This is a genomic window from Mycobacterium sp. Root135 (genome assembly GCF_001426545.1).
Lineage (GTDB): Bacteria > Actinomycetota > Actinomycetes > Mycobacteriales > Mycobacteriaceae > Mycobacterium.
On record NZ_LMEZ01000007.1, the window covers coordinates 683451 to 769392 of the forward strand.

Genomic DNA, 85942 nt, shown 5'->3' on the forward strand with positions numbered 1-85942 from the left:
ACGTCGCGCCGACGGCGTCACCGATCGGCATGGCCAGCGCACTGGAGGCGGGACGTCGGTAGACGGTTTCGGCGGCCCGATTCCACTTCGTCACCAGACCGGTCACCGTGGTCGCGATGATCGCGACGTCCACCCTGTCGACCAACGTCGCCTGGTACCGCAGACTCCGCTGCGCGGTACGGACGAACGTCAGGTCACGCAGGGTGACGTGATAGGCGGGTGCCCCCTCCCACGTCACCAAGGTGGTGACCGCCTCGACGTCGAGCGTGGTGCCGTCGAGACGCAACAGCACTCCCTCCGACGCCCTGGTGACGTCGCCGTCGTGACGCAGCGCCGCCATCCGCGTGAGCACCGACTCGATCGAGCCGGAGTGGATGAACTCGGTGAGCGGCTGCCCGAGCACCTGGTCGGCGTACAGGGCTCCCACCCACCGCACGGCCGTCTGGTTGGCATAGACCACCCGACCGTCGCGATGCACGACGATGCCGTCGGGACTCTTGTCGACCAGCCGGCGAAACGATGCGTCGGCAAAGTGGCCGCGCCCCTTGGCGGTACGACCACGACGGGTCGGTCGGTCGTGGTCGTCGGTGAAGTCGGGGTCCGCCATCGCGATCAGCTGTCCGGATGACCACGACGTGGCAGGGGCGGACGCATCATGGGATCCGATTCAGCAATGCCGACGCCACTGCGGTGATGACGGCGCGGTCATGGGTGACCACGAAGTCGAACTCGCGGTCGTCGTCGCAGGCCGCCCCTTGGCCGGCGCGTTCGTGTGCGACCAGTGCGGCGGCGGTGTGCGGACCGAGCGTCACCACGATCCACTGTGAACTCAGCACATCGGTCGCGTCGTGCGTGACGATGCGGACCCCGGCTGACTGGTGCGGAGTGACGTTGGCGCCGAAGACGGCCACGAGTGGGCTGGTCTCGGCGAGCGCTGCGTAGCGGCGTCGGGTGGGAAGCCCGAAGTTCGCACCGTCCTGCAGGGCAGTCAGGACCATCGGGGTGTCCTTGCTGTGGCGCGCGTGGTCCTCCAGAAACCGCGAGATCGCCAACAGCGTCGGCTTTCGCGCCGTATGCATCGCCGAGTTGCCTGTCACCACGTCGAACGGGCTGCGGCACGAACCATGCCCACCCGCCCGGAGCGCGGGCAGCGACCAGGTTTCGGTCGGGGTGTACGGCAGCAGCGGGCTTGGCCTGCCGAACAGGAAGCCTTGCCCGAGCGTTGCGCCCCATGCCAACGCCTGCTCGAGGTGCTCGTGGGTTTCGATGCCTTCGGCGACGATCAGTGCTCCCCGCCGCTCGCGGTGGGCCATGATGGCGGCCCCGGTCTTCGCGGTGTCGACGCTCGGCGGGTCCTGAATCAGCTTGTTGGCCAGCTTGATGACTTCCGGGCACACGATGTCCAGCAGCGCCAACGACTCCGGGTTGTCGCCCACGTCGTCGAGCGCGATCGCGATGCCGTCGGCACGCAACGCCGCGACCTTCCGCAAGAGTGTCGGCAGGTGTTCGAGTAGGTTCCGCTCGGTGAGCTCGAAGAGCAACGAGAACTTCTCGTGCCCCCGCTGCACGAATTCGCTGTCGGCACGACCGGTGTAGTCGCTCGCCGGCTCGGAGTTCACGCCGAGAAGCGCACCTTCCCGCAAACCCCCGCGCAGGGCGGCGGCGATCGATCTGTCGATGCAGACTCGGTCGAGCTCGGTGACCTGCTGGGTGGCGGCGGCGTAGGCGAACACTTCTTGCGGGCCGAGCTGAGGCTGCCGGGGCCAGCGAGCCAAGGCCTCGAATCCGACGGTCGTCCCCGAGGGCAGCGAGACGATGGGTTGAAAGAAGGGCGCCAAACCTTCGCCGGTGACGGCGTCGTCGAGGTCGGAGCGCCCACTGTCGAGGTCCCATTGGACTCCGTTGCCGCCCACCAGCGACCCGCCTTTCGAATCGGACGCCATGGTGCCTGGATACGGTTGTCGAGCTAATCCTCCCGGACCTACGCCAAGGGCATCATAGCGGTCGAGCTGGGAATCGTGCGTGATGCGTAACCGGTTGCCTTGCGACGCATCAGGCGGTGTCAAGCAGCTACGACACCACGAGCCCTTGACGGGTGTGGTTTGCCGCACGGTCGGCCGCGCCGTCGTCGGCGGCTCCGACCGCCCCCCGCCCAGAAACAACAGCAACGCCCACCCGACGACAAGGCCCCCGTTCGCCAGGGCGTACGGGGGCCTTCGTGAAACGTCGGTCTTACTTGGCGCGCTCGAGCACCTCGACCAGGCGCCAGCGCTTGGTCGCGGACAGCGGCCGGGTCTCCATCAGCGAGACGCGGTCACCGACACCTGCGGTGCCGTTCTCGTCGTGGGCCTTGACCTTGGTCGTGGTCCGGATGATCTTGCCGTAGAGCGGGTGCTTGGAGCGGTTCTCCAGCTCGACGACGATGGTCTTCTGCATCTTGTCGCTCACCACGTAGCCGATGCGCGTCTTGCGCTGTCCGCGTGGCTTTTCCGTGCGCGCGGTGTGCTGAGCACCGGCCGTCGCGTCTTGTTCGTTCTCTGCCATTACGAATCCTCACCAACGGGTCCGGAGGCCAGACCCAACTCACGTTCACGAAGCACGGTGTACACGCGTGCGATCTCTTGGCGCACCACGCGCAGCCGACGGTTGTTGGCCAGCTGGCCGGTCGCCGTCTGGAACCGAAGGTTGAACAGCTCTTCCTTCGACTCGCGCACCCGTGCGGTGAGCTCCTCGTCGGTCAGCTCGCGCAGTTCTCCTGGCGAAACTCCTACTGCCATCAGAACTGCTCCTCTCGGGTGATGATGCGTGCCTTGATCGGCAGCTTGTGGATGGCGCGCGTCAGCGCTTCCTTCGCGACCTTCTCGTCGGGGTAGCTGATCTCGAAGAGAACGCGACCCGGCTTGACGTTCGCGACCCACCACTCCGGCGAACCCTTACCGGAACCCATGCGGGTTTCGGCGGGCTTCTTGGTCAGCGGGCGGTCGGGGAAGATGTTGATCCACACCTTGCCACCACGCTTGATGTGCCGGTTGATGGCGATACGAGCGGACTCGATCTGCCGGTTGGTGACGTAGGCGTGCTCCAGTGCCTGGATGCCGTAGTCGCCGAAGCTCACCGAGGTGCCGCCACTGGCAATGCCACGCTGCCGGGGGTGGTGCTGCTTGCGGTGCGCTACCTTGCGGGGAATCAACATGGTTTAGCTCTCCGTGCTCTCTGCTGCCACCGGAGCCGCAACGGCTTCGGGTGCAGCGGACGTATCAGCGGCGGACGTGTCGGCGGCGGGGGTTTCCTCGCTCGCGGCACGGCCAGCTTCGGTGCTCGTCGCCGTGGTGCCCGAGGCGCCACTGCGGCGCGGACGGGTAGCCCCGGTGGGACGGTCACGACGCGGACGCTCTGCGCCTGCGGCTGCCGGGGCGGCCAGCTCGCGCTTGCCACCGACGACGTCACCCTTGTAGATCCAGACCTTCACGCCGATGCGACCGAAGGTGGTCTTGGCCTCGTAGAGGCCGTAGTCGATGTCTGCGCGCAGCGTGTGCAGCGGCACCCGACCTTCGCGGTAGAACTCCGAGCGGCTCATCTCGGCGCCGCCGAGGCGACCCGAGCACTGCACCCGGATGCCCTTGACGTTCGGCTGGCGCATGGCGGACTGAATCGCCTTGCGCATGGCACGACGGAAGGCCACGCGGTTGCTCAGCTGTTCGGCGACACCCTGGGCGACCAGCTGGGCCACCGACTCGGGGCTCTTGACCTCGAGGATGTTCAGCTGAACCTGCTTGCCGGTCAGCTTCTCCAGCGTGCCGCGGATGCTGTCGGCTGCCGCGCCGCGACGACCGATGACGATGCCGGGGCGGGCGGTGTGGATGTCAACGCGAACTCGGTCACGGGTGCGCTCGATCTCGACCTTGGCGACGCCTGCGCGCTCCAGCTCGACGTTGCGCTCGCCGGGAATGACGAACGGCGCGAAGAGCCGGCGACGGATCGCGACGTCTTCCTTGACGTACTCCGAGTACTGCTTGTCTGCGTACCAGCGGGACTTCCAGTCGGTGGTGATGCCGAGGCGGAAGCCGTGGGGGTTGATCTTCTGGCCCACTACTCCGAGCCTCCCTTCGAATCAGAAGTCTCAGAAGCCGTTTCGGGCGACGCCTTGGTGGCGGCCGCCTTCGTGGCAGGTGCCTTCGTGGCGGGAGCAGTGGCGGCTGCCTTGCTGCCCTGTGCGCGACGCGCCCGGGTCGACGCCGTGGACGACGCACCCTTGGTGCCGCGCACCTTCGGGGGACGACTTTCGACGATCACCGTGATGTGGCTGGTGCGCTTGCGGATTCGGAACGCACGCCCTTGGGCGCGCGGCCGGATGCGCTTGGCCGTCGGGCCCTCGTCGGCGGTGATGGCGGCGACCACGAGGGTCGCCGGGTCCAGGCCGTCGTTGTTCTGCGCGTTGGCGGCAGCACTCGCGATGACCTTGGCGACGGGCTCGCTGGCCTGCTGTGGTGCCCACCGCAGGATGTCGAGCGCCTCGGCGACGGACTTGCCGCGCACCAGGTCGATTACACGGCGCGCCTTGGATGCCGAGACACGCACGAAGCGCGCCTTGGCAACCGCGGACGGATACTCAATCGTCGTGGTCATTACCGCCGCTTCGCTTTCCGGTCGTCCTTGATGTGACCCTTGAAGGTCCGGGTCGGGGCAAACTCGCCCAGCTTGTGACCGACCATGGACTCCGAGACGAACACCGGCACGTGCTTGCGACCGTCGTGGACGGCGAAGGTGTGACCGATGAAGTCGGGGATGATGGTCGACCGACGGGACCAGGTCTTGATGACCTGCTTGGTGTTCTTCTCGTTCTGGACGTCGACCTTCTTCAGCAGATGGTCGTCGACGAACGGGCCCTTCTTCAGGCTGCGTGGCATCGCTGGATACTCCTAGCGCTTGTTCTTGCCGGTGCGCCGGCGTCGGACGATGAGCTTGTCGCTCGGCTTGTTCTTGCGGGTGCGGCCTTCGGGCTTGCCCCACGGGCTGACCGGGTGACGGCCACCGGAGGTCTTGCCCTCGCCACCGCCGTGCGGGTGGTCGACCGGGTTCATCACGACACCACGGACGGTCGGGCGCTTGCCCTTCCACCGCATACGTCCGGCCTTGCCCCAGTTGATGTTGCCCTGTTCGGCGTTGCCGACCTCGCCGACGGTGGCGCGGCAGCGCACGTCGACGCGACGGATTTCACCACTGGGCATACGCAGCGTGGCGTAGGTGCCTTCCTTGCCGAGCAGCTGGATGCTGACACCGGCGGAGCGGCCCATCTTGGCGCCACCGCCCGGTCGCAGCTCCACGGCGTGGATGACGGTACCGGCGGGGATGTTGCGCAGCGGCAGGTTGTTGCCGGGCTTGATGTCGGCGTTCGGCCCCTGCTCGATGCGATCGCCCTGCGACAGTCCCTGCGGCGCGATGATGTAGCGCTTCTCGCCGTCGACGTAGTGCAGCAGCGCGATGTTCGCGGTGCGGTTGGGGTCGTACTCGATGTGCGCGACCTTGGCGTCGACGCCGTCCTTGTCGTGGCGACGGAAGTCGATCACGCGGTAGGCGCGCTTGTGGCCACCACCCTTGTGCCGAGTGGTGATGCGTCCGTGTGCGTTACGACCACCGGTGCTGTGCAGCGGGCGAACCAGCGACTTCTCCGGAGTCGACCGAGTGACCTCGGCGAAATCGGAGACGCTGGACCCGCGGCGACCGGGGGTCGTCGGCTTGTACTTGCGTAAAGGCATGTCTGTCTAGTCCTCTGTGCTTCCCGCCGGCGGTTAGGCCGGTGCTCCGAACAGGTCGATTGGCTTGCTACCTGCGGACAGGGTCACGATCGCGCGCTTGGTGCTCTTGCGCTGACCGAACCCGGCACGGGTGCGCTTGCGCTTGCCCTGGCGGTTCAACGTGTTCACCGAATCGACCTTGACGCTGAAGATCTTCTCGATCGCGATCTTGATCTGCGTCTTGTTCGAATCCGGGTGCACCACGAACGTGTAGGTGTTGTCTTCGATCAGCCCGTAGGACTTCTCGGAGATCACCGGCGCCAGGATGATGTCGCGGGGGTCAGTGATGGTAGCCACTACGCCGTTACCTCTTCCTTGTCGGAGGTGTGCGCCTCGATGTAGGCGTTCAATGCCTCCACGCTGAACACCAGGTGATCGGCGTCGAGCACGTCGTAGGTGTTGAGCTGATCCGGCGAGATCACTCGAACATCCGGCAGGTTGCGCACGCTCTTGGAACCGATCTCGTCGGTCCGGCCGATGACGATCAGCACCTTGCGCTGGTTGGTCACCAGCGTTTCGAGGAACGCCTTGACGGCCTTCGTCGACGGCGTCTGACCGCTGATCAGCTCGGTGACCGCGATGATCCGGTCGTTGCGGGCCCGATCGGAGAGAGCGGAGCGCAGTGATGCGGCGATCATCTTCTTCGGGGTCCGCTGGCTGTAGTCACGCGGCTTCGGGCCGTGCACGATGCCACCGCCGGTGAACTGCGGTGCACGCGTCGAACCCTGACGGGCGCGGCCGGTGCCCTTCTGGCGGTACGGCTTCTTGCCGCCACCGGAGACCTCGGCGCGAGTCTTGGTCGAGTGCGTGCCCTGGCGCTTGGCGGCCAGCTGAGCCGTCACCACCTGGTGCATCAGGGCGATGTTGGGCTCGGCGTCGAACAGCGCGGCGGGCAGGTCGACGGTGCCGTCGGTCTTGCCATCCGGCGTACGGACGTCAATCGTCTTGTCAGCCATTACTTCTCACCTCGTTTGATCGCAGTGCGAACTACGACGAGTCCGCCGTTGCGGCCGGGGATGGCGCCCTTGATCAACAGGACACCGTTCTCGGCGTCGACCTTGTGCACCTTCAGATTTTGGGTCGTGATGCGGTCACTGCCCATCCGGCCGGACATGCGAGTGCCCTTGAAGACGCGACCCGGGGTGGCGCAGCCACCGATCGAGCCGGGCCGGCGGTGCACTGCCTGCGCGCCGTGCGAGGCGCCCTGGCCCTTGAAGCCGTGACGCTTCATGGTGCCAGCGAAGCCCTTGCCCTTGGACGTGCCGGTGACGTCGACGTAGCTGCCGTCGGCGAAGATCTCGGCGGTCAGTTCCTGACCAACCTCGAAGTCGGCGGTGGTTGCCTCGTCGAACCGGAGTTCGGCCAGGTGCCTGCGGGGGTTGATACCCGCCGCGGCGTACTGACCGGTGACCGGCTTGTTGACCTTGCGCGGGCTGATCTCGCCGTAGGCGAGTTGCACGGCGCTGTAGCCGTCGAGCTCGGTGGTGCGGATACGGGTCACCACGTTGGGACCGGCCTTGACGACCGTGACTGGGACGACCTTGTTGTTCTCGTCGAACACCTGCGTCATGCCCAGCTTGGTGCCCAGAATGCCTTTGCGTGCCATTGGTTCTGGTCTCTCCTACTGGATGTTGACGTCGACGCTCGCCGGCAGATCGATGCGCATGAGAGCGTCAACGGTCTTCGGCGTCGGGTCGAGGATGTCGATCAGGCGCTTGTGGGTGCGCATCTCGAAGTGCTCCCGCGAGTCCTTGTACTTATGCGGGGAGCGGATGACGCAGTAGATGTTCTTCTCCGTCGGCAGCGGCACCGGGCCAACGACACTCGCGCCCGTACGGGTGACCGTCTCGACGATCTTGCGCGCCGAGGCATCGATCGCCTCGTGGTCATAGGCCTTGAGCCTGATGCGGATCTTTTGTCCCGCCACGCTTGTCCTACCTCACTATTAACGAGCCCACTGAATGGGCTTGGTCTTCGTGCGCTCTACCCGTTGGGTAGCGCGCTGGCTATGCCGCCGCTGTTTACCTGTCTGTGGTCCACCGACCCCCGCGCTCGGGCGTGTCGCCTTCGCGCATACTCGTCCGCGTCTAAAATCCGCCGCAGTCGAGGTGGGACCGGACGCGCCCGTAAGGGCGCTGGTCGGTCGCCTAAGCCAGACATGCTCTAGGTCAAGCATCGTCCCGGCTCAAGGCAACCCGAACAGTATGCCTCAGATCCCCGTGTGCTCCAAATTCCTGGTCGCGCGGGAATCATCGGTGGTCGGCGACGGCTGTTTCCACCCTGCCACGGGCGCCCAACGTGACGCCAGCGCCGGTCCTGGCGCGAAATCCTCGCGGTGGCGTCACGCTCGGCGTCTCCGTTTCCTTACTCCAGAGTAAGGTAGCGCTCCATGCCCACCGCCCCGACGTCGCCGACGGCCACCTACCGCATGTGGAGGCGGCTCTCCGGACGCCCGGGCGGGAGCCGACTGTTCTCCGCGGCAGCCATGGTGCGGGTCCCGTACTTCGCGTCGGTGCTACCCCACGTGGTGCGGATGGAGCCGGGGTTGGCAGAGGTCACGGTCCCGAAGTGGTTCTTCGTCCACAACCACTTGTCGACGGTGCACGCCATCGCGTCGTGCAACGCCGCCGAGATGGCGATGGGCATGCTGATGGAGGCGACGGTGCCCACTACGCACCGCTGGATCCCGAAGGCGATGTCAGTCGAGTACCTGGCCAAGGCGACGACGTCGCTGCGGGCGACGGCCAAGGTCGAGCCGCCGGACTTCGACACCATCAACGAGGGCACCGAGCTGGTGATCCCGGTCAGCGTCGTGGACCGAAACGGCGTCGAGGTCGTGCATGCCGACATCACCACGTGGGTAACGCCCACTAACCCCCGCGACTGACCACCGACCACTGGGAGCACCCGTGACCGAGACACCCGACGTGACGTTCACCTACGACGAGGCGCACTTCGACTCCGAGGGCATCCGCTGCGCTGCCCGCGTGTACCGCTCACGGGCCGCAGGCACTGCGGCGCCGGTCGTGGTGATGGCCCACGGCTTCGGCGGCGTCCGGGCGATGCGGCTGTATGCCTACGCCGAGCGGTTCGCCGGCGCCGGCTACGCCGTGGTCGTCTTCGACTACCGCGGATTCGGCGACAGCGATGGCCAGCCGCGGCAGGTGCTGGACATCAAGGCACAGCACGCCGACTGGCGGGCGGCCCTTGGCTTCGCACGCCAGCTTCCGGGCGTCGACGCCGCCCGCGTCGTGGCGTGGGGGACGTCGCTGTCCGGCGGGCACGTCATCGCGCTGGCCGGCACCGGGGTTCCGCTGGCCGCGGTCATCGCGCAGGTTCCCCACGTCAGCGGGGCGGCCGCCGTCGCGGCCACCGGCGTGCTGGCCAGCCTGCGACTGGCCCCGTCCGCGCTGCGGGACCAACTGCGCGCCTGGCGGCACCGCGCTCCCGTCTACGTCGACTCTGCCGGCGCACCGGGCACGACGGCGGTCATGACGTCCCCGGATGCCCTTCCAGGGATGCGACGACTGGTGGCCGAGTCGGGACCGGAGGCGGCATCGGCTCCCCTCTTCGTGGCCGCGCGGGTGGCGCTGAAGATCGGCCTCTACTCCCCCAGGCGGCAGGCGCGTGGAGTCTCCTGCCCGACGCTGGTTCAGGTGGCCGCATATGACGCGGTGACGCCGCGCCGCGTCGCGCTGCGAGCCGCGCATGCGATGGCCCGGCCGACCGTCCACACCTACGACTGCGGTCATTTCGACCCGTACGTGGAGCCATCCTTCTCGACCGTCGTCGCCGACCAACTGGCGTTCTTGGCGGCCAACGTCCCCGTGGCTCACTCCCGATAGGTGCCGTGTCCCTCGCGGACCAGGTCGCCGTCGAACATCAACACCTCGTTGACCAGACCGCCGCGTTCGTTGCGGTAGTTGATCACCAGCAGCGACTCACCCCGATAGACGTCCACGACCTCGAAGTACAAGTCGGGTAGGACGCGGAGCGCCGTCAGCCAGTAGTCGCGCAGGGCCGCCTTCCCGCGGACCACTCCCCCACTTTCCGGGATCACGCGCGCGGCGACCGGTGAGGTGAAGACGACGTCGTCGTGGAAGTGGGCGAGCACCGCCTCCACGTCGTGGTCGTTCCAGGCCTGAGTCCATGCCAGCGCGAACGCCGCCGCATCGGGTGTCGGCATGGGCTACTCCTTGAGGCCGGCCCAGAACGGGCATTGACGCGACTGGTCGAAGTCGGTCACCACCTTGCTGCCGCCGGGCCGCAACGACAACCGCTTTTCCTCGGCGTCGAAGGCGGGCCAGTCGTCACCGGGGTGTCCGTCGCGGACGAACTGACTCCACGCGTCGATCATCTGATCGGACAGCACCCGTTGGTTGGGGTCCAGCGGAGGGGCGCCGCCGATGTCGAAGAGGTACCGAAGCTCGAGCGAGTGGCTGGCGCCGACCGGAAAGGGCAACGCGCGCAGGGCTTCCGGCGCTGGTGCACCTCGGTCGTCGAACTGGTAGGCGTACACCGGGTCCGTCTTGGCGAAGCCTTCGGTCATCCGGTCCGCCACGCAGGCGAAGACCCCGTCGGTGACGGCCGCCGAGTACGCGAGCGGCACGCTGCCCCCGTAGCGGGCCAACGGATAGTGCGTGGCCACGGCGGCGGCGTCGCGGCCGAAGGTCTGCTCGAGCAGCTGCGGATACTGCGCCTCGGTGTACGGCTTCTTCAGCCGGAGGTACTCCAGCGCCACGAACAACGTGAACTCGTCGTGGTTGGTGCCGATCAGCACCGGGACCTTCGCGGCGCGACCCTCGGCGATCGCCTTCATCGGATCCACGGGGAGAACCTTGGTTCCCGTGACGGGACCACTCAACGCGTCGTCGCCGATCCGGTAGTACCACACGGGCTTTCGCAGCTTCTCGGCCGGAAGCGCGCGCAGGCAGACGGCGACGGTGCGCACGTCCTCGCACCCGGCGTCGCGTGCGTAGTCGACGCTGGCCCGCTGCGCATCGGGCAACGGGAGCTGCGCCTGGCACGGTCCGCTCTGGATGATCGCCGCCCGGAAGAGGCCTTCGGACCCCGGGGCGACGAGGTGGTCGCACACCGACATCCCGCCCGCCGATTCGCCGGCGATGGTGACTGCGTCCGGGTCGCCGCCGAAGTTGGCGATGTTGTCGCGTACCCACCGCAGCGCGGCCTGCTGATCGGAGAGCCCGTAGTTGCCGACGGCTCCGGGCGGCCCGAGTGACGGGTGGGCGAGGAAGCCCAACGCTCCGAGCCGGTAGTTCACCGTGACGACGACGACGTCGCCGCGGGACGCCAGCCAGCGCGAGTCGTAGATGCCGCTGCTGCCGTTGACGAAGGCGCCACCGTGAATCCACACCATGACGGCGCGTTTCTTCTCCGACGGCGGGGGTGTCCACACGTTCAGTGACAGACAGTCCTCGGAGGTCCGTCTGCCCATCTCGAGATCGCTGGCGTCCTGCATGCAGCGGGGGCCGGTGTGCGTCGCGTCGCGGACTCCTGGCCACGACGGCGCGGGGGCCGGGGGCTGCCAGCGCAAGGGGCCGACGGGTGGTGCGGCATAGGGGATTCCGGCGAACAGACGGTGGTCGGGTGCGACGACCCCGCGGACGGCACCGGTCGCGGTCTGGACGACTGCGGGGTCGGCGGGCGGAGGTGGCGTCGCGGCTGGGTCGTCGCCGCGGGCACACCCCGCGAGCAGGACGAGCACGGCAACCAGGATCGTCGTCGCCTGGCGACCAATCGATTTTCGGCGCATCTCGGCTGAGCCTACCGATGGCGGTCGGGCCGACACTCGGGCGGAGTGCGCGGTGTGAGCCAGCCCACTATGCACCCCTAGACTGTGCGTTTGACACCCGTCAAGCGCAGCCCGCGTATCAGGAGCCACCATGAGCACACCGACCGACGAGGACCCGGCAAAGGTACTGGCCGACCCGACCGCCTACGCCGACGACGACCGCCTGCACGCGGCTCTCACCGAGCTGCGGGCGACCAATCCCGTTGCGTGGGTTGAGAATCGACGCTATCGTCCGTTCTGGGCGATCACCAAGCACGCCGACATCATGGCCGTCGAACGCGACAACGAGCTCTTCCTCAGCGAGCCCCGCCCCCTGTTGGCCACCGCGGCCGCCGACGACATGGCCAAGCAACAGCTCGAGTCGGGCATCGGGCTGAGGACGCTGATCCACATGGACGACCCTCACCACCGCAAGGTCCGCCGGATCGGCGCCGACTGGTTCCGCCCCAAGGCGATGCGCGACCTCAAGGTGCGCATCGACGAGCTCGCCAAGCGCTACGTCGACAAGATGGCCGACATCGGGCCCGAATGCGACTTCGTGACCGACGTCGCCGTCGACTTCCCGCTGTACGTGATCATGTCGCTTCTCGGCCTGCCCGAATCCGACTTCGGTCGCATGCACTCCCTGACTCAGGAGATGTTCGGCGGCGACGACGACGAGTACAAGCGCGACGGCGGATCCCTTGAGGATCAGTTCGCGGTGCTGCTCGACTTCTTCGCGTACTTCTCACAGTTGACCGCCTCACGCCGGGAGCATCCGACCGACGACCTCGCCTCGGCGATCGCCAACGGCCTCATCGACGGCGAGCCGCTGTCCGACGTCGACACCGCGTCGTACTACGTCATCGTGGCCAGTGCCGGGCACGACACCACCAAGGACGCGATCTCGGGTGGGATGCGGGCGCTGATCGACAATCCCGGTGAGCTCGAGCGGCTGCGCAACGATCCGAGTCTGATGCCCACCGCGGTCGAGGAGATGATCCGATGGTCGACTCCGGTCAAGGAATTCATGCGCACCGCCGCCGCGGACACCACCATCCGGGGCGTGCACATCGCCGAGGGTGAGTCCGTGTATCTGGCGTACGTGTCGGGCAACCGCGACGAGGAGGTCTTCACCGATCCGTTCCGGTTCGACGTCGGCCGCGATCCGAACAAGCACGTCGCGTTTGGCTACGGCGTGCACTTCTGTCTGGGTGCGGCGCTCGCCAGGATGGAGATGAACAGCTTGTTCACCGAGCTGATACCGCGCCTCGAATCCGTCGAATTGGCCGGTGTGCCAGAGCTTTCCGCGACGACGTTCGTCGGCGGCCTCAAGCACCTTCCGATTCGGTACTCGATGCGGTAGCAGTTCCGCCGGGCTTCTTGGCGAACGCCAGCAGGAATCCGTCGACCGCGGCCACCGCCACCTTCTCGTAGTCGAACTCGACGAGCGTGCTGAGCCGTCCGAAGGCCAGCGGGCCGATCAGCAGCGCCAGGGCCACGGCGCGGTCGACGTCCTCGAGTTCGGCCGCGGCTTGCGGGCCGTCGAAGATCACGTCGAACGGCGCCGAGTACTGCTGCGCGATGCGCTCCCTGAGCGACCGCACCTCGGGGCTGGCCGGGTCGTCGTTGCGCAAGTGCGCCAGCTGACCGATGTCCGGGCCGAGGGACAGCCACGACATCGCGGTGAGGGCCGTTGGCGCTTCGGCGATCGACTCGGCCCACGCCACCACGATCGCGGTGAGCCGGTCCCGCAGTGAGCCGTTCTCGGGCGGCATGGGAGGCGGCGGAATCAGGCTGGTGAAGCTGGCGGCCAACAGGTCGTTGGCACTGGAGAAGTGCCGGTAGAGCGTGGCTCTCGCGACGTTCGCGCTGCGGGTGACGGCGTCGACGGTGACGGCACTCGGCCCACCGGACCGCAGCAGCGCGGTCGCGGCGTCGAGCAGTCGCGCCCGCGAACGTGCGGGGCGTGGGTCGGAGTGCTCGGCCGGCATCGTGCGCTTCACCTCCAGCGACGGGAATGGGTGCCCGTGAGACTATCGGTCTCGTTCGACGCAAGGGGTGGCGACGTGGTCGGCCCCTTCGTGCCGCCCCGCCAGGACGTCGACGTCCTAGGTGGTGACCGCCGCCTCGTCCTTGCCGGCCAGTCGGTCGTCCCACACCCGCAGCACCTCGGGTGGGGTGGGCGGCGTCATCAGGCTCGCGACCACGTAGGCGAGCAGGCTCGCGCCAAGGCCGTAGTAGATCGGCTCGTTGGCGAGTACGTCGCCGACGACGAACATGGTGCCGAGGGTGACGACGGTGCCGACCCCCATCGACCACAGTGCGCCGGTGCCGGTGGCGCGCTTCCAGACGAATCCACCGAGGATCGCGACCAGCAGACCGCCGACCAGGATGTCGTAGGCGATGGTCAGCGCCGCGACGACGTCGTTGAGCAGCGCCGCGATGACGATCACCGCGATGCCAAGCGCCACCACGTACAGCCGGTCGGAGTGCACGTCGGCTCCCCCGTCGCTCCGCTCGTCCCGGCCACGTTCGACGTCCTCGCGTTCCGCGGTCTTGCCGAACACCCTGAGCAGCAACGGTTTCACGTCGGTCTTGGCCACCGTCGCGGTGGCGATCAACGCCCCCGACGCCGTGGACATCATCGCCGCGACCGCGGCCGCCAGCACGAGGCCGCTGATGCCGACGGGCAGGATCGTCTCGGCGATCTGGGCGTACACGTCGTCCTTGGCTTCGACGTGGGGCAGGAACGTCGACGCGGCCATTCCGATCGCCGCCCCGGCGACGCCGTAGAGGAGGCAGTACACCGCGGCGGTGGTACCGCCCCACTTGGCGACCCCCGGCGAGCGCGCGGTGAACACCCGCTGCCAAATGTCCTGTCCGATGAGCATTCCGAAGCTGTAGACGACGAAGAACGTGATGATCGTCGGCATTCCGATGGCGCCGAGGTCGAACACCGTGTCACCGGCACGCTCTCGGATGCCGTCCAGGCCGCCCGCCTTGTTCCAGGTGAAGGGCAGCAGCAGGAAGAAGATGCCGATGGTCTTGAGGATGAACTGCACCATGTCGGTGAGCGTGATCGACCACATGCCGCCGATCGAGGAGTACAGCATGACGATCACGCCGCCGATGATCACCGACACCGTGCGGTCGGTACCGAACAGGACGTTGAAGACGGTGGCGTAGGCGATCGTCGACGTCACCGACAGCATCAACGTGTAGGCGACCATGACGATTCCGGACGCCGACGTCGCGTCGACCCCGTACCGCAGCCGCAGCATCTGGGCCACGGTGTAGACCTTCAGCCGCTGGATGCGGCCGGCGAAGAGCAGGCTCAAGGCCAACAGTCCCACCGCGATGGCGACCACCAGCCACATCCCGGAGATGCCCCACTTGTATCCGAGGCCCACACCGCCGACGGTCGACGCGCCGCCGAGCACGACGGCGGCCATGGTTCCGGTGTAGAGCGCGGGCCCCAGTCGCCTTCCGGCGACGAGGAAGTCGGCTGAGTCCTTGGTCTTGGTCTTCCCCCAGAACCCGAAGGCGAGCATGGCGGCGAGATAGACGACGATGATGGCGATGTCGAGCGGTTTGCCCATGACGAGCTCCTCAGAGGTGGGTTGGTGCAAACATGTGCAGCAATGCGGGGAGGACGACCACCGCGGGACCGCGGGTGCCGAAGGTGCCGGCAACGACCTCGCCGACGGTGTCGAGCGTGGCCAGATGTGCCGGGACTCCGAAACTCGCTGCCAGCGCGACGAAGTCGGGCCTGGTCAATTCGGTGGCGGTGGCCTGGCCGAAGGCATCCGCCATGTACTCGCGCAGAATGCCGTAGCCGCCGTCGTCCACGATCAGCCACGTGACGTCGGCGTCGTGCTGGCGGGCTGTCGCAAGCTCGGCGATGGAGTACATGGCACCGCCGTCGCCCGACACCGCAAAGGTCCGCCGACCCGTCCCGATGGCGGCGGCCACGGCGGCAGGGAAGGCGAAGCCGAGCCCTCCGGCGCCCTGACCGGAGTGAAACTCGCCGTCCTGCGGATCCCACGCCGACCACGCCCAGTACGCCGCAATCGTCATGTCCCAGAACGTCTGTGCCGCAGCGGGAATGGCGGCCCGTAGGTCGCGCATCAATGCCAGCTCGGTTTTGACGTCCTGGCCGGCGAGCCGATCCTCGACGGCCTGGCGCAGGCCTGCTGCGATCCCGGCGCCATCACCGACGTCGCGCGGCACCACCCGTGTGGCAATGGCCGCCAACGCGATACCGGCGTCGGCATGAATGGCGAGAGCGGGGTGGTTGGCCTCCAAGACCCGGGATTCGGCGTCGACGTGGATCAACCGACCCTTCGGCGCGAACGTGAAGTAGTTGCTCGTCACCTCGCCCATCGCGGTGCCGACCGCAAGCAAGACGTCGGCATCCTCGAGCAGCGCGGTGGTGTGGCGGTCCTCGATCCACGAGCCCGCCGACAGCGGGTGGTCGAACCGGATGGCGCCCTTGCCGCCGACCGTCGAAACCACCGGCGCGTCAAGCCTTTCCGCCAAGGCGACGAGCGCCTCCGACCCGCGACGGGAGCGCCGGACTCCCCCGCCTGCCAGGATCACCGGTCGTCGCGCGGCGCTGAGCAGTTCGGCGGCCGCGTCGACGAGTTCCTCCCGCGGCGCTCGGTCGGAGACCTCGGTGACCACCGAGGCGACGCGTGGAGCGTCGGCCGGCTCGAGCAACACGTCCTGTGGTATCTCCACCCACGTCGGCCCGGCCGGAGCGGACTGAGCCAGCGACCACGCGTCGGCGAGCAGGCTGGGCAGCTGTGACGAATGGCTGGCAACGGCAGTGCTCTTCGTGACGTTGACCGCGCTGCGCCGTTGGTCGTCGAGTTGGTGGAGCATGCCGCGGCGCAGCCCGAGGCCCGATCGCGGAACCTGGCTGGTGATCACCAACAGCGGAACGCCCGTCGCGTAGGCCTCCTGCAGTGCACCGAGCGCAGTCAGGGCGCCCGGTCCGGTCGACAGGAACAGCACGCCGACCTCGCCGGTTGCCCTGGCGTATCCGTCGGCTCCGAACGCCGAGTTGTTCTCCACCCGCGAGCTCACGAACGTCAGGTCGCTGCGACGGATCGCGTCGAACAGTGCGAGTGCGTTCTGGCCGGGGATGCCGAAGACGTGTGAAATCCCGAGCGCCGCAAGGGTTTCGACGACAACGTCGCCTCCATTGCGCGTCACCCCACGCGCTCCTCGTGTCGCATCGCCAGCAGGGACACCAGGTCGTAGGCGACGTGCGCGGCGGCGACACTGGTGATCTCGGCGTGGTCATAGGCAGGCGCGACCTCGACGACGTCGGCACCGATCAGGTTGAGTCCGCGGAAGCCACGGAGGATCTCGAGCAGTTCGCGACTGGTCATGCCGCCGGCTTCCGGGGTGCCGGTGCCAGGCGCGTGTGCGGGGTCGAGGACGTCGATGTCGATCGACACGTAGACCGGGCGGTTGCCGAGGCGCTGCCGGAGCTTGTCGACGACCTCTCGCACGCCCTGGTAGTAGATGTCGGACGAGGTGACGATGCCGAATCCGAATCGGCGGTCGTCCTCGAGATCCTTCTTGCCGTACAGCGGTCCGCGGGTGCCGACGTGAGACAGCGCCTCGGTGTCGAGGATGCCCTCCTCGACGGCGCGGCGGAACGGGGTGCCGTGCGTATATTCGGCACCGAAGTAGGTGTCCCAGGTGTCGAGATGTGCATCGAAGTGCACCAGCGCCACTGGGCCGTGCTTCTGCGCGGCGGCGCGCAGCAGCGGCAGCGCGATGGTGTGGTCGCCGCCGATCGTCACCAGCGCGGTGTCGTTCTTGGTCAGCTCGACCGCGGCGGCCTCGATCGTCTCGATGGCCTCGTGAATGTTGAACGGATTGACGGCGATGTCTCCCGCGTCGGCGACCTGCGCGATGTCGAACGGCGACACGTCAAGCGCCGGGTTGTAGGGCCGCAGCAGGCGCGACGCTTCCCGGACGTGGGTCGGGCCGAAGCGGGCGCCGGGCCGGTAGGACACCCCGGAGTCGAACGGCACCCCGGCCACGACGACGTCGGCGTGGGGCACTTGGTCCAGCCGGGGCAGCCGCGCGAATGATGCCGGGCCCGCGAATCGCGGTGTCTTCGATGCGTCGATCGGGCCGATCGGCGCTACCGATGCGCGATCCCGCTCCGCTTCTCGCTTAGTCACGCAACTACTCCCTCTGTGTTCGTGGTGATTGCGGGTTCGTCGACGGTGGTGATCGGATTGTTCGCCGCGGGTCCGGCCGGGACGAACCGTGGTCCGTCCGGTCCGAAGGCGTCGGCCGGTTCCGGGAAGACGAACAGCAGCACCGGGTACAGCACGGCGGCCAGGCCGAGACCGACCGGGATCGACAGGTCGACACCGTTCGCGAGATCGCCCAGCGGACCGATGAATTGGCCGGGCAGGTTGACGAAGCAGATGCTCAGGCCTGCCGATACCAGCCAGGCGCCGAGACCGCGCCAGTTCCAGCCGTGCCGGAACCAATACCGTCCGCCACGCTGCCTGCGGTTGAACACTTGCAGCGCATCCGAGTCGTACCAGCCGCGCCGCACCACCCAGCCGATCATCATCACGACCATCCAGGGGGCGGTACACGTCACGATCAGCACCGCGAACGTCGAGATGCTCTGCACCACGTTGAACGCGAAGCGGCCGACGAAGATGAATGCGATCGCAATCACACCGATGATCACCGTTGCCTGCACCCGGCTGAATCGCGGGAAGACACTGGAGAAGTCGAGCCCGGTGCCGTAGAGCGCCGTGGTCCCGGTGGACATGCCACCGATCAACGCGATCAGGCAGACCGGCAGGAAGTACCAGCCGGGCGACACCGCGAGCAGGCCGCCGATGTAGTTGCCCTCGTCGACGAACTCCGGTGCGTTGGTCGCCACCACCGACGCGGTCACCAAGCCGAAGAGGAACGGCACCAGCGTGGCGATCTGCGCGAGGAACGCGGCGGCCATCGACTTCCGTACCGGGGTGTCCCGGGGGATGTAGCGCGCCCAGTCACCAAGGAACGCACCAAAACTGACTGGATTGGACATGACGATCAGCGCTGCACCGACGAACGACGGCCAGTAGAGCGCGTTGGTGGCGGCGTCTGCGTCCGCACCGAATATGCCCGCGTATCCCGGATCGAAGGTGCCTGCGAACGCGAAGATGCCGAGCAGGAACAACACGGTGGCGGCGACGACGGCAATCTTGTTGACCAGCAGCATGAATCGGAATCCGTAGATGCAGACCACCAGCACCAGAAGCGCGAAGATGCCGTACGCGACACCTACCGCGATATTGCTGTCGGGCAAGCCAAGTGCGCGATTGGCACCGCCGACCAGCACGTCACCGGACGTCCACACCGAGATGGAGAAGAACGCGACGGCGGTCAGCAGCGACAGGAAGGAGCCGACCACCCGTCCGTGCACACCGAGATGCGCCGACGAGGAGACCGCGTTGTTGGTGCCGTTGCGCGGACCGAACAAAGCCATCGGCGCCAGGATCGCCGCGCCGAGGACGACCCCCAGAAGAGTGGCGAGCAGGGCGTCGCGAAACGACAGGCCGAAGATGATGGGGAAGCTGCCAAGCACGACGGTGGCGATGGTGTTGGCGCCACCGAACGTCAGCCGGAACAGATCCAGCGGGCGGGCGGTGCGTTCCGCGTCGGGAATCGGTTCGACGCCGTGCGCTTCGACGTCGGTGATCTTCGGTGGAGCTGAGGGCGCTGCCTTGTCGGCGGCCATGGCCGTCCTCTCGCCTGTGAATGTGTTGTGGGTCACCGTAGAACTGCGGTCGGCAGCCTCGCAAGCAGTTCATTCATTACTCGGAGGTTTTTGATCACGATGTGTTGAATCGCTCGGGAATATCCACCCATAATCGAACGAGAGTGGGCGCATTGCTGTCCGATATGGCGGAGCACCCGGGCCGAAAGAACTTCCGATCAATTTCAGGAGAACGCGATGGATGAGGTCGACGAGGCGATCGTGGCACTCCTCGAAGCGGATGGCCGCCTCACGCATCGCGAGATCGCCCGCTCGATGGGGCTGTCCCGGTCCACGGCCGCGACCCGTGTCCAGCGCCTCATCGCCAGCGGGCAAGTGGTGATCCGAGGCGCCGTGCATCCCGCCGTGCTGGGTCGCGGCGCACTGGCCCACGTGAGCGTCTCCGTCCACGGACCCGCCGCCCCGATCGCCGCCGAACTCGCCCGCCGTGACGACGTGCCGTTCCTGTCGTTGACCGGCGGACCGCACGCCCTGGTCGCAGAGATCCGGTCGGCGTCGGCCGGAGACGTCGACGCGGTGGTGTCCGAACTTCGCTCGCTGCCAGGCGTTTCGGGGGTGGACACGCTGATTTACGTCGAGGTGATGAGGGATGTCATCAGCCCCGTCGGCACGGTCAGAACCGAGGTGGACGACACCGACCGTGCGCTGCTCGCCGCCCTGCAGGACGATGGGCGCGCCTCCTACGTCGAACTGGCGGCGAAGGTCGGCCTGTCGGCGGCCGGCGCCAGGAGGCGGGTCGTGCGCCTGCTCGACGCCAGGGTGGTCCGCGTCGGCGCCGTGGTCCGGCATTCCGGCCAGGACCGGCAGAGCGCGCTGGGATTTGGCATCAGGCTGGCCGGCGGCCACGAGGACGTGGTGGCGGCGTTGGCGGCGATGCCGTCGGTCATCTTCGTCGCCCGCACACTTGGCCGCTTCGACCTGCTGGCCACGATGCGGGCCTTTTCTGCGGCGCAGTTGGTCGGGGTGCTCGACGCCGTGCGCGCGTTGCCCGACGTGCGAGCGCTGGAGAGTTGGTCGCACCTCGACGTGGTCAAGGAGAGCTACGCCGCCGGATTCGACGTGGCTTGCGTCGACCACTGACTTCAGAGACTGTCGGTCTCACAACGAGACTGTTAGTCTCGAAAACCGTTCCACGAAAGGGGTGGCGTCATGGTCGGTTCCTTCGTGCCGTCCCGCCAGAATGTCGACGACGAGCCCGCCGCTGCGTCCGCGCGGGCGCGAATCTGGTTGCTGGTGGTGGCCTGCCTCGCCGTGTCGATGGTCATTTCCTCGATGGTGGCACTGAACTCCGCGCTCCCCGACATCGCCGTCGAGACCTCTGCCACCCAGTCCCAGCTGACGTGGGTCGTCGACGGTTACACCCTGGTGCTCGCCTGCTTGCTCCTGCCCGCAGGCGCGTTCGGTGACCGCTATGGGCGTCGCGGCGCACTGCTCATCGGACTCGCCGTGTTCACCATCGCCTCCGTCGCGCCCATCTTCCTCGACGGACCCGTCGAGTTGATCGTCGCCAGGGCGGTCGCCGGTGCGGGCGCGGCCTTCGTCATGCCTGCGACGCTGTCCCTGCTCACCGCTGCCTACCCGAAGTCTGCACGCAACAAGGCAGTTGGCATCTGGGCTGGCGTGGCGGGGTCGGGCGCCGTCCTCGGATTCCTGGTCACCGGTCTCCTACTCGAGTTCTGGTCGTGGCAGTCGATCTTCTGGGCCTTCGCAGGCGCGGGCGCACTGTTGTTCGCCTTGGCGTGCACGGTCTCGTCCTCGCGCGACGACGACGCCGCACCCCTTGATTGGCCGGGAGCGGTGCTGATCGGTGCCGCGGTGGCCGTCTTCGTCTTCGGGGTGATCGAGGCGCCCGCGCGCGGATGGACCCATCCCCTGGCGTGGGGATGCATGGCCGCCGGGGTGGCGTTCGCCGTGGCGTTCGCCGCCGTGGAGCTCCGACGGACCCATCCGTTGCTCGACGTTCGACTCTTTGCCAGGCCGGACTTCGCCACCGGTGCTCTCGGCGTCACGATCCTCTTCTTCGCCAACTTCGGGTTCTTCTTCGTCGTCATCCAGTACGTCCAGTTGGTGCTGGGCTACAGCCCGCTCGGGTCCGCCATGGCATTGGCACCACTCATCGTGCCCATCTTCATCCTCAGCGTCGCCACCGGCTGGTACCTCCCGAAGGTCGGTTTGCGCGTTGCGGTGACGGTCGGCCTCCTTCTGATCGCAGCAGGCCTGCTGTGCCTACGCTTGCTCGACGTCGGGTCGACCTACCTCGACCTGGCGTGGCCCCTGCTGGTGCTGAGCACCGGCGTCGGGTTCTGCACGGCGCCAAACACATCCGCCATCATGGGTGCTGTCCCCGACGAGAAGCAGGGCGTCGCGTCGGCGGTGAACGACGCCACCCGCGAAATTGGTGCCGCCCTCGGCATCGCGGTCGCGGGTTCCATTCTTGCCGGGCGCTACACCGCCGCGCTCGCCCCCGACCTGACCCGGTTCCCCGAGCCCGTGCGGGAGCGCGCGGCCGGTTCACTGGCGGAGGCCTTGGCGGTGGCCGAGCGCATCGGTCCGCAGGGCGGCCCGCTCGCCGAGCTGGCCAAGTCAGCGTTCATCGACGCCATGGCGTCGTCGGTGCTCGTCCTCGCCGTCGTCATCGTGATCGCCGCGGTCTTCGTGGCGTTCTGGGCCCCTGGCAGGGACGGTCGCCAGTCGCGGATCGTGCGCCGCCGGGCCGAGGGCCGGCATCGATCACGCGATGAACTCGGCCGCCCGGTGGCCGATCATGACGATGGTGGCGTGCGGCCCGCGACTGGTGATGTCGGGCAGCACCGACCCGTCGACCACCCATAGCCCCTCAACGCCGCGCACCCGACACTTCTCGTCCAGCGGCGCCTCGCCGTCGCGCCCCATCGGGACCGTCCCGCACAGATGCTGCGACGTCGACCAGAACGAGTCACGGGCCTCGTAGCCCGACCCCGCGAGATCGTGGGCCAGGTCGGCACCGCCCGCCAGGGCCGTGGCGTCCGACACGTAGCCGTCGTAGCGATGTTCGATCAGCGGCGGGACCTCGGCGTCGACGGAGGTCAGGGTCAGTCGACCGCGGGATCGCGGCCGCATCAGCGTCACCCCGAGGTGCGGCCGATCGGCCGGGTCCTCAGTAGAGCCCGTCATTGCGCCAAAACCCGTTGTGTAGCAACGAATCTCCAGACCGTCGGCGGTGGTGAGCAGCACCTCCAGCGGTGGGCGACCCGGCGCGGCGGGCCAGTCGACGGGAAGGACCCATTCGGGATGGTCGACACTGCGCGTGCCCACCGGCAGATCCTGCAGGACGCGGACTCCCGCGGCGGCCAGTTGGGCGGCTGGTCCGATGCCCGACAGCATCAGCAGATGCGCGGACCCGATGGCCCCCGCCGACAGCACCACGCGATCGGCCGTCAAGTCGTCCTCGCCGGTGCACTCCACCCCGACGGCGCGATTGCCGGCGAACCGGATCCGTCGCACTCTGCGGTTGGGCAGGACCATCAGATTGGGGCGGCCCGCGGCCCGCCCGAGGAAGGCCTCCCCCGGGCCCACGCGAGTGCCGCGCTCGATGTTCAGCGGCACCGCACCCACTCCGGGCCGTCCCGCGGCCGGACCGTTGAGGTCGTCGATCCACTCGTAACCGCGACCGCGCGCCGCGTCGACGAAAGCAACTGCCCCCTGCTCGAATTCGGTGATGCGTTGAATCCGCATGGGGCCGTCGGCACCGTGCAGTGGGCCGGCGAAGTCCAGGTCGGTCTCGATGTCCAGGAAGTGTGGCAGCACGTCGTCCCACGACCAGCCGGGGATCCCCCAGCCCTCGAAGTCGGCGGGCAGCCCGCGGCAGAAGTATCCGCCGTTGACCGCTCCCGACCCGCCGACGACCGCCCCGCGCATGATCGACGCGGTCCGCCGCGGCCGGTCGGTCAGCGTGGTCTGGTAGCGCCGGACCACCGAGCTCGCCGCTCCGATCGGGAGGCGCAGCCCGTTGCCGATCTGATCGGTCACCCGCGGATCGGACGCAGAGGGACCCGACTCGACGACCGTCACCCGTCGGGCGGGGTCACGCGAAAGGGTCTCGGCGAGAACACAACCAGCGCTGCCCGCGCCGACGATCAGGACGTCGGAGTGCAAGGGAGATGCTCACGTCCGGATTTGCGGCTTGAGCGCGCCGAGGTGACGCTCGCGCACGACGCCCTGCCACAGGCCAAGCCCGTAGGCGATGTCGTCGAGCCGCCTGAGCAGGACGTAGGAGAACAACCCGACCCGTTTGGAGTCGTCGTCGACGTTGCCGTTCCTGCTCGCCCAGTCGACGACGCCGTCCACGACGGCGGCCACCAGCACCACCTGCCTGCAGCGCCGGAAGCAGACGGCGGCCACCAGGGCGATGGGCCAGTAGTGCCTGCAGATCGCCGACGACAACTGCAGTGCCGCCGACCACAGCCCTTGCGCGGCGACCGCGGCCACTTCCCTCGGTTCGGTGTCGACCGCGCTGAGCACCTTCGCGATCTTGCGGCCCGTGATCGCGGCGACGACCGTCGACGCGACGTAGCCGACTCCCGAGCCCATCGCCAACAGCAGCCACACCAGCAGGGTCCACCCGGACAGCACTAGCGGGGCCGTCTTCCCCGGGTGCCGGACCGCAAGTGGCGCAGCCGAGGAACCATAGAACGCCTTGCGGGCGAACCACTTTCGCAGCGTCGTTCGATGGTCGTGGCCGACTAGGGCGATCGGCTCGTACCGTAGCCGCGCCTTTGCCTCGACGAAGCGCCAGCAGAGGTCGACGTCTTCGCCGGACCTCAACGTCTCGTCGAATCCGCCGACGTTCTCGAGTGCGGTCCGACGGCAGATGATGGCCGCGCTTGGCACGTAGGAGACGGTCCCGTAGGGCACGACGGGGGCTTCCCGCTGGCCCAGGTCGAGCGAGGACCGCACCGCCTCGTAGCGCGCCACCATGTTGTGCGGTTCGTTCAGCGCGACGATCCGCGGCGCCACCAGGGCGACGGCGGGATCGCAGAAGTGCCCGAGAAGCGCCTCGAGCCAGCCGCGGCGCGGGACGACGTCGGAGTCGAGGAACGCGACGAAGTCGGTTTGGCAGACGGCCAGGCCGGCGTTGCGGGCGGCGGCGGGACCCTTGCTGACCGGGTGGCGCAGCACCCGCACGTCGCAGTGCAGGCCCGCGAAGTCGTCCATCCGTACCGGCGGCGACGAGCCGTCGTCGACCACGACGACGCACATGCCGCGCAGCGTCGACACCAGGCGCCTGAGCCCAATCGCGTTGTTCAGCACCGGGATTACGACGGTGACGTCGCGGTGCGACGGGCCGCTCGCCGGGCGGGGGTGGGCAACGGTGGCGTCCAGCAGGGTGCGGGCCAACTGCGCGCTCTGGGCGTCGTGGACCTCGAGGCGACCGCTGCTCAGCATCGTTTGCGCGGCGGGCGCCAAGCGCAGCAGCCGGGTGGGTGAGCCGCCGAGAAGCGCCGATCCCGCTCCGAGCACTCTCACCCGTCTGTCCACCTGCACGGCAAAGCCGTCGGGCAGTCGTGGTTCGGTCACTGCAAGAGCCCCCCGGCACCGGGGGTCCACGCCGCGACGCGGCGGGTGCAGGTGTCGACCATTTCAGCAAAGATACGCGACCCCTCGGCTGCTGATGCCGTGGTGGGGTTGCCAAGGACGCCGACCGAACTGACCGCGGCGACGCCGCCGTCACGAAGGCGGGGCATGAGCTCCGCCAACGGCCTCTCGTTACCCGCGACCCACTCCTGGGTGTGCACCAGCTCGGGCGAAATATGTAGCAATACAGACGTTTCGGTGTGACCGGCATGCGCGTCGGCGCCGGGGACGCTGCACGCGCACCACGCGACGTCGCGGCCTTCGCTGCGGAGCAGGGTGACGGCTGCGGCAACCGCGGCGACGTTGCCACCGTGCCCGTTGACGAAGACCAGCCGGGAGGCCCAGTCGCACGCCGACCGACCGTATTCGACCAGCAGGAGCTGGAGCGCAGCGGTGCCGATCGAGACCGTTCCGGGAAATCCCTGATGCTCGCCGCTGGCGCCGTAGCCGATCGCGGGCGCCAGCATCCATGGGTCGGCAAGTTGCTCGGCAATCCTGCGGGCGACCGCCGACGCGATCCGGGTGTCGGTGTCAACGGGCAGGTGTGGCCCATGCTGCTCGGTCGAGCCTAGAGGAATGATCAATGCGGGTGACAGTTCGTGGAGCTGCCTCGCCGTTGAGATCCCAAGCTCGTTGGGGAAAGCCACCCGCCGATCGTAGGCCGAATTCACCTGGTGTGCGCCGGATGTTGGGGTTTGCGCGGCATGAGATTCAGACGATTTTGGTCCCGGGGATGGTCGGGCCATCACGTCCGCCTCGTCAGCACCGCCCGCCCCACCGGGACCAGCGGCGAGGCTTAGGCGTTCTCGGCGGTGGGCATGCCAAGCGCGCGGGTGAAGCCCGCCGGGACCAGCACGTCGTCGGCAGTCAGATCGTGGATGGACGCCTTGCCGAGTCCCATCAGCGCGGAGTCGATGCCGCTGCGCATGATGTCGAGCACGTTCTCGACGCCAGGCTGCCCCTCGGCCGCGAGGCCCCACAGGTAGGCGCGACCGAGCATCACGGCGCGCGCTCCGAGCGCGAGAGCCTTGACGACGTCGCTGCCGCGGCGGATGCCGCCGTCGAGGAGCACCTCGACCTGGTCGCCGACCGATGCGGCGATCGCCGGAAGTGCGCGGATCGACGCGGGCGTTCCGTCGAGGTTGTTGCCACCGTGGTTGGACACCGAGATTGCCGAGACACCTGCGTCGACAGCGCGTTTCGCGTCGTCGACTCGCATGACGCCCTTCAGCATCACCGGACCGCCCCACAGGTCGACCAGCCAGGCGATGTCCTCCCACGTCGGAGGCGGCGTGCCCATCCACTCTCCGTAGGCGGAGAAGAACGGCGGCCCGGCTTCGCCCGCGTTGCCCTGGTTGGGTACGCGAAGGTTCGGCGGGCGCATGGTCTTGGCCCACTGCAGCAACCAGCTCGGCCGGGTCAACCCCTCCGGCATCATCCGGACGGTGGTGCGGAGGTTCATCTCCTCCGGGATCACCGGGCTGCCCCAGTCGCGGCCGTGCGAGAAGCTCCAGTCGGTGGTGACGATGATTCCGACCGCGCCTGCCGCCCTGGCCCGTTCCACCCGGGCGGCGATGGCTTCGCGACCGCCCAGCCAGTAGACCTGGAAGAAGAGCTTGGGGTTGGCGGCGATCACGTCTTCGATGGGCTTGCTTGCAAACGACGACAGCCCCATCGCGGTCCCGCGTGCCGCGGCAGCCCGCGCAACGGCGACCTCACCGTCGGGGTGGACGGCCTGCACACCTGTCGGGGAGATCATCACCGGCAGTGAGATCTCTTGTCCCATCACAGTTGTCGCCAGATCACGCTTCTCGATCGCACCGATCACGTGCGGGGCGAAGCCGATCTCACCGAAGGCGTCGACGTTGTCGGCAACGGTGATGCCGCGCTCACTGGCGGCGATCAGCGAGCTGTAGACGGACTTCGGCAGTCGCTTCTTCGCGCGCTGCTGCGCGATGGCGACGGTTTCGAACCAGATGTCACGGGCCATGATTTATACGGGGCTTTCGTTGCAGAACTTCTTGGGCGGGAGCTTGAGGAGCTTCAGCGGAATCGGACCCTTGCGACCGCCGGAACGGGAATGGTCCCCGCTGGGCTTCGGCTTGTCCCGCTCCAGGGCGAGGGCTGGTTCGCCGTAACCCTGGACGCATTCCGGGTCGGGCCCGTCGAGCGGCAGGCCGGTGAAGAACTTGGCGGCCATACAGCCTCCGCGGCAGCCGTCGTAGTGGTCGCAGCTGCCGCAGGCACCGGCGGACTGCGGTTCGCGCAGCTCGCGGAACAGCTTCGAGTTCTGCCACACGTTCTTGAAACCGCTGTCCGCGAGGATGTTTCCGGCGAGGAACCGGTCGTGGATGGCGAACGGGCAGGCGTAGACATCGCCGACGGGATCGATCAGGCACACCACGCGTCCGGCGCCGCACAGGTTGAGGCCGGCGAGAGCGCCGGGCTGTCCGAGCCCCGAAAGGTGGAAGAAGGAGTCGCCGGTGAGGATGCCGTCACCGCGGGCCACCAGCCAGTCGTACAGCTGGACCTGCTGGGCTGCGGTCGGGTGCAGTTCGTCCCAGACGTCGGCGCCGCGGCCCGACGGCCGCAGTCGGGTGATGCGCAGAGTGGCGCCGTAGCTGTCGGCCAGCGCCTTGAACTCGTCGAGCTGGCCGACGTTGTGTCGGGTGACGACGACGGAGATCTTCGCGTCGCGAAAACCGGCCTCCGACAGGTTCTCCAGCGCCCGGATCGCCATGGCGAAGGACCCTGGTCCACGCACGGCGTCGTTGACCTCGGCGGTGGCGCCGTCCAGCGAAATCTGGACGTCGACGTAGTCACTGGCGGCGAGCTTGGCCGCGACGGCCTTGTCGATCCGCACCCCGTTGGTGGAGAACTTCACGCCGACGTGATGCTCGGTGGCGTAGTCGACCAGCTCCCAGAAGTCCGACCGCACGGTCGGCTCGCCGCCGCCGATGTTCACGTAGAACACCTGCATGCGTTCGAGCTCGTCGATGACGTCCTTGCACTGTTGGGTGCTCAGCTCGCGCGGATCGCGCTTGCCAGAAGAGGACAGGCAGTGCACGCAGGACAGGTTGCACGCGTAGGTCAGTTCCCACGTCAGGCAGATCGGCGCGTCCAACCCGTGCTCGAACTGCTCGACCAACTTCGGAACCGGTGCTGGGGAAAGAGTCGTAGTCATGCGCGATCCCGCTTCGCTTCTCGCTTGTAGGTCATGTGTTCTCCTCGCGGACCAGCATCTTGGATGTGACAAGCACGCCGAGGGCGTGAAGGTAGGGCGCCAGCGCGGCGTCGTCGATCCCTGCCGCGCGGCAGGCCGACCTAGCGTCGGGGTGAGCGTCGAGGGAGTTGACGACCTCGACGATCTTGGTGTTCTTCAGGAACGAAAGCTTGCGCGTGCCAAAGTGATACAGCAACGCACCGAACGGTTCGGGCCGCACCGCCACCTGGGGGTGCAGCCGCCAGCGGACGTCGGGGTCGAACACCGGTACGTCCGCTGGGGCCTCCGAAGAAGCGGCCACCGTCAGTAGACGCCGCACATGCCGTCGATCGAGACCTCTTCGACGAGGCTCTCGGTGACGAGTTCGGATTCGGCCTCGGTCTGCTGAGTCGGCTCCATGGTTTCGCCCTTTCGATGGGTGGGGGTCTCGACAAATGTGATCGAGATCGCAAGAATATGGCATCGAGTGCCGAAACGGAAGGGCGGATCTCGATGAGTCGTCAACCCGCGGCCAGAGTGGGCAGACGTCGGTCCACCACCGGCGACCACATCACCAACGTGGCCCTCGAATTGTTCGCCAGTCGTGGCTTCGACGAGGTCAGCGTCGACGACGTCGCCCGCGCCGCGGGGATCGCCCGCCGCACCCTCTTCCGCTACTACCCGTCGAAGAACGCCATCCCGTGGGGCGACTTCGACGCACACCTCGACCACATGCGGGCATTGCTCGGCGACGTCCCCACCGACGCACCGATCACCGCCGCGTTGCGCTCAGCCCTGTTGGCGTTCAACAGCTTCGACGACGCGGAGACAGCCCATCACCGTCAGCGCATGCGCGTCATCCTGGAGACCGACGCCCTTCAAGCCCATTCGATGACGATGTACGCGGGCTGGCGGGCCGTCGTCGCGGACTTCGTCGCCGAGCGGCTCGGACTCGATCCCGGCGACCTCATCCCCCAGACCACGGCGTGGTCGATGCTCGGGGTCGCCCTCTCGGCCTACGGGCACTGGCTCGCCGACGAGTCGGTCTCGCTGCCGTGGTCACTCGGCGAGGCGTTCGACACCGTCAGCGCCGGCCTCGCCGCACTCGACCCCTAGCCCCCCTCGCGATTTGTGTGCGTTCGGGAGCGCTCACCGCTCCTGAAGCTCCACAAATCGCGGGAATGGGCGTCGGAGTTCGGGCCGCAACGGCGACGATGAGGGTGTGAGAGCCGAATCGCACTCCCAAGACGCGCCCCGGGCGCTGCTTGCGCTGTACGACGAGGCCCTGCCCGCCGTCTACGGGTACTTCATCCGACGCTGCGGTGACCGCGGCGCCGCCGAGGACCTGACGTCGGAGACGTTTCTCGCGGCGATGGACGCCGCGAGACGCGACTCGCCACCGCCCATGACGGTCGCGTGGCTGATCGGCGTCGCCCGCCACAAGCTCGCCGATTACTACCGGCGACGGCACGACCGGTTCACCGTCCCGGTGGCCGACCTGCCCGAGCCCGTCGACCCCACCGACGACTGGGACGCCGAACTCGACCGCATCGTGGCAGAGAGCGTGCTGGCCAGGCTTCCCGAACACCATCGGGTGGTGCTGACCCTGCGCTATCTCGACGACCGGTCGGTGCCCGAGTGCGCCGAACTGATCGGCCGCACGGTGCACGCCACGGAAGCGCTGTTGGTGCGGGCCCGCCGCGCGTTCAGAACCCACTACCCGGAAGGAGGAACGCCGTGAACGGTGAACGGAACAGCCACGATCCGTTGAGCGTGCTGCGCGGCGACGACCTTCCGGTGGCGCCAGATCCGGCATTCGCGGCACGGCTGCGGGAGCGTCTGGAATCGGCGCTGTCCCTGCCCAATCGAACCGAAGGAGTCACCATGAGCGGCACCGATACCGCCATCGCCGAGTTGAACGCGACCACCGTCGCCCCAGCGGCCCCCCGGCCCGCGGCACTTCCCTACCTCGCCGTCGCAGGCGCCAGGGAGGCGATCGCGTGGTACGCCGACGCGTTCGGCGCCGTCCTGGTGGGCGATCCGATCGTGATGGACGACGGCCGGGTCGGCCACGCCGAACTGTCGATCGCCGGTGGCACGTTGTACCTGGCCGACGAGTTCCCCGAGATTGGCCTGAAAGCGCCTGCCCCGCAAGCTGTCTCGGTGAGCCTGATGCTGCACGTCGCCGACACCGACGCCGCGCTGGAGCGGGCACGCGAACACGGCGCCGACGTCGTGCGCGAGGTCTACGAAGGCTACGGCTCCCGCGGTGCCACCGTCGTCGACCCGTTCGGCCATCGGTGGATGCTGAGCGGGCCGGTCGCCGGGGCGGTCAGCCCGATCCGCCACGGCGACATCGGCTACGTGTCGGTGTGGACCGACGATCCGGAGCGATCGGCGGCGTTCTACGGTCACGTGCTGGGCTGGCGCTGCGACCCCACGTCGCACCGGGTGACCAACACCGATCAGCCCATCGGCATCGTCGCCATGCCCGGTTCGCCGACGTTGTTCTGCTGCTACGCGGTGACCGACGTGGCGGCGGCGCGGGAGGCGATCCTCGACGAGGGCGGCGAGGCCGGCGAGATCTCGCAGACCCCGCACGGCCCCACCGTCGACGCCACCGACCCGGCTGGCACGGCCTTCGCGGTGTATCAACCCACCGGCAGGGACCCACGGCCCGCACTCAATGGCACTGGGCCGGGCGAACTTTCGTACGTCACCTTCATGGCCACCGACTCGGCGACCTTCCGTCGGTTTTACGGACGCGTACTTGGCTGGACCTTCGAGCCGGGACGCATCGACGACGGGTGGGAGCCCAGGTCGGTGCATCCGATGGCGGGCGTCGCCGGCGGGAACGCCGAGCCGGTGACCGTGCCGATGTGGACCGTCAACGACGTCGAATCCGCGGTGCAGCGGGTTCGGGAGGCCGGCGGCACCGTGATCGAGGAGCCGTCGGCGCAGTCCTACGGCAGCTCGGCTCTGTGTGCCGACGACCAAGGCGTGCGCTTCTACCTCGGCCAGCACTAGCCCACTCGCGTCTTGGGCGAAATCGCTAGAGGACGTCGGCGATGGGGGCGCCAGCGGCGATCTTGGCGCGGGCCTTCATCACCTTGCCCGGCATGCCGCCGCCCACCACGCCGACGACCGCGCCGTCACGCTCGTAGTAGGCCAGGAACTTGCGGCCGTCGTCGGCGACGAGGTGCACGACGTCGTCGGCCTCCGGCTCGCCGAGGCACTGGATCTTGACGTCGTACTGGTCGCTCCAGAAGTAGGGCACCGTCACCGCAGAAGTGGCGTCGACGCCGAGCATCGCGGGAACGATGACCCGCGCTTGTTCGGCGACGTTGCTCCAATGCTCAACGCGCACTTGATCACCAAGGGCGTCACGCCAGGAGGCGACGTCGCCGATGGCCCACACGTTCGGCGCGCTGGTGCGGCCTGCGACGTCGCAGACCACGCCGTTGTCGACCGCGACGCCACTACCCTCGAGCCAATCGGTCGACGGCCGCGACCCGACGCCGACCACGACGATGTCGGCGTCCAGTTCGGTGCCGTCCGACAGCACGACCTTCTCGACGTGGCCGGTGCCCTTGATCTCGGTGACGCCGACGCCGCAGCGCACGTCCACGCCCTCGGCCCGGTGCAGCCGCGCGACCAGCTGGCCGATCTGCTCGCCGAGCACCGAGGCCAACGGCGTGGGCTGTGGTTCGACGAGCGCGACGGCGACGCCAAGTGAGCGCAGGCTCGCGGCGACCTCGCACCCGATGAACCCGGCTCCGATGACGACGGCGTTGCGTGCCGTGCCTGCGTGCTCGCGTAGTGCCAAGCTTTCCCCGAGTGTCCGCAGCACGCGGACGCCTTCGAGGTCGGGGAAGGACGGAATCCGCTTGGGTACCAGTCCCGTTGCGATCACGAGTTCGTCGTAGGACACCACCTCGCCGTTGGCGAGTGTCAGCGTCTGCGCGGTGGTGTCCAGGCTCGTCGCGGCTGATCCGAGCAGGACGGTGATGTCCTTCTCCTCGTAGAACTCGGCGGGCTTGAGCGTGACGTCGTCGGTCTCGGCGCGCAGCACTTCCTTGGACAGCGGTGGCCGGTCGTAGGGCAGGTGGTCCTCGTCGCTGATGAGCGTGATGGGGCCGGTGTACTCGGCACGGCGCAGTTGCTCGGCAGTGCGCGACGCGGCGAGTCCCCCACCGACGATGACGATGCCGCCAGATGTAGTCACGGGGCTTTTCTTACACGATGGGGCCGGTCCGCAGTGCATCACCCATGGCGGGGGACGGTCAGACGGGCGCCCGCTCGATGATGTTGGACAGCACGACGATGCTTTCGCTGCGCTCGATGTCGGCGCTTGCCCTGATGCGTTCGAGCGCTTCCTCGAGGTGGCGCATGTCGCGTGCGAGCACGTGCAGGATGGCGTCGGCGGTGCCCGTCACGGTGGCTGCGCTCACCACTTCTGGGATGCCGATCCACGCCTTTCGCAGTTCCGCGGGTGCGATCGTGCCGTGGCAGAACACCTGCACGTAAGCCTCGGTGTTCCAACCGATTGCGTTGCGGTCGACGACGGTGGTGAAGCTGCGGATGACCCCGTCGTCGAGCATCCGGTCGACGCGTCGTTTCACCGCGGGCGCGGACAGATTCACCCGCTGCCCAATCTCCGCGAAGGTGGCGCGCGCATGGTCGGCCAACTCGGCGAGAATGCGTTCATCGGTCTGGTCCAGACGGTCCACGGTGCCTCGTTTCCGATCGTGAACAACAAATCGTCACAATCCTAGCTTTTCAACAACGAAGTGTGCACCAATACGCAATGAGTGGCGATTGATTGCGTGCGGACCGCCCCATATCGTTTGTTTCATGACGATTGCAGATATCGCCGGTTCCCCGGCGTCCGATGTCGCCGCCGCGACGCACCGAGTCCGCACGCCTAGCCTCCGCCGATACGCCATGACGGCGCCGACGTTCTTCACCGTCGAGTACGCCATCAACCCGTGGATGGACACCTCCACCCCCGTCGACGCCGCGCTTGCCGTGCGGCAATGGGAGCAGCTGCTTTCGATCTACCGCACGCTCGGGCACACCGTCGAGATGGTCGAGCCCGTCGCCGGCCTCCCCGACATGGTCTACGCCGCCAACGGCGGACTGGTCGTCGACGGCACGGCGATCGTCGCCCGGTTCGCCTACCCGCAGCGCGCCGGCGAGGCCGCGGCCTACGCCGAGTGGATGAGCAGTCGCGGATTCGAGCCGCACCACACCCGCCACGTCAACGAGGGCCAGGGTGACCTTCTGGTGGTCGGCTCGACGATATTGGCGGGCTACGGTTTTCGCACCGATGTGCGGGCCCACGCCGAGGTGGCCGAGCTCACCGGCCTGCCCGTCGTCAGCCTGGAGTTGGTCGACCCGCGCTTCTACCACCTCGACACCGCACTGGCGGTCCTCGACGACACCACCGTTGCCTACTACCCTCCCGCCTTCAGCGACGCCGCGAGGGCGCAGTTGCAACGACTGTTCCCCGACGCCGTCGAGGTCGGGTCGGCCGACGCCTACGTCCTCGGCCTCAACGTCGTCTCCGACGGCAAGCACGTGGTGCTTCCCGCCAACGCCACCGGATTCGCCGCCCAGATCGCCGAACTCGGCTTCGAACCGATCGGCGTCGACCTGTCCGAATTGTTCAAGGGCGGCGGATCCGTCAAATGCTGCACGCTGGAGGTGTACTCGTGACCATTCTGGACACCGTCATGACCGAACCCGGAGATCTCAGCCAGGCGGCGATCGCGCTCGACGACCGCTACGCGGCGCACAACTACTCGCCGCTGCCCGTCGTCGCCGCGTCCGCCGAGGGCGCCTGGATCACCGACGTCGAGGGCCGCCGCTACCTGGATTGCCTGGCCGCCTATTCGGCGGTCAACTTCGGCCACCGCAACCCCGAGGTGATCGCCACCGCTCACGCCCAACTCGACGCCGTCACCCTGGTCAGCCGGGCCTTCCACTCCGACCGGCTCGGCCCGTTCTGCGCTGCGCTCGCCGAACTGTGCGGCAAGGACATGGTGCTGCCGATGAACAGTGGCGCCGAGGCCGTCGAGAGCGGTATCAAGGTCGCCCGCAAGTGGGGTACCGACGTCAAGGGCGTCGCCACCGACCAATCCAACATCATCGTGGCGCACAACAACTTCCACGGCCGCACCACGACCATCATCAGCTTCTCCGACGACGAGACGGCACGCCGCGGCTTCGGACCGTACACACCGGGATTCCGCGCCGTGCCCTTCGGGGACGTCGACGCCATGGCCGCCGCGATCGACGAGAACACCGTCGGCGTTCTGTTGGAGCCCATCCAGGGCGAGGCGGGCATCATCGTGCCTGCCGACGACTACCTGCCGCGGGTGCGCGCGCTGTGCACCGAACGCAACGTCCTGATGATCGCCGACGAGATCCAGGCCGGTCTCGCCCGCACCGGTCGGACGTTCGCGTGCGACCACTGGGGCGTCGTGCCCGACGTCTACCTCCTTGGCAAGGCGCTCGGCGGCGGTGTCGTCGCGCTGTCGGCGGTGGTGGCCAACCGCGACGTGCTCGGCGTGCTGCACCCCGGTGAGCACGGATCGACGTTCGGCGGCAATCCGTTGGCCGCGGCCATCGGCACCACCGTGGTCTCGATGTTGCAGCGCGGCGAATATCAGGTTCGCTCAGCCGAACTCGGAGAGCACCTGCATACTCGGCTGCGCGGACTCATCGGCCACGGTGTCCTCGCCGTCCGCGGAATGGGCCTGTGGGCGGGCGTCGACGTCGACCCGCGGATCGGCACCGGTAAGCACGTCAGCTTGCGCTTGGCCGCGCGCGGTGTTCTCGTAAAGGACACGCACGGTTCCACCCTGAGGTTTGCCCCGCCCATCGTCATCACCGAAGAGGAGATCGACTGGGCCGTCGACCAGTTCGCCGCCGTACTGACCGACGCCCTCGCATCACGAACGACCGCCACCGTTTGACCCTGCCGAGGAGGCCCCATGGCATCACCTTCACCAACGGTCAGCTTGACCGAACAGATGCTGCGGCGCCGCCCGATCATGGGTGCCCCCGTCGCGCATGGCGCCGCCCAGGAACTCAAACGCACCATCGGCGTGTTCCAGCTGACGATGTTCGGCGTGGGCGCCACAGTCGGCACCGGCATCTTCTTCGTCCTGTCGGAGGCGGTCCCCGAGGCGGGACCCGCGGTGCTCCTGTCCTTCGTGCTGGCCGGTATCGCGGCCGGCCTTGCCGCCATCTGCTACGCCGAAATGGCGTCGGCGGTACCGGTTTCCGGGTCGACGTACTCCTACGCCTATACGACGCTCGGTGAGTTCGTCGCGATGGGCGTGGCGGCCTGCCTGCTACTCGAGTACGGGGTGTCGACCGCGGCGGTTGCCGTCGGGTGGAGCCAGTACCTCAACAAGTTGTTGCAGAACCTCTTCGGCGTCAGCCTGCCGCACGCGATCACGGCGGCACCGTGGGACGACGACCCCGGGATCGTCAACCTGCCGGCCATCGTGCTCGTGGTGATGTGCATGCTGCTGCTCATCCGGGGCGCCTCGGAGTCGGCCAAGGCCAACACCGTCATGGTGCTGATCAAACTCGGCGTGCTGGCGATGTTCTCCGTCATCGCGTTCACCGGCTTCACCACCAACCACTTCGCCGACTTCGCCCCGATGGGCGGCGCGGCCGTCGGCCTCGCGGCGGGCACCATCTTCTTCTCCTACATCGGCCTCGACGCCGTGTCGACGGCGGGCGACGAGGTCAAGGATCCGCAGAAGACCATGCCGCGGGCCATCATCGCCGCTCTGCTGATCGTCACCGGCATCTACCTCTTGGTGACGTTCGCCGCGCTCGGCGCGCAGGACTGGACGGGTTTCGAGGGCCAGGAGGCGGGGCTGGCGCAGATCCTCGACGACGTCACCGGACTGAGTTTCTGGAGCACCGTCCTCGCGGCCGGCGCGGTCATCTCGATCTTCTCGGTCACCCTCGTGACGATGTACGGCCAGACCCGCATCCTGTTCGCCATGGGCCGCGACGGGCTGCTGCCGTCGATGTTCGCCAAGGTCAACCCGAAGAGCATGACGCCGGTGAACAACACCATCGTCGTGGCGATCGTGGTGTCGATCCTGGCCGGCTTCATCCCCTTGGACAAGCTCGCCGACATGGTGTCGATCGGCACCCTGACGGCATTCATCGTGGTGTCCCTCGGCGTGATCATCCTGCGCCGCCGCGAGCCCGATCTGCCGCGCGGGTTCAAGGTGCCGCTGTACCCGGTGACGCCGATCCTCTCGATCCTGGCGTGCGGCTACATCCTGTACAGCCTGCATTGGTACACGTGGATTGCGTTCAGCGCCTGGGTGTTGGTCGTCTGGGCGTACTACCTGCTGTGGGGCCGGCACCACAGTGCGCTCAACGACGGTGGTGACGGCGTCATCGCCTCGGCGGCACCGGGGGTGGACGACGTGGACGTCGTGGGTCCGAGGGACAAGGACGTTCCATGACTTCCCAGCGAGAAGCGAAGCGGGATCGCGCATGACTGTCATCGTCGGCTACCTCGCCGGAAAGGCCGGGACGTCCGCGCTGAATCTCGGTGTGGAGGCGGCCAGGACGCTCAAGACGTCACTGTCGGTCGTCACCGTGGTGCCCAAGCCGTGGACCACGCCGTCGCCCGCGCGCGTCGACGCCGAGTACGCGCAGTACGCCGACAAGCTGGCCGCCGATTCGGCGACACAGGCCAAACAGTGCGTCGCCGCGCTCGACGACACGCTTGAGGTCAGCTTCCACAAGTATGCGCACCGGTCTGCGCCCGGCGGACTGCTGCAGGCGGTCGGGGACCTGAAAGCCGAAGCGCTGGTGCTGGGTTCGGCGTCGGACGGCAGCCTCGGCCAGGTCGTGGTGGGGTCGACGGCGGACCGCTTGCTGCATTCGTCGCCGGTGCCGTTGGCGATCTGTCCGCGCGGCTACCGCGGCTCCAAGTCGCACGGGTTGACCCGCATCACCGCGGCGTACCCCGGCACCGCCGATTCGTTGCACGTGGTCGAGCGCTGCGCGACACTTGCCGAGCAGCTTCAGATTCCGTTGCGCGTCATCACCTTTGCGGTACGGGGTCGCACGATGTATCCGCCGGAGGTGGGGCTCGACGCCGAGACGTCGATCCTGCAGTCTTGGGCGTTGGCGTCGCGAGAGGCGTTGGCGGCGTTGAAGACCAATGGCATCGTCGGCGACGACGTCCAACTTCAGGTGGCCACCGGCAACGGCTGGGATCAGGCGTTGGACGCACCGGACTGGGACGACGGCGATCTACTCGCCATCGGCACGTCGCCGCAGGGTCCGATCGCCCGGGTGTTCCTGGGGTCCAAGGGCACGAAGATCGTGCGGCACAGTCCGGTTCCGGTGCTGGTACTGCCGAACTAGTACTTCATGGTCCCTCGGTCTACCGCGATCTGCGATCCGGAGATCGTCGCGGACGCGTCGCTCGCCAACCAGGTCACCACGTCCGAAACCTCTTCGGCCGTCATGAATTCCTGAAGCCCCTTCTTGCCCTCGTGGTTGACGGGGTGGAACGGCATCGGCGAGAAGCTGTGGATGTAGGTCGGGTACTTGCCGAAGATTTCCATCATGGCGTCGGGCTCCACCATCGGGGTGTCGATGGAGTACGGGTGGATCGAGTTCACCCGGATGCCGTACTCCCCCACCTCGAGTGCCAGGGAGTTCGTGATGGCGACGAGGCCGTGCTTGGACGCCGCGTAGTGACTGTTGCCGGGGGTGGCCTTCAGCCCCGCCGACGAGCTGACGACGATGATCGATCCGCCGTTGCCCGCCTCGATCATGGCGGGCACGGTCGCACGCAGGGTGCGCCAGGTGCCGTTCAGGTTGACGTCGATGACGGTGTCCCACTGGTCTTCCGACATCTCGAACATCCGGCCCCAGCTGAGTACGCCGGCGTTGGCCACCACGACGTCGAGCCGGCCGAACTGTTCGATCGTGTCGGCGACCAACTGCTGCTGGGCGGCGAGGTCCCGGATGTCGACCTCACGGGCCAGCACCTTGCGGCCGGTCGCCTCGACGGCGCTGGCGGTCTCGGCCAGCTCCTCGGAGGTGGCGGCTGGGTAGGTGATGGTGTCGGAGACGGGTCCGCACACGTCGACGGCGACGATGTCGGCACCCTCGTTGGCCAGTCGGATGGCGTGGGCGCGGCCCTGCCCCCGTGCCGCTCCGGTCACGAATGCGACGCGTCCCTCGAGTGTTGCAGCCATCAACCGCCCTTTCGTCGACCATTTCCGGTGCCACGAGCAGGCTAGCAGCCAAACTGGAACGTGTTCTAGAAGTGGTCAGAGTTCGGAGATGATCTGCTGCCGTTTGGCGGTGTACTCGGAGTCGGAGATGGTGCCCATGGCACGCAGGGTCTCCAGTTCCTGCAGGCGCTGAGCGGTCGAGGGTCCAGCGGGAGCGGGCATGGGTGGCGGAACGTACGGTGCCGCCGGGTCGACGGTCGGCGCCGCCATGTGGGCGGCCGGGGGAACCCGTTGCGCTGCCGCCCTCCTCACCACGTTCATCACCTGCTGGCGGACCGCCGGGTTGGAGCGGATGTCGATGGTGCCGTCCATCGCCACCCCGTTGGCCTTCAGGATCTGCATGATCTCCATGAGCGGCCCCGCCTGCCCGGACAGGTCGTACATCCGGTCGCCGTCCTCGGCAAGGGTGAACTGAGCGGGCATCATGCCGCCGACCAAAGCGCTTCTATTCCAGTCGATTTGGTACTGATTGGTGGCGGGGTCGACGAGCACCACCAACTTCCTGCCGGTGATCAGCGGCAGCCGCGTCACCGAGGCGATCACCTTGTCCCGGACGTCGAATGGGGTCAGGCCGGGTCCCTCGACGTGAAGCCCAATCGTCACCAGCGGTTGGTCGTTGATCCGGGTGCCGGTTTCGCCGATGGCAGTCACCTGGGCCAGCGCCAAAACCCCGTTGGCCTCCAACATTTGGGTCTTCGCGGCGGTTTTGGCGCCGTAGTTGGCCAGCGCGATGGCGACGAGGACGTCGACCGCGGTGATCAGCAGACCGGTCCAGAACATCCATCGCATGGAGTCGGCGAACATGCCCTGGCCGACGGTGAAGTACACCCCGAGGAAGATCGGGCCGACGATTCCGCCGCACAGCAGCACCATCAGCTGCGCCTTCACGTATCGACCCAACATTGCCACGCTCCTTCTCAGCTGGCCGTTTTGCAGGTCAGACTAGCCCTCGGAGGACAATTCCGGAATCTCCACGATGAGGAAGGAGAAGTTGTCGTGGGCGCCGTTGCGACGGGTGGTCTCGATGATCGTCGCGGCGACGTCGTCGAGGTCGGGTTGCTTGACGGCCTCCCGCAGTTCCTCGGGTGACATCACCCCGCTCACACCGTCGGAGCACAGCAGGTACGTGCCCGCCTCGAGAGGACGCACCTCGAGGTGCGGTTGCACCGGGGGGAACTGGCCGAGGGACTGCGTGATGATGTTGGTCGGCCTGCCGTTGGTGTCGAACACCGAGTCGTCGATCGAAATCTGTGCCAGGACACCGTCGGTGATCGAGAACACCGGGCTGTCACCGACGTTGAAGATCACCAGGCCCTCGTCGAGCAGGCACAGCCCGGCCACCGTCGTACCGAGGCCCTGCAGGTCGGCGTCGACGCCCACGGCGCGTACCTGCTCGCTGGTCTCGACGAGGGTGTCGGCGATGTTCGCCGGGGTCTGCCAGTCCACCGATCGTTCCGAGATCACGGTCAGCGCCACCCGACTGGCGAGGTCGCCACCGGCGTGGCCGCCCATCCCGTCGGCCACGGCGCACGTGAACGGCGCGGTGGGCGCGAAATCCATTGTGACGAGCGATCCTTCGCGCGTCTGACTGAGCCACCCGGCAACCAGGATGGCGTCTTCGTTGCGCTTGCGCACCAGACCAAGATCGGTGAACGCACGCACGTTGATCACGGACAACCCGCACCACCCTTTTCGTTTGACCAGCTCAGTCCGCTCATCGTGCCAGATCGTGGCGGAATCGCAGCCCATGCCACGACTTCCGGGCGAGCGAAGCGACGGGAAGGGCGGCTGGGCACGGGCCAGTGTGTGAATACGAAAGCGGCGCCCACCCTTTCGGGTGAGCGCCGCCTTGCGACTAGATCAGATCACTTAGAGGATCCCCGTAGGCGGAGCCTACTTAATGATCTTGGTAACGCGTCCTGCGCCGACGGTCTTGCCGCCCTCGCGGATCGCGAAACGCAGACCCTCATCCATGGCGACCGGCTGGATCAGCTTCACGCCGATGTCGACGTTGTCGCCGGGCATGACGATGTCGGTGCCCTCGGGGAGGGTGACGACGCCGGTCACGTCCGTGGTGCGGAAGTAGAACTGCGGACGGTAGTTCGACAGGAACGGCTTGTGACGGCCGCCTTCTTCCTTGGACAGGATGTAGACGCTGCCCTCGAACTCGGTGTGCGGCGTGGTGGTGCCGGGCTTGACCACGACCTGGCCACGCTCGACGTCTTCACGCTTGACACCACGGACCAGCAGGCCGACGTTGTCGCCCGCCATGCCCTGGTCCAGCAGCTTGCGGAACATCTCGACGCCGGTGACGGTGGTCTTGGTGACCGTCGGCTTGATGCCGACGATCTCGACCTCTTCGTTGACGTTGATCACGCCACGCTCGACGCGACCGGTGACGACGGTGCCACGACCGGTGATCGTGAAGACGTCCTCGACGGGCATGAGGAACGGCTTCTCGGTCTCACGAACCGGGTCCGGGATGGACTCGTCGACGGCTTCCATGAGCTTCTCGACGGACTCGACCCACTTCGGGTCGCCTTCGAGGGCCTTGAGAGCCGAGACCTGGATGACCGGGGCTTCCTCGTCGAAGTCCTGGGCGGCCAGCAGTTCGCGGACCTCCATTTCGACGAGCTCGAGGAGCTCCTCGTCTTCGACCATGTCGGCCTTGTTCAGCGCGACCAGGATGTACGGCACGCCGACCTGACGAGCGAGCAGCACGTGCTCCTTCGTCTGGGGCATGGGGCCGTCGGTCGCGGCGACCACGAGGATCGCTCCGTCCATCTGGGCGGCACCGGTGATCATGTTCTTGATGTAGTCAGCGTGGCCGGGAGCGTCAACGTGTGCGTAGTGACGCTTCTCGGTCTGGTACTCAACATGCGAGATGTTGATCGTGATGCCACGCTCGCGCTCTTCGGGTGCATTGTCGATCTGATCGAATGCACGCGACTCGTTCAACGTCGGGTACTTGTCGTGCAGAACCTTGGTGATTGCTGCCGTCAACGTGGTCTTGCCGTGGTCAACGTGACCGATGGTCCCGATGTTGACGTGCGGCTTCGTCCGCTCGAACTTCGCCTTCGCCACTTCTGTGTCCTCCTGGACTTCGATGATGCTTGTTTAAAGTTGGGTCTGTTTTCAATTGTGTGGTCCGCCGCGAGGCTACCGGTTGTTGCCAAGTGGCTACTGGCCGGTGGCCTTCGCGATGATCTCCTTCGACACGTTCGCCGGAACTTCGGCGTAGGAGTCGAACACCATGGAGTAGTTCGCCCGGCCCTGAGTCTTCGACCGGAGGTCTCCGACGTAGCCGAACATTTCGGACAGCGGCACCGTCGCCCGCACTACGCGGGCACCGCTGCGCTCCTCCATGGCTTGAATCTGACCACGGCGGGAGTTCAAGTCGCCAATCACTTCACCCATGTAATCCTCCGGGGTGGTGACCTCGACGGCCATGACGGGCTCGAGAATCGTCGGCTGTGCTTGCGCCGCAGCCTTCTTGAGCACCTGGGAGCCGGCGATCTTGAACGCCATTTCCGAGGAGTCCACGTCGTGGTAGGCACCGTCGAGCAGGATCAGCTTGACGTTCACCAGCGGGTAGCCGGCGAGCACGCCGTACTGCATCGCGTCCTGCGCACCGGCATCCACCGAGGGGATGTACTCGCGCGGAATGCGTCCGCCGCTGACCTTGTTCTCGAACTCGTAGGTCGCGCCGTCTTCGCCGGTGAACGGCTCGATGCTGACGAGAACCTTCGCGAACTGGCCGGAGCCACCGGTCTGCTTCTTGTGCGTGAACTCGACCTTGTCGACGGCGCGCTTGATGGTCTCCTTGTAGGCGACCTGCGGCTTGCCGACGTTGGCCTCGACCTTGAACTCGCGACGCATGCGGTCGACGAGGATGTCGAGGTGGAGCTCGCCCATGCCACCGATGATGGTCTGGCCGGTCTCGTGGTCCTGGTTGACCTTGAACGTCGGGTCTTCCTCGGCCAGCTTCTGAATGGCCAGGGACAGCTTCTCCTGGTCACTCTTCGTCTTGGGCTCGATGGCGACCTGGATCACCGGATCCGGGAACGTCATCGACTCGAGGACGACCTGGTGCTGCGGATCGGACAAGGTGTCACCGGTGGTGGTGTCCTTGAGGCCGATCACGGCGTAGATGTGGCCGGCAGCGGCAGTCTCGACCGGGTTCTCCTTGTTGGAGTGCATCTGGAAGAGCTTGCCCAGACGTTCCTTCTTGCCCTTGGTCGCGTTGATGACCTGGGCGCCGGAGTCGACCTTGCCGGAGTACACCCGGACGTAGGTGAGCTTGCCGAAGAACGGGTGCGTCGCAACCTTGAACGCCAGCGCCGAGAACGGCTCGCTGGTGGACGGCTTGCGCGTGACCAGTTCCTCTTCCTTGCCAGGAATGTGGCCCGTCACGGACTCGACGTCCAGGGGCGACGGCAGGTAGTCGATGACGGCGTCGAGCATGGGCTGGACGCCCTTGTTCTTGAACGCACTGCCACACAGCACCGGGTAGATCTCGGAGTTGACGACCATCTTGCGGATCGCACCCTTGATCTCGGCGACCGTGAGGTCTTCGCCACCGAAGTACTTTTCCAGCAGCGCTTCGTCGGTCTCTGCGACCGTCTCGAGCAGCTTGGTGCGGTACTCGCCGGCCTGCTCCTGGAGCTCTTCGGGGATCTCGATAGTCTCGTAGGTCTCACCGAGCTTGGTCTCGCCACGCCACACCTTGGCGTTCATCTCGACCAGGTCGACGATGCCCTCGAAGCCACCCTCGGAACCGATGGGGAGCTGGATCGGCAGCGCGCGGGCGCCGAGGCGCTCCTCGATGGTGCGGACGGTGAAGTAGAAGTCCGCGCCGATCTTGTCCATCTTGTTGACGAAGCAGATGCGCGGCACGTCGTACTTGTCGGCCTGACGCCACACCTGCTCGGACTGCGGCTCAACACCCTCTTTGCCGTCGAAGACGGCGACGGCGCCGTCGAGGACGCGGAGCGAACGCTCCACCTCGACGGTGAAGTCGACGTGCCCGGGGGTGTCGATGATGTTGATCTGGTTGCCATCCCAGAAGCAGGTGGTAGCGGCCGAGGTGATGGTGATACCCCGCTCCTGCTCCTGCTCCATCCAGTCCATCGTGGCGGCACCGTCGTGCACCTCACCGATCTTGTAGCTGATACCGGTGTAGTAGAGGATGCGCTCGGTCGTCGTCGTCTTACCGGCATCGATGTGCGCCATGATGCCGATATTGCGGACCTTGGTGAGGTCGGTGAGCACGTCCTGTGCCACGGCGTCTTCCCACTCTTTCTTGCTTGTTGGTTGTTGGTGTTCGACCGACGAGGGGCTAGCGCCCGCCGCCGGTGGCGATCACCAGCGGTAGTGCGCGAATGCCCGGTTTGCTTCGGCCATCTTGTGGGTGTCCTCGCGTCGCTTGACGGCGGCACCCAGGCCATTGCTCGCGTCGAGCAATTCGTTGGCCAGACGTTCGACCATCGTCTTCTCGCGGCGCTGCTTGGAGAAGCTCACCAGCCAGCGCAGGGCCAGCGTGGTGGACCGCTCGGGGCGGACCTCGACGGGCACCTGGTAGGTGGCGCCACCAACGCGACGGCTGCGGACCTCGAGGGCCGGCTTCACGTTGTCGAGTGCGCGCTTGAGGGTGACGACCGGGTCGGTGCCGGTCTTGTCACGAGCCTGTTCGAGCGCTCCATAGACAATGCGTTCTGCGAGGGATTTCTTCCCGTCCAGCAGAACCTTGTTGACGAGCTGCGTGACCAGCTGCGAACCGTAGACCGGATCGTTGACCAGCGGCCGCTTGGGTGCGGGCCCCTTGCGCGGCATTAGCTCTTCTCCTTCTTGGCGCCGTAGCGGCTCCGTGCCTGCTTGCGGCTCTTGACACCCTGGGTGTCGAGCGAACCGCGGATGATCTTGTAGCGCACACCGGGAAGGTCCTTCACACGGCCTCCACGAACCAGCACCATCGAGTGCTCCTGAAGGTTGTGGCCTTCGCCTGGGATGTAGGCGGTGACCTCAACCCCGGTGGTCAGCTTGACGCGCGCGACCTTTCGAAGTGCCGAGTTCGGCTTCTTCGGGGTGGTCGTGTAGACGCGGGTGCAGACGCCGCGGCGCTGCGGGCTGCCCTTGAGGGCCGCGGTCTTGACCTTGGCGATCTTGTCCCGGCGACCCTTGCGGACCAGCTGGTTGATGGTTGGCATGTACCGGCTTCCTGTGTTGCTTCGTGTAACTGCTCTGCTGTGGCTAGGTCATTCTCAAGACTGTGTACTGCGGTTACGCCCTGCCGTGCTACCCCGCGGCCGGGTGTGTCGCACACGCTCGCGCACCGAATTCTCGTCGATGCGTCGTGGACATGCGAATTTGCCCGACGTGCAGGCTCGCTTGCAGGCGTCACAGCCCCAAGCGCCCTAACGGCCAGGCACGATCGACCACGATACCTGTTCGCGAGGGCTTGGGTCAAAGCGCGCCAACCCCGCCGCTCACCTGGGCTGTTCCATGCCCACTGCCAGCCTCAGCACCATGTCGGTGAAGACGGCGTCGGTGTCGATCGCGTCCATCACTCCCGTCATCTCCAGGAGCACGAACCCGTGAAGGGCCGACCAGAACTCCAGTGCCGCGAAGAAGCCGTCCTCCCCCTCGAGCCCGAAGGAGGCCAGCACCGCGATCACCGGCTCGGCCGCGGCTCGGGTCGCCGCGGTGTACTCGGGGTCGTCGCCGCCAAGCGGCATCCGGGTGAACGCCGAGTACCGGCCGGGATGGTGGTGGGCATAGCTGCGGTAGGCGCTGGCCATCGCGACCACGGCGTCGTCCCTGGTACGCCCGTCCCCCACGGTGTTGAGCATCCCGATGATGTCTTCGATGACGCGCATTCGGACAGTCCGGCGCAGGTCCTCGAGGCTGTCGACGTGGTTGTACAGCGACGGACCCTTGGTGCCGAGCTGCATGGCGAGGGCGTTGATGGTGAGCGCGTCCCAGCCTTCGCGGTCCAGGAACGTCAGCGCCGCGTTCACGATGGCGTCGCGGCTGAGCTTGGTGGTCCTGCCCGGCGGGCGCGTCCGGCCCGTGCCGGACGTCGACTCCGACCGAGCTGCCATGGGGTTGCGTCCTTCGGGTGGGTCTTCTCGACAAGGTGAACGTCGCGTGTCCTGCAATCCAGGACTGCTGACTGTAACCCCCGCCCGTGGCGAGTCAGTTCACTCTGTCCTGGCTGAGCTGGGCCAGTGTCCCCGTGATCGCGCAGAGATCGGGCAGCTTGCCGGGGTTGACGGTTTGTACCGACCAGGTGATGACGTCGCCGCCCTTGGCGACGTAGACGCTGCACGCGTTGCGATCGCTGGCTTGAAAGCCCTTGTTGCCGTTGACCTCGACCTCGGTGATGGTGCGGCCCGTGTCGCGTTCGAGTGACCGCTCGGTGTCGAGGTCGCTGCCCCGGTACCACCACGTCGAAAGGCCCATGCCGAGTTCGACGTCGCCGAGTGCGGTGTTCTCCTGCCAGAAGCAGCCTGCGTCGTTGACCACCACCCTGGTGAACAGGGTTCCGCCGACGGCGCTCGTCACGTCGGCGTCGGCGACGCCGTTGCATTCGGCGCTTCGGAAGGTCTGCCCGGAACCCGAAGGGGGCGCCGGCGTCGCAGCCGTCGGCGACCCGCAGGCCACGACCGAGCAACCCGTGGCGAGCAACAGCAGGATTCTGGTCACGAGTCGGCCGACAGGGTGGCCGTCAGCAACGTCTCGGCGTCCGCGCACGCATCGCCGGCGCTCTGCCGAAACTGGACCCACCACGTCAGCACTCCCGACCCGGCGGCCGCGGTGGCAGAACACGCGTTGGGGGTGTCGGGGCGCTGGGCCAGGAAGGCCGGGTGCCGCACCACCGTCTTCTCCGTCAGACGTGCGTCGCGACCGACGGCGACGTCGCGTTCGCGGTCGATGCTGCCCGTGTCGAACCAGGTGAAGACGACGTCGACGACGCCCGACTCGGTCGAGAGGACGTATTGACACACGGCCCCGCTGAAGGGCTTGACCATGCTGCTGGCGCTCAGCAGTTCCTTGATGGAATCGTCCTGCAGAAGCCCGCATCGATCGTCGACGTATCCGTAGCTGCGGTTCGGGTCCGGCACGGTGAGGCGGGCCCGTTCGGCGACGCCTCCGACGGTGTGCGTGCACGCGGAAACGGCCGTCATGGCGACGACCGCCATACCGCTCCGTGCCATCCGTCCACGCATAGTGAGCACACGCTACCCAGCGACAACGACCGAAGTGCTGCCGCGGGCGGCACTCGGCGACGTAGAGTCGGCGAAGGCCGATCGGGGCCGCGTCGCAAAGGGGACCACCGTGGGTTGGAGAGCGTCGAGCACGTCGCTGGGGTTGAGCGTGGCCGCCATTCTCGGGACGCTGGTGGCGGGAGCACCGGTCGCCCAGGCCAAGAACGGCGACACCCACGTCACGGGCCAGGGCGTGGTCCAGACGTTGGACTGCAACGACTCCACGCTCATCGTCGTGGGCACCGGCAACAACATCACCGCCGTCGGCACGTGCTGGGGCGTTTCGGTCCAGGGTTCGGCCAACGTCATCGTGGTGGACAACGTGATCAACGACATCACCGTCTACGGATTCGACCAGACGGTCCTCTATCACCAGGGCGAGCCGTTGGTGTGGGACCGCGGTCGCGAATTGGGCATGACCAACCGCATCGATCGGGTACCCGTCTAGGCATGCACGCACGGTCCTTCCGATTCGTCCCCGCTCTGGCCGCCTTGGCAATTGGTCTCGTCGGCTGCGGTTCGGACTCGGGCACCTCGCCGACGATGACGGCGGGTTCGTCAGGTGTGCAGGTCGAGATCGCCAACACCATCAACTATGGCTCGGTCGGCACGACCGCCGAGATCGACTGTGCCGACGGCAAGTCGCTGACGGTGGGCGGCTCGAACAACTCGCTCACGGTGAAGGGCACGTGCTCGAACGTCAACGTCGGCGGCGCCGACAACAGGTTGACCTTCGAGAAGATCGTCGACGGCCTCAGCGTCGTGGGCCTCAACAACACCGTCACCTACTCCGACGGCGACCCGAAGGTCAACGACACGGGTTCGGGGAATTCGATCAGGAAGGGCTAGCGAGCCCGTGCCGGCCGGCACCGTCGGCGAATTTCCTTGCTCCGGAGAGTGATTCGGCGGCCACCCGGGACATGCTGCCGAATTCGACGTCCATCGCGTCGGCCTCCGACATCCCCCACTGGTTGAGCGCGGAGAGCCGGTCGGCCCGCAGGCATTGTTGCGGAAGCGCGGCCAGCTCGGCCGCCAGCGTCTCGGCGGCCTCGCGCGCCCGACCGGGTGCCACGACGCGGTTGGCCAGCCCGATCGCGAGCGCCTCGTGTGCGTCGACGCTGCGGCCGGTGAGGATGAGGTCCATCGCCCGGCTGTGCCCGATGAGCCGCGGCAGCCGAACCGTGCCCCCGTCGATCAACGGGACGCCCCAGCGGCGGCAGTAGACGCCGAAGACGGCGCCCTCCTCGACCACCCGCAGGTCGCACCACAGCGCGAGTTCGAGACCGCCGGCGACCGCGAACCCACTGACCGCGGCGATGACGGGTTTGGACAATGTCATGCGTGACGGCCCCATCGGTCCGGGGCCGGTGCGGTGCACCGGGTTGGCGTCGGGTGTGCCAAATGCCTTGAGATCCGCTCCGGCACAGAACGTTCCGTTGTCACCCCACAGCACGGCGACGGCCGCGTCGTCGTCGGCGTCGAAGTCCTCGAACGCGGCGTGGAGGCCCGCGGCGGCAGGTCCGTTGACGGCGTTGCGGGCTTCGGGCCGATTCATGATCACCGTCGTGACCGGTCCGCTGCGTTCCGCTCGTACGCCGCCGGTGTAGTCGGTCACGTGGCCTCCATCAGTGTCGTGTCGTCGCGTCGCGCCACCAGTTCGGCGGCGAAGTCGTGGTATGCCTGCCGCAGCGCGTCGCCCGGCCAGTCGTCGGGCAGCAGTTCGACCGGCAGGACGGGGTCGGCCAGCAGATGTCGGACCGTGGCCGCGGCGGCCACGAATCTGGCAGGCACGTCCGAGGCGCCGGACAGGTCGTCGAGCAGGCGGCGCCCGGTGCCAACCCAGGTGGGCAGGTCCCACAGCGCGGCGACGAGACCTGCCGGGTCGTCGTCGCGGGCCTCCAGCACCCGCACCCGCCCTCGGAGTTCGTCGGTCAGCTGCAGGTCGAGGTTGGCCGGGCGCATCCACACGCCCTCACGCAGCTCGCCGAATCGCTTGGCCTGCAGTGTCGTTCGCAGTGTCGCCCGGGTTCTTGCGTCGGTGCCGACGCTGGTGATCACCAGGGTCGACCACGTGCCGTCCCACCCGCGAAGCTTCGGGTCGAGCGCGTCGTCCTGACGCCGTTGCCTGGCGAGCAATCTGTCCGAGAGCCGGTATCCGTCGGCGGAGCGCACCAGATCACCGGCGCCGACCATCCGGGTCAGGGCCACCCGCAGCGTCGGCTCCCTGATTCCGAAATCGGCGGTGAGCCTGATCAATTCGGCCGCCGTCGCCCACGCGGGATGGGCACCGAGCAGCACGCTCAGCACGACGGACCTCGCCGTCAGCCGCGTGAGCACGGCTAGAAGCCCGAGGTCTTGCGGCCGGAGTCCCCGAACGGCTCGTCGCGCGACTTCACGGCGTCGCGGAAGCCACGGGCGGTCGCCTCGGCGACGAAGGCGTGCCCTTCCGGTGTGTGCCGCGCGACGCCGTCGAACACCGTGCTGACCATGCTGCTGGTGGCGACGCCCTGGTTGAACAGCGCGGTGTTCAACGCCAGCTTGGCCATGATCAGCTGGTTGACGGGCATGGCCGCAATGCGTCCGACGAGGTTTTCGGTGCGCTCGTCGAGGTCCTCGGGTTCGGGCGCCTCGACGGCGAGTCCCCATTCCGCGGCTTGGGCGCCGGTGAGGCAATCACCGGTGAAGAGAAGGCGTTTCGCGCGTTGGTCGCCGAGGCGGTGCGCCCAGAGCCCGGCCGCGGGCACCCCCCAGACGCGCATCGGCGGGTAGCCGATCTTCGCGTCGGCGGCGGCGATCACCTGGTCGGCGTGCAGCGCGATGTCGGTGCCGCCGGCCACGCAGTAGCCGTGGATCTTGACCACGGTCGGCTTGTCGGCGTGCATCAGGCTGGCGAAGCCGCGGACGAACCGGCTCATCATCTGGTAGTCGACCATCGGGTCCCACGGTTGATCGGGCAGATGGTTCACCGCTTGGGTCTTGCCGTCGAGCACCGTGCCCTTGTAACCGCCGGTGCCTCCTGCCGACGACGTGCGGTCGGCGTAGGCGGACAGGTCGAAGCCGGAGCAGAAGCCCGCACCGCGACCGGAGATCAGCATGACGTGGACGTTGGGGTCGAGGTCGGCCCGCTCGACCAAAGCCGACAGTTCCAGTGGGGTGTCGGCGACGATTGCGTTGCCCTTGTCGGGGCGGTTGAACGTGATTCGGGCGACGCGGTCGGTGACCTCGTAGGTCATGGTCTTGAGGTTGTCGAAGTCGACGGGCCGGATGGCGTGTGTCATCCGGTGGCCCCGTTCCCCCGCGAGCGTGCGTGTCTGCGGGCGACACGCCGGTCAGAAACGGGAGTCCGCGCACGCTCGGCAGAGGGGGTCATCCCTTGACCATTGCACGCTCGATGATCGGCGCCAGGTCGAGGCCCGTCGGCAGCGTGCCAAACGCCCCGCCCCACTGGCCGCCGAGCCGGCTGGCCAGGAACGCCTCCGCCACCGCGGGGTGGCCGTACCGCGCCAGCAACGAGCCTTGCAGGGCGAGCGAGATGTCCTCGGCGATCTTGCGGCCGCGGTACTGGATGGTCTCCAGATCGCCGAGTTCGGCGCGCAACGACGTCACGTGGGCGTCCAGCCGCGGGTCGTGACCCGCCGTGCGACCGAGCTCGTCGAACAGCACCTCGACGCACGCGGGCCGGGTTGCCATGGCGCGCAACGTGTCCAGGGCGCTGACATTTCCGGAGCCCTCCCAGATGCCCATCAGCGGCGCCTCTCGGTACAGCCGGGGCATGCCCGACTCCTCGACGTAGCCGTTGCCACCGAGGCACTCCATGGCCTCCGCCGCGTGCGGGGTGGCGCGCTTGCAGACCCAGTACTTGCCTGCGGCGAGACCGATTCGGCGCAGCAGGGTTTCGCGTTCGTCCCCGCGGGTGGCCGCGTCGGTGGCGCCGGCCATCCGCATCGCCAGCATGGTGGCGGCTTCGGCCTCGACGGCGAGGTCGGCGAGCACGTTGCGCATCAGCGGTTGGTCGATCAGGTACTCCCCGAACGCCTTTCGGTGCTGGGCGTGGTGGATGGCCCGGGTCAGCCCGGTGCGCATGCTGGTCGCGCTGCCGAGCGTGCAGTCCAGCCGGGTGAGGTTGACCATCTCGATGATGGTCGGCACCCCGCGGCCCTCTTCGCCGACGAGCCAGGCCGTGGCGCCGTCGTACTCGACCTCGCTCGAGGCGTTGGCGTGGTTGCCGAGCTTGTCCTTGAGCCGCTGAAGGAACATCCGGTTGCGCGTCCCGTCGGGCAGCACCCTCGGCAGGAAGAAGCAGCTCACACCGTTCGGCGCCTGCGCCAGCACCAGGAACACATCCGACATCGGGGCGGAGGTGAACCACTTGTGACCGGTCAGGCCGTAAGTGCCGTCGCCGTTCGGCGTCGCCTGCGTGGTCCCGGCGCGGACGTCGGAGCCGCCCTGCTTCTCGGTCATCGACATGCCGGCGGTGAGGCCGGCCTTCGAGGTGGGCACCGCCAACTCGGGGTCGTACACCCGGCTGGTCAGCAGGGGCTCGTATATCGCGGACAGTTCGGGGTTGTGCCGCAGCGCGGGCACGACGGCGTAGGTCATCGAGATCGGGCAGACGTGGCCCGCCTCCGGTGTCCAGACCGACGTCTTGGCGGCGCGGACGACGTGCGCGCCCGGCCGGCCGTCGGCCCATGGGGCCGCATGCAAGCCGTGGCCGACGGCGACCCTCATCAGTTCGTGATAGGCGGGGTCGTACTCGACCTCGTCGACGCGATGCCCGTAGCGGTCATGGGTTCGCAGTGTCGGCTGATGACGATCGGCAAGCTCACCCCACCGCTGCGCCTGCGGGCCTCCCGCGAGCGCGCCAAGCTCGAAGACCTCGTCGGCACCCCACTGGCCGCCCTCGCGCATCAGCGCCTCGGCGAGCACGGGTGAGGTCGCGGGGTTGTAACCCTCCAGCGTGGGGGCCTGATTGGTGACGACGTGCGTGTCCGACATGCGTTTCACTGTTACATTTCCTCGACGGTTGCACAAGGTTCGTAATGGGGCGGCGTCCACGCAATACTGATCCGATGACGCCGAACACCGTCGTGCACGCCGCGACGCTCGAACTCGTTCACGAGCCGGTCCCCGCCGAACAGTCGGTGCGCGGCGGGCCGACGACGGGCGCGAAGGCGGTCGACGAGTTCGGTGGCCTCGAGGTCGGGGTGTGGGAGATGACGCCGGGCGTGATGAACGACGTCGAGACCGACGAGGTGTTCGTCGTGCTTTCCGGCGCAGCCACCGTCGAGTTCGCCACCGGCGCGGAGACCATGCACCTCGGACCCGGCGACGTGGTGCGGTTCGCCGCCGGCGCCGAGACGGTGTGGACGGTCACCGAGACCCTGCGGAAGGTCTACCTCGCCGCCGGCTGAGACGCGGGACCGCCGTCGCGCTCATAGCGGTGCAGGGCCGTCAAGACGACCGCCGCGAGCGCCCACCCGAGGAGGACGTCGACGACGTAGTGCTCGGCGGTGTAGACCAGCGTGAACGCCATGATCAACGGATACGCCACCAGCAGGGGGCGCCACGCCGGGCGCACCCGCGTCCAGATGAAGGCCGACACCGCAGCCGACATCCCGGCGTGCAGCGACGGGATCGCCGCAACCAGGTTGACGCTGGCCTGCCCCTGATCGATCAGCGCGCTCGCCGTGTGCAGGTTCAGGTTGTCCCAGCCCCGGCCGACGATTCGCTGCACCCAGGGGTTGGCGCCGTCGTGGCGGGGCGTCACGGCCCCGAGTAGTCCGCCGTCGGGGACGCCACGGCCGGAGCCGAACATGCACTGCGGGTTCGACGGCCCGGCGGCGACGTCGGCGGGCGTACACCTGGCAGCCGCCCACGGCGGCGCAGCGGGAAGCAGCGCATAGATGACCAGCCCGGCGAGATTCAGTCCGACGAACAATCGGACGAATGCCTTCCATTCGTCACGATTGCGGAGCCAGAGCACCGCCGCCACGACGTACGGGAGGATGAAGAACGACATGTAGACGGTGCTGAGCGCCACCTCCCACCAGGGAGGCTGCAGTTGCTTCAACTGCTCCTGCAGCCACACCGTCGGCATGGTTCCGAAGAACATCAGGCGATCCATGTCCGCCTGCCAGTGCCACATCGTCGGTCGGCCGATCAACGTCGCCGCTCCCCTGCTGAGGTCGTAGGCGATCAGGAGGAGCGCAAACGGCAGCCAGTCGCGGATGACGTAGAGGACGCGGCGGCCCTGGCCGATGCTGGCGGTTGCGAGGCCGGTACAGATGTAGACGAGCAACAGCTCTCGGTTGAACGCGAAGCCACGGGTCACGGTCAGATAGCCCACGGCGCAGGCCCAGACGGCCACCCCAAGCCGACGCGCGATGCGGAGTCGTCGCTCGCGGGCGCCGGCCGCTGGCTTGGCATGGCCCAAAACCTCTGGGGATGACTGGTCGACTACGGACACGGGAGCCTTTCGCGATCGGAAAGTGCGGTGTTCCCGTGGTGACGCTAGTCAACCCTCCGTACATTCGCCGTTCATGTGAACGTCAGACGTCGTCGCGAAGGAACGCGATGCCGTCCTTGCGCCCGACACGTCGCCGGCGCCGAGACGGTGTGGGCGGTCACCACCCGCGCCACGGCGCCGCAAATCCGGCGACTGCACCGCCCGTCCCATCCACCTCAAATTTCACATTGATGTGGACAGTTTTATCGGCTGTGCACTCACGATTTTCGCGGCAAACAAGATCAGTCACGTTCAGTTACCGCGCATAGCCGCCACTAACTGCACATTCGGTGCGTTGAATCTCATTTAGCAAAATTCTAGATCTCCACCAGCAACGATCCTGGCGCGGTACACTTTCGCTCGAGTAAATAAATCCGGGGGAAGATCGCCACCGCAGGAGCCCTCCGGACAACGGGGGTAGTCATGCAGTACAGCAAGTTCGTAGGACGAGTAGGGGCCCTGGCCGTCGCGCTGGGCGTGGGTACGGCAATAGCCACTCCGGCGGGAGTCGCATGGGCCAGCCCCGATCTCTCCGGTGATACGACTGCGTCCACCAACCAGGCCACCGGTACGGCGCCCGACGACACCGCCGGCGCAGCGGCAGCGCCAAAGACCGCCACCTCCGCCGCACCTGCGGCGAACATCGGCCCGAAAGCGCCTGCTGCGCCGACCATCGGCCACGGTGAGGGGCCGGGTTCCGCCACGGCGGTGGAAGTCGCGCCGGGCGTCACGGTGTCCCATTCCGGGGGCGCTCTGACCTCGACGCAGGGCTCCGCGTCCGCGGGGCAGGGTGCCGAGGCCGGCGAGGCCGACCTCGAGGAGGTCACGCGGCCAAGCGGGGCGACCACACCGTCCGCCGCCGCGCCGTCGACTGGTTCGAGGGGCATCTCGACACCGGCACCGACCAGCAAGCCGTCGTCATCCCTGGCGGCAACGACGACGTCGGGTCGGTCGCGGAGCGCGGCGCCCGCCGCGACACTGCCGTCAGCGCCCCAGCCGAGCGCTCCCGCTGCATCCAGCACGATCGCGCCCGTGGCGCTGACCGCGGCCCACACGCCGTCTCCGGTCGCCGCCGCCGCTCCCGTGCAGAACGTCATCTCGACCGTGCTGAGCAACGTCGTGGGCACAGCCCTCAATGCGTGGCTGACCACGCTGCAAAGGGGATGGGCCGAGTCGCCGCTGGCGTGGATGTTCCTCGCGGCCGCCCGCCGCGAGGTCGGCACCGCAGCACTGACCGAACCCGCACCGGCCACCATGCGGCTCGCCGCCACGCAGGTCGTCGGCGCGGTTGTCGTGAACAAGCCCCCGACGGCGCAGGCAACGTTCTCGACGCCGAACCCGATCACCGGTGTCGTGACGGGGACGGTGGTCGCGACGGACCCGGAGGGTAAGAAGCCCACGATCGTGCTGACCGCCAAACCGACTCTCGGCACACTGGTCTTCAACGCCACCACCGCGACGTTCACCTACACCCCCACGACGGCGCAGCGGTTCCTTGCGGGCACCACTCCGCAGGTCGACACCATCTCGATGACGGTCACCGTGTCCGACGGCGTGAACAAGGCCCCGACGCAGATGGCGATTCCCATCAGCGAGGTGCCACTGGGCGTCCGCACCGACGTCGCGGGCGGAGCCGGAGCAGGCGCCGTCGCCGCCACGAACACCCGTGCCTACGTGACCAACCGGGACGCGGGCACGATCACGGTGATCGACACTGTCTCCTCGAAGGTAGTGGGCACGTGGACCATTGGCGGCGCGCCCGACGGCGTCGCCGTGAAACAGGACGGCACGCGCCTCTACGTGTCCAGCTCCACCGGAAACACCCTGAAGGTGCTCGACACGGCGACCGGAACGGTCAAGGCGACCATCGCCGTTGCCAAGCCCACCGCGATCACCCTGAGCCCCACCGGCGCATCCGTGTACGTCACCAGTTACAGCACCGCCAAGGTGCTGCGCATCGCCACCTCGACCAACACGATCGCCACCACCACCACGATGCCGACCGGCTACCGTCCGACCGCCATTGCGGCCAGTCCGGACAACGCCCGGCTCTACGTCACCACGGACACGCCTACCGGCGGCACGGCGGTACTCACCTTCGCGCCCACCGCGACGACCGCCAGCGTCGTGACGCGATTGGCAAGCAAGGCAACCGCTTTGACGGTGAGCCCCAACAATGCGCGGTTGTACGTCGGCACCGAGGATGGCACGGTGTCGGTGATCAGCACGGGCACCCGCGCCGTGCTCGGCGTCTTCTCGACCGGCGGCCTACCGACTGCCTCGGTCGCCGTCAGCGCCGACGGCACGACGCTGCTGGTAACCGATGCCGCGGGGCGCGTCGGCGCATTCGACGCCTCGACCGGTGCGACCCTGAATGCCATCGCCACCCGCCCGTCCACCGACGTGTCCCAACGCGGGGGCGCGACCCTGAGCACCGACCGCACGGAGCTCTACGTGAGCGACCCCGTAGCCGGCGTTGTGCACGTCATCTCGCTGCGGTCGCCGAATGGGATTCCGGTGGCAACCCCGACGAGGGGCACCCCCAACGCGATCACCGGCGCCATCGCGGGAACCGTCGGCGCGAGCGACCCCAACGGAGATCCGTTGACGTACGCCGTCTCCGCGCTGCCGACGAAGGGAACGGTGGTCGTCAACACGAACGGCACCTTCACCTACACGCCGACCGCGGCCGCCAGGCACGCGGCCTCCACGGTCGGGGCGCCGGCGAGCGTCACCACCGATGCGTTCACGGTGACCGTGTCCGACGGCATGCGCGGCGTGCTCACCACCACGATCGCCGTGGTCGTCAGCCCCACCAACGTGGCGCCGACGGTGACCACCACGGTGGGCGTGCCGAACGGCACGACGGGAGTCGTCACGGGCATCGTCAAGGGCACCGACGGTGACAACGACGTCCTCAGCTACGCGGTAACCTCCGCACCCACCAGGGGTTCCGTAACACTCACGGCCGCAGGCGCTTTCACCTACACTCCGACCGCCGTCGCACGCCACGCCGCGCAGCGCATCGGCGCCACGACAACCGAGAAGCAGGACACCTTCACCGTCGCAGTCAGCGACGGACACGGCGGTGTCGGCATCAAGACGGTCACCGTGAGCGTCAGCCCCGTCAACGCCACGCCCACCGGCGGCACGGCCACGGTGACGCAGACCAATTCGACGACCGGAACGGTAACCGGCGTCCTGACGGCGGTCGACCTCGACGGTGACACGTTGACCTTCACGTCGGCGACGCCGCAGAAGGGCACGCTGTCCGTCGGCGCCAACGGCAGCTTTACCTACACCCCGACGACAGCGGCGCGGGACGCGGCGTCCGCGACGAACGCCACCGCCGCTGCGAAGAGCGAGGCAATCGCAATCACCGTGGCCGACGGATACGGCGGCACGTCAACCTTCACCCTGACCGCACCCATCACGCCGTATCCCGCGGGTAACCGCCCCCCGGTGACCGGCGTGGCGACCGTGTCGAGTTCGTCGTCCGCGATCGGAACCGTGACGGGCACGGTCACTGCGACCGACCCCGACGGCGATGCGCTGACCTTCACGATCACCACGGGACCGACGAAGGGGGCCGTCAAGCTCGACGCCGCCACGGGCACGTACACCTACACACCCACGGTCGACGCCCGCTACACCGCCCTGGTGACGCCCGGCGTCGACACCGACGTGTTCACCGTGACGGTCAGGGACGCGGTGGGGGCGTCGACGACCACCACGGTGTCGCTGACGATCGTGCCGCCCGCGGCGAACGCCGTCGACCAGCGCGCGACCAGCGTCGCCATCCACGTGCCGGAGCTGCTGTTCTATTCGCAGGCCGAAATCGACACGGCGCTCGATGCGCTGCAGTCCGTCGGCATCACCGACATCCGCGTCCTGGTGCCCTGGGCGGCCGTCGAGCCCGTACCGGGGTGGGGTGACTGGAGCGCAGTTGACCGTGTGATCAACAGCGCGGCCGCGCGGAACATCAAGGTGCTCGCGGTGCTGAACTCGACGCCGACCTGGGCGGCCGTGGAGAACACGTGGCCGTTGGCCGGAATGCCCAAGGACAACGCCCAATTCGCCGCCTTCGCCGGCCTCGCCGCGGCGCGCTACAAGGGCAAGGTGACGGCGTGGGAGGTGTGGAACGAGCCGAACGGCGTCAACTTCTGGCAGCCCGGACCCAACGCCGCCCAATACACCGCACTACTAAAGGCGGCCTACCCGGCCATCAAGGCCGCAGACCCCAACGCCGTCGTGGTCGCGGCGTCGGTCGGCTCCGTGATCGACTGGGGCGACATCACGGTGAACCCCGTGCGGTTCGTCTCGGAGATGTACGCAGCCGGAGCAGCCGGCTACTTCGACGCACTGTCGTTCCACCCGTACCAGTACACGACCCCGTTCACCCAGGGCGGTTACCTCTACGAGTCGCCCCTCAACCAGGCCAACCGGATCTACGCCCTGATGGTCGCCAACGGGGACGGCAACAAGAAGATCTGGGCGACGGAGTACGGGGAGCCGTCCTCTGTAGTCGACGACGTCAACCAGGCCGCGTATCTGGGTGACTTCCTGCGTGGCTGGCGCACCCTGTCCTTCGCCGGTCCGACGTTCATCCACAATCTGGTCGACAAGGCCGACGGCGACCCGGTCGAGGGGTCGTTCGGTCTCTTTCACCCGGACTGGACGCCAAAGCCGGCCGCCTCGACCGTGGTGACAGTGATCGCCGAGAACGACGCCATCGAGGCCGCCAAGAACGCAAGGGTGCTGTAAACCCTCAGCGGGTCGTCAGACGTCGCCCGGTGGCCAAACTTTCATCGGCACGCCCAGGGCGCGAAGCCGTTTGACGTGAGTCCCCTTGCGACGGCGCGTCTGCCGCGTTAGCCGGCACGGCCCTCGTAATTTACGGTGATCTTGATAAAGCCGTCTAGCTAATTTCAGTGGATACCTGCAGGAAAGTCTTTACAAGCCTGCTGAACTGGCATAAGTATGTTCTCAGGTATTCTTAGCAAACATTGTACCTACGTATGCAGCAACGGTCACAACGCGGTAAACTAACGACGACGTCAAACCTTTTCAATTCATAAAGCTGACCTACGGCCCGTAATGGTCGCAGGCCGATGATTGCTGACATTTGGGGTCTCGTAGCATGAAGAACAGTAGTTACGTCGGGCGAATCGGCGCCTTGGCAGTTGCCCTGGGGATTGGGTCGGCCATCGCTGCCCCGGCGGGCATTGCGTGGGCCGACTCGGAAACGGCGAGCGACAGCCCCGACAAATCGACGCCCGCAAGCAGCAACGGCACGCCCGACACCACCGGGCCGTCGGGGGTCGAGACCTCCCCGAACCCGACCAACAATCCCCCGGCGACGTCACCGCCCGTAAGCCCGTCTGGCCCCACCACCCCTTCGGGCAGCGGAACCGGGACCTCGAACACCGTCGACGTCGCGCCGGGAGTGACGGTGTCCTCCTCTGGCGGCGCGCACACCTCCACATACGGAAACAAGTCCGCAGACGACGCGAAGTCGAAATCGGGCACCAAGACCCGAACCAAACCGGCCACGTCCACATCGGCGCAGACCACCCGCCTCACCAAGACGGTCGACGACGTGGCGACGTCGATGCAGACGGAGACGCAAACCGCCAAGACCCCGGTCGCCACCGCCGCACCGGCCATGCAAGTCACGACGGCACCCGCGGTGGCAGCACCGCCGGTCATGGTGAGTCCGGTCCAAGCGGTCATCACGTCGGCCCTCCACAATGCCGTCGGGGTCGCGCTGTCGTCGTTCTTGAAGGCCCTGGAGCGCGGTGTCGCCGAGTCACCGCTGTCATGGATGCTCCTCGCCGCCGCTCGCCGCGAAGTGGGTGTGACCACGACCGCGGCCACCGAGGCAAAGACGGCGCAAACCGCCATCACCCTGGCGGCGACCGCAGTCAACGCGCCCCCCACCGGCCAAGCGGTGTTCGGCACCCCCAATCCGACCACCGGCGCGATCACGGGCCAGCTCGTCGGCACGGACGACCAGGGCAAGAAGGTCACCTTCGCGGTGACGGGCAAGCCCACCACCGGAACCCTGGTGTACAACACAAAAACCGCGTCCTTCACCTACACCCCGACGACGGCTCAGCGGGTACTTGCCGCCCTGACGACGACGGTCGACACCATCGCCATGACGGTCACCGCCTCCGACGGCGTCAACAAGGTGGCCCTCCAGATCGACATCCCCATCGGAGCCGTTCCGCTGGCCGTGCGCACCGACGTGCCGGCGGGAGGGGGAGGCGCCGCCGCCGCCACGAATACGCGCGCGTACGTCACGAACCGCGGCGCAGGCACCGTCACGGTGTTCGACACCGTGACCGGCACCGTGGTGGGCACCTTCGCCGCAGGCGCAGAACCCGACGGCGTCGCGGTCAAGCCAGACGGCACCAGGCTCTACGTGTCGAGCTCGACCAAGAACACCGTCACCGTCATCGACACCGCCACCGGTCTGGTGAAGGCGTCCATCGCCGTGAACGCGCCCACCGCCATAACGGTCAGCCCGAGCGGGGGCTCGGTCTTCGTCACCAACGACGCCAACGGCACCGTGACGCGTATCAGCACCTCTACCAACAAGATTGCCACCGTCACGAAGCTGCCCGTCGGCTCACGCCCGACCGAGGTGGTCGTCAGCCCCGACTCGAAGTACGTCTACGTCACCGCCACGAGTGCCACCGGCACCTCCACGGTGCTGATGTTCGCCCCCACCTCGACGACCGCGACCAAGATCGCCGAATTGTCCGGCCCCGCAACGGGTGTGGTGGTCAGTGCGGACAACGCCAAGATCTTCGTGAGCCAATCCGACGGCATTGTCACCGTGATCGACGCGAAGACGCGAGCCGTCGTGAAGTCCATTCAAACCGGTGGCGTCGCCACGGGGCTGGCGGTCACCAGGGACGGAAGCACCGTTCTGGTGACCGACGACGCCGGTCGCGTAAGGGCATTCGGCGTAGTAAGCGGACAACTGCTCAGCGAAGTGAGCACCCGCCCGTCGACCACTCCCCTGTCCCAAGCACCGGCGACGATCATCAGCCCGGACGGCACCGAGCTGTACGTGACGGATTACGACGCGGGCACGGTTCACGTTGTCTCGCTGACACCGCCAAACGCACGGCCGACGGCGGGAACCCCGACCACGGGAACGCCGAGTTCGTCGACGGGAGCGACCACCGGAACCATCGGGGTGACCGACCCCGACGGAGACCCGTTGAGCTACGTCGTGTCCGGGGCGCCGGGCAAGGGCAAGGTCGTCGTCAACGCGAACGGCACCTTCACTTACACGCCGACCGCAGCGGCCAGGCATGCCGCCTCGACACTGGGCGCACCATCCGCCGTCACCACCGACTCCTTCACCGTGACGGTGTACGACGGCAGACGAGGCTTCGTCACCACGACGATCACCGTCGCGATCAGCCCGACCAACAAGGTGCCAACCGTCAAGAAGACCGTCGGCAGTCCGAATGCCGCAGGCGTCGTCACGGGCAGCGTCAAGGGAACCGATCCCGACAAGGACGCCGTCACCTACTCACAGGCGAGTGGTCCCACCAAGGGCGTCGTGACGATAACGGGGACAGGCGCTTTCACCTACACGCCGACGGCCGAAGCACGCCACGCCGCGATGAAGATCGGTGCCACTGCCGCAGACAAGAAGGACACGTTCACCGTCGCGGTGGCCGACGGGCACGGCGGCGTCGTCAACGTCGTGGTGAGCGTGACGATCAAGCCTGCGAACGTCGCCCCCACCGGCGGCGGCAGCACCGGGGTTCAGATTGATCCGCGCACCGGGGTCGTCACCGGGACGATCCCGACCGTCGACGCCGACGGGGATTCGCTGACGTACAAGGTCACCGGCCCCAAGAAGGGGACCATCGTCGTCCGGCCCGACGGCACGTTCACTTACACGCCGACGACGGCGGCACGCGATGCCGCCTCCGCCGCCAACGCGTCCGCGGCGACGAAGTCGGAGGCCATCGCCATCACTGTGACCGACGGATACGGCGGCACCGCGAAGCTGACTCTCACCGTCCCGATCGAGCCGTATCCCCCTGGCAACCGGCCGCCGTCAACCGGTCACGTGGTCGTCACGAGCACGTCCTCGGCGCTCGGCACCGTCACTGGCACGGTGACGTCCGTCGATCCCGAAGGCGACCCGGTCAAGTACACGGTGACCGGCGGACCGACCAAGGGCGTGGTGAAGATCGACCCCCTCACGGGCGCCTTCACCTACACCCCGAGCGTGGACTCCCGCTACACCGCGCTGGTCACCCCCGGCGAGGACGTGGACAAGTTCACCGTCACCGTCAGCGACGGCTTGGGTGGCCTGACGACGACCACGGTGTCCGTCACCGTCGTACCGCCGTCTGCGATTGCAGTGGATCAGCGGCCGACGGGCATTGCCGTCCACGCTCCCGACATGCTGTTCTACACCCAAGCCCAGATCAACGACGCGTTCGACGCGTTGAAGGCCAACGGGATCGACACTGTCAGGGTTCTCATCCCGTGGGCTGCGATCGAAACGTTCCCGGGCGTCTACAGCTGGACCGCCATGGACCGCGTGGTGAACTCTGCGGCGCTGCGCGGCATCAAGGTGCTCGGCGTGCTCAACTCGACGCCGTTGTGGGCGGCCGCGCCGAACACGCTTCCGCTCGCCGGAATGCCCAAGGACAACGCGCAATTCGCGAAGTTCGCGAAGGCCGTCGCCACTCGGTACAAGGGCAAGGTCGGCAGCTACGAGGTGTGGAACGAGCCCAACGGAATTCAGTTCTGGCAGCCGTCGCCCAACGCGGCGCAATACACCGAGCTGCTCAAGGCTGCCTACACGGCGATCAAGTCCGCCGACCCGAACGCGATGGTCGTCGCAGGGGCCGTCGGCGCGGTGGTCGACTTCGGCAACATCGCGGTCAACCCGGTGCGGTTCATCTCCGAGATGTACGCCGCCGGCGCGGCGGGCTACTTCGACGCTCTCTCGTTTCACCCGTACCTCTACAACCAGGCGTTCTCCCAGCAGGGGGCGTACCCCGAGTCGCCACTCAACCAGGCGAAGCGTATCTACGCCTTGATGGTGGCCAACGGCGACGGTGACAAGAAGATCTGGGCGACGGAGTACGGGCAGCCGTCGTCGCTGGTGTCCCAGGCAAGCCAGGCGCTGTTCTTGGGCGACTTCCTGAGGACGTGGCGCACCCTGCCGTTCGCGGGGCCCACGTTCATTCACCAGCTGGTCGACACCAACGACGCCAGCGCGACCGAAGCGTCGTTCGGCCTGTTCGACGTCAACTGGATCCCGAAGCTTGCGCTCTTCACCGTCAAACTGGTCCTCGCAGAGAACAAGTTGATCGAGGCTGCGAAGAACGCAACGGGGCTGTAGGCGTTCGGGGTCAGACGTTGTCGCGTAGGAACGCGATGTCGTCCTTGCGTCCCTCGTCGGAGGTCTCGCAGATGACGGGGGCGTCGGCGGCCTTCACCACGGCGACCAGCAGCTGCGGGTCAATCTGGCCGGTGCCGAAGTTGGCGTGTCGGTCGGCGCCCGAACCCGCGGCGTCGCGCGAGTCGTTGCAATGCACGAGGTCGATGCGGCCGGTGATGGACTTGATTCGCTCGACGGCGTCGATCAACGCCTCGCCGGCCGCCCACGCGTGGCACGTGTCGAGGCAGAAGCCAATTCCCTTGTCGCCGATGTGATCCCACAGCCGGGCGATCGTGTCGAAGTGGCGGGCCATCGCGTGGTCACCGCCCGCGGTGTTCTCCAGGTACACCGGCACGTCGGTCGTCAGCGAGTCCAGCGCCTTGACCCACCGCTCGAACCCGGCGTCCATGTCATTGTCGTCTGCGTGCCCGCCGTGGACGATGACGGCCGCGGCGCCGACGTCCGCGGCGGCGTCACACGTGTCCTGCAGGATTTTCCGCGACGGGATGCGCACGCGGTTGTTCGCCGACGCCACGTTGATCAGATAAGGGGCGTGCACGTAGAGCGGCACGCTCGAAGCACGTAACGCCTCGGCGTCCTCGCGCGGCTTCGGCTTCTTCCAGCTCTGCGGGTTTCCGAGGAAGAACTGCACCACCTCGGCACCCTCCGCCGCAGCGGAGGCCAAAGGGTCGTCGTCGTGGACATGCGAACCGATCAGCACGCGGCCAGTCTAGGTCGGCCGTCCGACAGCTCAGGTCAGAGGTGTGTCGGCCCTGGCCGGGCCGATGTGCACCGACCGGCGGGGGTCCGGCACCCCGAGCAGCGTGCCGTCGTGTTCGACGGCAGTTGCCCCGAAGCGCAGCGCACTGGCCAGGGCCTCGACTCCACCGCCGGGCTCGGCAAGGTAGCCGGCCAGGAACGCGTCCCCCGCCCCGACGGTGTTGACGACGCGCCGGACCGGGGCGACGCCGTGCAGCGCCTCGGGAAGGTGGGCGTCGACCAGCAGGGCTCCGGCGCCACCGAGGCTCACCAACACGGCGTCGACGCCGCGACCGAGCAGCGTGCGCGCGGCCGCCTCGACGTCGCCGACGGTGCGCAACTCGACGCCGAGCACCTCGGCGAGCTCGTCGGCGTTCGGCTTGACCAGATGCGGCAACCCGTCCCGGTCGTTGTCCAGCACCGCTGCCAGCACGGGGCCGGACGCGTCGACCGCCACCCATCGGCCCGCCGCGCGCGCCTCGGCGACCGCCCGGGCCAGCCGGCTCGGGGCGAATCCGGCGGGCAGACTGCCCGCCCACAACACCCGGTCGCCGGAGCGCGCCGCGGCACACAGCGCGTCGACCTCGTCGTCGGACAGCGCGGGGCCGGGCTCGTTGACCTTGGTGCTGCGGCCGTCGGCTTCGACGAGAGAGACGTTGCTGCGGACGTCGCCCGCGATCGGCACGCCGACTATGTCCAATCCCAATTGCTCCAGGGCAGAGCGCATTTCACGTCCCACGCTGCCGCCGACGGGAAGCACGGCGCGCACCTCGACACCGACCCCGTGCAAGGCCAGGGCGACGTTGACGCCCTTGCCGCTGGGTTCGGTCATGGTGGCGGTGGCGCGGTTGACGGCTCCGGGTTCGAGCCGTGGAAGATGCAGTGTGCGATCGAGGCTCGGGTTGGGAGTGACGGTCACGATCATCGGTCGGCGGCCACCTCGACGGTGACTCCGGCCGCCCGCAGCCGTTTACGGTGCGCGGCGGTCGCCTCGGCGTCGGTGATCAACACGTCGACGTCGTCGAGAGTGGCGTGCCTGGCGTGACTCACGCGTCCGAACTTGCTGGAGTCGACCAGGAAGACCCGCTGCCTGGCTGCGGCCAGCATCTGGTGTTTGACGTCGGCTTCGTCGGCGTCGGGGGTGGTGAGGCCGCGGTCGAACGACAGTGCGTTGGTGCCGAGGAACGCGACGTCGACGTTGACTCCTGCCAGCGCCTGGCCGGTGAGCAGGCCGACGGAGGCCATCGTCGCCGGTCGGATTCGGCCACCGAGTGCCACCACGTCGATCCCCCGTTCGTGCAGGGCCGCGCCGACGGGCCAGGAGTTGGTGTAGACGACGAGTCCGCGGTCGGCGGGCAGCATCTCGGCCAGCCGCAGGGTCGTGGAGCCCGCGTCGAGTAGCAGTGAACCGCCGTCGGGGACGAACCGCAGCGCCCGACGGGCGATCGACGACTTCTGGGCCAGGCGTACGTCGCGGTCGGCGACGTGTGCTTCGGCGCGGCTGGGCTCGCACGGCACGGCGCCGCCGTGAACCCGACGCAGGAGGCCGCGCTCTTCGAGGAGGGCGAGGTCTTTGCGGACACTTTCGGCGCTGACGTCGAATCGCTCTGCCAGCCGGGCACTTTCGACGCGCCGATCAGCGGCGAGCAGCCGTAGCACCTCGGCGTGGCGTTCGTCGGCGAACCACGTCCTGCTCATGGGTCACCCAGGTGATCGTTCGCGCCGATGTCGCCGCAGGCCCGGGCGGCGAGGGTGGCCGCACCGAGGGCGCCGGCCTCCTCGACACTCGACACCTCGAGCGGGCCGAATCGGGCGACTTTGGCGCGCATCACTTCTGCGCTGTGGCGCCACCCACCGGTGACGACGACTCGGGCGGCCGGGCCCACGACGTCGTCCATGGCGCGGTGGAGTGCCAACGCCTCGTCGGCGGCCGTGGCGACCACGGTGCGCCACTCGACGCCAGGCCCGCTGCCGGCTTCAGCGGCGGCGTCCAACTGCGCCACGTCGGCGCCGAGGCGCTCCATGGCCCGCAACTGCGCCAACCCGCCCTCGGTGCCGCCGAGCAGACTCCAGTGGCCGGCCTCGATGCTCGGGTCTGTGGTGATGCCCGCGTTGGCGAGCCGCGCGACGTCGATGCGAGACGGAATCGGGGTGATGGTGCGGACCAACGCTTCGGCGGTTCCTGACGAATCCAGTTCGTGCCCTTGGCCGGTGGCGCGGGCACCGAGTGCGGAGGCTTGATGGTCGTGGCCGGCCAAGGTCAGGATCGCGCCGCGGAGCAGCGGGCTGACCGCGTCGGAGGAGATGACGCCGACCGGCACTCCGGCCGCCACCAACGGCGGCATCAGCTCGCGACGGGCACCCGACCAGTCCAGCGCCGCATCCCACCAGTCGCCAGTCGCGACGTCGAGCCATCCGGTGCGGCCGGCCAAGGAGAGTTCGAGAACCGCATCGCCGCCGAGCTGCCGCACCACCCAGCCGCCGACGTCGAACCGGGTCGTCGCGTCACGCGTCGCCGGTGCGTGGCGCAGGAGCCAGCGGTGCTTGGTCAGCGAGAACTGGCCTCGCAGGGGCTTTCCGGCGATGCCGCCGAAGGTCTCGGCGCCGATGGTCGCCGCGAGGTCGGCCACCTCGTCGCCGTCGCGGTCGTCGTGCCAGGCGATGACGGGGGCGAGCGGGCGTTCGCGCGCGTCGACGAGGACGCCGGACTCCCCCATGCAGGTCACGCCGACGGCGCGGACCTCGACCCCGGCGTCGACCGCCGCGGCGTTGAGAGCCTCAAAAGCACTGCGGCGCAATGCCTCTGCATTGATCTCAGTGCCGTCGGGCGTGGACTCCCACGTCGTGGCGGCACGTCCGGCACCGAGGACGAGTCCGTCGTCGTCGTAGACCACGGCCTTGCTCGAGGTGGTGCCGACGTCCAGCCCGGCGAACGCGGCCATCGTTCTCCTGCCCATTGCCCAATTGGAGGTACCTGGATATGGTTGCGTTTGATTGGATGTCCGTCAAGCCCCGACAGGAGCCGTCATGCCGCTGGTCCCCACGGCTGAACTACTGCGTACGGCCGCCGCGAACGGCAGTGGCGTAGCCGCCTTCAACGTGGTCACCCTCGAACACGGGGAGGGCATCGTCGCGGGCGCCCAGCATGCCGCCGCTCCGGTCATCCTGCAGGTCAGCGAGAACACCGTGGCCTTCCATGGCGCGCTGCGCCCGATCAGCGCTGCGCTCGCCGCCTTGGCCGCCGACGCCGGCGTGCCGGTCGGCCTACACCTCGACCACGTCGAGGCGCCGCACCTCTGGGAGCAGGCAGCCGACGCCGGATACTCGTCGGTGATGGTCGACGGCGGCGCCCTGCCGTACGACCGCAACGTCGCCGTCACCGCCGAGGCCACCGCACTGCTGCACGGACGGGGCTTGGCCGTCGAGGCCGAATTGGGCTACGTCGGCGGCAAGGACAGCCAGGTCAGCAACGCCCACGCCCCCGGTGTCCGCACCGATCCCCGGCAAGCGGCCGAATTCGTCAGCGCCACAGGCGTTGACGCGCTTGCCGTCGCGGTCGGCAGCTCACACGCCATGACCACTCGCACCGCAGAACTCGACCTCGACCTGATCGCCGCCCTGCGGGACGCGTTGTCGGTGCCCCTGGTGCTGCACGGCTCGTCCGGCGTGCCCGACGACGCGCTGCGCGCCGCCGTGCAAGCCGGCATCGTCAAGGTGAACGTGGGGACCGCGTTGAACGTCGCCTACACCGGCGCTGTGCGGTCCGCCCTGGCGGCCGACGACGCCGTCGACCCGCGCAAGGCCCTGCGCTCGGCGCGCGCGGCGATCGGCGACACCGTCGCCCACCTGCTCGACGTGATCAGCCGCTGACCCGACCTTCCCCATAGCCGCCGAGTGTGGACATTTGCCACGCAGATCCTGAGATGGCGTGACAGAAGTCCACACTCGGCGGGAGGTGATCAGCACTCCGACTTGTACGCCGCCGCCCCACCCTCGCCGTCCAGGTTCTCCTTGGTGATGATCGTGAACCCGGTTTGCACGTTGGGCGTGTTCTGGCCGCCGTCCAGAGCCGTCACCGCTTCGTCGACGCCGAACCTGCCGATGGCGCCGGGATCCTGCGCGACGAGCGCCTGCACGGTGCCCTCGCGCAGCGCTTGAATTTGGTTGGGGCCGGCGTCGAATCCGACGACCTGCACCTGACCGCTCTTGCCCGCCTGCTTGATGCCGGTGGCCGCGCCTTCGGCGGAGAACAGGTTGACCGCGAAGACGCCGACCAGATCGGGATCGCGCTGCAACTGCGCGCCGACCAGCTGTGCGGCCGTCGCCGGGTCGTTGTGGCTGAACTGCACGCCGACGTAGTTGAACTTCGGGTCGGCTTTGACCGCGTCCTCGAATCCCTTGGCGCGCGCGTCGGTCGTCGAGACGCCAGGCTCCAGCCCCATCACCATGACCTTGCCGCCCTCGGGGTGCAGTTGCTTGATGGCGTCGAACGCCGCCGCGCCGCCCCCCTCGTTGTCACTGGAGATCGCCGACGTCGCGAACGACGGATCGGCGGTCGTGGTGTCGACGAGGACGACCTTGATGCCCGCCGCGGCGGCCTGCTGCAGCGGTTGTTGCAGGGCCTGGACGTCGGTCGGCGCCACCAACAGCGCGTCGGGCTTGCTCGCCACGATCGAGTCGAGGATCGGCTTCTGCAGGGTGGGGTCGAACTTCTGCGGCCCCTGCGTGTTCACCTTGACGCCCAGCTTGGCGGCTTCCTCCTGAGCGCCGCACTGCATGGTGATGTAGAACTGGTCGCCAACCACGCCCTGCAGGAGCGCAATGTCGTATTCCTTGCTGGCCTTTGGCGGCGCGGCGACGGTGGTGACCGCCGCCTGCGGGGCGGCCGAGGAGGACGACGACGCCGCGCCACCAGTCGACGTGCCGCTCGGTTCGGACTGGGGCTTGGACGACGTGCAGGCGGCCATCGGCAACGCGAGCGTCATGACGCTCGCGACGAACACGAGACGGTTTCGGTTCATGGACTTTCCCTTCGTTGTGAACCTCGCGGGGATCCTCTGCGGTTGAGAGGATTTCGAGAGCGTGCGCTGCGCATGGCCGCCGCGCGCCGGGACTGGTCGACGTAGACCGCGGCGATCAACACCGAACCGACTGCGACCCCCTGCCAGTACGGCTGGACGCCGATGATGACGAATCCCGACTGCAGCACGGCGGGGATGAACAGCCCGACGAGGGTGCCGAACACCGTGCCCTCGCCACCGAAGATCGACGTTCCGCCGATCACGACCGCGGCGATGACGTTGAGGTTGGTCAGCGACTGGCCTGCGATGGTCGTCGTGCCGTATTGGGCCAGCGACAGCAGCGCGCCGAACCCAGCCAGGGTGCCCGCCAACGCGTAGACGGCGATCAGGTGGCGGGTCACCTTGATGCCCGTGCGTCGCGCCGCCTCCTGGTTGGAACCGATGGCATAGGTGTAGCGGCCGAACCTGTTCTTGTGCAGCAGGATTGCACCGAGGATCACCACGATCAACGCCACGAACGGCAGGCCGGGAATGCCGAGTACCTTGATGTAGGCGCTGAAGTCGGTGAGTTCGGTTGGCACCGAGCGGATGTCGATTCCGCCGGTGATCACCTGCGCCAGACCGAGTGCCACCGAAAGGGTTCCGAGCGTCACGATCAGCGCAGGCACCCTGGCCTTGGCGACCAGGATGCCGTTGACGGCACCCCAGACCGTGCCGCTGAGCACCGCGGCCACCAGACCCGCGGCCGCCACTCCCGGACCGTTGCCGCCCATGGCCGCCATCACCTTCGCCGCGACGACCGACGAGAACACCAGCACCGACCCGACCGACAGGTCGATGCCGGACGTGATGATCACGAAGGTCATCCCTACGCCGAGCACCGCCCACACCGCGACGTTCTGCGACATCAGCGAGAAGTTGCCCGCCGACAGGAAGCGATCACCCGCGACGACGGAGAACGCCACGCAGATGACGATCAGCACACCGAGGATCCAGATCGCCTGCAGGCTCAGCAGGCGCTTCACCAAGGACTCGTCGCCGTCGTCGGCCCCGGACACGGCCACCGTGGGTTGATTCGCGACGGTACTCATGCCGCACCTTCCCGTCCGTCGAGGGCGCCGGTCATCGCGCCGACCAAGGTCTCCACCGTGGTGTCGCTGCCGCGATAGGTCGCAACCCGCCGGCCCAGTCGAAGCACCTGGATGCGGTCGCAGATCTCGAGCACGTGCGGCATCGAGTGGCTGATGAAGACCACCGCAATGCCCTTGTCGCGCACGCGTTTCACCGACTCGAGGACGTTCTTGGTCTGCACCACGCCGAGCGCGGCGGTCGGTTCGTCGAGGATGACGACCTTGTCCGCCCACGCGATGGCGCGGGCGATGGCGATGCCTTGGCGCTGACCGCCGGACATCGACCCGACGGGGGTGTTCAGCGACCGGACCGTCGCCCCGAGTTCGGCGAACGACGCGGCGGCCTGCCTGCGCATCTCCCTCTCGTCGAGGAAGCCGAATCGTCCGAGCGGCCCCTTGCGGCTGAGTTCCCTTCCCAGGAACACGTTTTGCACGGGGTTGAGGTGCGGCGCGAGCGCGAGGTCTTGATACACGACCTCGATTCCGAGATCGTTCGCCTCGCGCGGACTTGCCAGTCTGATGGGCGCGCCCTCGAAGTAGACCTCGCCCTCGTCGAGTTCCAGGCTCCCCGACAGTGCCTTGATGAGCGTGGACTTGCCAGCGCCGTTGTCGCCGATCAGTCCGACCACCTCACCCGCCTCGACGTCGAAGTCTGCGCCGTCGAGGGCGCGGACGTGGCCGAAGCTTCGCGAGATGGCCCGGGCCTCGAGCAGTGCGGTCATGAGGTGCCTTCCGGTCGGTGGGGCGGCCACGAGGTGCCCGCCCTGCAGACGAGTAACCGGGCGTCGCCGTCGACGCTCCAGGTGCCGCACGCGGCGGGGACGACGAGTGCCTGTCCGGCCGTCACGTTCAGCGGTGCGCCGCCGGCGGAGGTGAGCACACCGCTGCCCGCCACCACCACGGCGACGGCGAACCCGGCCGGGACGTCGGCCCCCGCGGTGAGCAGTTCCATGTGGAAGTAGGGGTCGGCGTCGGCGGGCAACACGCTCACCACTTCGGCTGGCCCGGCCTCCGCGTGGCGGAGCAACACGCCCGGATCGGCAACGGCGGCTGTACTGACGACGGACAGCGCGGTGTCGCGGTCCAGCCCGAGGAAGACCTCGGCGTCGGACGCGTCGGTGTTGTTGCGCTCCAACAGAATCGACTGATCGGTGGGTTCCTGCGCCTCGACGAGCAGGATGCCCGCGCCGATCGCATGCGGTGTGCCACCGGGAACCAGCACGCCGTCACCGGGGCGCACGGGGATGCGGTGCATGAGGGCGAGCATGGTCTCGGCGTCCTGGTCGTCGACGAGTTCGCGGACGCGCTGCGGCGTGACGTCCTCGCGCCAGCCGACCCAGACCGCCGCATCCGGACCGGCCTCGAGGACGTACCAGGCTTCGGTCTTGCCGTAGGCGCAGCCGAGGTGACGGCAGGCGTAGTCCCGGGTGGGGTGCACGTGAACGGGTAGCCGCTGGCCGGCGTCGAGCAGCTTCACCAGCACACCGGTGTCCCCCGGCGCCCCGTCGGCACGACCCAGCCAGGCGACGGGGTCGGTGCGCACCGCGTCGACCAACGGGGTCCCGTCGGCCAGGGCAGCCGGGCCATGGTCGGGATCACCGAACCTGGCGACGGTGGCGCCGATCCACTCCTCGGGCGAGCGGTTCCCGACCGCTGCCAGCCCCCGCCACGCCGCCAACGCGGGGCCACCGGCGTACCAGTGTTCGATCACGTTGGGCGGCAACAGTTGTGCATCTGGGCTCACAGCTCGATCACCACCTTGTGCGCGCTCGCGTCACCGCGCAACGTCTGCAGTGCCATGCCGTACTCGTCGAGGCCGAAGCGGTGGGTGATGAGGCCGTTGGTGCGCACCCGGCCGCCGCGCAGCGCGTCGATGGCCGCGCCGAACGACGTCATCTCGGCGAACGATCCCCTGATGGTGATTTCGCGCCGGAACACGTCGAAGGGGTGAAAGCGGACGAGGTCGTCGGCGCGCGTGACGCCGTAGATCAGCACCGTGCCGCCGCGGCGGGTGAGCGGCACGCAGATGTCGCCCACCACCGGCGATCCGGTGGCCTCGACGACGGCGTCGTACCCGTCCCCGTGCGGCGAGGCCGCCAGAAGCGTGGCGATGTTGGCGTCGGGGTCGTCGCGCGCGATCCGCACCGTGCGATCCACGCCAAGGCCGCGGGCGGTGTCGAGCTTGAACTGGCTGGGCCCGGCCACCGTCACCGACGACGCGCCGCCCGAGGCGATCAGCTGCGCCAGCAGGAGTCCCGTCGGGCCTGCACCGAGCACCAGAGCGCTGCCGCCGGGACGCATCTGCAGGGACTCGAGGCCGTGCATCGCGCACGACGTCGGCTCGCAGAACACCGCGGTGTCCTTGTCGAGGCCCTCGGCCGAGAAGACCAGCGTGTGGTCGGCGACCGCGTATTCGGCGAAGAAGCCAGGAAAGTTGCTGCCGAATCCCAGCATCGACTCGCACTGTCCCAACCGGCCGGCCAGGCAGTACGGACATTGGCCGCAGTACACGTTCGGGTTGACGGTGACCTGTTCGCCGAGCCGAAACCGGGTGACGCCGTCGCCGAGTTGGTCGACGATGCCGACCAACTCGTGCCCGGGGATCAGCGGGAAAACCGCGCCGAATTCGCCTTCGTGAATGTGCAGATCGGTGCCGCACACTCCGACCTGGTCCACCTTGATCCGCACCTGCCCCGGTGCCGCCTCGGGCGTGGGGACCTCGGCCACCGACCACGTCTTGGGGCCTTCGTAGGACACCGCCTTCATCCGTCGGCTCCGCCTCTTTCCCGCGTCGTTGCTGTTACCTGCGTCACTCTCGTGATTGCTTCGAGCCGAGACGGTACGCCACTTCCGCGCCTATGTCACCGGTGTCAGAAAAGTCGCCGCCATTTCTCTGACATCGGTGACATACTGTCGACCCGGACAGGGAGGACGGTCGATGGCGACGATGCGCGACGTGGCAGCTCACGCTGGTGTGAGCGCGAAAACCGTGTCTCGCGTGGTCAACAACGACCGTTACGTCTCCGCCGAAGTCCGACTCCGCGTCGAGCAGGCGATCGACGAACTGCAGTACGTACCCAACATGCTGGCGGTCACGTTCCGCACCGGGCGCGACGCGGCGATCGGGGTGGCGGTGCCGGGCGTCGCCGACCCCTTCTTCGCAGGCATCATCAGCGCGGTCGAGCGAGAGGCCAGCCGTCGGGGCGTCGCCGTCATCGTCACCAGCGTCGGTTGGGAGCCCTCCCACGAGCGGCGGTCGATCGAGGCGGTGCTGCATCGCAGGGTCGCCGGGATGATCATCTGCCCCGTGGGGCCCGACATGTCCTTCCTCCGCCCGTGGCAGGCCCGGGCACCCCTGGTGTTCGTCGACCGGATGCCCGCCAAGCTGACCGCCGACGCCGTGGTTCAGGACGACGTGGGCGGCGGCCGGGAGGGGACCGCCCATCTGCTCGCGCACGGTCACCGCACGGTGGCGTTCATGGGCGACGACGTCGTCACCGGTCTCTTGCGCCTCGAGGGGTGCCGACAGGCACTGGCCGACGCCGGCCTGCCGCACCACGACGGACTCGTCCACCTCGGCGAGGTCGACACCGAAACCATCACCACCGCGTTGCGCCGCATCCTCGCCGAGCCCCAGCCGCCGACGGCAGTGTTCTCGTCGAACGCTCGCTGCACGGTGTCGGTCGTGACGGCGCTACAGTCGTTGGGGCGCAACGACGTTGCCGTCATCGGCTTCGGCGACTTCCCCACCGCCGCGGCCCTTCGCCCAGCCGTCACGGTGATCAACCAGGACGCCGACGAGATGGGCCGACTCGCGGTGGAGCGCCTCTTCGAGCGCCTCGACGGGCCCGACCGCAAGATGCGTCGGCGCACCGTGCTGCCCGTCTCGCTGCTGACGCGGACGTCATGCGCGATGCCTGGCGACACCGTCCACCCCGGCCACTGAGCCGCGCCCCTCCCCACTCCCCTCACTCCCCTTCCCTCCCCCACTTCCCCGCGAGCAGACGCAAAAGTGCGCGACACGCCGAGTGTCCGTGCAACTTTGCGCCTGCTCGCGAGGAGGGACGAAGGGGACAACGGGGTCAGGCGGCTTGCAGGTGGCTGAAAATCCGCCCGACGAGGTCCCCTGGCCGGCGCCGCACGTCGTCCACCACGAGCGGGACCACTCGATACCCGCACTCCTGCAAGCGCGCGGTCTTCATCCGATCGTGTCGTAACGCCTCCGGACTCGCGTGCCATTGCATGCTGTCGTATTCGGCGACGAGCATCTCTGCCGGCCAGGCAAAGTCGGTCCGCCACAGGTCGCCGCAGCGGTCGACGATCTCGTACTGCAGCACGGGCATAGGCAATCCACCGTCGATGAACACGAGCCGCGCCTCACTCTCCATCGGCGACTCGGCGCGAGCATCGGCGTGCTCCACCAACTCCCGCACGCGGACGATTCCACGCCGGCCCTTCTGCAGGGCGGTTGCGGCGCGCAGGTCAGCCACAGTGCACGTTCCCGAGCGGAGGGCGGCGTCGAGGATTGCCAACCCACGAGGTCGCCGCAACGTCCTTGCCACTTCGACAGCAGCCCACGCGGGCGTGGTGGCCAGCCGTTCGCCAACCCGCCTCAGCGGGGCTCCCAACCGCTGATGCACCGTCACCGCATCCGTCGACCGCATCCGGATTCCCGGATCAAGGACGTGCACCCGCGGGTCGTTCTCGGTGTCGAAGCCGTGCAACGCCGCCGCAGTGTTCATGCACGCCACCAGATCTCGCCCGGTCATCAGGTCCAAGGCAGTCAGTCGGCCCACGATGTCCGGCGGTGACAGCGCATAGACGCCGTGACACACGCGCACGATCGCACCCGCCTCGACGTACAGCGCCAGCGTTCTGGCATTCAAGGACGTCGAGAGCTCCGCCGTCGTGGCCAGGCCGCCTCGGCAACTGAACATCGCATCGAGCAACATCGTTCGATGCTGGCTCGAGGGCTGCGGCCCCAATAGACCCGCCGAGCAATTTGTGGATGAACGCGCAACTGTGGATTGCCGAGCAGTCGCAAACCTGCGGAAACACTCGGCGTGTCGCGCACTTTTGCGTCTGCTCGCGGGAGAAGGAGGGGTGCGCGGGAGGAGGGGTGCGCGGGAGGAGGGGTGCGCGGGAGGAGGGGTGCGCGGGAGGAGGGGGTGCGCAGGAACCCAACGCCCGCAACGCAAAAGGGCCCCGGCCGAAGCCGGGGCCCTTCCACACAGTGACTAGCGGTAGTCGCTGAATCCGTAATCGTCGAGCGGCACGGCCTGGCCGGCGCCCTGACCGAAGTCTGGGCTGTAGTACTGATCCTCGTAGGACGGGATCGTGTACGCCGCGGCGCGAGCTTCCTCGGTCGGCTGGACCTGGATGTCCCGGTAGCGGGCAATACCCGTACCGGCCGGGATCAGCTTGCCGATGATCACGTTTTCCTTCAGACCGTTGAGCCGGTCGCTGCGGCAGTTGATCGCCGCATCGGTCAGCACTCGCGTGGTCTCCTGGAACGACGCCGCCGACAACCAGGAATCGGTCGCCAACGAGGCCTTCGTGATGCCCATCAGCACCGGACGCCCGGCGGCGGGCTCGAGGCCCTCTGCCACCACGCGACGGTTGGCCGACTCGAACTCGGCCCGCTCGGTCAACGAACCGGGCAGGAATTCCGTTGCGCCCGAATCGATCACCGTGACGCGACGCAGCATCTGCCGGACGATCACCTCGATGTGCTTGTCGTGGATCGACACACCCTGAGCGCGGTAGACCTCCTGGACCTCCTTGACGAGGTGGATCTGCACCTCGCGGGGGCCCTGGACGCGCAGCACCTCGTGCGGGTTGGCCGAGCCTTCCATCAGCTGCTGGCCCACCTCCACGTGGTCACCGTCGGCCAGGAGACGCTCGGAGCCGTCCTCGTGCTTGAACACCTTCAGGCGCTGACGACGAGTGAGCTTGTCGTAGACGACTTCTTCACCACCGTCATCCGGGATGATCGTCATCTTGTAGAACTTCTCGCCCACTTCGATGTTGACCCGACCGGTCACGTCCGCGATCGGAGCGGTGTTACGCGGCACGCGGGCCTCGAACAGCTCCTGCACACGAGGAAGACCACCGGTGATGTCCTCACCGACGCCGCCCTCCTGCTTGAACGTACGCATGGTCAGCTGCGTGCCGGGCTCACCGATGGACTGCGCGGCGACGATGCCGACGGCCTCACCGATGTCGACCAGCTTGCCGGTGGCCATCGAGCGGCCGTAGCACGTGGCGCAGACGCCGGTGCCCGTCATGCAGGTCAGCACCGAACGCACCTTGACCTCGGTGATACCCGCGGCCAGCAGTGCGTCGATCGCCGGATCGCCCAGATCGTGTCCACGCTCGACGACGACGTTGCCTCCTGCGTCGATGGCATCCACGGCCAGCGTGCGCGCATAGGTCGAGGTCTCGACGTGCGCGTCGCGGGTCAGGGTGCCGTCGGCCTCGGTGGCCGCGATCGTGGTCATGATGCCGCGCTCAGTCTGGCAATCGTGCTCGCGCACGATGACGTCCTGAGACACGTCGACCAGACGACGGGTCAGGTAACCCGAGTCCGCCGTACGAAGGGCGGTGTCGGCCAGACCCTTTCGGGCGCTGTGCGTGTTGATGAAGTACTCCAACACGGTCAGGCCTTCACGGAAGGACGACTTGATCGGGCGCGGGATGAACTCACCCTTCGGGTTCGTCACCAGGCCCTTCATGCCGGCCAGGGTGCGCGTCTGGTTGAACGTACCGGTGGCGCCCGAGTCGATCAGCTGAATGATCGAGTTGGACGACGGGTAGTGGTCGCGCAGTGCGTTACCGACCTCTTCGGTCGCTTCCTTCCAGATCTTGACCAGGGCGTCGGTCCGCTCGATCTTCTCGAGCAGGCCACGCTGGTACTTCTTCTCGATGGCGTCCGCTTGCTGCTCGTAGCCGTCGAGGATCTGTGCCTTGTTCGGCGGCACCAGCACGTCGGCCATGGAGACGGTGACACCCGAGCGCGTGGCCCAGTGGAAACCGGCGTCCTTGAGCTTGTCGACGGTCTGCGCGACGACGATCATCGGGTAGCGCTCGGCGAGATCGTTGATGATCGACGCCTGGACCTTCTTGTGCATCTGCTTGTTGACGAACGGGTATCCGCGCGGCAGCAATTCGTTGAACAGCACTCGGCCCAAGGTGGTCTCCGCCAACCAGGCGTCGCCCATCTTCCAGCGGTCCGGGAACTGCGCGGCCTCGACCTCGGCAGGCGGACGCAGGTGCGTCAGCCGAACCTTGATCTTGGACCGGACGCTCAGGGCGCCACGGTCGACGGCCATCTGCGCCTCGGCCGGCGAGCTGTACACGCCGAACTCCGCGGAATCGGTGGCGGCCGGCTGGTATTCGCCGATGTCGCCTGCGATTTCGGTGGTCAGGAAGTACAGACCGGTCACCATGTCCAGACGCGGCATGGCCAACGGACGACCCGACGCGGGCGACAGGATGTTGTTCGACGACAGCATCAGGATGCGTGCCTCGGCCTGCGCCTCGGCGGACAGCGGCAGGTGGACTGCCATCTGGTCACCGTCGAAGTCGGCGTTGAAGGCCTCACACACCAGCGGGTGCAGCTGAATTGCCTTGCCCTCCACCAGCATCGGCTCGAAGGCCTGGATGCCGAGGCGGTGCAGCGTTGGTGCGCGGTTCAGCAGCACGGGGTGCTCGGAGATGACCTCTTCGAGGACGTCCCACACCTGCGGGCGCTGACGTTCGACCATCCGCTTGGCGCTCTTGATGTTCTGCGCGTGGTTCAGGTCGACCAGACGCTTCATCACGAACGGCTTGAACAGCTCGAGGGCCATCAGCTTCGGCAGACCACACTGGTGCAGCTTGAGCTGAGGACCGACGACGATGACCGAACGGCCCGAGTAGTCGACGCGCTTGCCGAGCAGGTTCTGACGGAACCGGCCTTGCTTGCCCTTCAACAGGTCGGACAGCGACTTCAGCGGACGGTTGCCCGGCCCGGTGACGGGGCGGCCACGACGACCGTTGTCGAACAGTGCGTCAACGGATTCCTGAAGCATGCGCTTCTCGTTGTTGACGATGATCTCGGGTGCGCCGAGGTCGATCAGTCGCTTCAACCGGTTGTTGCGGTTGATGACGCGGCGGTACAGATCGTTCAGGTCGGAGGTGGCGAACCGGCCACCGTCGAGCTGAACCATCGGGCGCAGCTCCGGCGGGATCACCGGAACGGCGTCGAGCACCATGCCCATGGGCGAGTTGCGGTTCATCTGGAACGCCGCGACGACCTTCAGACGCTTCAGTGCACGAAGCTTCTTCTGTCCCTTGCCGTTCTTGATGGTGTCGCGCAGGCTTTCGGCCTCGGCGTCGATGTCGAAGGTCTCGATGAGCTTCTTGATCGACTCCGCACCCATGGCGCCCTGGAAGTACTCGCCGTAGCGGTCGATGAGCTCGCGGTAGAGCACCTCGTCGACGATGAGCTGCTTGGGAGCCAGCTTGGTGAACGTCACCCAGACCTCGTCCAGGCGATCCAGCTCGCGCTGGGCCCGGTCGCGGAGCTGACGCATTTCGCGCTCGCCACCGTCACGGACCTTGCGACGGACGTCGCTCTTGGCGCCGTCCTTCTCGAGCTCGGCCATGTCGGCTTCGAGCTTCTGGGCGCGCTCTTCGAGATCGCTGTCGCGCTGGGTCTCGACGGCCTTCTTCTCGACGACCATTTCGGCCTCGAGCGTCGACAGGTCGCTGTGACGCTGCTCGGTGTCCACCGCGGTGATCACGTATGCCGCGAAGTAGATGATCTTTTCGAGATCCTTCGGGGCGAGGTCGAGCAGGTAGCCCAAACGGCTGGGAACACCCTTGAAGTACCAGATGTGGGTGACGGGTGCGGCCAGTTCGATGTGGCCCATCCGCTCACGACGCACCTTGGCGCGAGTTACCTCGACGCCGCAGCGCTCACAGACGATTCCCTTGAAGCGCACGCGCTTGTACTTGCCGCAGTAGCACTCCCAGTCGCGAGTCGGTCCGAAGATCTTCTCGCAGAACAGGCCGTCCTTCTCTGGCTTGAGCGTGCGGTAGTTGATGGTCTCCGGCTTCTTAACCTCACCGTAGGACCAATTGCGGATGTCGTCCGCAGTGGCGAGGCCAATGCGGAGTTCATCGAAGAAGTTGACGTCGAGCACGTAACTCCCTTTCCCCTTGCGGGACTAGATGACTATCAATCAAAACGCGGGACGCAGGGCCCCCGAAGAGCAAAACTTAAGCGAGATCCTCGACCGACGGTGATTCGTTGCGGGACAGGTTGATTCCCAGGTTCGCGGCAGCGCGCTCCAGGTCCTCGTCGTCACTGTCACGCATTTCGATCCGCTGGCCTTCAGACGACAGCACCTCGACGTTGAGGCACAGCGACTGGAGCTCCTTGAGCAACACCTTGAACGACTCCGGAATACCGGGTTCGGGGATGTTCTCGCCCTTGACGATTGCCTCGTAGACCTTCACGCGGCCGACGGTGTCGTCGGACTTGATGGTCAGGAGTTCCTGCAGCGTGTACGCCGCGCCGTAGGCCTGCATGGCCCAGCACTCCATCTCACCGAATCGCTGACCACCGAACTGCGCCTTACCACCGAGCGGCTGCTGGGTGATCATCGAGTACGGGCCGGTCGAGCGAGCGTGGATCTTGTCGTCCACCAAGTGGTGCAGCTTCAGGATGTACATGTAGCCAACCGTCACCGGGTACGGGAACGGCTCACCACTACGTCCGTCGAACAACTGCGACTTGCCCTCGGCGTTGACCATCACGTCACCGTCCCGGTTCGGAAGCGTTGCGCCGAGCAGGCCTTCCAGCTCGTTCTCGCGCGCGCCGTCGAAGACGGGCGTGGAGACGATGCTGTTGGACGGTGCCGAGAGCAGCTCATCGGGCAGGTTCTCCGCCCAACCTGGCAGCTCGCCGGTGTCGCCGACGACGTCGATGTTCCAGCCTGCCTTGGCAACCCAGCCCAGGTGCGTCTCGAGGATCTGACCGATGTTCATCCGTCGCGGCACACCGTGCGTGTTCAGGATGATGTCGACCGGAGTGCCGTCCGGCATGAACGGCATGTCTTCGATCGGCAGGATCTTTCCGATGACGCCCTTGTTGCCGTGGCGTCCGGCGAGCTTGTCGCCGTCGGAGATCTTGCGCTTCTGGGCCACGTAGACGCGGACCAGCTCGTTGACGCCGGCGGGCAGCTCGTCGTCCTCTTCGCGAGAGAACATCCGAACGCCGATGACCTTGCCGGACTCGCCGTGCGGAACCTTGAGCGACGTGTCGCGAACCTCGCGGGCCTTCTCACCGAAGATGGCACGCAGCAGGCGCTCTTCCGGGGTCAGCTCGGTCTCGCCCTTGGGCGTGACCTTGCCGACCAGGATGTCGCCGTCGCGGACCTCGGCACCGATGCGGATGATGCCGCGCTCGTCGAGATCGGCCAGCACCTCGTCGGAGACGTTCGGGATGTCCCGGGTGATCTCCTCGGCGCCCAGCTTGGTGTCGCGGGCGTCGATCTCGTGCTCCTCGATGTGGATGGACGTCAGGACGTCCTCCTCAACCAGGCGCTGCGAGAGGATGATCGCGTCCTCGTAGTTGTGGCCTTCCCACGGCATGATCGCCACGAGCAGGTTCTTGCCGAGCGCCATTTCACCGTTTTCGGTGCACGGCCCGTCGGCGAGGACCTGTCCGGCCTCGACCCGCTGACCGCTGTCCACGATCGGGCGCTGGTTGGCGCACGTTCCGTGGTTGGAGCGGGCGAACTTGCGCATCCGGTAGGTGTGCCGGGTGCCGTCGTCTGCCATCACGGTGATGTAGTCGGCGGACACCTCTTCGATGACACCTGACTTGGTGGCGACGATGACGTCACCGGCGTCGATCGCGGCACGCAGCTCCATGCCGGTACCGACCAGAGGTGCCTCACTACGCACCAGCGGAACCGCCTGGCGCTGCATGTTGGCACCCATGAGGGCACGGTTGGCGTCGTCGTGCTCGAGGAACGGGATCATGGCCGTGGCCACCGACACCATCTGGCGCGGTGAGACGTCCATGTAGTCCACGTCCATCGGCGAGACGTTTTCGACCTCGCCACCCTTACGACGAACGAGGATCTTCTCCTCGGTGAACCGGTTGTTCGCGTCGATCGGCGAGTTGGCCTGCGCCACGACGTGGCGGTCCTCCTCGTCGGCAGTGAGGTGGTGGATCTCGTCGGTGACGACGCCCTCGACGACCTTGCGGTACGGGGTCTCGATGAAGCCGAACGGGTTGACCCGCGCGTACACCGACAGCGAACCGATCAGGCCGATGTTCGGGCCTTCCGGGGTCTCGATCGGGCACATGCGGCCGTAGTGGCTGGAGTGCACGTCACGAACTTCGAGGCCGGCACGCTCACGGGACAGACCACCGGGGCCCAACGCCGACAGGCGGCGCTTGTGGGTCAGACCCGACAGCGGGTTGTTCTGGTCCATGAACTGCGACAGCTGCGACGTTCCGAAGAACTCCTTGATCGCCGCCACGACGGGACGGATGTTGATCAGGGTCTGCGGCGTGATCGCCTCGACGTCCTGGGTCGTCATCCGCTCGCGGACGACGCGCTCCATGCGGGAGAGGCCGACGCGAATCTGATTCTGGATCAGTTCGCCGACGGTACGCAGACGACGATTGCCGAAGTGGTCGATGTCGTCGACCTCGACGGGAACCTCGGCGCCGCCGGGGGCGGTCATCGTGGTCTGGCCCTCGTGCAGGCGCACCAGGTACTCGATGGTCGCGACGATGTCTTCTTCGTTCAGCGTCGACGACGTGATCGGCTGGCCCACGTTCAGGCCGAGCTTCTTGTTGACCTTGTAGCGACCCACGCGGGCCAGGTCGTAGCGCTTCTCCTTGAAGAACAGGTTCTCCAGCAGGGTCTGCGCGGATTCCTTGGTGGGCGGCTCGCCCGGGCGCAGCTTCCGGTAGATGTCCAGCAGTGCCTCGTCGGGACCGGCGGTGCTGTCCTTCTCGAGGGTGGACATCATGATCTCGGAGAAGCCGAAGCGCTCACGGATCTGATCGCTGGTCCAGCCGAGGGCCTTCAGCAGCACGGTGACGGGCTGACGACGCTTGCGGTCGATGCGCACACCGACGGTCGCGCGCTTGTCGACGTCGAACTCGAGCCAGGCGCCGCGGCCCGGGATGACCTTGACGCTCGTCAGGTCGTTCTCGGTGGCCTTGTCCTTCGACTTGTCGAAGTAGACGCCGGGCGAGCGGACGAGCTGGGACACGACGACACGCTCGGTGCCGTTGATGATGAAGGTGCCCTTTTCGGTCATCATGGGGAAGTCGCCCATGAAGACGGTCTGGCTCTTGATCTCGCCGGTGGTGTTGTTGATGAACTCCGCGGTGACGAACAGCGGGGCCGCGTAGGTCTGGTCCTTCTCCTTGCAGTCGTCGACGGGTGCCTTGACCTCGTCGAACCGCGGATCGGAGAAGCTCAGCGAGAGCGTGCCCGCGAAGTCCTCGATCGGCGACAACTCCGTGAGTACCTCTTCGAGACCGCCGACGGGGTTCACGTCGCCGCGCTCGAGAGCCTTCTCACGCCAGCCGTCGGAACCGATCAGCCATTCGAAGGAGTCGGTCTGCACGTCGAGCAGGCCGGGAACTTCGAGCGGTTCGCGAAGCTTGGCGAAGGAAACTCTGTTAGGTGCTCCAGGAATGGAGTTGTTGGGGTTTTCTACTGACTTGCTCTGGCGAGAGACTGCCAAGATGCATCCTTCCAGCACCGGATGCGACGATCGGGTGACCGGCCGAAGACCGGACCCTTGCCGCGTTATCTGCGTTAGGTTCGGCTGGCGTTCTCAAGCCTGAATCTCGGCCCCGAGGCACACGACTAGTTCCCTGAGCAGGGCTCAGGCTAGGAGACGGTGACGAGAGGTGGATGAGGGTGGGCAGGATGCAGCCAGCGCAACGTCCAACACTAGCGCAGAACGGCGCATTCCTCAACATCGGCATGGTAAAAGAGACCAGGCGCTGGCTGGCGGCTAGATCCTTCAACCCGTGCATACATTGCTGACCAACAGACTGGCCCGGTTTCGCCTTTCCGTCAAGAGTTCACACGCGGTTTGGGGAGGAAAGTTCGCGTGCCGCCGCAGGCTGTGGAGTTACGGTGATCCGCCCCTTGACTCCGTGGACGGACGCGCGGTCCAGCAACTCCTGGTACAGCGCGGTGGAGACGGTGCGGGTACGGCTGAGCAGGAAGCCGGTGTTGCCGCTGGGGTCGCTCACGACGGCCCAGCTGTAGTCGGGTGCGAGGTCGACGATCCAGTAGTTGCCCGGCGGCGTCGCCGACGCCGGGCCGAAGAACGTCACGTTGAGCTTGTCGTTGGCGGCGCTCACCGGCAGTGCGGCGCCGACGATGCGCGACAGCGGTCCATTGTCGAAGAAGTAGTTGCCGGAGTTCACCACCTTGATCGACCCGTCGGGATTGGCGCTGTAGGTCGCCGTGGTGTTCACCAGGCCGAGCGAGAAGAACTGCTTGACGCTGCCCACCTCGTACCAGGTGCCGAGGTAGGAGTTCCCGTCGACGACCGGTGCGGGACCGAGCACGACGCCGGCGGCGGGCGCCAGGTCGACGAACTGGTCGGGCTCCCCGTAAGTGCCGTACGTGCCGGTGTCTGGTCCGAGGCCGGCGTACATGTCGTTGATCCAGCCGTTGGCGAGCGTGTAGACGGCCTGGGTGTTGCCAGCCGGGGACCGCTTGATGATGAGCTGGCTGAAGAAGTCGATGATCGGAGAGCCGCCGATGAGGGAGTCGACGTGTGAGCCGTTGGCGAGGACGACGCCGACGAATTGGCCGGGCCGCAAGGCGACCAGATCCTTGGTGGTCTGGCCGTTGGCGTTCCAGGCCTGCGGCGGCGCCGCGATCTGGTAGATCGGGATGCCGCTGGCGGCCAGACTCGTCAGCGCGCCCGAGAAGGTGCCGTTGGACGAGACACCGTCGTACATGACCACGCCGAGCAGGTCGTTGTCCTCGGGCTTGACGGCATCGGAGTAGAAGCCACCGGCGGCTGCGGCCAGTCCCCCACCGGCCGAGTGTCCGGTCAGGACAAACTTGCCAGGCAGCGCGCCGTGATAGCCGGCTGCCGCGGCGCTGGCGGTCAGCGCCGTGCGGTTGGGATCGATGAAGAGGTCGGCGACGCCCTTCTGCATCGACACGCTGCTCAGCGTGCACCCCGCGCAGGTGAAGAACCCGAACGACGGGACGTTGGGGACCACGACGACGCTGTTGGTCTGCCGGGCCAAGTCCTTGGCGAGCGCCGAGTACCAGGACTTCGAGCCGAGGAAGCCGTGCTGCAGCAGCATGACGCCCTGGGCCTTCACGGTGCCGTCGGCCTGGGTCGGGAAGTACCAGTCGGCCGCGCCGGTGTAGCTCCCGCTGCCGACCGGAATGGTCAGGTTCGAGCTGCCGACCTTGACGCCGGTCACCCCGGCGTTGGCCGACGTGCCGGGGACGGGTTGCGCCGGGATGCCGGTGACGTCCACCGGTGTCGGTGCGACGGGCGGAAGCAGGCCGAAGGCGGACAGCAGGCTGATCACCACCGTCGCCAACGGGCCCGGCGGGGCCCGCGGGGCTGCGGGTGCGGCCAGGCTGCGGATCGCGGAGACGTCCTTGGCGACCAGCGTCGTCGGCGTGGGCTTGTTGGCCACTGCCGGCTTGATGTCAGTGGGCAGGGTCGCGACGACCGGGGTGGCCACGACTACCGGATCGGACTTCTCCTCGGTGACGACGGGCGGCTTGGAGTCGACGATCGGGGTCGTGTCGACGACCGGCGGCGTCTCGGCCACGACAGGATCCTTGGGCGTCACGTCGACGGGGGTGGACACCGTCACGGGAGCGGCCGGGGCCTCCTGAGCGGCCACGGCCTCCGACTTCGGAGTCTTCGTCTTCGCCGGCTTCACCTTCACGACGGGGTCGGCAGTGGTGGTCGCAGTGTCGTCGCGGTCCACGGTCACGGTGTTCGCGCTGACGGTACTGGTCGGCTTACCCTCGCCCTTGGGCCCCGAATCATGGTCCTTGCCAACGTCTTTGGTGCCCGTTGTTGCGGCGCCCGAAGGCGCTTCGGCCCCAGGACTGGACGGGGCCGAGGACGATCCCGCCTCACCACCCGACGAGTCGGACTCCGCGGCGGCGACGCCATGACTCGCACCGAGCGCGATTCCCACCCCGGCGGTTACGACCCATACCCCGCGCAACCAGCGATTCGCACTCACCGACGGAATGTAACCCGCTGCACCGACATCCGGCCGCTAAATGTCGCCTACGTCAGATTTTGGACATCACAGTGTCCCGGGCCGCCGCCCGCTTAGGGTCTGCGACGCGGCCGACACGTCCTGGGTCACGTCGACCAGCCCGGCGTCGCGCATGACGTCGCCGACCTCGTCGACGTCGAACAACCGCAGCGGCGCGAAACGTGACGCCGCGACGCTGGCCCGCCGCACCGGTGCCGGTCCCCTGGCGCACGTCGTCAGGACGGCAATCCGCCCTCCAGGCGTCAGCACCCGGATCATCTCGCGGAGCGCACCGAACGGGTCGTCCATCAGATACAGCGCGCCGTAGCAGCTGACGGCGTCGACGGTGCCGTCGTCGAAGGGCAGGTCGACGGCGTCGGCCCGGACATAGCCGACCGGGGTACCGGGCGCGGTGTCGCGAACGGCCTGGGCGAGCATCGTCGCGGAGCTGTCCACCCCGACCGCGAGCCCGCCGGATCCGACGGCGGCCAGCAGGGTGCGGGTGGTGTTGCCCGGCCCGCAGGCGACGTCGAGGACGGTGTCACCGCGGTGCAGGTCAAGCAGTCGAAGCTTGCGCCGGTCCTCTTGGGCGGAGTTGCGCGCGGTGAACCCGAAGAACAGGACGGGCCGCCACAATCGCTCGTAGATCATCGGTAGAACCGAAGACCCCATTACGCGTTGGCCCGTCGTCTGCGGAACCTCGGCGTCACCCATCACGTCGAGGTAGCCGTCCACGACGGTGGCGGGACGGTTGAGCAGCGCGCGCGTTCTCCGGCCGCCTGGACCGGGGAGCGTCACTCCTTGGAGACGGGGATCGAGGCGGTGGGGGCCTCTTCGTGGGCGCCGTTGGTGTTGCTGGTGGTCATCGACGACGGCGCATGCTTGTTGCTGCCGTCGAGATCGGCGCGGATGGCTTCCTGCGCGGCCGGGGGCAGGCTGTGCATGATCTCGCGCACCCGAGCCTGACGACGCCCGACCGCCTTGCGCTCCGGCATGCCCGGGGTCGCGTTGACCTGCGGCGGCACG

General features: G+C 67.5%; 77 protein-coding genes and 1 pseudogene (1 of these 78 running past the window's edge). 19 read left to right on the forward strand and 59 right to left on the reverse strand.

Annotated elements, in window-relative coordinates:
• From ASD37_RS23470 to rpsJ, 13 genes are all read right to left on the reverse strand, one after another.
• On the reverse strand, positions 1-607 hold the 5' end (the start) of the coding sequence (locus tag ASD37_RS23470) for a sensor domain-containing diguanylate cyclase (RefSeq protein ID WP_056557221.1). Its footprint begins 1061 nt before the window's first position; the window shows 607 of its 1668 coding nt (coding positions 1-607); it begins with the start codon at positions 605-607; the stop codon falls past the left edge of the window.
• 46 nt (positions 608-653) lie between these two features.
• Entirely contained in the window at positions 654-1943 is a 1290-nt protein-coding gene (locus ASD37_RS23475) for an EAL domain-containing protein (RefSeq protein WP_056557224.1), read from the reverse strand.
• Positions 1944-2232: 289 nt separating this feature from the next.
• Positions 2233-2544, reverse strand: a complete 312-nt coding sequence (rpsQ, locus tag ASD37_RS23480; RefSeq protein WP_056557227.1) for a 30S ribosomal protein S17 — start codon at positions 2542-2544, stop codon at positions 2233-2235.
• Positions 2544-2777 (reverse strand): 50S ribosomal protein L29, encoded by a 234-nt coding sequence (gene rpmC, locus ASD37_RS23485; RefSeq protein ID WP_056557231.1) that lies wholly within the window; start codon positions 2775-2777, stop codon positions 2544-2546. Before rpmC ends, rpsQ begins: the two co-directional genes overlap by 1 nt.
• Complete coding sequence (gene rplP, locus ASD37_RS23490) at positions 2777-3193, reverse strand: 50S ribosomal protein L16 (protein ID WP_056557234.1); 417 nt, start codon at positions 3191-3193, stop codon at positions 2777-2779. The genes rpmC and rplP overlap by 1 nt, the downstream gene beginning before the upstream one ends.
• Before the next feature lie 3 nt (positions 3194-3196).
• Positions 3197-4090: a 30S ribosomal protein S3 gene (rpsC, locus tag ASD37_RS23495; RefSeq protein ID WP_056557237.1), complete on the reverse strand. Its 894-nt coding sequence runs from the start codon at positions 4088-4090 to the stop codon at positions 3197-3199.
• Positions 4090-4626 (reverse strand): 50S ribosomal protein L22, encoded by a 537-nt coding sequence (rplV, locus tag ASD37_RS23500; RefSeq protein ID WP_056557241.1) that lies wholly within the window; start codon positions 4624-4626, stop codon positions 4090-4092. The genes rpsC and rplV overlap by 1 nt, the downstream gene beginning before the upstream one ends.
• A complete protein-coding gene (rpsS, locus tag ASD37_RS23505) occupies positions 4626-4907 on the reverse strand; it encodes a 30S ribosomal protein S19 (RefSeq protein ID WP_056557244.1) in 282 nt (93 codons plus the stop codon). The genes rplV and rpsS overlap by 1 nt, the downstream gene beginning before the upstream one ends.
• Before the next feature lie 12 nt (positions 4908-4919).
• Positions 4920-5756 (reverse strand): 50S ribosomal protein L2, encoded by an 837-nt coding sequence (gene rplB / locus ASD37_RS23510; RefSeq protein ID WP_056557247.1) that lies wholly within the window; start codon positions 5754-5756, stop codon positions 4920-4922.
• Between the two features lie 33 nt (positions 5757-5789).
• Entirely contained in the window at positions 5790-6092 is a 303-nt protein-coding gene (gene rplW / locus ASD37_RS23515) for a 50S ribosomal protein L23 (protein WP_056557250.1), read from the reverse strand.
• Positions 6092-6751, reverse strand: a complete 660-nt coding sequence (gene rplD, locus ASD37_RS23520; RefSeq protein WP_056557253.1) for a 50S ribosomal protein L4 — start codon at positions 6749-6751, stop codon at positions 6092-6094. The genes rplW and rplD overlap by 1 nt, the downstream gene beginning before the upstream one ends.
• A complete protein-coding gene (rplC, locus tag ASD37_RS23525; protein WP_056557256.1) occupies positions 6751-7401 on the reverse strand; it encodes a 50S ribosomal protein L3 in 651 nt (216 codons plus the stop codon). Before rplC ends, rplD begins: the two co-directional genes overlap by 1 nt.
• Before the next feature lie 15 nt (positions 7402-7416).
• Positions 7417-7722, reverse strand: a complete 306-nt coding sequence (gene rpsJ / locus ASD37_RS23530) for a 30S ribosomal protein S10 (protein ID WP_003925843.1) — start codon at positions 7720-7722, stop codon at positions 7417-7419.
• Positions 7723-8184: 462 nt separating this feature from the next.
• On the opposite strand from rpsJ, the gene ASD37_RS23535 reads away from it, so the two are divergent.
• Both ASD37_RS23535 and ASD37_RS23540 read left to right on the forward strand, forming a co-directional pair.
• Positions 8185-8682 (forward strand): hotdog fold domain-containing protein, encoded by a 498-nt coding sequence (locus ASD37_RS23535; protein ID WP_056557258.1) that lies wholly within the window; start codon positions 8185-8187, stop codon positions 8680-8682.
• A 22-nt stretch (positions 8683-8704) separates the two neighbouring features.
• Positions 8705-9640, forward strand: coding sequence for an alpha/beta hydrolase (locus ASD37_RS23540; RefSeq protein ID WP_056557261.1), 936 nt, complete (start codon positions 8705-8707; stop codon positions 9638-9640).
• Here the strand turns inward: ASD37_RS23540 and ASD37_RS23545 are convergent.
• Together ASD37_RS23545 and ASD37_RS23550 are read right to left on the reverse strand one after the other, a co-directional pair.
• Positions 9628-9981 carry a nuclear transport factor 2 family protein gene (locus tag ASD37_RS23545; RefSeq protein WP_056557264.1) on the reverse strand — a complete coding sequence of 118 codons (354 nt, stop codon included), beginning with the start codon at positions 9979-9981 and terminating at the stop codon, positions 9628-9630. The genes ASD37_RS23540 and ASD37_RS23545 overlap by 13 nt on opposite strands.
• A 3-nt stretch (positions 9982-9984) precedes the next feature.
• The gene (locus ASD37_RS23550; protein WP_056557266.1) at positions 9985-11568 is read right to left on the reverse strand and encodes a carboxylesterase/lipase family protein; all 1584 of its coding nucleotides are present in this window, start codon (positions 11566-11568) and stop codon (positions 9985-9987) included.
• A 130-nt stretch (positions 11569-11698) separates the two neighbouring features.
• Between ASD37_RS23550 and ASD37_RS23555 the strand changes: the two genes are divergently transcribed.
• Entirely contained in the window at positions 11699-12952 is a 1254-nt protein-coding gene (locus ASD37_RS23555) for a cytochrome P450 (protein WP_056557271.1), read from the forward strand.
• On the opposite strand, the gene ASD37_RS23560 is transcribed toward ASD37_RS23555, so the two are convergent.
• The 5 genes from ASD37_RS23560 to ASD37_RS23580 all read right to left on the reverse strand — a co-directional run bounded on the left by ASD37_RS23560 (position 12918) and on the right by ASD37_RS23580 (position 19363).
• Complete coding sequence (locus tag ASD37_RS23560; protein WP_056557579.1) at positions 12918-13580, reverse strand: TetR/AcrR family transcriptional regulator; 663 nt, start codon at positions 13578-13580, stop codon at positions 12918-12920. The two genes, ASD37_RS23555 and ASD37_RS23560, sit on opposite strands and share 35 nt — an antisense overlap.
• A gap of 117 nt (positions 13581-13697) precedes the next feature.
• Entirely contained in the window at positions 13698-15188 is a 1491-nt protein-coding gene (locus ASD37_RS23565) for a sodium:solute symporter (protein WP_056557274.1), read from the reverse strand.
• A 10-nt stretch (positions 15189-15198) separates the two neighbouring features.
• Complete coding sequence (locus ASD37_RS23570) at positions 15199-16806, reverse strand: thiamine pyrophosphate-binding protein (protein ID WP_056557277.1); 1608 nt, start codon at positions 16804-16806, stop codon at positions 15199-15201.
• Positions 16803-17792: an agmatinase gene (speB, locus tag ASD37_RS23575; protein ID WP_056557280.1), complete on the reverse strand. Its 990-nt coding sequence runs from the start codon at positions 17790-17792 to the stop codon at positions 16803-16805. Before speB ends, ASD37_RS23570 begins: the two co-directional genes overlap by 4 nt.
• A complete protein-coding gene (locus ASD37_RS23580) occupies positions 17789-19363 on the reverse strand; it encodes a cytosine permease (protein ID WP_056557585.1) in 1575 nt (524 codons plus the stop codon). The genes speB and ASD37_RS23580 overlap by 4 nt, the downstream gene beginning before the upstream one ends.
• Positions 19364-19579: 216 nt before the next feature.
• Here ASD37_RS23580 and ASD37_RS23585 point away from each other — a divergent pair, with 216 nt between their 5' ends.
• On the forward strand, positions 19580-20482 hold the full coding sequence (locus ASD37_RS23585; protein WP_056557284.1) for an Lrp/AsnC family transcriptional regulator: 903 nt from the start codon (positions 19580-19582) through the stop codon (positions 20480-20482).
• Between the two features lie 69 nt (positions 20483-20551).
• Entirely contained in the window at positions 20552-22234 is a 1683-nt protein-coding gene (locus ASD37_RS23590; protein WP_056557285.1) for an MFS transporter, read from the forward strand.
• Here the strand turns inward: ASD37_RS23590 and mftG are convergent.
• The 7 genes from mftG to mftA form a co-directional block, all read right to left on the reverse strand.
• A complete protein-coding gene (gene mftG, locus ASD37_RS31150) occupies positions 22133-23536 on the reverse strand; it encodes a mycofactocin system GMC family oxidoreductase MftG (protein ID WP_082570353.1) in 1404 nt (467 codons plus the stop codon). The genes ASD37_RS23590 and mftG overlap by 102 nt on opposite strands.
• A gap of 9 nt (positions 23537-23545) precedes the next feature.
• Positions 23546-24958 carry a mycofactocin biosynthesis glycosyltransferase MftF gene (gene mftF / locus ASD37_RS23600; RefSeq protein WP_056557587.1) on the reverse strand — a complete coding sequence of 471 codons (1413 nt, stop codon included), beginning with the start codon at positions 24956-24958 and terminating at the stop codon, positions 23546-23548.
• Complete coding sequence (mftE, locus tag ASD37_RS23605) at positions 24955-25686, reverse strand: mycofactocin biosynthesis peptidyl-dipeptidase MftE (protein WP_056557292.1); 732 nt, start codon at positions 25684-25686, stop codon at positions 24955-24957. The genes mftF and mftE overlap by 4 nt, the downstream gene beginning before the upstream one ends.
• Before the next feature lie 125 nt (positions 25687-25811).
• Positions 25812-27005 carry a pre-mycofactocin synthase MftD gene (mftD, locus tag ASD37_RS23610; protein WP_056557295.1) on the reverse strand — a complete coding sequence of 398 codons (1194 nt, stop codon included), beginning with the start codon at positions 27003-27005 and terminating at the stop codon, positions 25812-25814.
• Positions 27006-27008: 3 nt separating this feature from the next.
• The gene (gene mftC / locus ASD37_RS23615) at positions 27009-28199 is read right to left on the reverse strand and encodes a mycofactocin radical SAM maturase (protein ID WP_056557298.1); all 1191 of its coding nucleotides are present in this window, start codon (positions 28197-28199) and stop codon (positions 27009-27011) included.
• Positions 28200-28230: 31 nt separating this feature from the next.
• Positions 28231-28557 (reverse strand): mycofactocin biosynthesis chaperone MftB, encoded by a 327-nt coding sequence (mftB, locus tag ASD37_RS23620; protein WP_056557300.1) that lies wholly within the window; start codon positions 28555-28557, stop codon positions 28231-28233.
• Positions 28542-28637, reverse strand: a complete 96-nt coding sequence (gene mftA, locus ASD37_RS23625) for a mycofactocin precursor MftA (protein WP_056557303.1) — start codon at positions 28635-28637, stop codon at positions 28542-28544. Before mftA ends, mftB begins: the two co-directional genes overlap by 16 nt.
• A gap of 93 nt (positions 28638-28730) precedes the next feature.
• Here mftA and mftR point away from each other — a divergent pair, with 93 nt between their 5' ends.
• From mftR to ASD37_RS23640, 3 genes are all read left to right on the forward strand, one after another.
• Positions 28731-29333, forward strand: a complete 603-nt coding sequence (gene mftR, locus ASD37_RS23630; protein ID WP_056557589.1) for a mycofactocin system transcriptional regulator — start codon at positions 28731-28733, stop codon at positions 29331-29333.
• A gap of 106 nt (positions 29334-29439) precedes the next feature.
• Positions 29440-29958 carry an RNA polymerase sigma factor gene (locus ASD37_RS23635; protein WP_056557306.1) on the forward strand — a complete coding sequence of 173 codons (519 nt, stop codon included), beginning with the start codon at positions 29440-29442 and terminating at the stop codon, positions 29956-29958.
• On the forward strand, positions 29955-31244 hold the full coding sequence (locus ASD37_RS23640; RefSeq protein ID WP_056557309.1) for a VOC family protein: 1290 nt from the start codon (positions 29955-29957) through the stop codon (positions 31242-31244). The genes ASD37_RS23635 and ASD37_RS23640 overlap by 4 nt, the downstream gene beginning before the upstream one ends.
• 25 nt (positions 31245-31269) lie before the next feature.
• On the opposite strand, the gene ASD37_RS23645 is transcribed toward ASD37_RS23640, so the two are convergent.
• Entirely contained in the window at positions 31270-32481 is a 1212-nt protein-coding gene (locus tag ASD37_RS23645) for an NAD(P)/FAD-dependent oxidoreductase (RefSeq protein ID WP_056557591.1), read from the reverse strand.
• 19 nt (positions 32482-32500) lie between these two features.
• Entirely contained in the window at positions 32501-32947 is a 447-nt protein-coding gene (locus ASD37_RS23650) for an Lrp/AsnC family transcriptional regulator (RefSeq protein ID WP_056557311.1), read from the reverse strand.
• Positions 32948-33071: 124 nt separating this feature from the next.
• On the opposite strand from ASD37_RS23650, the gene ddaH reads away from it, so the two are divergent.
• From ddaH to ASD37_RS23670, 4 genes are read left to right on the forward strand one after another with little or no spacing between them, the layout of a single operon-like run.
• Positions 33072-33935 (forward strand): dimethylargininase, encoded by an 864-nt coding sequence (ddaH, locus tag ASD37_RS23655; protein ID WP_056557313.1) that lies wholly within the window; start codon positions 33072-33074, stop codon positions 33933-33935.
• A 17-nt stretch (positions 33936-33952) separates the two neighbouring features.
• A complete protein-coding gene (rocD, locus tag ASD37_RS23660) occupies positions 33953-35197 on the forward strand; it encodes an ornithine--oxo-acid transaminase (RefSeq protein WP_162253309.1) in 1245 nt (414 codons plus the stop codon).
• An 18-nt stretch (positions 35198-35215) separates the two neighbouring features.
• Positions 35216-36721 carry an amino acid permease gene (locus ASD37_RS23665; RefSeq protein ID WP_056557317.1) on the forward strand — a complete coding sequence of 502 codons (1506 nt, stop codon included), beginning with the start codon at positions 35216-35218 and terminating at the stop codon, positions 36719-36721.
• Positions 36722-36752: 31 nt separating this feature from the next.
• A complete protein-coding gene (locus tag ASD37_RS23670; protein WP_056557319.1) occupies positions 36753-37634 on the forward strand; it encodes a universal stress protein in 882 nt (293 codons plus the stop codon).
• On the opposite strand, the gene ASD37_RS23675 is transcribed toward ASD37_RS23670, so the two are convergent.
• The 10 genes from ASD37_RS23675 to ASD37_RS31665 form a co-directional block, all read right to left on the reverse strand.
• Entirely contained in the window at positions 37631-38476 is an 846-nt protein-coding gene (locus ASD37_RS23675) for a mycofactocin-coupled SDR family oxidoreductase (protein WP_056557322.1), read from the reverse strand. The two genes, ASD37_RS23670 and ASD37_RS23675, sit on opposite strands and share 4 nt — an antisense overlap.
• A gap of 75 nt (positions 38477-38551) precedes the next feature.
• Positions 38552-39418: an SHOCT domain-containing protein gene (locus ASD37_RS23680; RefSeq protein ID WP_056557325.1), complete on the reverse strand. Its 867-nt coding sequence runs from the start codon at positions 39416-39418 to the stop codon at positions 38552-38554.
• A 39-nt stretch (positions 39419-39457) separates the two neighbouring features.
• Entirely contained in the window at positions 39458-40186 is a 729-nt protein-coding gene (locus ASD37_RS23685) for a PP2C family serine/threonine-protein phosphatase (protein WP_056557328.1), read from the reverse strand.
• Between the two features lie 222 nt (positions 40187-40408).
• Positions 40409-41599 carry an elongation factor Tu gene (tuf, locus tag ASD37_RS23690; RefSeq protein ID WP_056557330.1) on the reverse strand — a complete coding sequence of 397 codons (1191 nt, stop codon included), beginning with the start codon at positions 41597-41599 and terminating at the stop codon, positions 40409-40411.
• Positions 41600-41695: 96 nt separating this feature from the next.
• Positions 41696-43798, reverse strand: a complete 2103-nt coding sequence (gene fusA / locus ASD37_RS23695; RefSeq protein ID WP_056557331.1) for an elongation factor G — start codon at positions 43796-43798, stop codon at positions 41696-41698.
• 78 nt (positions 43799-43876) lie between these two features.
• On the reverse strand, positions 43877-44347 hold the full coding sequence (gene rpsG / locus ASD37_RS23700) for a 30S ribosomal protein S7 (RefSeq protein WP_056557334.1): 471 nt from the start codon (positions 44345-44347) through the stop codon (positions 43877-43879).
• Positions 44347-44721, reverse strand: a complete 375-nt coding sequence (gene rpsL, locus ASD37_RS23705) for a 30S ribosomal protein S12 (protein ID WP_056557336.1) — start codon at positions 44719-44721, stop codon at positions 44347-44349. The genes rpsG and rpsL overlap by 1 nt, the downstream gene beginning before the upstream one ends.
• A gap of 279 nt (positions 44722-45000) precedes the next feature.
• Positions 45001-45615 carry a TetR/AcrR family transcriptional regulator gene (locus tag ASD37_RS23710; protein WP_056557338.1) on the reverse strand — a complete coding sequence of 205 codons (615 nt, stop codon included), beginning with the start codon at positions 45613-45615 and terminating at the stop codon, positions 45001-45003.
• 94 nt (positions 45616-45709) lie between these two features.
• Positions 45710-46219 (reverse strand): DUF3558 domain-containing protein, encoded by a 510-nt coding sequence (locus tag ASD37_RS31660; protein ID WP_370073079.1) that lies wholly within the window; start codon positions 46217-46219, stop codon positions 45710-45712.
• The gene (locus tag ASD37_RS31665) at positions 46216-46701 is read right to left on the reverse strand and encodes a DUF3558 domain-containing protein (protein WP_235568513.1); all 486 of its coding nucleotides are present in this window, start codon (positions 46699-46701) and stop codon (positions 46216-46218) included. The genes ASD37_RS31660 and ASD37_RS31665 overlap by 4 nt, the downstream gene beginning before the upstream one ends.
• 151 nt (positions 46702-46852) lie before the next feature.
• Between ASD37_RS31665 and ASD37_RS23725 the strand changes: the two genes are divergently transcribed.
• Together ASD37_RS23725 and ASD37_RS23730 are read left to right on the forward strand one after the other, a co-directional pair.
• Positions 46853-47230: a DUF3060 domain-containing protein gene (locus ASD37_RS23725; RefSeq protein ID WP_056557595.1), complete on the forward strand. Its 378-nt coding sequence runs from the start codon at positions 46853-46855 to the stop codon at positions 47228-47230.
• Positions 47231-47232: 2 nt separating this feature from the next.
• The gene (locus ASD37_RS23730) at positions 47233-47631 is read left to right on the forward strand and encodes a DUF3060 domain-containing protein (protein WP_056557343.1); all 399 of its coding nucleotides are present in this window, start codon (positions 47233-47235) and stop codon (positions 47629-47631) included.
• Here the strand turns inward: ASD37_RS23730 and ASD37_RS23735 are convergent.
• From ASD37_RS23735 to ASD37_RS23750, 4 genes are all read right to left on the reverse strand, one after another.
• On the reverse strand, positions 47618-48397 hold the full coding sequence (locus ASD37_RS23735) for a crotonase/enoyl-CoA hydratase family protein (RefSeq protein ID WP_082570357.1): 780 nt from the start codon (positions 48395-48397) through the stop codon (positions 47618-47620). The two genes, ASD37_RS23730 and ASD37_RS23735, sit on opposite strands and share 14 nt — an antisense overlap.
• On the reverse strand, positions 48394-49107 hold the full coding sequence (locus ASD37_RS23740) for a PaaX family transcriptional regulator C-terminal domain-containing protein (RefSeq protein ID WP_082570381.1): 714 nt from the start codon (positions 49105-49107) through the stop codon (positions 48394-48396). The genes ASD37_RS23735 and ASD37_RS23740 overlap by 4 nt, the downstream gene beginning before the upstream one ends.
• 14 nt (positions 49108-49121) lie before the next feature.
• Complete coding sequence (locus tag ASD37_RS23745) at positions 49122-50060, reverse strand: crotonase/enoyl-CoA hydratase family protein (protein WP_056557347.1); 939 nt, start codon at positions 50058-50060, stop codon at positions 49122-49124.
• Between the two features lie 88 nt (positions 50061-50148).
• Positions 50149-51777, reverse strand: a complete 1629-nt coding sequence (locus ASD37_RS23750; protein WP_056557599.1) for an acyl-CoA dehydrogenase family protein — start codon at positions 51775-51777, stop codon at positions 50149-50151.
• A 74-nt stretch (positions 51778-51851) separates the two neighbouring features.
• On the opposite strand from ASD37_RS23750, the gene ASD37_RS31670 reads away from it, so the two are divergent.
• Positions 51852-52193 carry a cupin domain-containing protein gene (locus ASD37_RS31670; protein WP_156721045.1) on the forward strand — a complete coding sequence of 114 codons (342 nt, stop codon included), beginning with the start codon at positions 51852-51854 and terminating at the stop codon, positions 52191-52193.
• On the opposite strand, the gene ASD37_RS23755 is transcribed toward ASD37_RS31670, so the two are convergent.
• On the reverse strand, positions 52175-53248 hold the full coding sequence (locus ASD37_RS23755; protein WP_156721046.1) for a phosphatase PAP2 family protein: 1074 nt from the start codon (positions 53246-53248) through the stop codon (positions 52175-52177). The genes ASD37_RS31670 and ASD37_RS23755 overlap by 19 nt on opposite strands.
• 462 nt (positions 53249-53710) lie before the next feature.
• On the opposite strand from ASD37_RS23755, the gene ASD37_RS23765 reads away from it, so the two are divergent.
• Both ASD37_RS23765 and ASD37_RS23775 read left to right on the forward strand, forming a co-directional pair.
• Entirely contained in the window at positions 53711-58051 is a 4341-nt protein-coding gene (locus tag ASD37_RS23765; protein WP_156721047.1) for an Ig-like domain-containing protein, read from the forward strand.
• Between the two features lie 376 nt (positions 58052-58427).
• Entirely contained in the window at positions 58428-62678 is a 4251-nt protein-coding gene (locus tag ASD37_RS23775; RefSeq protein WP_082570358.1) for an Ig-like domain-containing protein, read from the forward strand.
• A 10-nt stretch (positions 62679-62688) separates the two neighbouring features.
• Here the strand turns inward: ASD37_RS23775 and ASD37_RS23780 are convergent, their stop codons facing one another.
• The 4 genes from ASD37_RS23780 to ASD37_RS23795 are packed head-to-tail and all read right to left on the reverse strand — an operon-like array spanning position 62689 to position 66433.
• Positions 62689-63438: a deoxyribonuclease IV gene (locus ASD37_RS23780; RefSeq protein ID WP_056557356.1), complete on the reverse strand. Its 750-nt coding sequence runs from the start codon at positions 63436-63438 to the stop codon at positions 62689-62691.
• Between the two features lie 30 nt (positions 63439-63468).
• On the reverse strand, positions 63469-64401 hold the full coding sequence (locus tag ASD37_RS23785; protein WP_056557359.1) for a 1-phosphofructokinase family hexose kinase: 933 nt from the start codon (positions 64399-64401) through the stop codon (positions 63469-63471).
• The gene (locus ASD37_RS23790; protein WP_056557361.1) at positions 64398-65174 is read right to left on the reverse strand and encodes a DeoR/GlpR family DNA-binding transcription regulator; all 777 of its coding nucleotides are present in this window, start codon (positions 65172-65174) and stop codon (positions 64398-64400) included. The genes ASD37_RS23785 and ASD37_RS23790 overlap by 4 nt, the downstream gene beginning before the upstream one ends.
• Positions 65171-66433, reverse strand: a complete 1263-nt coding sequence (locus ASD37_RS23795) for an L-fuculokinase (protein WP_235568514.1) — start codon at positions 66431-66433, stop codon at positions 65171-65173. Before ASD37_RS23795 ends, ASD37_RS23790 begins: the two co-directional genes overlap by 4 nt.
• A gap of 70 nt (positions 66434-66503) precedes the next feature.
• Here ASD37_RS23795 and ASD37_RS23800 point away from each other — a divergent pair, with 70 nt between their 5' ends.
• Positions 66504-67346, forward strand: a complete 843-nt coding sequence (locus ASD37_RS23800) for a class II fructose-bisphosphate aldolase (protein ID WP_056557369.1) — start codon at positions 66504-66506, stop codon at positions 67344-67346.
• An 89-nt stretch (positions 67347-67435) separates the two neighbouring features.
• Here the strand turns inward: ASD37_RS23800 and ASD37_RS23805 are convergent, their stop codons facing one another.
• Genes ASD37_RS23805 through ASD37_RS23825 form a run of 5 tightly spaced genes read right to left on the reverse strand, consistent with a single transcriptional unit; the run spans position 67436 to position 72393 of the window.
• On the reverse strand, positions 67436-68497 hold the full coding sequence (locus tag ASD37_RS23805) for an ABC transporter substrate-binding protein (RefSeq protein ID WP_056557370.1): 1062 nt from the start codon (positions 68495-68497) through the stop codon (positions 67436-67438).
• On the reverse strand, positions 68494-69588 hold the full coding sequence (locus tag ASD37_RS23810) for an ABC transporter permease (protein ID WP_056557372.1): 1095 nt from the start codon (positions 69586-69588) through the stop codon (positions 68494-68496). Before ASD37_RS23810 ends, ASD37_RS23805 begins: the two co-directional genes overlap by 4 nt.
• Positions 69585-70349: an ATP-binding cassette domain-containing protein gene (locus ASD37_RS23815; RefSeq protein ID WP_056557601.1), complete on the reverse strand. Its 765-nt coding sequence runs from the start codon at positions 70347-70349 to the stop codon at positions 69585-69587. Before ASD37_RS23815 ends, ASD37_RS23810 begins: the two co-directional genes overlap by 4 nt.
• Positions 70346-71371, reverse strand: a complete 1026-nt coding sequence (locus tag ASD37_RS23820; RefSeq protein WP_056557374.1) for a class I mannose-6-phosphate isomerase — start codon at positions 71369-71371, stop codon at positions 70346-70348. The genes ASD37_RS23815 and ASD37_RS23820 overlap by 4 nt, the downstream gene beginning before the upstream one ends.
• Positions 71368-72393: a zinc-dependent alcohol dehydrogenase family protein gene (locus ASD37_RS23825; RefSeq protein WP_056557378.1), complete on the reverse strand. Its 1026-nt coding sequence runs from the start codon at positions 72391-72393 to the stop codon at positions 71368-71370. Before ASD37_RS23825 ends, ASD37_RS23820 begins: the two co-directional genes overlap by 4 nt.
• Before the next feature lie 181 nt (positions 72394-72574).
• On the opposite strand from ASD37_RS23825, the gene ASD37_RS23830 reads away from it, so the two are divergent.
• A complete protein-coding gene (locus ASD37_RS23830) occupies positions 72575-73573 on the forward strand; it encodes a LacI family DNA-binding transcriptional regulator (protein WP_255354934.1) in 999 nt (332 codons plus the stop codon).
• A 136-nt stretch (positions 73574-73709) separates the two neighbouring features.
• On the opposite strand, the gene ASD37_RS23835 is transcribed toward ASD37_RS23830, so the two are convergent.
• From ASD37_RS23835 to ASD37_RS32375, 6 genes and pseudogenes are all read right to left on the reverse strand, one after another.
• Positions 73710-74579 (reverse strand): type IV toxin-antitoxin system AbiEi family antitoxin domain-containing protein, encoded by an 870-nt coding sequence (locus ASD37_RS23835; protein ID WP_156721048.1) that lies wholly within the window; start codon positions 74577-74579, stop codon positions 73710-73712.
• Positions 74580-74864: 285 nt separating this feature from the next.
• The gene (locus ASD37_RS23840) at positions 74865-78815 is read right to left on the reverse strand and encodes a DNA-directed RNA polymerase subunit beta' (RefSeq protein ID WP_056557381.1); all 3951 of its coding nucleotides are present in this window, start codon (positions 78813-78815) and stop codon (positions 74865-74867) included.
• A gap of 76 nt (positions 78816-78891) precedes the next feature.
• The gene (locus tag ASD37_RS23845) at positions 78892-82392 is read right to left on the reverse strand and encodes a DNA-directed RNA polymerase subunit beta (protein WP_370073080.1); all 3501 of its coding nucleotides are present in this window, start codon (positions 82390-82392) and stop codon (positions 78892-78894) included.
• 346 nt (positions 82393-82738) lie between these two features.
• Positions 82739-84898 (reverse strand): lipocalin family protein, encoded by a 2160-nt coding sequence (locus ASD37_RS23850; RefSeq protein ID WP_235568516.1) that lies wholly within the window; start codon positions 84896-84898, stop codon positions 82739-82741.
• 66 nt (positions 84899-84964) lie between these two features.
• Positions 84965-85714 carry a class I SAM-dependent methyltransferase gene (locus ASD37_RS23855; RefSeq protein ID WP_056557387.1) on the reverse strand — a complete coding sequence of 250 codons (750 nt, stop codon included), beginning with the start codon at positions 85712-85714 and terminating at the stop codon, positions 84965-84967.
• Positions 85711-85942, reverse strand: a pseudogene (locus ASD37_RS32375) (ABC transporter ATP-binding protein); the annotation flags it as partial. The pseudogene ASD37_RS32375 and the gene ASD37_RS23855, both read right to left, overlap by 4 nt.

Bases quoted from the DNA above. Each gene is read 5' to 3' on its own strand.
- ASD37_RS23475 (WP_056557224.1), bottom strand. From the start codon at position 1,943: ATGGCGTCCGATTCGAAAGGCGGGTCGCTGGTGGGCGGCAACGGAGTC.
- rpsQ (WP_056557227.1), bottom strand. From the start codon at position 2,544: ATGGCAGAGAACGAACAAGACGCGACGGCCGGTGCTCAGCACACCGCG.
- rpmC (WP_056557231.1), bottom strand. From the start codon at position 2,777: ATGGCAGTAGGAGTTTCGCCAGGAGAACTGCGCGAGCTGACCGACGAG.
- rplP (WP_056557234.1), bottom strand. From the start codon at position 3,193: ATGTTGATTCCCCGCAAGGTAGCGCACCGCAAGCAGCACCACCCCCGG.
- rplV (WP_056557241.1), bottom strand. From the start codon at position 4,626: ATGACCACGACGATTGAGTATCCGTCCGCGGTTGCCAAGGCGCGCTTC.
- rpsS (WP_056557244.1), bottom strand. From the start codon at position 4,907: ATGCCACGCAGCCTGAAGAAGGGCCCGTTCGTCGACGACCATCTGCTG.
- rplB (WP_056557247.1), bottom strand. From the start codon at position 5,756: ATGCCTTTACGCAAGTACAAGCCGACGACCCCCGGTCGCCGCGGGTCC.
- rplD (WP_056557253.1), bottom strand. From the start codon at position 6,751: ATGGCTGACAAGACGATTGACGTCCGTACGCCGGATGGCAAGACCGAC.
- rplC (WP_056557256.1), bottom strand. From the start codon at position 7,401: ATGGCACGCAAAGGCATTCTGGGCACCAAGCTGGGCATGACGCAGGTG.
- ASD37_RS23535 (WP_056557258.1), top strand. From the start codon at position 8,185: ATGCCCACCGCCCCGACGTCGCCGACGGCCACCTACCGCATGTGGAGG.
- ASD37_RS23545 (WP_056557264.1), bottom strand. From the start codon at position 9,981: ATGCCGACACCCGATGCGGCGGCGTTCGCGCTGGCATGGACTCAGGCC.
- ASD37_RS23550 (WP_056557266.1), bottom strand. From the start codon at position 11,568: ATGCGCCGAAAATCGATTGGTCGCCAGGCGACGACGATCCTGGTTGCC.
- ASD37_RS23555 (WP_056557271.1), top strand. From the start codon at position 11,699: ATGAGCACACCGACCGACGAGGACCCGGCAAAGGTACTGGCCGACCCG.
- ASD37_RS23560 (WP_056557579.1), bottom strand. From the start codon at position 13,580: ATGCCGGCCGAGCACTCCGACCCACGCCCCGCACGTTCGCGGGCGCGA.
- ASD37_RS23565 (WP_056557274.1), bottom strand. From the start codon at position 15,188: ATGGGCAAACCGCTCGACATCGCCATCATCGTCGTCTATCTCGCCGCC.
- ASD37_RS23580 (WP_056557585.1), bottom strand. From the start codon at position 19,363: ATGGCCGCCGACAAGGCAGCGCCCTCAGCTCCACCGAAGATCACCGAC.
- ASD37_RS23585 (WP_056557284.1), top strand. From the start codon at position 19,580: ATGGATGAGGTCGACGAGGCGATCGTGGCACTCCTCGAAGCGGATGGC.
- ASD37_RS23590 (WP_056557285.1), top strand. From the start codon at position 20,552: ATGGTCGGTTCCTTCGTGCCGTCCCGCCAGAATGTCGACGACGAGCCC.
- mftD (WP_056557295.1), bottom strand. From the start codon at position 27,005: ATGGCCCGTGACATCTGGTTCGAAACCGTCGCCATCGCGCAGCAGCGC.
- mftC (WP_056557298.1), bottom strand. From the start codon at position 28,199: ATGACTACGACTCTTTCCCCAGCACCGGTTCCGAAGTTGGTCGAGCAG.
- mftA (WP_056557303.1), bottom strand. From the start codon at position 28,637: ATGGAGCCGACTCAGCAGACCGAGGCCGAATCCGAACTCGTCACCGAG.
- mftR (WP_056557589.1), top strand. From the start codon at position 28,731: ATGAGTCGTCAACCCGCGGCCAGAGTGGGCAGACGTCGGTCCACCACC.
- ASD37_RS23645 (WP_056557591.1), bottom strand. From the start codon at position 32,481: ATGCACTGCGGACCGGCCCCATCGTGTAAGAAAAGCCCCGTGACTACA.
- ddaH (WP_056557313.1), top strand. From the start codon at position 33,072: ATGACGATTGCAGATATCGCCGGTTCCCCGGCGTCCGATGTCGCCGCC.
- rocD (WP_162253309.1), top strand. From the start codon at position 33,953: ATGACCGAACCCGGAGATCTCAGCCAGGCGGCGATCGCGCTCGACGAC.
- ASD37_RS23665 (WP_056557317.1), top strand. From the start codon at position 35,216: ATGGCATCACCTTCACCAACGGTCAGCTTGACCGAACAGATGCTGCGG.
- ASD37_RS23670 (WP_056557319.1), top strand. From the start codon at position 36,753: ATGACTGTCATCGTCGGCTACCTCGCCGGAAAGGCCGGGACGTCCGCG.
- ASD37_RS23675 (WP_056557322.1), bottom strand. From the start codon at position 38,476: ATGGCTGCAACACTCGAGGGACGCGTCGCATTCGTGACCGGAGCGGCA.
- ASD37_RS23680 (WP_056557325.1), bottom strand. From the start codon at position 39,418: ATGTTGGGTCGATACGTGAAGGCGCAGCTGATGGTGCTGCTGTGCGGC.
- rpsG (WP_056557334.1), bottom strand. From the start codon at position 44,347: ATGCCGCGCAAGGGGCCCGCACCCAAGCGGCCGCTGGTCAACGATCCG.
- rpsL (WP_056557336.1), bottom strand. From the start codon at position 44,721: ATGCCAACCATCAACCAGCTGGTCCGCAAGGGTCGCCGGGACAAGATC.
- ASD37_RS23710 (WP_056557338.1), bottom strand. From the start codon at position 45,615: ATGGCAGCTCGGTCGGAGTCGACGTCCGGCACGGGCCGGACGCGCCCG.
- ASD37_RS31665 (WP_235568513.1), bottom strand. From the start codon at position 46,701: ATGACGGCCGTTTCCGCGTGCACGCACACCGTCGGAGGCGTCGCCGAA.
- ASD37_RS23730 (WP_056557343.1), top strand. From the start codon at position 47,233: ATGCACGCACGGTCCTTCCGATTCGTCCCCGCTCTGGCCGCCTTGGCA.
- ASD37_RS23745 (WP_056557347.1), bottom strand. From the start codon at position 50,060: ATGACACACGCCATCCGGCCCGTCGACTTCGACAACCTCAAGACCATG.
- ASD37_RS23750 (WP_056557599.1), bottom strand. From the start codon at position 51,777: ATGTCGGACACGCACGTCGTCACCAATCAGGCCCCCACGCTGGAGGGT.
- ASD37_RS31670 (WP_156721045.1), top strand. From the start codon at position 51,852: ATGACGCCGAACACCGTCGTGCACGCCGCGACGCTCGAACTCGTTCAC.
- ASD37_RS23765 (WP_156721047.1), top strand. From the start codon at position 53,711: ATGCAGTACAGCAAGTTCGTAGGACGAGTAGGGGCCCTGGCCGTCGCG.
- ASD37_RS23775 (WP_082570358.1), top strand. From the start codon at position 58,428: ATGAAGAACAGTAGTTACGTCGGGCGAATCGGCGCCTTGGCAGTTGCC.
- ASD37_RS23785 (WP_056557359.1), bottom strand. From the start codon at position 64,401: ATGATCGTGACCGTCACTCCCAACCCGAGCCTCGATCGCACACTGCAT.
- ASD37_RS23790 (WP_056557361.1), bottom strand. From the start codon at position 65,174: ATGAGCAGGACGTGGTTCGCCGACGAACGCCACGCCGAGGTGCTACGG.
- ASD37_RS23795 (WP_235568514.1), bottom strand. From the start codon at position 66,433: ATGGGCAGGAGAACGATGGCCGCGTTCGCCGGGCTGGACGTCGGCACC.
- ASD37_RS23800 (WP_056557369.1), top strand. From the start codon at position 66,504: ATGCCGCTGGTCCCCACGGCTGAACTACTGCGTACGGCCGCCGCGAAC.
- ASD37_RS23805 (WP_056557370.1), bottom strand. From the start codon at position 68,497: ATGAACCGAAACCGTCTCGTGTTCGTCGCGAGCGTCATGACGCTCGCG.
- ASD37_RS23810 (WP_056557372.1), bottom strand. From the start codon at position 69,588: ATGAGTACCGTCGCGAATCAACCCACGGTGGCCGTGTCCGGGGCCGAC.
- ASD37_RS23815 (WP_056557601.1), bottom strand. From the start codon at position 70,349: ATGACCGCACTGCTCGAGGCCCGGGCCATCTCGCGAAGCTTCGGCCAC.
- ASD37_RS23825 (WP_056557378.1), bottom strand. From the start codon at position 72,393: ATGAAGGCGGTGTCCTACGAAGGCCCCAAGACGTGGTCGGTGGCCGAG.
- ASD37_RS23830 (WP_255354934.1), top strand. From the start codon at position 72,575: ATGCGCGACGTGGCAGCTCACGCTGGTGTGAGCGCGAAAACCGTGTCT.
- ASD37_RS23835 (WP_156721048.1), bottom strand. From the start codon at position 74,579: ATGTTGCTCGATGCGATGTTCAGTTGCCGAGGCGGCCTGGCCACGACG.